This window comes from Neobacillus mesonae (assembly GCF_023715155.1).
Classification (GTDB): Bacteria; Bacillota; Bacilli; order Bacillales; family Cytobacillaceae; genus Neobacillus; species Neobacillus mesonae_A.
This window is the reverse complement of the sequence record NZ_JAMBNQ010000010.1, coordinates 1-115,343: the sequence shown is the minus strand read 5'-3', so window position 1 is coordinate 115,343 and position 115,343 is coordinate 1. Positions and strand designations below refer to the sequence as shown.

110 protein-coding genes, 1 pseudogene and 3 riboswitches (1 of these 114 running past the window's edge) are annotated in these 115,343 nt (G+C 39.0%); of the genes and pseudogenes, 84 read left to right on the top strand and 27 right to left on the bottom strand.

All coding sequences use genetic code 11. From position 1 onward, the window contains the following. From M3183_RS11270 to M3183_RS11160, 23 genes are all read left to right on the top strand, one after another. Window positions 1-686 carry the 3' end of an ABC transporter substrate-binding protein gene (locus tag M3183_RS11270; protein WP_251469581.1) on the top strand. It extends 1,771 nt beyond the left edge of the window, so the window shows 686 of its 2,457 coding nt (coding positions 1,772-2,457); the start codon falls outside the window, past its left edge; it ends in the stop codon at window positions 684-686. Window positions 687-786: 100 nt separating this feature from the next. After that, window positions 787-1,764 carry an ABC transporter ATP-binding protein gene (locus M3183_RS11265; protein ID WP_251469579.1) on the top strand — a complete coding sequence of 326 codons (978 nt, stop codon included), beginning with the start codon at window positions 787-789 and terminating at the stop codon, window positions 1,762-1,764. After that, entirely contained in the window at window positions 1,764-2,741 is a 978-nt protein-coding gene (locus tag M3183_RS11260; RefSeq protein ID WP_251469576.1) for an ABC transporter ATP-binding protein, read from the top strand. The genes M3183_RS11265 and M3183_RS11260 overlap by 1 nt, the downstream gene beginning before the upstream one ends. Before the next feature lie 3 nt (window positions 2,742-2,744). After that, the gene (locus tag M3183_RS11255; protein ID WP_251469574.1) at window positions 2,745-3,158 is read left to right on the top strand and encodes an OsmC family protein; all 414 of its coding nucleotides are present in this window, start codon (window positions 2,745-2,747) and stop codon (window positions 3,156-3,158) included. A gap of 652 nt (window positions 3,159-3,810) precedes the next feature. Next, complete coding sequence (locus M3183_RS11250) at window positions 3,811-4,557, top strand: SDR family NAD(P)-dependent oxidoreductase (protein ID WP_251469572.1); 747 nt, start codon at window positions 3,811-3,813, stop codon at window positions 4,555-4,557. A 177-nt stretch (window positions 4,558-4,734) separates the two neighbouring features. Continuing rightward, window positions 4,735-6,120 (top strand): 23S rRNA (uracil(1939)-C(5))-methyltransferase RlmD, encoded by a 1,386-nt coding sequence (rlmD, locus tag M3183_RS11245; protein ID WP_251469632.1) that lies wholly within the window; start codon window positions 4,735-4,737, stop codon window positions 6,118-6,120. 382 nt (window positions 6,121-6,502) lie between these two features. Then, a complete protein-coding gene (locus tag M3183_RS11240) occupies window positions 6,503-7,069 on the top strand; it encodes a UbiX family flavin prenyltransferase (protein ID WP_251469570.1) in 567 nt (188 codons plus the stop codon). Window positions 7,070-7,117: 48 nt separating this feature from the next. Then, window positions 7,118-8,533, top strand: a complete 1,416-nt coding sequence (locus M3183_RS11235; protein WP_251469568.1) for a UbiD family decarboxylase — start codon at window positions 7,118-7,120, stop codon at window positions 8,531-8,533. A 52-nt stretch (window positions 8,534-8,585) separates the two neighbouring features. Beyond that, a complete protein-coding gene (locus tag M3183_RS27310; protein ID WP_311315365.1) occupies window positions 8,586-8,942 on the top strand; it encodes a PEP-utilizing enzyme in 357 nt (118 codons plus the stop codon). A gap of 722 nt (window positions 8,943-9,664) precedes the next feature. Further along, the gene (locus M3183_RS11225; RefSeq protein ID WP_311315364.1) at window positions 9,665-9,880 is read left to right on the top strand and encodes a TRIC cation channel family protein; all 216 of its coding nucleotides are present in this window, start codon (window positions 9,665-9,667) and stop codon (window positions 9,878-9,880) included. 299 nt (window positions 9,881-10,179) lie between these two features. Further along, window positions 10,180-11,298 (top strand): branched-chain amino acid aminotransferase, encoded by a 1,119-nt coding sequence (locus M3183_RS11220; protein WP_251469566.1) that lies wholly within the window; start codon window positions 10,180-10,182, stop codon window positions 11,296-11,298. A 298-nt stretch (window positions 11,299-11,596) separates the two neighbouring features. Next, window positions 11,597-12,466: a 5-oxoprolinase subunit B family protein gene (locus M3183_RS11215; RefSeq protein WP_251469564.1), complete on the top strand. Its 870-nt coding sequence runs from the start codon at window positions 11,597-11,599 to the stop codon at window positions 12,464-12,466. Continuing rightward, window positions 12,463-13,461 (top strand): 5-oxoprolinase subunit C family protein, encoded by a 999-nt coding sequence (locus M3183_RS11210; RefSeq protein ID WP_251469562.1) that lies wholly within the window; start codon window positions 12,463-12,465, stop codon window positions 13,459-13,461. The genes M3183_RS11215 and M3183_RS11210 overlap by 4 nt, the downstream gene beginning before the upstream one ends. Then, on the top strand, window positions 13,454-13,702 hold the full coding sequence (locus M3183_RS11205; RefSeq protein WP_251469560.1) for an acetyl-CoA carboxylase: 249 nt from the start codon (window positions 13,454-13,456) through the stop codon (window positions 13,700-13,702). The genes M3183_RS11210 and M3183_RS11205 overlap by 8 nt, the downstream gene beginning before the upstream one ends. Window positions 13,703-13,745: 43 nt before the next feature. Further along, window positions 13,746-15,095 (top strand): acetyl-CoA carboxylase biotin carboxylase subunit, encoded by a 1,350-nt coding sequence (locus tag M3183_RS11200; RefSeq protein WP_251469558.1) that lies wholly within the window; start codon window positions 13,746-13,748, stop codon window positions 15,093-15,095. A gap of 62 nt (window positions 15,096-15,157) precedes the next feature. Then, entirely contained in the window at window positions 15,158-15,922 is a 765-nt protein-coding gene (locus M3183_RS11195; RefSeq protein WP_251469630.1) for a LamB/YcsF family protein, read from the top strand. 132 nt (window positions 15,923-16,054) lie between these two features. After that, on the top strand, window positions 16,055-16,501 hold the full coding sequence (locus M3183_RS11190; RefSeq protein ID WP_251469556.1) for a CoxG family protein: 447 nt from the start codon (window positions 16,055-16,057) through the stop codon (window positions 16,499-16,501). Between the two features lie 31 nt (window positions 16,502-16,532). Next, window positions 16,533-17,051 (top strand): (2Fe-2S)-binding protein, encoded by a 519-nt coding sequence (locus M3183_RS11185; protein ID WP_251469555.1) that lies wholly within the window; start codon window positions 16,533-16,535, stop codon window positions 17,049-17,051. Next, entirely contained in the window at window positions 17,051-19,396 is a 2,346-nt protein-coding gene (locus tag M3183_RS11180; protein ID WP_251469553.1) for a xanthine dehydrogenase family protein molybdopterin-binding subunit, read from the top strand. The genes M3183_RS11185 and M3183_RS11180 overlap by 1 nt, the downstream gene beginning before the upstream one ends. Before the next feature lies 1 nt (window position 19,397). Next, window positions 19,398-20,255 (top strand): FAD binding domain-containing protein, encoded by an 858-nt coding sequence (locus M3183_RS11175; protein ID WP_251469551.1) that lies wholly within the window; start codon window positions 19,398-19,400, stop codon window positions 20,253-20,255. Window positions 20,256-21,677: 1,422 nt separating this feature from the next. Beyond that, the gene (locus M3183_RS11170; protein WP_251469549.1) at window positions 21,678-23,753 is read left to right on the top strand and encodes a sigma 54-interacting transcriptional regulator; all 2,076 of its coding nucleotides are present in this window, start codon (window positions 21,678-21,680) and stop codon (window positions 23,751-23,753) included. After that, window positions 23,746-24,630: a 5-oxoprolinase subunit B family protein gene (locus tag M3183_RS11165; protein ID WP_251469547.1), complete on the top strand. Its 885-nt coding sequence runs from the start codon at window positions 23,746-23,748 to the stop codon at window positions 24,628-24,630. Before M3183_RS11170 ends, M3183_RS11165 begins: the two co-directional genes overlap by 8 nt. Continuing rightward, a complete protein-coding gene (locus M3183_RS11160; RefSeq protein ID WP_251469545.1) occupies window positions 24,631-25,599 on the top strand; it encodes a 5-oxoprolinase subunit C family protein in 969 nt (322 codons plus the stop codon). A 221-nt stretch (window positions 25,600-25,820) separates the two neighbouring features. Here the strand turns inward: M3183_RS11160 and M3183_RS11155 are convergent, their stop codons facing one another. Next, complete coding sequence (locus M3183_RS11155; RefSeq protein WP_251469543.1) at window positions 25,821-27,044, bottom strand: MFS transporter; 1,224 nt, start codon at window positions 27,042-27,044, stop codon at window positions 25,821-25,823. A gap of 163 nt (window positions 27,045-27,207) precedes the next feature. Then, on the bottom strand, window positions 27,208-28,089 hold the full coding sequence (locus M3183_RS11150; RefSeq protein WP_251469541.1) for a LysR family transcriptional regulator: 882 nt from the start codon (window positions 28,087-28,089) through the stop codon (window positions 27,208-27,210). 220 nt (window positions 28,090-28,309) lie between these two features. Here M3183_RS11150 and M3183_RS11145 point away from each other — a divergent pair, with 220 nt between their 5' ends. From M3183_RS11145 to M3183_RS11130, 4 genes are all read left to right on the top strand, one after another. Next, window positions 28,310-29,065 (top strand): sulfite exporter TauE/SafE family protein, encoded by a 756-nt coding sequence (locus M3183_RS11145; protein WP_251469539.1) that lies wholly within the window; start codon window positions 28,310-28,312, stop codon window positions 29,063-29,065. 52 nt (window positions 29,066-29,117) lie between these two features. Beyond that, the gene (locus tag M3183_RS11140) at window positions 29,118-29,615 is read left to right on the top strand and encodes a pyridoxamine 5'-phosphate oxidase family protein (RefSeq protein ID WP_251469537.1); all 498 of its coding nucleotides are present in this window, start codon (window positions 29,118-29,120) and stop codon (window positions 29,613-29,615) included. 60 nt (window positions 29,616-29,675) lie between these two features. After that, the gene (locus tag M3183_RS11135; RefSeq protein ID WP_251469535.1) at window positions 29,676-30,020 is read left to right on the top strand and encodes a hypothetical protein; all 345 of its coding nucleotides are present in this window, start codon (window positions 29,676-29,678) and stop codon (window positions 30,018-30,020) included. Window positions 30,021-30,855: 835 nt separating this feature from the next. After that, window positions 30,856-31,680 (top strand): alpha/beta fold hydrolase, encoded by an 825-nt coding sequence (locus tag M3183_RS11130; RefSeq protein ID WP_251469628.1) that lies wholly within the window; start codon window positions 30,856-30,858, stop codon window positions 31,678-31,680. Window positions 31,681-32,120: 440 nt separating this feature from the next. Here M3183_RS11130 and sinI read toward each other — a convergent pair whose 3' ends face one another. The 4 genes from sinI to M3183_RS11110 form a co-directional block, all read right to left on the bottom strand. Then, complete coding sequence (sinI, locus tag M3183_RS11125; protein WP_311315363.1) at window positions 32,121-32,240, bottom strand: DNA-binding anti-repressor SinI; 120 nt, start codon at window positions 32,238-32,240, stop codon at window positions 32,121-32,123. Window positions 32,241-32,268: 28 nt separating this feature from the next. Next, a riboswitch (cyclic di-GMP riboswitch) is annotated at window positions 32,269-32,338 on the bottom strand. Between the two features lie 200 nt (window positions 32,339-32,538). Further along, window positions 32,539-33,054, bottom strand: a complete 516-nt coding sequence (locus tag M3183_RS11120) for a hypothetical protein (protein WP_251469534.1) — start codon at window positions 33,052-33,054, stop codon at window positions 32,539-32,541. Then, window positions 33,044-33,580: a hypothetical protein gene (locus M3183_RS11115; protein ID WP_251469532.1), complete on the bottom strand. Its 537-nt coding sequence runs from the start codon at window positions 33,578-33,580 to the stop codon at window positions 33,044-33,046. Before M3183_RS11115 ends, M3183_RS11120 begins: the two co-directional genes overlap by 11 nt. Window positions 33,581-33,651: 71 nt before the next feature. Further along, a complete protein-coding gene (locus M3183_RS11110) occupies window positions 33,652-34,104 on the bottom strand; it encodes a DUF2269 family protein (protein ID WP_251469530.1) in 453 nt (150 codons plus the stop codon). A 548-nt stretch (window positions 34,105-34,652) separates the two neighbouring features. Between M3183_RS11110 and M3183_RS11105 the strand changes: the two genes are divergently transcribed. Continuing rightward, complete coding sequence (locus M3183_RS11105) at window positions 34,653-36,602, top strand: sensor histidine kinase (RefSeq protein WP_251469527.1); 1,950 nt, start codon at window positions 34,653-34,655, stop codon at window positions 36,600-36,602. 3 nt (window positions 36,603-36,605) lie between these two features. On the opposite strand, the gene M3183_RS11100 is transcribed toward M3183_RS11105, so the two are convergent. Next, window positions 36,606-37,274, bottom strand: coding sequence for a response regulator (locus M3183_RS11100; RefSeq protein WP_251469525.1), 669 nt, complete (start codon window positions 37,272-37,274; stop codon window positions 36,606-36,608). A 566-nt stretch (window positions 37,275-37,840) separates the two neighbouring features. On the opposite strand from M3183_RS11100, the gene M3183_RS11095 reads away from it, so the two are divergent. From M3183_RS11095 to rbsK, 6 genes are all read left to right on the top strand, one after another. Continuing rightward, entirely contained in the window at window positions 37,841-38,368 is a 528-nt protein-coding gene (locus M3183_RS11095) for a group II intron maturase-specific domain-containing protein (RefSeq protein WP_251469522.1), read from the top strand. 1,773 nt (window positions 38,369-40,141) lie between these two features. Then, entirely contained in the window at window positions 40,142-40,810 is a 669-nt protein-coding gene (locus M3183_RS11090) for a YdeI/OmpD-associated family protein (RefSeq protein ID WP_251469519.1), read from the top strand. Window positions 40,811-40,837: 27 nt separating this feature from the next. Further along, the gene (locus M3183_RS11085) at window positions 40,838-41,857 is read left to right on the top strand and encodes a pirin family protein (RefSeq protein ID WP_251469517.1); all 1,020 of its coding nucleotides are present in this window, start codon (window positions 40,838-40,840) and stop codon (window positions 41,855-41,857) included. A gap of 146 nt (window positions 41,858-42,003) precedes the next feature. Continuing rightward, window positions 42,004-42,519 carry a hypothetical protein gene (locus M3183_RS11080; RefSeq protein ID WP_251469514.1) on the top strand — a complete coding sequence of 172 codons (516 nt, stop codon included), beginning with the start codon at window positions 42,004-42,006 and terminating at the stop codon, window positions 42,517-42,519. Between the two features lie 258 nt (window positions 42,520-42,777). Next, window positions 42,778-42,879, top strand: a riboswitch (purine riboswitch). 67 nt (window positions 42,880-42,946) lie between these two features. Then, a complete protein-coding gene (locus M3183_RS11075) occupies window positions 42,947-44,242 on the top strand; it encodes an NCS2 family permease (protein WP_251469511.1) in 1,296 nt (431 codons plus the stop codon). A 604-nt stretch (window positions 44,243-44,846) separates the two neighbouring features. Continuing rightward, the gene (gene rbsK, locus M3183_RS11070) at window positions 44,847-45,725 is read left to right on the top strand and encodes a ribokinase (protein WP_251469508.1); all 879 of its coding nucleotides are present in this window, start codon (window positions 44,847-44,849) and stop codon (window positions 45,723-45,725) included. Between the two features lie 257 nt (window positions 45,726-45,982). Here the strand turns inward: rbsK and M3183_RS11065 are convergent, their stop codons facing one another. Together M3183_RS11065 and M3183_RS11060 are read right to left on the bottom strand one after the other, a co-directional pair. After that, on the bottom strand, window positions 45,983-46,192 hold the full coding sequence (locus tag M3183_RS11065; protein ID WP_251469505.1) for a YjzC family protein: 210 nt from the start codon (window positions 46,190-46,192) through the stop codon (window positions 45,983-45,985). Between the two features lie 29 nt (window positions 46,193-46,221). Continuing rightward, a complete protein-coding gene (locus M3183_RS11060; RefSeq protein ID WP_251469502.1) occupies window positions 46,222-46,359 on the bottom strand; it encodes a hypothetical protein in 138 nt (45 codons plus the stop codon). A gap of 127 nt (window positions 46,360-46,486) precedes the next feature. On the opposite strand from M3183_RS11060, the gene M3183_RS11055 reads away from it, so the two are divergent. From M3183_RS11055 to M3183_RS11045, 3 genes are all read left to right on the top strand, one after another. Further along, window positions 46,487-46,837 (top strand): VOC family protein, encoded by a 351-nt coding sequence (locus M3183_RS11055; RefSeq protein WP_311315362.1) that lies wholly within the window; start codon window positions 46,487-46,489, stop codon window positions 46,835-46,837. An 11-nt stretch (window positions 46,838-46,848) separates the two neighbouring features. Continuing rightward, entirely contained in the window at window positions 46,849-48,321 is a 1,473-nt protein-coding gene (locus M3183_RS11050) for a YdiU family protein (RefSeq protein ID WP_396953716.1), read from the top strand. Window positions 48,322-48,667: 346 nt separating this feature from the next. Beyond that, window positions 48,668-49,372: an L-type lectin-domain containing protein gene (locus M3183_RS11045; protein ID WP_251469499.1), complete on the top strand. Its 705-nt coding sequence runs from the start codon at window positions 48,668-48,670 to the stop codon at window positions 49,370-49,372. Window positions 49,373-49,449: 77 nt separating this feature from the next. On the opposite strand, the gene M3183_RS11040 is transcribed toward M3183_RS11045, so the two are convergent. Then, entirely contained in the window at window positions 49,450-50,037 is a 588-nt protein-coding gene (locus tag M3183_RS11040) for a hypothetical protein (protein WP_251469497.1), read from the bottom strand. Between the two features lie 194 nt (window positions 50,038-50,231). On the opposite strand from M3183_RS11040, the gene M3183_RS11035 reads away from it, so the two are divergent. The 9 genes from M3183_RS11035 (at window position 50,232) to M3183_RS10995 (ending at window position 57,127) form a co-directional block, all read left to right on the top strand. Further along, window positions 50,232-52,265 (top strand): Na+/H+ antiporter, encoded by a 2,034-nt coding sequence (locus M3183_RS11035; protein ID WP_251469625.1) that lies wholly within the window; start codon window positions 50,232-50,234, stop codon window positions 52,263-52,265. A gap of 146 nt (window positions 52,266-52,411) precedes the next feature. Continuing rightward, window positions 52,412-53,194, top strand: coding sequence for an amino acid ABC transporter substrate-binding protein (locus M3183_RS11030; protein WP_251469623.1), 783 nt, complete (start codon window positions 52,412-52,414; stop codon window positions 53,192-53,194). Window positions 53,195-53,278: 84 nt separating this feature from the next. After that, window positions 53,279-53,938, top strand: coding sequence for an amino acid ABC transporter permease (locus M3183_RS11025; RefSeq protein WP_251469494.1), 660 nt, complete (start codon window positions 53,279-53,281; stop codon window positions 53,936-53,938). A gap of 15 nt (window positions 53,939-53,953) precedes the next feature. Then, entirely contained in the window at window positions 53,954-54,700 is a 747-nt protein-coding gene (locus M3183_RS11020; RefSeq protein WP_251469491.1) for an amino acid ABC transporter ATP-binding protein, read from the top strand. Between the two features lie 172 nt (window positions 54,701-54,872). Beyond that, window positions 54,873-55,151 carry a hypothetical protein gene (locus M3183_RS11015; protein WP_251469488.1) on the top strand — a complete coding sequence of 93 codons (279 nt, stop codon included), beginning with the start codon at window positions 54,873-54,875 and terminating at the stop codon, window positions 55,149-55,151. After that, window positions 55,133-55,291, top strand: a complete 159-nt coding sequence (locus M3183_RS11010) for a hypothetical protein (RefSeq protein WP_251469485.1) — start codon at window positions 55,133-55,135, stop codon at window positions 55,289-55,291. Before M3183_RS11015 ends, M3183_RS11010 begins: the two co-directional genes overlap by 19 nt. Before the next feature lie 48 nt (window positions 55,292-55,339). Then, on the top strand, window positions 55,340-55,555 hold the full coding sequence (locus tag M3183_RS11005) for a hypothetical protein (RefSeq protein WP_251469482.1): 216 nt from the start codon (window positions 55,340-55,342) through the stop codon (window positions 55,553-55,555). Further along, window positions 55,548-55,913 (top strand): hypothetical protein, encoded by a 366-nt coding sequence (locus M3183_RS11000; protein WP_251469479.1) that lies wholly within the window; start codon window positions 55,548-55,550, stop codon window positions 55,911-55,913. Before M3183_RS11005 ends, M3183_RS11000 begins: the two co-directional genes overlap by 8 nt. A gap of 104 nt (window positions 55,914-56,017) precedes the next feature. After that, window positions 56,018-57,127: an FtsZ/tubulin family protein gene (locus M3183_RS10995; protein WP_251469476.1), complete on the top strand. Its 1,110-nt coding sequence runs from the start codon at window positions 56,018-56,020 to the stop codon at window positions 57,125-57,127. A 418-nt stretch (window positions 57,128-57,545) separates the two neighbouring features. Here the strand turns inward: M3183_RS10995 and M3183_RS10990 are convergent, their stop codons facing one another. Continuing rightward, window positions 57,546-57,986 (bottom strand): universal stress protein, encoded by a 441-nt coding sequence (locus M3183_RS10990; RefSeq protein WP_251469473.1) that lies wholly within the window; start codon window positions 57,984-57,986, stop codon window positions 57,546-57,548. 209 nt (window positions 57,987-58,195) lie between these two features. Here M3183_RS10990 and M3183_RS10985 point away from each other — a divergent pair, with 209 nt between their 5' ends. The 9 genes from M3183_RS10985 to M3183_RS10945 all read left to right on the top strand — a co-directional run bounded on the left by M3183_RS10985 (window position 58,196) and on the right by M3183_RS10945 (window position 69,403). Then, complete coding sequence (locus tag M3183_RS10985) at window positions 58,196-58,417, top strand: heavy-metal-associated domain-containing protein (RefSeq protein ID WP_251469471.1); 222 nt, start codon at window positions 58,196-58,198, stop codon at window positions 58,415-58,417. Between the two features lie 651 nt (window positions 58,418-59,068). Then, window positions 59,069-60,973, top strand: a complete 1,905-nt coding sequence (locus M3183_RS10980; RefSeq protein WP_251469468.1) for a heavy metal translocating P-type ATPase — start codon at window positions 59,069-59,071, stop codon at window positions 60,971-60,973. A gap of 20 nt (window positions 60,974-60,993) precedes the next feature. Then, on the top strand, window positions 60,994-61,674 hold the full coding sequence (locus M3183_RS10975; protein WP_251469466.1) for a Crp/Fnr family transcriptional regulator: 681 nt from the start codon (window positions 60,994-60,996) through the stop codon (window positions 61,672-61,674). Between the two features lie 132 nt (window positions 61,675-61,806). Beyond that, window positions 61,807-62,685 carry a DMT family transporter gene (locus M3183_RS10970; RefSeq protein ID WP_251469464.1) on the top strand — a complete coding sequence of 293 codons (879 nt, stop codon included), beginning with the start codon at window positions 61,807-61,809 and terminating at the stop codon, window positions 62,683-62,685. A gap of 981 nt (window positions 62,686-63,666) precedes the next feature. Next, window positions 63,667-65,286 (top strand): amidohydrolase, encoded by a 1,620-nt coding sequence (locus M3183_RS10965; protein WP_251469462.1) that lies wholly within the window; start codon window positions 63,667-63,669, stop codon window positions 65,284-65,286. 31 nt (window positions 65,287-65,317) lie between these two features. After that, the gene (locus M3183_RS10960) at window positions 65,318-66,205 is read left to right on the top strand and encodes a nitrilase-related carbon-nitrogen hydrolase (protein ID WP_251469460.1); all 888 of its coding nucleotides are present in this window, start codon (window positions 65,318-65,320) and stop codon (window positions 66,203-66,205) included. Window positions 66,206-66,259: 54 nt separating this feature from the next. Next, the gene (locus tag M3183_RS10955) at window positions 66,260-67,489 is read left to right on the top strand and encodes a Zn-dependent hydrolase (protein ID WP_251469457.1); all 1,230 of its coding nucleotides are present in this window, start codon (window positions 66,260-66,262) and stop codon (window positions 67,487-67,489) included. Between the two features lie 226 nt (window positions 67,490-67,715). Then, the gene (locus M3183_RS10950; protein ID WP_251469455.1) at window positions 67,716-67,916 is read left to right on the top strand and encodes a DUF3311 domain-containing protein; all 201 of its coding nucleotides are present in this window, start codon (window positions 67,716-67,718) and stop codon (window positions 67,914-67,916) included. Beyond that, a complete protein-coding gene (locus M3183_RS10945; protein WP_251469453.1) occupies window positions 67,913-69,403 on the top strand; it encodes a sodium:solute symporter family protein in 1,491 nt (496 codons plus the stop codon). The genes M3183_RS10950 and M3183_RS10945 overlap by 4 nt, the downstream gene beginning before the upstream one ends. Before the next feature lie 87 nt (window positions 69,404-69,490). Here M3183_RS10945 and M3183_RS10940 read toward each other — a convergent pair whose 3' ends face one another. Continuing rightward, the gene (locus M3183_RS10940) at window positions 69,491-70,648 is read right to left on the bottom strand and encodes an acyl-CoA dehydrogenase family protein (protein ID WP_251469450.1); all 1,158 of its coding nucleotides are present in this window, start codon (window positions 70,646-70,648) and stop codon (window positions 69,491-69,493) included. Between the two features lie 318 nt (window positions 70,649-70,966). Between M3183_RS10940 and cyoE the strand changes: the two genes are divergently transcribed. Next, on the top strand, window positions 70,967-71,908 hold the full coding sequence (gene cyoE / locus M3183_RS10935; RefSeq protein WP_251469447.1) for a heme o synthase: 942 nt from the start codon (window positions 70,967-70,969) through the stop codon (window positions 71,906-71,908). Window positions 71,909-72,005: 97 nt separating this feature from the next. Here cyoE and dapA read toward each other — a convergent pair whose 3' ends face one another. Next, complete coding sequence (gene dapA, locus M3183_RS10930) at window positions 72,006-72,881, bottom strand: 4-hydroxy-tetrahydrodipicolinate synthase (protein ID WP_251469444.1); 876 nt, start codon at window positions 72,879-72,881, stop codon at window positions 72,006-72,008. A gap of 129 nt (window positions 72,882-73,010) precedes the next feature. Continuing rightward, window positions 73,011-73,189, bottom strand: a riboswitch (Lysine riboswitch). A 133-nt stretch (window positions 73,190-73,322) separates the two neighbouring features. On the opposite strand from dapA, the pseudogene M3183_RS27085 reads away from it, so the two are divergent. Further along, window positions 73,323-73,724 (top strand): annotated as a pseudogene (locus M3183_RS27085) (hypothetical protein). Next, on the top strand, window positions 73,667-74,137 hold the full coding sequence (locus M3183_RS27080; RefSeq protein WP_311315361.1) for an RsmB/NOP family class I SAM-dependent RNA methyltransferase: 471 nt from the start codon (window positions 73,667-73,669) through the stop codon (window positions 74,135-74,137). The pseudogene M3183_RS27085 and the gene M3183_RS27080 overlap by 58 nt, the downstream one beginning before the upstream one ends. Here M3183_RS27080 and M3183_RS10920 read toward each other — a convergent pair. Further along, window positions 74,035-74,256: a hypothetical protein gene (locus M3183_RS10920; RefSeq protein ID WP_251469621.1), complete on the bottom strand. Its 222-nt coding sequence runs from the start codon at window positions 74,254-74,256 to the stop codon at window positions 74,035-74,037. The genes M3183_RS27080 and M3183_RS10920 overlap by 103 nt on opposite strands. A 236-nt stretch (window positions 74,257-74,492) precedes the next feature. Between M3183_RS10920 and M3183_RS10915 the strand changes: the two genes are divergently transcribed. The 7 genes from M3183_RS10915 to M3183_RS10890 all read left to right on the top strand — a co-directional run bounded on the left by M3183_RS10915 (window position 74,493) and on the right by M3183_RS10890 (window position 79,655). Then, window positions 74,493-74,819, top strand: a complete 327-nt coding sequence (locus M3183_RS10915) for an RsmF rRNA methyltransferase first C-terminal domain-containing protein (protein ID WP_311315366.1) — start codon at window positions 74,493-74,495, stop codon at window positions 74,817-74,819. Continuing rightward, window positions 74,813-74,911: a methyltransferase RsmF C-terminal domain-like protein gene (locus tag M3183_RS27440; protein ID WP_396953715.1), complete on the top strand. Its 99-nt coding sequence runs from the start codon at window positions 74,813-74,815 to the stop codon at window positions 74,909-74,911. Before M3183_RS10915 ends, M3183_RS27440 begins: the two co-directional genes overlap by 7 nt. A 74-nt stretch (window positions 74,912-74,985) precedes the next feature. Then, complete coding sequence (locus M3183_RS10910; RefSeq protein WP_251469438.1) at window positions 74,986-75,597, top strand: methyltransferase; 612 nt, start codon at window positions 74,986-74,988, stop codon at window positions 75,595-75,597. A gap of 22 nt (window positions 75,598-75,619) precedes the next feature. Then, window positions 75,620-76,120: a hypothetical protein gene (locus M3183_RS10905; RefSeq protein ID WP_251469436.1), complete on the top strand. Its 501-nt coding sequence runs from the start codon at window positions 75,620-75,622 to the stop codon at window positions 76,118-76,120. Window positions 76,121-76,149: 29 nt separating this feature from the next. Continuing rightward, the gene (locus tag M3183_RS10900; RefSeq protein ID WP_251469433.1) at window positions 76,150-76,794 is read left to right on the top strand and encodes a LytTR family DNA-binding domain-containing protein; all 645 of its coding nucleotides are present in this window, start codon (window positions 76,150-76,152) and stop codon (window positions 76,792-76,794) included. A 178-nt stretch (window positions 76,795-76,972) separates the two neighbouring features. After that, window positions 76,973-78,487, top strand: a complete 1,515-nt coding sequence (locus M3183_RS10895; protein ID WP_251469428.1) for an acetyl-CoA hydrolase/transferase family protein — start codon at window positions 76,973-76,975, stop codon at window positions 78,485-78,487. 175 nt (window positions 78,488-78,662) lie between these two features. Beyond that, window positions 78,663-79,655 carry a DUF418 domain-containing protein gene (locus M3183_RS10890; protein WP_311315360.1) on the top strand — a complete coding sequence of 331 codons (993 nt, stop codon included), beginning with the start codon at window positions 78,663-78,665 and terminating at the stop codon, window positions 79,653-79,655. A 60-nt stretch (window positions 79,656-79,715) separates the two neighbouring features. Here M3183_RS10890 and M3183_RS10885 read toward each other — a convergent pair whose 3' ends face one another. After that, complete coding sequence (locus M3183_RS10885) at window positions 79,716-80,201, bottom strand: hypothetical protein (protein ID WP_251469425.1); 486 nt, start codon at window positions 80,199-80,201, stop codon at window positions 79,716-79,718. Window positions 80,202-80,448: 247 nt separating this feature from the next. On the opposite strand from M3183_RS10885, the gene M3183_RS10880 reads away from it, so the two are divergent. Genes M3183_RS10880 through M3183_RS10865 form a run of 4 tightly spaced genes read left to right on the top strand, consistent with a single transcriptional unit; the run spans window position 80,449 to window position 84,065 of the window. Then, a complete protein-coding gene (locus M3183_RS10880; RefSeq protein ID WP_251469422.1) occupies window positions 80,449-81,399 on the top strand; it encodes an ABC transporter permease in 951 nt (316 codons plus the stop codon). Continuing rightward, complete coding sequence (locus M3183_RS10875) at window positions 81,392-82,342, top strand: iron chelate uptake ABC transporter family permease subunit (RefSeq protein WP_251469419.1); 951 nt, start codon at window positions 81,392-81,394, stop codon at window positions 82,340-82,342. The genes M3183_RS10880 and M3183_RS10875 overlap by 8 nt, the downstream gene beginning before the upstream one ends. Then, a complete protein-coding gene (locus tag M3183_RS10870) occupies window positions 82,339-83,100 on the top strand; it encodes an iron ABC transporter ATP-binding protein (RefSeq protein WP_251469415.1) in 762 nt (253 codons plus the stop codon). Before M3183_RS10875 ends, M3183_RS10870 begins: the two co-directional genes overlap by 4 nt. A gap of 17 nt (window positions 83,101-83,117) precedes the next feature. Beyond that, window positions 83,118-84,065, top strand: a complete 948-nt coding sequence (locus tag M3183_RS10865) for a siderophore ABC transporter substrate-binding protein (RefSeq protein ID WP_251469411.1) — start codon at window positions 83,118-83,120, stop codon at window positions 84,063-84,065. A gap of 177 nt (window positions 84,066-84,242) precedes the next feature. Here the strand turns inward: M3183_RS10865 and M3183_RS10860 are convergent, their stop codons facing one another. Further along, a complete protein-coding gene (locus M3183_RS10860; protein WP_251469408.1) occupies window positions 84,243-84,779 on the bottom strand; it encodes a ribonuclease H-like YkuK family protein in 537 nt (178 codons plus the stop codon). Window positions 84,780-84,967: 188 nt separating this feature from the next. Further along, window positions 84,968-85,492 carry a DinB family protein gene (locus M3183_RS10855; protein WP_251469406.1) on the bottom strand — a complete coding sequence of 175 codons (525 nt, stop codon included), beginning with the start codon at window positions 85,490-85,492 and terminating at the stop codon, window positions 84,968-84,970. 274 nt (window positions 85,493-85,766) lie between these two features. On the opposite strand from M3183_RS10855, the gene M3183_RS10850 reads away from it, so the two are divergent. The 4 genes from M3183_RS10850 to M3183_RS10835 all read left to right on the top strand — a co-directional run bounded on the left by M3183_RS10850 (window position 85,767) and on the right by M3183_RS10835 (window position 90,184). Continuing rightward, window positions 85,767-87,080, top strand: coding sequence for a S8 family peptidase (locus M3183_RS10850; protein ID WP_251469403.1), 1,314 nt, complete (start codon window positions 85,767-85,769; stop codon window positions 87,078-87,080). A 109-nt stretch (window positions 87,081-87,189) separates the two neighbouring features. Further along, entirely contained in the window at window positions 87,190-87,780 is a 591-nt protein-coding gene (locus M3183_RS10845) for a biotin transporter BioY (protein ID WP_251469400.1), read from the top strand. A gap of 339 nt (window positions 87,781-88,119) precedes the next feature. Next, window positions 88,120-89,529 (top strand): alanine/glycine:cation symporter family protein, encoded by a 1,410-nt coding sequence (locus M3183_RS10840; protein WP_251469395.1) that lies wholly within the window; start codon window positions 88,120-88,122, stop codon window positions 89,527-89,529. A 187-nt stretch (window positions 89,530-89,716) separates the two neighbouring features. Beyond that, window positions 89,717-90,184, top strand: coding sequence for a nucleoside deaminase (locus tag M3183_RS10835; RefSeq protein WP_251469393.1), 468 nt, complete (start codon window positions 89,717-89,719; stop codon window positions 90,182-90,184). A 93-nt stretch (window positions 90,185-90,277) separates the two neighbouring features. On the opposite strand, the gene M3183_RS10830 is transcribed toward M3183_RS10835, so the two are convergent. Then, window positions 90,278-91,114: an aldo/keto reductase gene (locus M3183_RS10830; RefSeq protein ID WP_251469388.1), complete on the bottom strand. Its 837-nt coding sequence runs from the start codon at window positions 91,112-91,114 to the stop codon at window positions 90,278-90,280. A 345-nt stretch (window positions 91,115-91,459) separates the two neighbouring features. Between M3183_RS10830 and M3183_RS10825 the strand changes: the two genes are divergently transcribed. Genes M3183_RS10825 through M3183_RS10810 form a run of 4 tightly spaced genes read left to right on the top strand, consistent with a single transcriptional unit; the run spans window position 91,460 to window position 94,185 of the window. Continuing rightward, window positions 91,460-91,840: a GntR family transcriptional regulator gene (locus M3183_RS10825; RefSeq protein ID WP_251469384.1), complete on the top strand. Its 381-nt coding sequence runs from the start codon at window positions 91,460-91,462 to the stop codon at window positions 91,838-91,840. Next, the gene (locus M3183_RS10820; RefSeq protein ID WP_251469381.1) at window positions 91,837-92,739 is read left to right on the top strand and encodes an ABC transporter ATP-binding protein; all 903 of its coding nucleotides are present in this window, start codon (window positions 91,837-91,839) and stop codon (window positions 92,737-92,739) included. The genes M3183_RS10825 and M3183_RS10820 overlap by 4 nt, the downstream gene beginning before the upstream one ends. After that, window positions 92,717-93,472: a hypothetical protein gene (locus tag M3183_RS10815; RefSeq protein ID WP_251469378.1), complete on the top strand. Its 756-nt coding sequence runs from the start codon at window positions 92,717-92,719 to the stop codon at window positions 93,470-93,472. The genes M3183_RS10820 and M3183_RS10815 overlap by 23 nt, the downstream gene beginning before the upstream one ends. Next, complete coding sequence (locus M3183_RS10810; RefSeq protein ID WP_251469375.1) at window positions 93,469-94,185, top strand: hypothetical protein; 717 nt, start codon at window positions 93,469-93,471, stop codon at window positions 94,183-94,185. Before M3183_RS10815 ends, M3183_RS10810 begins: the two co-directional genes overlap by 4 nt. A 144-nt stretch (window positions 94,186-94,329) precedes the next feature. On the opposite strand, the gene M3183_RS10805 is transcribed toward M3183_RS10810, so the two are convergent. From M3183_RS10805 to M3183_RS10790, 4 genes are all read right to left on the bottom strand, one after another. After that, window positions 94,330-95,517: an aminotransferase gene (locus M3183_RS10805; RefSeq protein ID WP_251469371.1), complete on the bottom strand. Its 1,188-nt coding sequence runs from the start codon at window positions 95,515-95,517 to the stop codon at window positions 94,330-94,332. Then, window positions 95,514-96,017 (bottom strand): Lrp/AsnC family transcriptional regulator, encoded by a 504-nt coding sequence (locus tag M3183_RS10800; RefSeq protein ID WP_251469367.1) that lies wholly within the window; start codon window positions 96,015-96,017, stop codon window positions 95,514-95,516. The genes M3183_RS10805 and M3183_RS10800 overlap by 4 nt, the downstream gene beginning before the upstream one ends. 274 nt (window positions 96,018-96,291) lie before the next feature. Then, window positions 96,292-97,449, bottom strand: coding sequence for a M20 metallopeptidase family protein (locus M3183_RS10795; protein ID WP_251469364.1), 1,158 nt, complete (start codon window positions 97,447-97,449; stop codon window positions 96,292-96,294). A gap of 144 nt (window positions 97,450-97,593) precedes the next feature. Continuing rightward, a complete protein-coding gene (locus M3183_RS10790) occupies window positions 97,594-98,658 on the bottom strand; it encodes a YeiH family protein (protein WP_251469361.1) in 1,065 nt (354 codons plus the stop codon). A 142-nt stretch (window positions 98,659-98,800) separates the two neighbouring features. Here M3183_RS10790 and M3183_RS10785 point away from each other — a divergent pair, with 142 nt between their 5' ends. Together M3183_RS10785 and M3183_RS10780 are read left to right on the top strand one after the other, a co-directional pair. Further along, window positions 98,801-99,703, top strand: coding sequence for a LysR family transcriptional regulator (locus M3183_RS10785; protein WP_251469616.1), 903 nt, complete (start codon window positions 98,801-98,803; stop codon window positions 99,701-99,703). Window positions 99,704-100,326: 623 nt separating this feature from the next. Next, complete coding sequence (locus M3183_RS10780; protein ID WP_251469357.1) at window positions 100,327-102,459, top strand: HYR domain-containing protein; 2,133 nt, start codon at window positions 100,327-100,329, stop codon at window positions 102,457-102,459. A gap of 1,744 nt (window positions 102,460-104,203) precedes the next feature. On the opposite strand, the gene M3183_RS10775 is transcribed toward M3183_RS10780, so the two are convergent. From M3183_RS10775 to M3183_RS10760, 4 genes are all read right to left on the bottom strand, one after another. After that, complete coding sequence (locus tag M3183_RS10775; RefSeq protein ID WP_251469354.1) at window positions 104,204-105,034, bottom strand: glycosyltransferase family 2 protein; 831 nt, start codon at window positions 105,032-105,034, stop codon at window positions 104,204-104,206. A gap of 49 nt (window positions 105,035-105,083) precedes the next feature. Next, the gene (locus M3183_RS10770) at window positions 105,084-105,965 is read right to left on the bottom strand and encodes a glycosyltransferase family 2 protein (protein ID WP_251469351.1); all 882 of its coding nucleotides are present in this window, start codon (window positions 105,963-105,965) and stop codon (window positions 105,084-105,086) included. Between the two features lie 77 nt (window positions 105,966-106,042). Next, on the bottom strand, window positions 106,043-108,790 hold the full coding sequence (locus M3183_RS10765; RefSeq protein WP_251469348.1) for a hypothetical protein: 2,748 nt from the start codon (window positions 108,788-108,790) through the stop codon (window positions 106,043-106,045). Between the two features lie 295 nt (window positions 108,791-109,085). Beyond that, a complete protein-coding gene (locus tag M3183_RS10760; protein ID WP_251469345.1) occupies window positions 109,086-109,514 on the bottom strand; it encodes a M67 family metallopeptidase in 429 nt (142 codons plus the stop codon). 303 nt (window positions 109,515-109,817) lie between these two features. On the opposite strand from M3183_RS10760, the gene M3183_RS10755 reads away from it, so the two are divergent. Then, on the top strand, window positions 109,818-111,074 hold the full coding sequence (locus M3183_RS10755) for a hypothetical protein (protein ID WP_251469343.1): 1,257 nt from the start codon (window positions 109,818-109,820) through the stop codon (window positions 111,072-111,074). Window positions 111,075-111,146: 72 nt separating this feature from the next. Here the strand turns inward: M3183_RS10755 and M3183_RS10750 are convergent, their stop codons facing one another. After that, window positions 111,147-112,280: a BMQ_0737 family morphogenetic spore coat protein gene (locus tag M3183_RS10750; RefSeq protein WP_251469339.1), complete on the bottom strand. Its 1,134-nt coding sequence runs from the start codon at window positions 112,278-112,280 to the stop codon at window positions 111,147-111,149. 213 nt (window positions 112,281-112,493) lie between these two features. Here M3183_RS10750 and M3183_RS10745 point away from each other — a divergent pair, with 213 nt between their 5' ends. The 4 genes from M3183_RS10745 (at window position 112,494) to M3183_RS10730 (ending at window position 115,085) form a co-directional block, all read left to right on the top strand. Further along, a complete protein-coding gene (locus M3183_RS10745) occupies window positions 112,494-112,832 on the top strand; it encodes a DUF1360 domain-containing protein (protein ID WP_251469336.1) in 339 nt (112 codons plus the stop codon). 99 nt (window positions 112,833-112,931) lie between these two features. Beyond that, on the top strand, window positions 112,932-113,636 hold the full coding sequence (locus M3183_RS10740; RefSeq protein ID WP_251469333.1) for a hypothetical protein: 705 nt from the start codon (window positions 112,932-112,934) through the stop codon (window positions 113,634-113,636). Window positions 113,637-113,659: 23 nt separating this feature from the next. Then, complete coding sequence (locus tag M3183_RS10735; protein ID WP_251469613.1) at window positions 113,660-114,508, top strand: glycosyltransferase family 2 protein; 849 nt, start codon at window positions 113,660-113,662, stop codon at window positions 114,506-114,508. A 13-nt stretch (window positions 114,509-114,521) separates the two neighbouring features. Next, entirely contained in the window at window positions 114,522-115,085 is a 564-nt protein-coding gene (locus M3183_RS10730) for a glycosyltransferase family A protein (protein ID WP_251469331.1), read from the top strand. The last annotated feature ends 258 nt before the right edge of the window (window positions 115,086-115,343 follow it).

The window sequence follows — 115,343 nt, the reverse complement described above, 5'->3', positions numbered from 1 at the left end:
ACTTTAAACCATTTAATGATGTAAAAGTCCGACAGGCAATGAACTATGTTATCGATCAAGATAAAATCATTAATGATGTTGTTTATGGTCAAGGTGCTAAGATGACAAGCTCAATATCGCATGTATCACCAGCCCACACTTCTAATGGTTATAATTACAAATACGATTTAGAAAAAGCGAAGTCATTATTGTCAGAAGCAGGTTATCCAAACGGTTTTGAATTTGATTTAACCGTAAGCTCTGCAACCCAAGATTATGAAGATATTGCTGTAATACTAAAATCTGAACTTGAAAAAATCGGTGTTAAAATGAATATCAAATTGCTTGCACCTGCACAATACAGCGAAACAATCAACGGCAAAAAGGCAGCAGCATTCCTGGGTAAATATACATCATTAGTTAATGACCCTGCATATCATTATGGCTTTTTATTAGCAAGTGATGGTGCTTCAAACTATGCAGCATATAACAGTAAAGAGGTAGATAGTTTATTAGCACAAGCAATGAATGAGCAGGATGAAGCAAAACGTACAGCAATTTATCAACAAGTGCAGCAAAAAGTTACGGCTGATGCTCCATGGGCATATCTATATGAAAGCAATTTAATTGCTGGATTTAATAAAGATGTAAAAGGATATATCTTCTATCCGGATGAAATAATCCGTTTTGTGTCTCTTTATAAATAATGAATCAGCCAAAGGGGTTTTCCCGCGAGGTGTCCGGCATCAGTCATGTATCGTGGTGCCTGGCACCTTTGCTTTTTATCCTTATAGCAGGAGGGTAATGATGACAAATTTATTAACTATTAAACAGCTGGCTATCGAGTTTTCATCGCCAACAGGGCCTGTTAGAGTCATAGAAAATGTTAATTTAACACTTGAAGCGGGAGAAACATTAGGAATTGTAGGAGAGTCGGGCAGCGGCAAAAGCGTTACAGCCTCATCCATCATGCGATTATTGCCAAAAGATTTAGCGGAAATTTCGGATGGAGATATTCAATTAAAAGGGCAAAGCATAGTAAAGCTATCAGATTCAGAGTTTCGTAAAATCCGCGGCAGTAAGATTTCTATGATTTTTCAGGAGCCAATGACTGCATTAAATCCAGTTTTTAAAATTGGAAGCCAAATTTCCGAAATGATTTTACAGCATAGAAAAAAAAGTAAAAAAGAAGCAAAAGCCGAGGTAATTAACTTGCTAAGAGAAGTTGGCATTTCGGCGCCAGAGCAAATTGTAAACTCTTATCCACACCAGCTTTCAGGTGGAATGAGACAGCGTATTATGATTGCGATGGCTATTGCAGGAGATCCGGAGGTTTTAATTGCCGATGAGCCGACAACTGCTTTGGATGTGACCATTCAAGCGCAGGTGCTGGAATTGCTGAAAAAAATCCAAAGAGAACGCGGCATGTCGATTATTTTAATTACTCATGATTTTGGTGTTGTGGCTGAATTATGTGACCGCGTTTGTGTGATGTATGCAGGACAGATTGTAGAGCAAGGAAAAGTTAGTACAATTTTCAATAACCCAAGACATCCGTATACTCAAGGACTACTTAAATCAATACCGCAGTTTGTCAATCCCTCTGAGGAACTTTATACCATTAAAGGCCAAGTTCCTGCCCCCAATCAGTTTCCAAAAGGCTGCCGGTTTGCTCCACGCTGTCCTATGAAAATGGAAATTTGTGAATTGGAAGAACCTGAGATGATAGAGTTAAAAGAGGGTATTGCTTGTAAATGTCATCTTTATAGAGGGGAAACAGACTGATGTTATTGCAAATTAAGGATTTAAAAAAACATTATACCTATAAAAAAGGGATATTAGGCAGTCAAAAAGGTCTGATTAAGTCTTTAGATGGTGTGACATTATCCATTGAGCAAGGCGAGACATTTTCGGTTGTCGGAGAATCAGGTTCAGGAAAAACAACATTAAGTAAAACGATATTGAAACTCATTGAACCGACAGATGGTACTATTATATTTGATGGTGAAGACATAACCCATGCAGATGAGAAAAAGATGCGGCAGCTTCGTACAAATATGCAAATTGTATTCCAGGATCCCTATGGTTCTCTCGATCCTAAATGGACCATTCAGCGCTCTTTAGAGGAACCGCTTAGAACACATATGAAGAGTCTTTCTCAACAGGAAATGAAACAGAGGGTAGAACATGTATTGTCGGTCGTAGGTCTTAACCCGGAACATGCAAAGCGTTTTCCTCATGAATTATCCGGAGGTCAAAGGCAGCGTGTCGTGATAGCACGTGCATTAATATCGGAGCCTAGATTTATTGTTTTAGATGAACCGGTATCCGCATTGGATGTATCGATTCAAGCGCAAATTCTCAATCTATTGAAGCAGCTTCAGAAGCAATTGTCATTAACGTATTTATTTGTTTCACATGATTTATCCGTTGTCCGTTATATCAGCGACCGCGTTGGTGTAATGTATCTAGGGAAAATGATTGAGATTGCCAAAACTGAGGAACTTTTTCAAGATCCAAAGCATCCATATACAAAAGCATTACTTTCGGCGATTCCTGAAATTAACGCGAATAATCGAAAGGAAAGAATTGTATTGTCTGGAGAAATTCCAAGTCCTCGTAATCCGCCGGCGGGCTGCCCATTCCATACACGATGCCCTTTGAGAAAACCAGAATGCAGCAAAGTGGTTCCGGAATGGACCTCAATTTCTGAGAATCATCAGGTTGCATGTCATCTATTTAACCAACAAAAAGGAGAATAATTCATGCAGATTACAGCTAATTGGAATGGAAAAAGATCATTTACTGCAGAGGTACCATCTGGTTTTCCAATTAAGATGGATACAAATGAACAATATGGCGGGGAAGGAAAGGGCAATACTCCATTAGAAATGCTGCTTAGTGCTTTAGCAGGGTGTATTGGTATTGATGTGACCATGATATTAAAACCTTACTTAGACCAAATTACAAATATTCGTATTGAAGTAAATGGCAAACGGGGTGAAGAACCTCCAAAACCTCTTACTGATATTGAAGTTGTTTTTATTGTGGATGGTAATATTGAGGCCAAAAAAGTTTGGAGGGCAATTCATCTAGGTAAGGAAAAATATTGTGTTGTTTCAGCCTCACTTGCGGCTGATGTAACATTCAAACTAATTTTAAATGGACAGGTTTCATAAAGGAGTAAAATACTTCTAGAAAAATACAGAATACATCGGGGACTATTCGTAAGTGCGGATAGTCCCCATCTTAATTTTTAATACTATATTTTGACTATAAAACACTATTTCCTTAAAATGATGAAAGACCAGTTAAGTATCGTAATATTTAAAGAAAGTCCCCTGTAATTGGGGAAGGTCCTCAAAATTAGATATATTAGTATAATTAATAGGTCTTGCAGTTTTAAGAAATCTACCGTTTATATTCTCTTTCAATAGAATATTGGAACATGATGAGAGGGATTTAAATGTACACATCATTGGAAATGCTGATTAATTGCAGTCTTAAGCATCATTTCCGTCTTAATTGGTATGGTGATTAAGGCACCGGGTCAAGGGATGCCTAAAACAAAACAGAAGAAGAATCGCGGAAAAGTCAGCAGCTTAACACCAAATACAAAAGTAAGTTAATACATGTAAAAAGAAAGGCTGCACTACCTCTACTAAAGTGGTGCGGCCTTTCTATTTATTTTGGACTTTGTTCAAATGGCTTTGTTATGATATTGAGAAAATATTAATTAAAAAATTTCAATTATTCAAAAAGGTAAATTAATTCATGGTAAACTAAAAAAAGATTAGTTCAATATTTTTGTCAGTCACTGGAGGGACAGGTATGGATTTTAGGAATAAGAATGTGATCGTCACCGGCGGGGCAAGCGGTATTGGAAAGGCCATTTCAGAAGGTGTTGTTGCTGCGGGAGGACATGCCATTATCGTCGATTTAAACCTTGAACTTGCTGTGAAGGTCAGGGAAGAGCTGGGGAAAGATCGAGTTTCAGTGTACAAAGTAAACATGGGGGATAGCGAAGAAATCCGTTCAATGTTTACGAAAATCCTTAAAGACAATGGACAAATCCATGTTCTTATCAATAATGCGGGGATTGTGAGCACCATGCCATTTGAAGAGGTAATACAAGCAGAATGGGATAAGGTCATTTCTATCAATCTAACGGGGGTATATGCTGCTATCAGTACCTTATATCCATCGATGAAAGAAAACCGATATGGCCGTATTGTAAATATTGCTTCTGTAGCGGCAAAAAGAGGAGGCGGGCTGCTGGGCACAAGTGCATATGCTGCTTCAAAGGCGGGTGTCATCGGCTTGACGAAAGCAGTCGCGAGGGAAGGAGCACCATTCGGTGTCACCTGTAATGCCGTTTGTCCAAGCTTGACTAATACCCCCATGACAATGAATATGACAGAAGAAAAGAGAGAAAAAGTTTTGGAATCGATCCCTATGGGACGAGCGGCGGATCCCAGAGAAATTGCGAATGTCATCTTATTTTATGGTTCAGATTTGTCTAGTTTTGTAACTGGAGAAATCAGCGATGTCGATGGCGGCATCTCGATGGATGGCTAATACATACTATTTTATATTCTTTCATGAAATGCTAATATCTGCTAGGTATAGGTGGATTTCATTTTTTGCAATTGTCCTTTATACTTAAATAATGTGTGTTGTATTGTGGAAGAAATGTTCGACCTTTATATAAATGACTTTAGTTTTCATGAAAGAGGAGTATGAAATTTGAACAATATGAATGAAAAGACAATGATTGCAGATATACACCGATTGGATGATAAAGGTTCAGGCCAGGCTGTGATTTGGCAGGAAAACGAGCAAGGAAACCGAAAAAAATTAAAATTGACCATTCCGCAAACCCTGCCTGGTGAAAAAGTAAGGGTAACAGTTGACAGGCCTGACCGAAGAAGAAGAAAAGCTATCCCGGAAGAAATACTGGAGGCCCATTCGGAACGAATCGTGCCATTATGCCCGCATTTCGAAAAATGCGGCGGCTGTGTATGGCAGCATTGGCAGTATGAGGGGCAATTAAAACATAAGACGAATCATGTAAAGCAGGCGATTGAGTCTCAAGGATTTGATCCAAATCTTGTAATGGATACAATAGGAATGGACGAGCCATGGAACTATCGCAATAAAATGGAGTTTACCTTTGCAGCTGACGGTTCACTTGGCTTGCATGAACAAGGAAACTTTCGAAAAATTATTTCACTTGAAACATGTTTAATCGCCGGAAAAGAAATGGTTGAGGCCGCAATGGAAGTAGCTGATTGGGCAAAAAACCAGCAATTAACCGGTTATAACAAAGATCTTCATGAGGGTCTTCTCCGCCATTTGATGGTACGTCAATCTTTTGCAACAGGAGAAATGATGCTGGCCCTTTTTGCAACAGAGGCACCAGATGCACAATATAAAAAGGCAGCAGATGATTTAGTAAAACGTATTGAGGAAAAGTTCCCTCAAGTACAAAGCTTATTATGGCTTGAAAATACAGCCTGGGCAGACCGTACTCAATCAGAGGAGACACATATTTTGTCCGGCCGGGATTTTATCTATGATGAAATGAGCGGCTACCGTTTCCGTCTATGGTTTGATACCTTCTTCCAAACCAATCCAACACAAGCACAAAAATTGGTTGACTTGGCGGTTGAAATGGGACAGCCGAAAAAAACGGAAAAAATGATTGACCTATTCTGTGGTGTAGGGACATTTTCCCTTCCGTTCGCCAGCAGAGTCGGGAAACTGGCTGGAATTGAAATCGTCGAAACATCAATTGAATCGGCGAAACGCAATGCCAAAGACAATGGAATTGACAATACATTCTTCCTAGCAAAGGATGCAAGGAAGGGTATTGATGAGGTACTTGAAAGCTTCGGAGTTCCGGAATTATTACTTCTTGATCCTCCAAGATCTGGCGCAGGCGGGAAGGTAATGAGGAAAATCGGGCGTGCCAAACCGGAACGCATTGTATATGTATCATGCAATCCTGATACCTTTGCAACTGATATAAAGGAACTTGAGTCATTTGGCTATACTTTAAAGGCTGTTCAGCCAGTTGATTTATTCCCGCATACAGTACATGTTGAATGCGTTGCGAAGCTTGTTTTAAAAAAGGAATAGAAATGAAAATAAGGTCCAGTCTTGTTATAAAATGACTGGGCTTTTTTATATGTAAGAAGGATGGTAATAACATTTTTAAATATTTACTATTTTATTTAATTCTAATTCCATCTTTTGGCTGGAGAAGCTGTTTTGTTAAATGATTCTCACCTTTTACGATAATTGGCAAGGGTGTACCAATTATAATAGAAATACTGAAGAAGCAAAAAAGAGTTAAATAGCAAAGCAAGCAGGGAAATAACCTTTGTTAGACAAATCTACAGAATTAGGATTATAGACCTCTAGAATTCAGAAGAGTTGAAAAATGCCGCGTACTAATTTAATAAAATATGATACTATTTATTTTAAATGGAAGTTTTTAAATAAGGCGGGAAATAAGACCATGAAAAGACAGCGAATGATTATCGGGGTTACCGGAGCAACTGGAATTATATATGGGGTAAGATTACTGGAAGAATTAAAACGTTTAGATATTGAAACACATCTAGTAGTTTCGCAGTCAGCACAAATGACATTGGCATATGAAACGGACATGGCCATTCATGAACTCAAGGATCTGGCAGATGTGAATTATTCTGTAAAAGATATTGGTGCAGCGATCTCAAGCGGCTCCTATCAAACAATGGGGATGATTATAGCCCCATGTTCAATTAAAACAATGTCCCAAATCGCATACAGTATCACAGATAATTTAATTACCCGCGCTGCGGATGTCGTATTAAAGGAAAGAAAAAGGCTTGTGTTAATGCTTAGGGAAACACCTCTCTCCCTCACGCATATTAAGAATATGCAGACTGTCACGGAAAATGGCGGCATTATCTTTCCTCCTGTACCAGCCTTTTATACAAGACCAAAAACAATTGACGATATAGTAGATCAAACGGTCGGAAGAGTGTTAGATCTTTTCGGCTTGGATACAGGCGAATTTAAGCGGTGGGGTGAGGAGTGATTTCTCTAGTATTGCAGTATATTTGATGGAATTTTAGGAGGGTACATAATGCAGTTAAAAGATGTTGTGAATAAGACGAAAACTTCAGCTAATCTAGCAGCTCGTAACCTGGCAGACTTGCAAGGTATCCTAAAGTTTTTAAGAGAGGAAAATCTGCTGACTACGGTAAAAAGCATAGTGAATGTTAAGCATGAGATGGCAGGAGTCGCGAGCCGATTTGATGGGGGGAAGGCTGTACTTTTTGAATCATTGTCTCACAAATCAAAAGCCCCATTATTCACAGGCCTATACTGGAACAGGGCTGTGCTTGCAGCGATTTTTAATACGGAAGAAAAAAACCTGCCTTTTTTTATGGCAGATTCAGTGGCTAATTGGCAAAAAGGACCTGTCAATCCAATCGTTGTAGAGAGTGGCCCTGCAAACGAAGTCATTCTAGATAAAAATGAAGACATGTTGAAACAAATTCCAATCCCTACGCTTGCTTTAAAAGACGGCGGTCCCTATTTGGACTCCTGCGTGCTCATTGCAAAGGACCCTGAAACAGGCGTAAGAAATGCATCTATTCAGCGGTTAATGGTCGCAGGACCAAACCGGTTGACAATGCAGTTGGATATGGGGCGCCATTTGCGTGACTATTATGAACGGGCAGAAAAAATGGGTGTGCCGTTAGAAGTTACCATCAATAACGGTGTTGGTCCAGCTGTTCATTTTGCGGCTGTTACTCCAAGCAATGCCGCTTCCCTTGATCAGGACGAACTTGGTGTTGCAAGTGAACTTTTGGGTGAGCCTTTGCGTTTATTACGCTCACAAGAAGTAGAGGTAGAAGGAATTGCTGACGCCCAATATATTATCGAAGGGGAAATCCTGCCTTACACAAGAGAGCTTGAAGGACCTTTTGGAGAAGTAACAGGATACTACGCGGAACAGGATAATAGATGGGTCATTCAAGTAAAGGCGGTCACCAGGCGGGAGAAACCGATTTTTCACGCGATTATGCCGGGAAGGGAAGTATACAATGCAGTTGGATTAATGGCAGAAGCGAGCATCTTCCACCAAGTTTCAAGCCAGGTACCTGATGTAAAAGGTGTTTTTTTAACATATGGCGGCTGTGGCTTTTATCATGCAGTCGTTCAAATCGAAAAAAGCAGAGAAGGCGTCCAAATTGAGGCAATTTACTCCACATTTTCAGCTTTCCCTCCCCTGCGTCGTGTGACTGTTGTCGACGAAGATGTAAACATTTATGATCCTCTGGATGTGGAATGGGCCATTGCCACACGTCATGATCCAGACAAAGGAGTAATCCTTCTCCCTAACGCCAGAGGGCATGAACTGAATCCGATGACAATAAACGGAATCGGAACAAAGACTGGAATTGATGCAACTGCCCCTTTCCCGCGTCCAAGGAAATTTCAGCGGGTTATTTTACAGGATGTCAACCTGCAAGAATATAAAATAGAAAGATGATGGGTCTGGAAAACAATAAATTTACCATCCAAGATGGCAGGAAACACCGACATTGCTTGTTTTTACATTAGGGCATATTCGCAGTGTGGCTAAAGCAGAGCACCTCGAACAATCCGCCAGGGCAAAATGGAAGCAGCTAAAAAGCAGTGAAAAACATCTTAGTGAAGGTAAGCCTATCAAGAGGCGGTTTTTTAATAGGAAGAAACTATCTTGTTTATATCATCCATTTACGGACTTAGAATGGGCAAAGCTTTTTCATTCTGCAAAAGGATTTGTGGTGGAAGTCAGGGGAATAATGCCACATGGGGCAGTTGTGGATCGGGAATACGGAATTCCGGCTGTGGCAGGAATTGATAATGCAACGGCCCTCATTAAAGATGGTGATGATATCTGTGCAGATGGCACCTAGGGATATATTCAAATAGTAAATATGAAAAAGAATGGATCAACGTTCATCCCTTGCATTTATTATAGGATGCATTGCTGGCTAATTCTTTGGCTGGCAAGGTCCTTTAATATGGTTATTACAGTGTGAATTTTGTCGATGCTTTTCATTTTCCCATTGTGACTCCGACTAATGGAAAGTGTGTACAGCTAAGTCGATAAACACACCAGCACCCATTTGTTGCCACATACACTCTAGAAATGTGGAATATGTGGCACAGCTCATTTTAATTGAAGGCAGCTAACCCCTTTTGGGGCCTTTTTCCATTTCCAGTAAAGGATGAATCAAGCTGTTTTGAATGTGGAAGGTTTCAATACTGCCTCTGTTTTCATCAGCTTATCTTTCTATAATGCAGGCATGATTGAGAAAAAGACACCGTTTTAATAGCGATGAAAAAAATGAAGAATATTATTTATGTAATAAAGAATATTAGGGTTGTAAGGTTGGCAAAATAGCTGAAGTGCTTACTTGTTACCGCTAATGTTTCGAATTTGCGCAATTAGAGTATTAAATTTATGCGAGGATTGTAATTAATAGGAATGTTAGAAGCCCGCAAAGATGAAATAATTCAAATTTGCCGTTAGAGGTAAGTCTGGAAAAACGATTGACCTTCAGCGGATTTTGATCCCCTGCAATTTTGGAAGAAACAAAAGTACATTTAATTCAAAAAATAAAAGTGAGTCAGCTTGCTGTCATGGTGCCCGTGCTGCCTATTTGCTTGTTTTGGGAAGATAACGCTTGCAGCAACTTTAACCGGAACAGGCGGGGGAATAGTTCGGGATATTTTGGCCAGTAGAAAACCAATGATCTTTCAATCAGAGATTTATGCTGCCTGGGCCTTTGGGAATAGCAATACTTTTTATCGGCATTGTGGTATTAAGGATGCTGTCAGTGAGCTTTAAATGGAGCTTGCCAAAGTATATAAAATTTAAAGACCTTAAATACAAATATTTTTTTAAAAAGAATGTCCAATAATGAGCTGGAATACAAAGCTATACCGATGTAGGGTTCTTTGCTGCTTTGGTTAATTTTACTAAATTTAGGCTAACCTGAGAGTCTCCCGCGGTTGTAAACGTTTTATGTAAAATAACATTTAAATTATTCGGAATTTTAACTTTCATTTTTTGCCCAAAGGGAGTATTCTATGTTTAAACAGTAATTTACTATAGAAATACGTTGTATAGCATAGGAGGAATACAGAATGACAGCATTACAAATTAAGACAACCCTTAGTACGAACCGTAAGCCAAAGCCAGATCCTGAACACCTTGCATTTGGTCGCAATTTTACTGACCATATGTTTATAGTGGATTACACAGAAGGTAAGGGCTGGCACGACCCTCGTATTATTCCATACCAACCGCTCAGCTTAGACCCTTCCTCCATGGTGTTTCATTATGGACAAACTGTATTTGAAGGATTAAAGGCCTATTTATCAAAAGATAATCAAATTTATCTTTTTAGACCAGATCGTAATTTCAAAAGGTTGAATCATTCTAATGATCGGTTATGTATCCCTCACATTGATGAGGACCTGGCTTTAGAAGCTTTAAAGCAGTTGATTTTAGTTGATAAAGATTGGATTCCGCAGGCTGAAGGAACTTCCCTTTATATTCGTCCGTTCATCATTTCAACTGAACCGCATTTAGGGGTAGCACCTTCTGAAAACTATCAATTCATTATTATTTTATCGCCAGTAGGTTCTTACTATAAAGAAGGCCTTAAGCCGGTAAAAATTGCAGTAGAAAAGCAGTATGTACGGACAGTTGTCGGTGGAACCGGTGAAGCTAAAACAGGTGGTAACTATGCCAGCAGTCTAAAAGCACAGGAAATTTCTGAGAAAGTTGGCTACTCTCAAGTATTGTGGTTAGATGGGAGAGAAAATAAATATATTGAAGAAGTAGGAAGCATGAATATCTTCTTTAAAATTAATGGTGAAGTTGTAACCCCTGCATTAAATGGCAGTATTCTAGCTGGTATTACAAGAGATTCGATTATTCAACTGTTAAAACATATGAATGTACCTGTTTCGGAACGGAAGATTTCCATTGATGAAATTTATCAAGCCTACAAAGATGGTGTATTAGAAGAAGCGTTCGGTACAGGAACAGCTGCTGTCATTTCACCAATTGGCGAACTTTACTGGAACGATGAAAAACTTGTTGTCAATAATGGTGAAATCGGAAAAGTTTCACAGGAATTATATGATACCTTAACTGGAATTCAAAATGGAACAAAACCTGATCCATTTGGCTGGAGAGTACAGGTAACTCCGGAAACGACCGTTAAAGAAATGCATTCAGGAAGCTTTGTTTATTAATAAATCATATTCTATTTCACGAAAAAGGCTCAGTTTCAAATTTGAAACTGGGCCTTTTCTTTATATTATCAGAATTTATATATTGTTACTTTGAAAAATGTCTAGCCCCTTCAAGAGGTTATGGCTATCAAAGTGAATTTAATCTTTCAAAAACGAAAGAGTAAATTTCATTTTTGAAAGAAATAAAGGCGAATGAGCTTTCAAGTCACGTGAATAGTCTGATAAATCGGCAAATTACAACTTGGCATGAAATTTGCAATACTCAATAGTGTAAATATTTTTTGCGAGGTGACGGTTGTTGAGTCGTTATGAATATGGCGGTGACGAATTTATTTTTGTTGAATTATCTGAGGCGATGAGTCTGGAGATTAATTTTCAGGCGATGGCCATTACAAGGACATTAAGAGAAGAAAAGGTTCCAGGAATCTTAGATATTTGTCCTTCCAATGCTTCCTATATGGTTCGATTTAATCCTGAAGTAATCCATCCTGATACATTAATTGCAAAATTGAAAGAGCTTGAGGAAGAGGTTTCGTTAGAGAATTTTGAAATTACCGCTCGTGCTGTTGATGTACCGATTTTATTTGAGGATCCCTGGACACATGAAGCATTAATGCGTTTCCGCGACCGACATCAAGATCCATCATCGACTGATCTTGAATATGTAGCACGTACGAATGGCTTTCAGTCAAAGGAAGAGTTGATTAAAGCGATTACAGACAGTCCTTATCTGGTTTCGATGATTGGGTTTGTGCCTGGATTACCATGGTGTTATCAAATGGTGCCAAACGAACAGCAAATTGAAGCCCCAAAATATGTTCGCCCAAGAACCTTTACGCCAGAAAGAGCTTTTGGCTTTGGTGGAGCATTTGCGGTAATCTACCCAGTGCAAGGTGCAGGCGGTTACCAACTATTTGGAACAGCTGCAGCGCCAATTTTTGAAAAAGAGCAGCGGTTGTATGATTTCAAAGAATCGATGACCTTCCCGAGACAGGGAGATGTTTTCCGTTATCGAAGCATTTCAATGGACGAATATGAGGATATTCGAAAACAGGTGGAAAACGGCGAATTCCGTTATTTAACGAAGGATATTACGTTTAAACCACAAGATGTACTTGAAAATCCGAAGGCGTTCTCAGAGTCGGTATTAAGGAGGTTGTATGCATGATTAAAGTCAACAGTCCTGGTCTGCAAACCACTGTACAGGATTTCGGAAGAATTGGCTATTACGAAGTAGGGATGCCGCCATCAGGAGTAATGGATAAGTATTCCTACATAGCTGGCAATCTGCTTGTTGGCAATAAAGAGAATGCAGCAGTTTTGGAGATTACTTATATGGGACCAGTGCTTGAGTTCCAACAAGATGCAGTCATCGCCGTTACTGGAGGTGTGATGCAGCCAAAAATCAATGACAGACCTGTGGGTATGTGGGAAACACTGCAAGTGAAAACAGGAGATGTTTTGTCATTTGATTTTATTAAACAGGGTGCCCGTGTTTATCTTGCGGTTGCCGGCGGAATTGATGTACCGCTTGTAATGGATTCCCGTGCTACTTACACTTTATGCGGCATCGGCGGGTATGAAGGCCGCCCGCTTCAAGCAGGAGATGTGCTAAAAATCGGCACGGAGAATGAAACAGACATTGCGGTTGGAACACGTATTAGTGATCACCTCATTCCAACATTTTCAAAACATCACGAAGTACGGGTTATTGTTGGATTATGTAGTTATCGCCTAACAGAAGAAAGTAAAGAAAGGTTCTTTTCAATTGATTGGACAGTCACACCAGAGGCAAATCGGGTTGGGTATCGTTTTAAGGGCGAACGCTTAAACTTTGTGGAGCGTGAACAGCCATTTGGCGCCGGGAGTAATCCTTCAAATGTTGTGGATTTAGGCTATCCGATTGGTTCGATACAAGTCCCTGATGGAGTCGAGCCGATTGCTTTATTAAATGATGCGGTAACAGGAGGCGGGTATGCCACAATTTGTACGATTATCAGCACTGATTTAGATAAGATGGCACAAATCAAAACGAATGATAAAGTCCGCTTTGTCGCGGTTGATATCAATGAAGCACTTGAAATTCGGAAAGAGTACCAAAACAAAATCCAACAAATAAAAGAGCAAATAATCAGACAAGCAGGGGGAGTACAAAATGGCTAATCAAAAATCAGTTTTATCACCAATTCCGGGTGTGTTTTATCGGAAACCAGCACCAGATAAAGAGGAATATGTAAAAGAAGGCGGCAATGTCAAGGCGGGAGACGTGATTGGACTTGTCGAAGTAATGAAAAGCTTTTACGAGATTAAAGCGGAGAATGATGGCGTTCTTGCACAATACTTTGTGGAGAATGAAGACCTTATTGATGCTGGACAAGAAGTTGCTGTCATTATAGAACAATAATTTTTGTAGTGGTTATTTTTGGAGAAGAAGGGAGATTGCACAGATGGCCTATTTTAAAAAAGTGCTGATTGCAAACAGAGGGGAAATTGCCAGAAGAATTATCCGCACTTGTGACAAACTTGGCATTGAGACAGTAGCAGTTTATTCTGAAGCAGATGCTGAGTCATTACATGTAAGTGAGGCAGCAGAGGCCGTTTGCATTGGACCGGCACAAGCGAAAAAAAGTTATCTAAATATAGAAAAAGTAATCCAGGCAGCAAAAGAAACAAATGCTGATGCTATTCACCCAGGTTATGGTTTTTTATCTGAAAATCCTGAATTTGTTAAACGCTGTGAAGAGGAAAATATTGTTTTTATCGGTCCTTCAGCAGAAACAATCGGCCTTATGGGCAGCAAACTTGAGTCTCGGATTCAAATGCAAAAAGCAGGGGTTCCGGTTGTACCGGGAACAGATCAAAGCATTGATTCTATTGAGGAAGCCATCAAAATTGCTGGTGAACTTGGGTTTCCGCTGATGTTAAAAGCAAGTGCCGGCGGCGGTGGTATCGGGATGCAGCTTGTACATAACCAGGAAGAATTAGCAAAGGTCTTTGATAAAACCAGACAAATGGCTAATTCTTATTTTAATGATGGCACGGTTTTTCTAGAAAAATGGATCTCCCAGCCTCGTCACATTGAAGTACAAGTTGTTGCCGATTCCCATGGGAATGTGATGCATCTATATGAACGGGAATGTTCGATTCAGAGGCGGAATCAAAAAGTGATCGAGGAAAGCCCATCCCCATATTTAGACGAAGAACTTAGAATGCAGCTATTGGAAGCAGCAGTTCGCGGTGTTAAACAAATTGGGTATACGAATGTCGGTACAATGGAATTTATTTTTGATGAACATAAGAACTTTTACTTTCTAGAAATGAACACCCGCCTTCAGGTGGAACATCCCGTAACAGAAGAAATCACAGGGTTAGATTTAGTAGAGCTGCAATTAAAGATTGCTGCGAAAGAAGCTCTTTCTTTTAAACAAGAAGAAATTTCAAAAACAGGTCATGCGATTGAATGCCGTCTTTATGCAGAGGATCCAGTTACTTTCTTCCCAAGCCCTGGAGTGATTACCAAACTTGAATTACATGAGGATACAAGATATGACTTTGGCTTTCAAAGCGGCAGCAAGGTCACTCCGTTTTATGACCCGATGATTGGAAAAATTATTGTTCATGGCATCTCTCGTGAACAAGCTATTGAAAAAATGCAAAAAACACTTGAAGGAATGGAGGTTCAAGGAATTAAGACAAATCTTCCGCTCCTTGAACAAATTATGAAGAACGACCAATTTAAACGCGGCAATTATACAACACAATTTATTACTCAAAACACTGAATTGCTAAAAAACTAATGCACGAATAGGAACTCTATGAATGAATGAAAATATCTTGCTTTTTAGGAAGAGGTGAAATGATGGTTAAAGTTGATTTGAACTGTGATATGGGGGAAAGCTTTGGTCTTTATAAAATAGGTAATGATGAGGAAATTATGCCTTATATTACGTCAGCCAATATTGCCTGCGGATTCCATGCAGGGGATCCTCATGTGATGAGAAGAACAGTGGAGCTTGCAAAGAAATATGATGTTGGCATTGGTGCTCACCCCGGGTTCCCTGATCTTTTAGGTTTTGGCCGGCGATATATGACATGCACCCCATCAGAAATTAAGGATTATGTCTTGTACCAGGTAGGAGCATTGAGGGAGTTTTGTACTGCTGAAAAGGTGAGAATCCAGCATTGTAAACCACATGGTGCTTTATTCATGAAGGCAGCCGAAGATAAGGAATTGGCCAGGGCAATTTTGGAAACAATTCATGCCATTGATCCTGAAATGATTATCTTTGCCCTTAATCAATCAGAAGTAATGGAAGAGGCAATCAAAATGGGGGTTCCTGTTGCAAGAGAGGTCTATTCCGATCGCGAGCATACTGAAACCGGCTCGATTATATTAACAAGGAAAGGCTCAGAAATCAGTGATTACGATGCTCTGGCCCAGCGTGTTGTCCGAATGGTAAAAGAGGAACGTGTTATAACTTTCGATGGTAAGGATGCAGCAATCAAGGCGGATACGATTTGTATCCATGGTGATACCCCGGGGGCTCCAATGTTAGCAAAGAAGATTGTTGAAGTCTTAAAACAAAATGATGTTGAAGTTGCCCCAATTCATAAAATCCTTTAAAAAAAATTAGTTGTTATTGTAAGATAGTCATTTTATATAGAAATAAACATATTCCCTTTTAGCCAAAAAGGGAATACGTATGTAAAAAATTATTTGAATATTTCAAATAAACAATTAAAGGAGATGTTGTAATTGAATATTGAACATACTTATACATTCAAAGGCATTCCGAGGGAAGTGATTTGGAGAACGATTCAAGATAAGGAGGTGCTGCAAAGGGCATTACCAGGCTGCAAATCATTTGTTGAAGTTGCGGAAGATGCTTTTGCTTCAGAACTTGGCATCAGCATAGGGCCTGTTAAAGGAATATTTACAGGTGATGTCCGACAAGTGGATAAAAATGAGCCTGAATCCTATCGGCTGCTCGTGAAAGGTAAGGGGAAACCTGGTGAAATTGATGCCGATGCCAATATGTTTTTAGAAGAAATAGAAGAAGGCACTCGCTTGCAATGCAGTGCAGAAGTGAAATTAACAGGAGTCCTTGCTTCAGTTGGGCAGCGCGTCATGAGCGGGGTGGCCAAAGTTGTGCTAGGGCAATTTTTTAAAGAAATTGATAAAGAGGCAAAACAGCTGGTCTAAATATATTGAAATCTTTTAGGAGGTGCCGTGAATGGGAAATGAAAAAGTGAATGTTACGGTGAAAATCAATGGAAATGAAAAACGTGCGGAAGTGGAACCAAGGACGCTTTTAGCCCACTTTATCCGTGATAATCTTGGTTTAACAGGTACACATATTGGCTGTGATACGAGTCAATGTGGTGCTTGTACAGTATTGGTTGACGGCCAGGCAGTAAAATCTTGCACATTGTTGACGGTTCAAGCGGATGGGTCTGAAATTACAACAGTTGAGGGTCTTGGACAAGTAGGGAATCTGCATCCTATGCAGCAAAGCTTTTGGGAAAAGCATGGTTTGCAATGCGGCTATTGTACACCTGGCGTGATGATGGCAGCAGTCGGTCTCTTACAACAAAATCCTAATCCAAGTGATGAAGAGATTCGTGAAGGTCTAGAAGGGGTTATTTGCCGTTGTACGGGCTACCAATTTATTGTGGATGCCGTTAAACATGCAGCACAGCTTATGAGAGAAACTGAAGCGGAAGTTCAATTAGTAGGAGAGGAGCGCTTATAATGACAAAGGTTGTTGGTACACGATTGAAGCGAAAAGAAGATCCGAAGCTGATAACTGGTCATGGCAGTTTTGCGGATGATATTCAACTCCCTGGTATGCTGCATGCTGCTGTGTTACGAAGCCCGCATGCCCATGCTGTGATTAAAAAAATCAATGTTGAAGAAGCCTTAAAGGTACCTGGCGTTGTCGCCATCTATACGGGAAAAGACCTTGAAGGGAAAATTGGACCTGTTCCTACGTCATGGTATGTTCCAGATTGTGATTTAAAGGAAGCACCGCAATATCCCCTGGCGATTGACCGTGTTCGTTATGTTGGTGACGGTGTAGCCCTTGTGATTGCGGAAGGCAGGTATGCTGTCAAAGATGCGATGTATTTAATTGATGTAGAATATGAAACACTTTCTCCAGCCGTAGGACAAAAGGAATCACTAAAAGATAATGCACCACTTGTCCATGATGATATCGAGAACAATCTTGCATTTCATTGGAAAGCGGGTACTGTTCCTGAAGAGGTTTGCGAAAAAGCAGAGGCATCTGTTAAGCAAAGTTTTTATGTCCAACGGGTGGCGCCAAGTCCAATTGAAACACGTGCCGCTATTGGCCGGTACAATCCAGGAACCGGTGAACTGACACTTTGGTGTACCTCCCAAAACCCTCATATCCACCGAATGGTTTTATCCGAAGTACTGGATATTACTGAGGCAAAATTAAGAGTAATTTCTCCAGATATGGGAGGCGGCTTTGGAGGCAAAATCGGCGTCTACCCTGATGAAGCTCTTGTAGGCTTTGCGGCCCGCGATTTGTGCCGGCCAGTAAAATGGATTGAGGAACGAAGCGAACATTTCACAGCAGCCAACTTTGGACGGGACGAAGTCATTGATGTTGAAATTTACGGGCAAAAGGATGGCACTATAACAGCGCTTCGGGTGACCAATACCCATAATGTAGGGGCGTATTTATCGACAATGGGACCAGGTGTTTCAACCATTGACTTTGGGTTAATGATTACGGGCATTTATAAAATTCCCTATGCTTCGTGTGAGACGTTTGGAGTTTATACAAATACCACACCAACCGATGCATACCGCGGTGCTGGAAAGCCAGAATCAACCTACCAGATAGAACGGGCAATCGATCTATTTGCGAAAGAGATTGGAATGGATCCAGTTGAAATCCGAAGAATAAATATGGCTCAAAAAGAGGATTTCCCTTTTACTAATGCACAAGGTCTTGTATACGACAGCGGGGACTATGAAAAGCCGCTCACAAAGGCATTGGAAATGGTTGATTACCAAAAATTTAGAGAAGAACAAAAGGAATTACGCAAGAGAGGGAAATTAGTCGGAATTGGCTTCTCCACATATGTAGAATTATGCGGTTTTGGACCGTCAAAGGTTGCAGGCGGTATCGGCTTCCAAGGGGGGATATGGGAAAATGCTACAGTCCGCGTCCATCCGCGTGGCAGCGTTACCGTCTATTGTGGAACTTCCCCTCATGGACAAGGACATGCAACGACATTTGGGCAAATTGTTTCCGAAAAACTGGGAATCCCGATGGATGACATTGAACTGGTTTTTAGTGATACAAAGTCTGTATCGATGGGCTGGGGTACATATGGCTCCCGCTCGGTAGCAGTTGGCGGCTCCTCTGTCGCGATTGCAGCAGACCGCGTGATTGATAAGGCGAAGAAAATTGCTGCACATGAGCTTGAAGTATCTGTTGAGGAAATTGTATTTGAAGAAGGCATTTTCTCTGTTAAAGGATCGCCAAGTTTGCAGCGGACATTCAAGGAAATTGCCAAATCAGCGAATATGGCATGGAATCTGCCTGAAGGGATAGAGCCTTCCCTTGAAGCCTCGTCCTATTTTGATCCGGAAAATTTTGTCTATCCATTTGGGACCCATATTGCTGTTGTGGAAGTGGATAAAGAAACTGGACAAATCGAACTGAAGCGTTATGTGGCAGTGGATGATGTAGGGCGTGTCATTAACCCGCTGACAGCTGAAGGACAGGTACATGGAGGGCTGGCCCAGGGAATAGGTCAAGCTTTATGGGAAGGAATTGTTTATAGTAAGGATGGCCAAAACTTGACGGGTACATTCATGGATTATGCCATGCCAAAAGCACGGTTCTTCCCTAAATTTGAAACAGCCTTTACCGAAACTTTGTCCCCTGTTAATCCGATTGGGGCTAAAGGGGTTGGAGAGACAGGAACAACCGCATCAACCCCTGCAATCATGAACGCCGTTATGGACGCATTAGAACCATATGGAATAAAAGACATTGAAATGCCGCTTACCCCTGAAAAAGTATGGCGCGCTATTTCAGAAAGCGAGGGGAAGTAAGATGATACCTTCTAAATTTGATTATGTTCGCGTAAATTCAATTGACGAGGCTATTCAACAATTACAGCAATTGAACGGGGAAGGAAAGCTGATTGCTGGAGGTCATAGCTTGGTACCGTTGTTGAAATTTCGCTTAACCGAGCCAGGGGCTTTGATTGATATTAGCCGAATTGCAGAGCTAAAGGAAGTTCGCAAAGAGGGGAATCGCATTGTAGTAGGAGCCCTCAATACTCATTTTCAAGTGGCCAATAACCAGATTGTAAAAGAACATATTCCGGTATTAGCGGAAACTGTCCGGCAAATTGGTGATATACAGGTGAGGAACCGCGGAACGATTGGCGGAAATATTGCTCATGCGGATCCCGCTGCAGACCTGCCAGCGGCGGCCCATGTGCTTGATGCCAAAATCATGATTCAGGGTGAAGATGGCGCGGAAACAATGGATATGGAAAGTTTCGTGATTGGGCCGCTTATCACTATGCTGCCTGAAAATAGTGTCCTAACTGCTATCTCATTTACGATTCCACCATCCCACACAAAATCGGCCTATTTGAAATTCTCTCATCCAGCATCCGGTTATCCAGTTATTGGCGTAGCAGTTGTGGCTGGAGTAGATGAAAATAATATGATTGACTACGCTAAAGTAGCGATTACCGGAGTTGGTGATGTTGCCTATCGTGCAACGGCTGTAGAAGAAAAACTTTTAGGGCAGGAGTTGTCCGAAACGGTCATTAAGGAAGCGTCCCAATATGCTGCCGAAGATGGTGAAATCGCGAATGACCTATTCTCCTCCGAAGAATATCGAAGAAACCTTTGTAAAGTGTATACAGAAAGAGCGTTAAAAGCTGTTTTGTTTTAAAAAATAAAATAATCGATTAGGGGGCAGATCTTTTTACAAGAATGCCCCTGTTTTTAAAAGTATGTTTATATTGTGCTAGAGTCATTGGAAAGTTAGGTTGTTGGGTAAAAGACAGTTTGAAGTTTTACAAGGGGTTTTAGTCTTTAAGAGGCATTAATTAAAGATAGTTTCGGGTTCTAGCAAGAGGTATTAGTCATTAAGAGCCCATATTAAAGACAATTTTGGGGTTTATCAAGAGGTATTAGTCATTAAGAGCCCATATGAAGGACCGTTTCCAGGTCTATCAAGGGGACTGAGTCTTTCATCGCCCTTATGAAAGACAGTATCGAGGTTTATCAAGGGGGTTTAGTCTTTCATCGCCCTTATGAAAGACAGTATCGAGGTTTATCAAGGGGTTTTAGTCTTTCATCGCTCTTATGAAAGACAGTTTCACGGTCTAACAAGTGATTTTAGTCTTTCATCGCCCTTATGAAAGATTGTTTTGGAGTTAGCAAGAGGATTAAGTCTATCATCACCTCTATGAAAGACAATTTTGAAGTTAGCAAGGGGTTTTAAGTCTTTCATCGCCCTTATGAAAGACAGTATCGAGGTTTATCAAGGGGTTTAAGTCTTTCATCGCCCTTATGAAAGACAATTTTGAAGTTAGCAAGGGGTTTTAAGTCTTTCATCACCCTTATGAAAGACAGTTTTGAAGTTAGCAAGAGGTTTTAAGTCTTTCATCGCCTTTATGAAAGACAATTTTGAAGTTAACAAGGGGTTTAGTCTTTCATCGCTCTTATGAAAGACAGTTTCACGGTCTAACAAGTGATTTTAGTCTTTCATCACCCTTATGAAAGACAGTTTTGAAGTTAGCAAGAGGTTTTAAGTCTTTCATCGTTTTTATGAAAGACAGTTTTGAAGTTAGCAAGAGGTTTTAAGTCTTTCATCGCCCTTATGAAAGACAGTATCGAGGTTTATCAAGGGTTTTAAGTCTTTCATCGCCCCTAGTAAAGGCAGTTTGGAGATCTATCAAGAGGTCTATGGCTGTAAGAGCCCCTAGTAAAGGCAGTTTCCAGCTCTAGCAAGAGGTTTTTAAAAACCTTTATTAAGACAGTTTCCTAGTTTCAGAAAGGGATCAGGAAACATTAAAGCCCGTCCTGCGTTCCCCCCCTTGCCGTATATTGATGTTCTTGGTTACCAGTCACGGCCGTTACGGATGTTGCAAACACTATTAATCTCAGCAATTCTAGCAGCTGGATTATCATCAAGAATGGGGATTACAAACATACAAAAGCAAAGTAGATATACTAGAAACTTAAAAGAGACCTAAAAATACTGAATAGGCACAAGAATTAGCCTTTTCAGTATTTTGTTTTCCCTTCCAAAGCGAAAGAAGTATAATGAGTGTAACTGAATTTTTTCTCTGGAGTAGGAGGGGGAAAATTGATTGTTTGGAAGGACCTTTTAAAACCAATTTCCAGTTTTGTGGACGTTAATCGTAAGATTCGTGATGTGATTCCATACTTTTCTTCCCATGATAAAGAGGTTCTTTTTGTAATAGATCAGGGGTCTTTGGTTGGTTATTGTACAAAGGAAATTTTGTTACACCAATTAGCGGAATCCTTAGATATGGATCAACCAATTACCTATCGAGATGATATTTTGAAAGTACCGCAATTATCACCGGTAGAATTTTACCACAATGCCACTTTAATCATTGGGATAGATAAGGGGAACCAAATTGTTGGCTACACTTCGATAGAAGAGGCTCGTCATACTATCAATGCGTTGAAATTAAAGGATATTAATCTACTATTGCATGGTGCAGGAGTCGGGATTGTTAAAACCAATGTCGATTATCAAATTGAATTTATGAATGAAACCGCTGAGAATATAGTCGGGATCTCCAGTTCCTTTTTTCTTGGGCGAAACTATAAAATTCTCCTAACGAGTGACAAAGATATTGCTGCAGTTATGGAAGGGAAAACGATTGTCAGTGCTAACTCTTCACTTAATTTTAAACAAATTAGCGGCAATTTCTATCCGCTGGAAGAAGATGGCCGGATAACAGGGCTGGTTCATGTCTTTTTCTCAAGAGAAGTTTTTGAAGAGGCTGTCCAGGAGTTAGATTTTGTCCGGAATTTAAATTCTGATTTACAGGCTGTTTATGCCTCTTCCCAAGAACAAATTCTCGTCATTGACGGCAGCGGGAAAATCATTCGGGTTGCCGGGACGTTTTTACAGCACTTATGGAAAGCGGAGTCTCCTGAAGAGATACTCGGAAAGCAAGTAGAAGAATTTACAAAAAGGAAAGTTTTTCAGCCAAACGTATTTGAAATATGCAAAACGCAAAAGAAAAAGGTGACAGCCATCCAGGATTCTGACGGGGGCTATAGATTTTGGTCAGTGGCAACTCCTGTCTATTATGAAGGGAAATTGGAAAAGATTGTAGTCCTTTCAAGGGATATTACACCTGAAGCTCCATCCTTTAAAGGTCAATCAGATGGTGAAACTGACACATCTTTACATAATCGTCAAGAATTCATTGATAAAGACAAACGGCTAATCTATCGTTCTAAAAAAATCGAAAAGTTAGTCAAAGAAATAAGTCGTGTTGCGCAATATAATTCAACTGTTTTACTAGAGGGTGAATCAGGTGTTGGTAAAGAAGTATTTGCGCAGCAAATACATACAGCAAGTCCACGTAGTGAACAGCCTTTCGTCCGAATTAACTGTGGGGCTATTCCTGAGACATTAATTGAAAGTGAACTGTTCGGGTATGAAAATGGTTCCTTTACCGGTGCTGATAAAAAGGGAAAGGCAGGCTTATTTGAGGTTGCCAATAATGGTACCCTTTTTCTTGACGAGATTGGGGAGCTGCCGCTCAATATGCAAGTAAAGCTATTACGGGTGCTGCAGGAAAAAGAGATTACAAGAATTGGCGGGCTGCGGCCAATTTCTGTCAACGTTCGGATTATTACGGCAACGAATCGGGATTTACGCGAAATGGTCAGTCAGGGGAAATTTCGCGAGGATCTCTATTATCGCTTATGTGTCATTCCTTTTCGTATTCCGGCATTACGTGATCGTAAAGAAGATATCCTGCCACTGTCCATCTATTTCTTGGAGCAATTTGCCGAAATGTATGAGATTAAAAAAAGTTTCACCCCTGAGGCAATTCAGGTGCTGGAGACCTATTCCTGGCAGGGAAATGTAAGAGAACTACAGAATATTGTCGAGCGCTTAATTTTGCTGACAGAAGGTGAATGGATTCAACGGGAGCATGTACTAAATTGTTTATATGGAGAATCGGAAAAAAGGAATCGTTCACTATTTGTCCTAGAACTCATGCCGCTTAAAGAAGCGGTGGAAGAACTAGAAATACAATTAATTGAAAAAGGAATGCAGCAATATCCAACAGCCGATCACTTATCAAAGGTACTGGGAGTGAGCCCCGCTACCCTTAGCAGAAGGATAAAAAAGCTGAAACTTGAAAGAAGGGTGAAGCCTCATGTTTAATCTGCCTGAAACCCACTTTCATTTCGGTGGGGATGAATATATATATGCTGAAATATCGCGTGAAATGCGAATTGAAAGTAATTTTAAAGCATTGGCTATTACAAAGGAATTACGCAAAAAGGAAATTCCGGGAGTCGTTGATATTGTTTCAGCTAATTCTTCCTATTTAGTACGTTATAATCCAGATATTATTTCAGCAAAAAATTTACTGGACTGTTTAAAAGACATTGATTTAACGAAGAGTGATCCAAAGAAGCTGCATTTTTCTGCAAGAATCATTGAAATTCCTGCATGGTATGATGACCCTGTATCACGAGAATGTTCCTATCGTTTTCGCAATCGTAATCCTGAGCCGGAACTATCAAACTTTGAATTTGTAATGAAAGCCAACCATTTTGCAGATAAGGAGGAATTTATCGAATACCACTCAGGGACACCATATTTAATTACGATGGTTGGTTTTCTGCCGGGAACTGCCTGGCATTTTCCTCTTGGGCAGGAGCCTTTCGAGGTTCTGCAGGCACCTAAATACCATAGTCCAAGAACGGAAACACCTGAACGGTGCATAGGCACAGGCGGGGCTTTCAATGTCATTTATCCTGTTAACGGGCCGGGGAGTTATCAACTGATTGGAAGAGCGGCTGTCCCTATGTTTGATCCTAAAGGACAATTGACAGATTTAAAGGAAACTGCTTTTTTAGCCCGGCCTGGGGACATTTGGAAGTATCGTCCGGTCAATGAATCTGAGTACCATCAGATTATGAGAGAAGTAGAGGCCGGAGAGTATCGTTTGAAAATAAAGGAATTTACGTTCTCGCCGCTTGAATACATGGAAAAAGGGAAGCAGTATATTCGAGAGTTCATGGAGGATTTCTAAATGATCGAAGTAATAGATTCCGGACTTTGGACAACCGTACAGGATATGGGCCGACATGGACAGTATCATCTTGGTGTTCCTCCGTCAGGTGCGGCAGATCGGTATTCTTATATGATTGGAAATCTTCTTGTGGGAAATCCCGAGAATTCTGCCGGACTTGAAATGACGTTAATTGGCGGCGAATTCATGTTTCGCAAAAACTACATTATCGCATTGACCGGCGCACCGATGGAAGCTTATTTAAATAACAAGCCCATTTCTTTCTGGGAAGTCCATCAAGTACAAGAAGGCGATAGATTAAAACTAAAGGCATGCAAAATCGGAGTCAAAAGTTATTTATGTATTGCCGGGGGGATTGATGTTCCAGATGTTATGGGGAGTAAATCGACCTATGAATTAAGCCGGATTGGCGGTTATCAAGGAAGAAAGCTCCAGGCTGGTGACAAAATTTGCATCAATGAGCCATTATTCGAAACATCGCCTCGAGTGGGGAAAAGTATCCCAGCTGGCTATATCCCCGCCTTTACTGACTTTCAAGAACTGCGAGTCACGATGGGAATTACTGGTTACCTGATGAATGACATGGCTTTAAAAACATTTCTCAATTCCGAATGGACTGTATCACATGAATCGGATCGTGTAGCATATCGTTATAAAGGACCAAAAGTATCATTTTCCGAGATGCCGCCATTTGGCGCAGGAAATAGCTTTTCTAATGTTGTTGATATCGCCTACCCAATCGGGGCTGTACTGTTTACAAATGAGGAAGAGCTCATTGTCTTGCAAAAAGATGGGACAACTGGCGGAGGATTTATCACGATTGGTACGGTTATCAGTCAAGATCTAGACATCATTGCCCAATCAAGGCCGCAATCAAAATGCCGTTTTATCGCCGTTACCATCGACCAAGCCATCCAAGCGCGCATAGAGCGCAGACAAAAACTCGAAACTTTATATCAGATGCTTTAAGGCGCTTGAAATGTTTCCAAACATTATTGTGAAGAGCTTTGTCAGGTAAAATACAGAAAAAAAAGGCAAAAATCTTAAACTCTTATATTTTAAGATTTTTGCCTCTTTAATTATTGAAAATATACTATTGTATAGTCTGTTTACTGTCCCTTCAATCTTTTCGGCTTGTATTTACAAATCTAATTCTGTTTTTAAAAAACAGCTGCCCTTTTTCTTTTAGGTTAGCTGCCTAATCCCTGATGGTGTGCAGCAAGCTTTACCTTTTTATTGGTGATGGCCCCTAATCGAATTGATACGACAATCGAAATAATCGCGAGCACTACAATCATAGAGACTACTCCGTACCATCCATATTGACTATAAAATGTGCCGCTGACTGTCCCGCCGATACTTGAACCGGCATAATAGAAAAACAAATATAAGGAAGAGGCCTGTGCCTTATCATGAGTAGCGATTTTTCCTACCCAGCCGCTTGCAATCGAATGAGCCGCGAAGAACCCGTAGGTAAAAATAGCAATCCCCAAAATTTTAAACCATAAATTCGTGTTTAGGGTGATACAAGCCCCAACTAATAGAATCATGAGTGACAATTGCAGAACTTTTCTTTTTCCATGCTGGTCTGACAGCATGCCCATCCATGTGGAGCTGAAGGTGCCGACGATATAGACGATAAAGATAAATCCAACTAAGGTTTGACTTAATGAATATGGCGGCTTCAGCAATTGGAAACCAATATAATTGTACAAGGATACAAAGCTTCCCATTAATAAAAATGCAATGACAAATAGGTAAAATAAACCAGGTTCTTTAAATTGGCTGAACAATGAACCAGTCAAATGCTTAATGTTAAAATTCTGCGGCTGAAAATGTTTAGATTTAGGCAGCATCCACAAGAAGGCAAGGCTTGAAATTAAACTAATGAGGCCAATGCCGAGCAATGCCATGTGCCATCCAAAGTAATCAGTTATGATTCCGCTGATAATCCGCCCAGCCATACCGCCAACGGAATTTCCGCTGATATAAAGGCCCATGGCCATACCTAAACTTTTAGGCTCAATCTCCTCTCCTAAGTAGGCCATTGCTACAGCCGGCAGACCAGCTAGTGTAATACCTTGTAAAACTCTTCCTGCCAATAATAAATGAAAGTTTGGTGTAAATGCAGTTAAAATTGACAGAATTGCTGAAGCAAATAAAGCAAACGTCATGACTGATTTCCGGCCGAATACTTCTGATAAAGAACCAGCAATTAAGAGACCGACAGATAAAGCAATGGTTGCGGAAGACAAGCTTAAGCTTGAAACCGCAGGAGACAGATGGAATTCTTTTGCTATATCCGGAAGCAGCGGCTGTGTTCCCCAAAGGATGGCAAACGTGCTAAATCCGCCTGCAAATAAAGCTAAATTTACTTTTTTAAACGTGCTTGTTCCACGTTGAACATATTCCATTTTTTATGCGCACTCCTCATTCCGCCTTAACAGGCAGTACAACCTCCATTATAGAACCCTTTTTGTACAAAAGGTTAAAGGAGGTTAAGCCCAAAAAGGTCAGATTGGTTCAACTAACCATCAGCGGGGATAAGAAGAACTCCCCTCTGATAGAAGTTTGACTTTATTTGATTTGAAAAAATCGATGTATAAATTGAATAAACCGTTCAACAACGGGTGATGAATAACTGTCTTTTAACGATGCGACCCCAATTTGCCGATTGCAGATTGGTTCTTTTACCCGAATCAGTTTGACCTTGGTTTTATCTAACACTTGTATATCGGGCACCAGGGATACCCCCAATTTTGCACCAACTAAGCCAGACACTGTTCCAATGTCCTCTCCTTCAAATACAACCTTCGGAGAGAAGCCAGCTTTATGGCATAAATGATTTATAATGGTCTGAAGCTCATTCACATCCTTAAAAGCAATAAATGGTTCATTTTGAATTCGTTTCAGTTCAATTTCATCATAGGCAGCAAGCTTATGGTCGATAGAAACAATCAGAAATAGCTCTTCGGTTAAGAGGGGCTGCCAAATCACCTCTTCATCTTCGTGAAGCAGTGCAATAAGAGCCAAGTCAATTTTTCTTGCTTTGATTTGATCCACAATTTCTTTGTTGGAAGCCTGGTGTAATTGAAATTTCACATTCGCATGCATTTTATGATAGGCACTTAATATTTCAGGAACAATACTTATCCCAAGGGAAGGGATAAAGGATAAGGAAATGGTTCCATAATCGGGATGAATTTCATCCCAGATTTCTTGTTTTCCTGTTTCGATTTCCTTAATGGATTGCTCCACACGCCGTAAAAACATAACTCCATATCGATTTAAATAAATATTCCTGCCTTTCCGGTCAAAAAGCTGCACCCCTAATTCATTTTCCAGTTTTGCAATGGACCGGCTGAGGGCGGGCTGTGAAATGGATAAATGTTTAGCAGCTTTTGTTATATGCTGAACCTTTGCTACGGTTTGAAAATAATTGATCTGGTCCCATTCCATTTTAATACCTCATAAGTTTTAAACTACTCTTATTATAATACTCTCCTTTTTACATAACTTCTAATTGTTAATTTGCATTAAATTAATGCGTTTTTAGCATTAATTTTTTAAATGAGAAGGGAAGTATCCTTGTAAAATAAATTATTTTGAATAGGGGAATATGTCAGACTTTTCTTGGAACGGTATCTAGAGGTATGCTAAAAAGGGGGGAGGGATGAAGATGGCTATAACACTGACGATGTTTGTCATGGGAATATTATTAGGATTTATTGGAGCCGGTGGATCGGGTTTTATCATTGCCATTTTAACCGTTGTGTTTGGAGTGCCTATCCATACCGCTTTAGGTACAGCGCTTGCTGCAATGGTGTTTACAACGTTGTCCGGAACATACAGCCATTTTCGCCAGGGGAATATTTCTGTTAAAACAGGTGTTATTGTAGGTGCATTTGGCTCGATTTGTTCTTATATAGGATCAAAGCTTTCAGGGATGATACCTGTACACTCACTGCATTGGTTAACAGCAGCGATGTTATTTTTATCAGCTGTTATATTGGTCGTACGCCTGTTTATTTTTCAAAAGCCAATGGTGAAACGAAACCTAGAAAAATCCGGATTGAATTGGGATTTTGTGAGGAACGCAGCAATTGTTGGAATTATCACCGGATTAATGTCCGGAACTTTTGGAATTGGTGCCGCTCCGTTCATTCAAATCGGCCTGCTTGTTATTATGGGACTTTCCATCAAACAATCGGTAGGAACGACCATGCTTGTCATTTTACCGATTGCTGTGGCAGGGGGAGTTGGATACTATTTTCAAGGATTTCTGGACTTTAAACTATTATTTGAAGTAGTGGCCGGAACGATGATTGGGTCATACGCCGGGGCAAAATTTACATCACTAGCACCACAGCCGGTATTAAAGGGTGCTATGGTGATAACACCCATCGCTGCAGCAGCATTGCTGCTTGTAAGTTAAAGAAATGTTTGTCCGGACTGATTTAGAAAATTGCTAAAGGAGTGAAGCGGGGATGAGAGGAGAGATTCAGAACAAAAAGCGGGAAATCTCTGAAGAACAGGCCTATCAATTCTTAAAAATGGGTAAAGTAGCACATGTCGGAACAACAGGAGAGGACGGCTTTCCATATGTGATTCCATTTGTGTATGTATATGAGGAAGGAACAAAGCTGTATCTTCATATAGGAAATTTACGGGAAAGCCATTTCTGGACAAATATTAAGCAGAATCCAAATATTTGTATTGAAGTGAGTGAAATGGGTGATTTACATCCTGGTAAAAAATATGCCTGCCAGTCCGCCCTTGTTTATACCAGCGTGGTTCTTTTTGGAAAAATTCATCATATTGAAGATGATGCCAAAAAAGAATGGTTTTACGACCGGCTGCTTGAAAAGTATGGAAAACCGGAATGGTCTTTTGAAAAAGGGTATCCAGCCTTAGCAAAAACAGAATTGTTTGAGGTTGAAATTGAGAAGATTACTGGAAAACTAAGCCAAGGTCTAAGTCATTAAGGGGAATAAAAAGGTTCAATCCTATACAGCTGGGATTGGCCTTTTTGTTTAATTTCAAAGTTGTTTTTAAAAAATGTAGAAAAGGCTCCGGCCCCGGTTGCTGCCAAATTAATCGAACTGCTGGATCGGTGGGGTTCAGGTGGAATAAGAAACTCCGTAAAGAAATTGATGGATTTAAAGGGTTTAGTGAAAAGTAAACACAACGAAGACCACTTTAATGAGGTTAAAGAGCCGGAATCCCCCAACATATCTAAAAGCAATTTGACTTATGACGAGGTCATAAATTTTTTAACTGAGAAGAAAAGTGATAAGCAGCAATATGAAGAATTTAAAGCAGAATACGATAAGCTCAAAGAAAAGCTCAATTCTTTGATTGAATTTGTTTCAAACTTACAGAAAAAGTAGCCATGGTTACCATAGCTGCTTTTTTATTTCCATTTTGATTTAAAGTTGTTTTAAGTTATTCTAACGATTAAATATTATTCATTTTCTTTTTTTACTAGCTAATCCCAATTTGCTTTTAATATAACAAAGTTAATTGATTAAGTGAGGACTAGAATAAAAATGAGATGGGTTTTATTATCTTTCTAACATTCTAAGCACAATCAGTTTATTTTTCAAAGAAAATAAACTGATTGGTAAAATAAAAAAAGGAAAATTTCATGATTGATTAACCTCATTGCATAAGGTAAAAACAAAATGTATAGGAAAGTTAAAACAACAAATATCCTAAAAACTAGTGTATGTTATTAGATTCCAACCATTTAATAAAAGAGGAGACAATCATAGTGAAGGCGCCAATACACGAAGCTGAGGAGAACCTTATCGTTGACTATATTTACACAACATATTTGATACAAATTCTTGAAAAAGACTGTAGTGTAACACGCACATTGAATTTTATTGAATTAAAATTAAAGGAATTGCGAAAATAATTAGTTCAGCTAAAAAGTAAGATGAGAGAATTTAAAATTAAGGTTTCTGAACCTATTAATGTAAATGAAGATTTTGTTGTTTCTGGCAATTAACAGATGTATGTTTTGGCAGTATGTTTATTATTCTAAATGAATCATTACTTAATGGTAAACCTGTATACACACTAATATTTATTCAAATTAGTAAAGAGATGCTTACTGCACTAACGGGTCAGATTAGTGGAACAAGAAATTTAACACAGGGAATATTCTATTATATAATTTCAGCTAAGATTGTTTTACTTTTTAAGAAAGAGAGATGGATTATGGCATATTGCAAAGTTAGTCAAGCAGAAATACATTATGAAGATTTTGGGGAAGGTAAACCAATCTTAATGATACACGGTTATTCTCCCGACCATAGATTAATGACTGGATGTATGGAACCTATATTTACAAAGAGGGATGGATGGAGACGTATTTATATTGATCTCCCGGGTATGGGATTAACAAAAAATTATAATGACATAACTAGTTCTGATGAAATGCTGGATGCTGTTTTAGAATTTATTCAAGATATAATTCCTAACCAAGAATACTTAATCGCTGGAGAATCTTACGGCGGCTACCTAGCTAGGGGCGTTATTCAAAAGCAAAAAGAAAAAGTACTTGGTGCGGCATTTATTTGTCCTGTTATTATTCCATTTCCTGAAAAAAGAACAATTGAGGAACATAAAATATTGAAATCAGATGAAAGATTTATTGGAAAATTATCGAAGAAAGAATTGGAGTATTTTAGAAACAATAATGTTGTTCTTGATGAGTATACTTGGTTAAGATACAATGAGGAAGTTTTAAGCGGATGTAAAATTGCAGATGAAAAGTTTTTAAATAAGGTAAAGAATAAATATGGGTTTACTTTTGAGATTGACCAATCTGATTTTAATAAACCCAGTGTATTCCTCTTAGGAAGACAAGACTCTTCTGTTGGATACAAAGATGCACTTGATCTAATAAACAAGTACTCACGAGGAACATTTGCTGTATTAGATAAAGCAGGTCATAATTTGCAAATTGAACAACCACAGCTTTTCAATAATTTAGTAAATGAATGGTTGGATCGAATTGAAGAGTCTCTTCATCATATTTGATGTAGGAGTTAAGTTTGTGAAATGATGTACTTAAACGGGTGCTTTAGCACAATAGAGAATTAATGCTTAGAGCCTAAAATATGCAAGTTTTTATGCACTACTTGCGTGTTTTAGGCTCTTTTTGCATTCATAAAACATACTGAAGTTTATAGCATTTCCTAATTGCCAAATACAGATTTTGTGGAATATGCTTATTTTCCACATGCTTATGAAGGACGAATGAGGTTCTGGATGTCTGCTATGCATTTGAGGGCACAAAAAGATTAAGACATTTATTTTTGGAATGAATTAAAAGAAGGAAAAAGCCCTTTTCAATCGAGAGGAGCTTTGGTCTTATCCAACAAGAATCAGGAGGAGGAGATTTAGATGGTAGGATTACTGTTTATAAGATAGTTAATTATTTGATGAAAAGTGTGCAAAAAAAAAAGACCTCGTAGAGATCAAGAAGACTTATTTAGAAAAGTTCTAATTTCATCAGCTGATATTCCTAAATCAAGAGTCATTTTAATAAGTTCTACCCATTCTTCATCTAATTCTTCTTCACTAGTACTTTCATTCATAATATTCCCCCAAAAATTATGTACTATTTTAGGTAACTCAGTCATCTTAGACCTGTAGCTGTGCGTCCCAATCTTTCGAAAGTTTGCCTTTATCTATTTACTTCAATAACGAACTAAAGTGATAAGAAAAACGGGAGAGTTTAAAGGAACTCTGAAAATTCAAGGCTCCCTTTTTCAGCGAGCCCTGAAAGCTTAGAATTCCTTTTGGTTTAGCGGCGCGTAGTTCCGCCGGCTAGCTTTGTGGAAATAGGAGCATAAGGCCCTAACATAAATCTTATCTGCATTGTTTTCATCATCTTCACCTCCTTTCAAGTTTTTCTAATTTGTTAGAAAGATCCCCAAGCTGCACATGATAATAATCTTCATCTCCAAAGTTTGTTTGCTCAGAATTCTTATAAGGGGCAATCTTATTTAAAAGCTTGCTCAGTTGGGGCTGCCCGCTTGGTATATAAAATTCAATTTCTTTTACGGTTGGTTTGCTGTCTTGTAAATGGCGAATGACCGTTTTCACCCCTCTATAAAATAGGAATGTATGGCGATATTCCTCTTTCACATGAAGCAATTCAATACGGACAATCTCCTTATTTTGAAAAACATTCTCTGGAAGACCATACACTAACCCAACCGCACCAATGATGTCTTCTGCATTATCCAATGCAACAATCGCACCCCCATTGGTACGATGGCTTTGTAAAAATAAATAGATTTGCTGTAAAGTAAAATAAGAATTTATTGACTTTCTATGCTTTACCATATAAAATAAATATTTTTCAAACAAATCATCCTCTTTCGCAATGAGAAACTTATAGGTCATAAGAAACGCTCCTCTCCCTGCGGAAAGGTTTTAAATAGGCACAAAGATCTTTAAAGGATACGCGATAAACATCCTGCTTCTTTAGCGGATGATCTTGTTCGGTAATTACGGTTGCAAACTGAGAGTATAGCTTTTGCAAAAAAAGGTCGTCTTGAAATGCATAAAAAGTTACATAATCAATGGAATACTCAGATTCTAGAACAGAATCTATCAAAAATTGAAAACCGCGAATAAACGCCCTTGAATTCCTATATTTAGGATCGACCATTGCGACATTGATTAATAATGTTTCTTGGTCCTCAAAATCGTTTTGTGGAGTTCCATAAAAATAGCTGACAAAACCAATGGGTTCTCCTTTTAAATTAGAACCTAGGATGATATGTCCAAATTGGATTAGCAAACTAATATCAGTTAATATATACGAAAGGCCAAGTGGAGGATTTGTGTGATGTCTTCGCTTTACATAAAACTCTGAAAAGTGTTCAAAGTCTTCTTCCGTATTGCATTTTCTATATTTATAACTCAATCTGGTTACACCTTCCTTTGTTATATTCCCCTAAGCTATGACCAAGAAATGGCAGGAGCTTTCCATAAGTCTTATGGTTTTATGACCATTAGAAGAATAATGATAAAAGTAAGCAAATGTACGGTTCCCTCTAAAGGCATGATCCTTTTCATAGATTCCGCATATCCGTCAGGGAATTTCTCGCCCTGACTTGCCATGACGAGTTGGACAATCTTCTTCATATTCGGTTCAATGAATCCGATAATAATCACTTCTATAATGACAAATAGGATTAAAGAAAGATTTAGCCATAATACGGAAAACCCCAATTTTCCTACAATCATTAATAAGATTCCTGTTACAATTAATGTGATGCCACCTGTCTTAGGAAACTTGTTTATTCTCTGAATAACTCCGAATATGAATCGAAGTTGGCTCCCTGTTTTCGCGGATTTGCCCAAGACTGGTAAAATAAAAGCCGGGCCTATCCCCACAATGGCAGCTAGAACATGAAGCAAGACTAAAATTTCATATAGTATGTTCATTTTTCTATCCCCTTCCAACGTATTTAAAATTATAAGCATTTATATCAGTTCCATTTAGGTAAAGGTGAAGTTAAGTTCCGCCGAACAGATTTCCAATGGGGGTAAATAAAGTAATTTTATTCTAAATTTCGTTGTACTCTCCCTTTTAATCTTGAAGTATTTGACTGATGGAATATCATATGATGGGGTTCTTTTTCCAGTCTTGATTAACCTAAAACTTGGATATAACTCTGCTCCTAGCTAAGGGCGACTGGCTATTCTTATATTTGCAATGGGAGTTACTCTTTAAGCATCATAAATCTTATGATGTCACGTACGGTAGTTACAATAGTCATGCAGATGTCATAACTTTTTACTGTACTTATTGGCAGTCATATGACAGCTGTCACTATTTTTAATGACAAAGGAAGTTTTATGATAGCTTTAAGCAAATTAATTTTATGCTCAAGGTAGTAATTGCGATGTTTTAACCACTTTTATTGGTTGCTTTTCTCGACGACAATCATTCTTAAATAAGATATAGGAGTAAAGATTGGGGGGATAGGAAAATGAAATTCAGTATAAAGGACGTGTGTCTCCAGAGAAAACGAATTTATTTCATGATGGCCATGGTATGCATACTCATTTTCATCTTGTGCATAAGTTTGTTATCTGCAAGCCGTTTTGGCGGGGCAAATAATTCGCCTTTGATCCCCGATTCGGCTATTCAATACCGGTTGGAACCCCGAGGGGATGGCGATGCTATTTTTCGCTTGATCCAAAATCCCCTTTCAGCTCAGGATTGGCTTCCATTTACACACCATATAAATAGCAAAGAGGGATTCTTCTGGATTCGTATTTCCTCTTCCGTTTTATCTGGGGAGGATGCACGCTTATTCCTTTATCCTATTCCAAATTACTATGAAGTTTATCAGAATGGTAAACGCACGTTTACCCATGGAAGTCCTAAAACAATAGATTTACGTAAGGATTTCTTACATTGGAACATGGTTTCTGTGCCAAGTACTTCCGAAGATATATTTATTCGCATGCAAGGCAGGGCGCCTTCTATGTTTGCAACGGGGACAGTAACACAGCTGTTAACCTATGTATTTAAATCCGATATTGTCGACATGATGAACGCATTGGGTTTATTGGTTGTTGGACTGATCTCGTTGTTGTTATATCTTTACAAACGTACACCACGTTTACTTTTGTACTATGCTTTATTTGTTATGGTACATTTCTCAATTTGGCCCGTTTTTTCATATTTGTTTTCGAAGCAACTCATTTTTGACTTTCCTGGATATACCAATTTTTACTTAGCTAATATGCTTGAAGTACTGGATATTACTCTATTGCTGCTGTTGTTTCGTGAGGTGACCCACTCGGTTTACCGAAAAACTGTGCTTCGGCTCATCTTTTTGCTGTTGGCTGCAGGGCTGTCTTTTATCGTTGCGATCACGGTTAATCCAAGTTCGGCCATTGTGTTTGCCATTTTTGGGGTGCTGGTATCGGGAAGTTGTATTTTTATTTTAGTTGTAACCATTCTTTCCTTACGAAGGGAAAAAAGCAACGAGTTAATCTTGTTTGTTTCAGGATTAGCAGTTTTCCTTTTACTTGAGATTTTACTAAATGTGTCGGTCTCTTTTGCGATGGTCGAGATAAAAAATACAATCAAGCTGCTGCTTCCTTTTACTATTATTTTACCTGGAGCCGCTATTATCATGAGGAGATACCTAGAGTCAGAGTTTCAGGTAATTGCATATGCCGATGAATTAAAGCAGTTAACCCTACAGTTGGAACGGGATAACCGCTTATTGGAGCAGCGGGTGTCGGATCGGACAAAGGATTTGGAGGAGACTTATCAAAAACTAGTGGATAGTATGAAGGAAAGTGCAGCTGCAGAGGTGGAAATTGCTGCTTTGGAAGAACGAAATCGCATTGCTCAAGAAATCCACGATATTGTTGGACACACCCTAACCACTACGATCATTCAAATTGAGGCAGGCAAGCGGCTGATTGGACAAAATCCGCAACAGGCCGTAGATCGAATGGACACTTCGCAAAAACTAGTCCGAAAAGGTTTGGATGAAATTCGTTCGTCCGTACGTTTGTTAAAGGATGCGGAATGGAACTATGACTTAGAGACATCATTGCGAAATGTCATTCAAGACATGCGAGACAATGCCGATGTTGATATCGACAGCCGAATTGCTGTGCTTCCAGACCTTACAATGATGCAGAAAAACGCCATTTACATGGCGCTCAAGGAAGGGCTTACAAATGGGGTCAAACATGGAAAATGCAGCAAATTTCTTTTCATTCTTCAACATAATGATGAGAATATCTTCTTTTCTTTGAAAAACAATGGAGAGCCGGTTCAACCGGAACGTTTTGGATTTGGCTTACAATCAATGGCTACACGAATTAACAATTTACAGGGAACAATGCGCATCAGTTCCGGGAACGATTGGAATTGTGTATTGGATATTTGCTTTCCATTAAGGTCGCCGTGACTATTATTCGTCCAAAGTCATGTCACGAAACACCATGACAGCTTTAGCTCGGTCGTTCGTGCCGATCTTTGAATACATGACGCTAATGTAATTTCTTACAGTACCTTCACTGATGAATAAACGAGTGGCAATTTCTTTATTGTTATAGCCTTTTATCATTAAAGCGGCGATCTCCTTCTCACGACCGGTCAATTCTTCCTGCAGTTTATTTCGCTGCCCTGTAACCGGTGAACGGTCATTTCTTGAAACTTGGTGAAGTTTGGCGGCTAATTTAGCAGCTATCGGGGCTGGAAGAATCATTTGGCCTGTTGCCGCGTCTCGAATTCCCTGAATCAGTAAGTCAGCGTTAAGATCCTTTAGTAGGTATCCGCAGGCACCATTCACTAACCCCTGTACAATATAATCGTCTTCCGCGAAAGTGGATAGGATAATGATATGAGTGGAAGGAAATTGCTCCTTAATGATACGAGTGCATTCGATTCCGTTCATGACGGGCATCTCCACATCCATCAAGACGAGATCAGGCCGATATTGCTTAACAAGCGCAAGCGCATTTTCGCCGTTGCCGGCGGCTCCTACAATTTCCATATCTTGCTCCAGACTAAGAATAGTTTGGAGACCTTCACGAAACAATGTTTGATCATCTGCAATGACAATCCGCAGTTTTGACATACGAAACCTCCAGTACAGTACATGTATAATTTGTTCGCTATATCAATTTACGTATTTTGTGTTTATAGCGCATTAACGGGCATAATCTCCTTATCTCATCCTAAGGCTTAGAGGAATCGAAGAAGCATAGTTAGGGGATAACTGCCCATAAAAGCTCGATTGGTTGTGGGGTCGAAGTGGAAATTTCACTGTATCATTAAGATAGTTCTTCATCCAGTATAACGTATTTTCCCTATTTTTGGCTCCTTAAATTGTTCTCGTTTTACATGATTTATAGTGTAATTGTCATATGGTAACTGTATTTGTTTTTACTACAATTAGTTAACGCTACATTTTTACACAGCATTTAGATCTGATTGAGGCAACATTAATCAATTTTTCCGTGGAAGGTTGATCTAATAAAGATAGGAATTCACTGGCCGTGTAATGAAAAATATCCAAATGGGAGAACTACCCTTTATGGTACAGATTGGATAGCACCGCAAGAGCATTCCAATAAAGACAACAAAAGATTTTGGAGTTCAGTTCCTTAAGGTGGACCATTAAGCCCACTTCTAGCCAACATTATGCTAAACGAGTTGGATAAGGAACTAGAGTCCAGAAATCACCGATTTGTACGCTATGCCGCTGATATTGTTATTTTCTGCAAAAGCCAAAGAAGTTGTGAAAGGACATTCCAGCTTATTCTCCCATTCATAGAAGGGAAATTACGGCTGAAAGTGAATCGAGAAAAGACAGAAATCACACATATAAGGAATATCAAGTTCCTAAGTTATGGATTCTATATATCTAAAGGGAAATGCCGGTCTAGAGTGCAGCCGAAGGGTGTCCAAAAGCTAAAAGACAAAATCCGCACTTTAACAGGACGAAGTAATGGAATGAGTGTTGAAATAAGAAAAGAAAAGCTAAATCAAATAGTGCGTAGATGGGTTAATTATTATAAGCTCGCCGATATGAAGGGCCTTACAATAAAGTGGGACCAATGGATTCGAAGGCGCATGCGTATGGTAACATGGAAACGCTGGAAGAAGGTTCGTACCTGCTTTTATTGGCTAAAGAAGTTAGGAGTCAACAAAAGGAAAGCATGGGAATAGGCGAACACGAGGAAAAGCTGCTGGCGTGTTGCTGGCAGCTATATCTTGGATAAAACCCTAACAAATTTTTCCCAAGGGCAAAATATATTAGTTTTTTTGAGTGTTATTTATCTGTAAGACTGTAAACTTTAGAACCGCCGTGTACGGAACCGTACTCACGGTGGTGTGAGAGGTCGGCGAATCAAATAATGATTAGCCTCCTACTCGATTGTGCCCGACATGGGTGCCCTCTTTATAATGGAAGGGCATCTATTTCAAATCCACTATTTAAACTTCAAAACCGTCTGTGCCCTACTTGCCAGGTACCAGGAAATTTTATTAAGAAATAGTAAATGCTTAGAAAAGATGAAAAAGTATTAGTAAATGAGGTACTATTAGTAATCGCAATAGGAAAGGATAAAATCGAATCTAACCTGTTACGAATGAATAGAAAATGAAGAAGAAAGAAAAACTTACTTAGAAAAAATTTTAAATGCTCGTTTATATAAACTGAATCTTTAAAGGACAATAAACAACTGTTTGCTCAATATATTGCTGATTATGAGGGTCAAGAAACTAGTAGACTTTGTAAGCTTTAATCGCCCAGTTATACAGAATTTAATCATACATTTAAACAAAGCCTATACAACTTGTTTTGAAACGGGGAAATCCGAAAAACAATTTAAATTAATCATTCCCATCATGAAGAGCTGCCTTGACTAGCAGCACTTTTATTTATTAATGTTACTGACAAAAGTTAAGGGACGATACGAACAAATTATGTGTTGAGGTGAAATCAATGTTATACAATTTGAACACTGTGAGAGTTATTCCATAACTGTAAAAATTACAACTGCCGGGAAATAATTGTGCAGTGAATGTTTGAATAATAAGGGAAAATAAAACAATTAAAAACCATTATGTAGTAGCCTTAGTAAGAATAGGGCGCATTCCTTGAACAAGGATAAGCGCTAATTTTCCATTTTAGGTCCATTATATGGAATAAGGCGTATTGAACTAACAGCATTAATTGGAAAAACAAAATTAGCTTAAATCAACAATATATTAACTTAAAGGCAATCTTTGTTAACATATAACAAAAGGGGAGGGGACTACCAAGGTAGCTAGAAGTGAAAAAGCCCATTTTCACTATAAATTTACGGAGATGAACAGCCTCAAATATTATGCTGATTTCTCGGTGGTAAGAAGCCTGTATTTTATAAGACTCTTGCCACTGAGTTTTTCTTTAGTTTAGTCGTTATTATAGTAACTAATCCAATCTGTCGCTGCCTGATCGACCTCTTGAAAAAGATTGGTAGCATAAAGGTGACTGTTTCAGCCTTTAAAAGGCGGAAGAAACTCTCCATTGCTGCATTATCAACACAAGTTGCTTTATGTCACATACTTTGAAACAAATGTTGATTCTTAAGCTCTTTTACCCAGACATGACGTTGATCTTGTAGTGTGATAGGGAAGTTTAGGTAGTGCTTTCATAGTTTCATGCAATGCTTTTAAAGCAAAACTTACAGTTAGATGATGACCAGAATTTTAGAAAAGACTTGAAATAAATTGGCCTCAAGGCAGCATCAAATAATCATATTTCAAATTGTAGACAGAAGTTTATTTTTATAGAAAAGTTCTAGAATTTTTAAGATCATATGTTACTTTTTCAACAAGAAGTATAATCGAAATCCGGACAGTGAAAATAAAGACGATTGAGAGCAGGCTATTTGCTTATTAAACTTGAAACTCTTACACTGAATGATAGGACTAATTGCTTATTAAGGTGATCAAATGGCGAAGACAATAGTTGAAAAATTAAACCTGCAAAAATATAAAAAAGCAGCTGTTATTAATCTGCCGGACGGTGCTGATTATTTTACAGACCTGAAGGAATACGATTCCAAGTTAACTGGCCCCTCATATGATCTCGTTTTTGCCTTTGTGTTAGATATGGAACAGCTGAAAACCCTTGTAAATAAAATAATCAGGGAACAATATCTTAATAAGAACGGCTATATTTACTTAGCCTATCCGAAAAAGGGAAATAAAGAGTATCCAACATTTATTCATCGTGATGATTTATTTGGCGGCTTAGGGGCTGACGAGGAAGGTTATATTGCAAATAGCACACTTAAATTTTCCCGGATGGTTGGTTTAGATGATGTATTTACCGTGGTTGGCCTAAAGGAAAGCGCTAAATCGAATACATCTGCTGCTAAGCGAAGTCAAAAGGTTAGTGATTATGAGGCTATGATTCCGGAAATCGAAAAAGAATTACGGGATACACCGGAAATACTTATTTTTTATCAGTCGCTTACACCTGGTTACCGTAAAGATTGGGCCCGTTATGTATATAGTGCCAAACAAGAGGCAACAAGAGAGAAACGGCGCAACGAAATGAAAAAAATTCTTGGAGCAGGGTTCAAGACACGAGATTTGTTTCTAAAAAGTAAAAGCTGATTTAAATATATGAAGGAGGAATGATTTATGTCAGAACAAAAGATTCTTGGCGTACAACCATTAGGGTTTCAATGGCAGACAGAAGACCCGTTTATTATAACAATGCATCATAAGGATGCTTATCCTAAAGGAAATGAGCAGCAGGGACCTGCTGTATCATTAGAAGGCAGAGATATTGGACAGGATTTCACAATGAAAGATGGTTTTAGAATGTATCATGGTTCAACTGTCCCGGGCTTTCCCGCCCATCCACATAAAGGATTTGAAACGGTTACGATTGTTCTGGAAGGCTTTGTCGATCATTTCGATTCAACGGGGGCAAAAGGACGCTATGGGAATGGGGATGTACAGTGGCTGACAACCGGGAAGGGATGCCTTCATAGTGAGATGTTCCCGCTTGTACATCAAGACAAGGGTAATCCGCTTGAACTTTTTCAAATCTGGCTGAATTTAGCAGCTAAAGATAAAACAGCAGATCCTGATTATAAGATGTTATGGGCTGAAGACATTCCCACAGCAGAAACAACTGGTTCAAATGGGAAGAAAACAACGGTCAGACTTATAGCCGGCAGACTGCAGGAGAAAAATAGCCTGGATCCCGCATCAGCATCCTGGGCAAAAGACCCTGACCACCATGTTGGTATATATCTGATTAAAATGGAGCCTGAAGCAGTGTTTACCTTGCCGGCGGTTTCTAGTACATTGAACAGAAATTTATATTTTTATGAAGGGGAAGAAATCCATCTAGAAGGGACCTCTATCCCAGCTTCCCATCGGGTAAAACTAGCAGGAGATCAGGAAATTGCTATTACCAATGGCGACAAAGAAGCTTATATTCTTGTCCTTGAAGGCGAGCCGATTAAAGAACCTGTAGCACAATACGGTCCATTTGTCATGAACACTGAACAGGAAATTCGTGCTGCCTTTAACGAGTATCAAAGAAACCAATTCGGCGGCTGGCCTTGGGGACCGATGGATGTGGTCAATGAGCGCAGTGCGCGGAGATTTGCCCAGCATGGCGATGGCAGAGTAGAAAAAAGAGATTAAGGCATGGGGGTGTTCCTCATGCTTTCTTTTTGCAATGCCCAATATTCTTATCTTAACGTCCAAGCCTGGTTCAATATAGTCCAAGTGTCATGATTCAATGGATGTGCATAGACTAAATCATGAATTTGATTGGAGGTTTTTGCACAATGGCAGGTCCTTATATGCAAAGTTTTAGGCCCTATCCCCATTCACCTTCTTACTATCAATATACCTATCCATATCCTTCTCCATATTATGGGGGACTGCCTCCGGGATATTGGCATACAGGCAGTCAGTTAGGCGGTTTTTATGCGAATGGTCATTTAGGCGGCGGTAATGGAGCCGGATACAATGTTGGCGGATATTTGGGCGGTCAGCATGGCCTTGGCCTTTATTCAGGCGGCCAGCTTGGAGGAGGGCAGGGACTCGATATCCATGCATTGGGTTCTTTAGGGGGTCCAAAAGGTCTGGGAGTTCAAGCGGGCGGCCAGCTCGGGGGAGGCAATGGCCTCGGCATTCATGCAGCAAGCCATTTAGGGGGACAAAAAGGATTAGGCGTCCAAGCAGGCGGTCATTTAGGCGGCGGACACGGCTTGGGTGCACATGTCGGCGGTCAAGCTGGGAAATATAACGGTTCCCTTGGCTTTCAATTTGGCGGACAAAAACCATTTGAATCATCTTAGAAGCATGGGAGAATCCATGCTTCTTTTTCTAATGGATGGTGTTTGCCGAGTGAGAATATAAAAATGAAAGTGCCGGCGGGTAAAATGAAAATCTTTGGGTTAAATTAAAAATTAGAAAATATTTTAATGGGTAAATCTCTAAAATTGATGAGTATCACTTTTTAAAAGACGGAGTTATCATTAAGCAAATTAACTTAATAGGCTGAAAATGGCTTGTGCTATTGACTCCAAACTTTATCGCTGATACGATTCCTTTATTCATTTCATAACGATTTACCTTGTATAAGTTCAAGAATATGGCTTGAACGTCTCTACCGGGCTGCCGTAAATAGCCTGTCTACAGGGGGCAATGAGTAAAGATTGTCCTTTGCACAGACTCCTTCGGCAGAAGCCGGGGGATTTTTTTTTTAGATTCGGAGGAATCATCATGAAAAGTTACTTTCAATTTTCCGAACGGGGTACTACCTTTAAGCAGGAGAGTGCAGCAGGAGTTACTACCTTTCTCTCAATGGCATATATTCTCGTTGTCAATCCAGTTATCTTAAGCCAAACTGGAATGGATAAGGGTGCATTATTCACGGCAACGGCCTTGTCAGCCATCATTGGTTCCCTGCTTATCGGATTAATTGCTAATTATCCGATTGGGATTGCGCCAAGCATGGGGATTAATGCCTTTTTTACCTTCAGCGTCTGCATCGGGATGAAAATACCTTGGGAAACAGCGTTAACGGGAGTTTTTGTTGCAGGTGTTTTATTCATGATATTAAGCTTATTGAAAATCCGCGAAAAAATTATTAATATCATTCCTCAAGATTTAAAACATGCTATTGCCGGTGGAATTGGATTTTTTGTTGCTTTTATGGGCTTAAAAAATGCCGGAATTGTGATGGCTGATGAAGCGACATTTGTGGCGATTGGCCATCTGAAAGCTGCGCCAACAGTACTAGCCATTATCGGCTTCATCATTACAATTTTTCTTTTAAACAGGGGAGTTAAGGGCGGCATTTTTTATGGAATGGTGTTGTCTGCCATCCTTGGAATGATTTTTGGAGTAATCAAACCACCGCATGCCATTATCGGAAAAATACCTAGTTTAGAGCCCTCATTTGGGGTTGTTTTCAGCCATTTAGATGAAATCTTTACTCCTAAAATGCTTGCTGTTATTTTTACATTCTTGTTTGTCGCTTTTTTTGATACGGCTGGTGCTTTAATTGCCATTGCCAGCCAGGCTGGTCTCATGAGAAATAATCAGATTCCGAATGCGGGGAAAGCTCTTTTGGCTGATTCTATGTCAGGTATTGCGGGATCTATATTGGGTACCTCCACCACAGCCTCATTCGTAGAGTCTACTGCGGGAATTGCGGTTGGCGGCAGGACAGGCTTTACTTCAGTCATTATTGCCGCATGTTTTACGGTTTCCTTGTTTTTTGCACCAGTCCTGTCTGTTATTACCCCCGAGGTGACAGCTCCAGCACTTATCGTTGTTGGGGCTATGATGGCAACAGAAATCAGCAAAATCAACTGGAGCAGTTTTGCCATCGTCGTTCCAAGTTTTGTAACCATTATTATGATGCCTTTAACTTATAGTGTGGCAACAGGGATTGCCCTTGGTTTTATCCTTTACCCTATTACCATGTTTGCTACGAAAAAAACGAAGGAAGTTCATCCAATCATGTATGTACTTTGTGTAGTATTTATAGGCTATTTTGTATATGTTGTTTAATTAAAAAACAGCTTATCTCTGGTGTGATAAAGTTTAGTTCTATATTTCAACATGATAAATTGATTTGGGAAGTGCAGAAAAACTCTGTACTTCCCTTTTTCATACTTATAAATCTAAAAAAGCAGGCACATGTTGATAGCGTACTTTACCAGTTGCATGTAAAAAAAGGTTTGTGTTACTCTTTTTTTTGCGTAATCGGTTACACATAAGGGGTGAGATAGGAATAGCTGCAATACGAGATGCAGAGAAAAAAGCTGGAGTATCTGAGCGACGGTTCAAGAGCCTTAAATGATAAAGGATCCGTACATGAAGATACGAGAAAGCAATCCAAGAATTAAATTATAAGCCGAATAAAGCGGGACGGTCTATATATAAGAAAAATCAAGATTAATCTAGCCGCTCTTCCTCTTCTGAGAGGTCCGTTTGAAATAAGCTAGCTGCTTTTTCCCTTTTATCAACGATTTGAAAGCAGGCATATGTTTTGGAAGAGCGACTGCAAAACTATTAATACAAATAATGAGTGACGAAATAATAGAGAAAAAAGAATATTCAATTGCCTGCTGCGTTTATTGAAAGGCAAACATGGCTAGAAAGGATAAGAACAATGGCGAAAATAACCGTAATCGGAAGTGCATCAATGGATTTAGTTGTAACGGCTGTGAAAAGGCCGGAAAAGGGTGAAACGATTCTTGGGGAATCGTTTAAAACAGTGCCTGGCGGCAAAGGGGCCAATCAGGCCGTTGCTGCCGCGCGGCTGGGTGCAGAGATGTATATGGTTGGATGTGTTGGTGATGATGCATTTGGAAAGGACATACTAGATAATTTTAAAAAGAACCATGTTTCTACAATTTATATGGAAAAGGTTTCGGATACAGAAAGCGGAACTGCCCATATTACCCTTGCTGACGGTGATAACAGCATCATTGTGGTAAAAGGTGCCAACAATTTTGTCACACCAGATTTGGTGGAAAAGGCGATGGATGTTATTCGTGAGTCAGATATCGTCCTGATCCAGCAGGAGATTCCTGAAGAAACAGTGGAATTTGTAAGCGATAGCTGTCATCAATGTGGTGTTCCACTTCTTTTGAACCCGGCTCCTGCAAGGCAGATTAATAAGGAAGTAATTGAAAAGGCAGCTTATATGACACCAAATGAATTAGAAGCTTCGGTCCTTTTTGAAAATAAAGACCTTCATTCGGCATTAGCACAGTATCCAAATAAAGTGTTTATTACGGAAGGTAAAAATGGAGTCCGCTTCCACGATGGTGAAAAAGAAGTGGTGGTTCCTTCATATACCGTGGAGGCTGTTGATACAACAGGTGCAGGGGACACTTTTAATGCGGCCTTTGCTGTTGCATTGGCAGAAGGAAAGAACTTTGAAGAAAGCGTACGTTTTGCCAACCGTGCGGCTTCCCTATCTGTTACAAAGTTTGGTGCCCAAGGCGGAATGCCAGCCAGAACAGAAGTAGAGGAGAGCATGTAAAATGAAACGCCCATGGAATGTTAACTGACACATTACCAAAGTTTAACCGATCTTCGCCGCACAGACTTTATCGTCATTGGAGACGCGGGGCTCCCTATACCTGAAGGGTTACGAGAATCGATTAGCCATTAGGCCGGGACTGCCTTCTTTTAAAGAGGTTACGGATGCTGTTGCTGATGGTATGTGATTGAGAAGTGTATCTGTTTCCAACACTATCTAAACAAAAGGCGTTTGCAGACAGGCAAACACCTTTTACTTTATTTTACAAGTTTCCAATGGTGCTGCCGGGTCCTAGTTTTCTTATCTCCTTTGTGTTCAATTGTTACGGTAAAGGGTTTCAATTCAGGTAACGTATCCCCTTGTCTCACCTGTGCATATAGCGCTCTTTTTACCTTGCCGCCGCCATGTCCGACTTCCACATAAAGTCCTGAACGTTTTGCAGTCTCTCCCGACTTTATCACTGTCATTTACACAACTCCTTTCTTAATGACACACCTTATAAATATATAAGGAATAATTGAGTAATATGATTAGAAAGGAAGGTAATCGAGCCGTCATGAGAAACGAAAACAGGCAGCCAGCCAGAATGCGGCCTTTGGTGCAGACTGCTGCCTTGGTTTTGTAACATTGGCATCCAAATAATAACCCGTTTCTGAGCATCCTGCCCCTTAATTGCTTTTAAAGTTTGGGGTTGATAAACTAATTTTATGTTGTGAGCAGAAAGGAAGTTTATATGATCATTAATAAGATTGGAAGTAACGGTGTATGTAAAAGATCAGGAAGAGGCTAAAGAATTTTGGATAAATAAGGCGGGGTTTGTTTTAAAAGTGGAACAGCCAATGGGTCCGGACTTTTCTTGGATTGAGGTTGGACCAAGCGAGGATGAATTTACCACTTTAGTTCTTTATGCCAAAGAGGCAATGGAGCAGCACGAGCCATCAAAGGTTTCACATCCATCAATTCTTTTCAGCACGACGGATATTGATGCTTCCTATAAGAAAATGAAGGAAAATGGAGTGGAAGTTGGGGAAATGCTAAGAATGCCATTTGGAACTATGTTTTCCTTTAATGATCAAGATGGGAATGAATACTTATTAAGGGAAGACAAATAAAGGAAGGAGATATGATGACGAAAGAAAATAAAAATCCGGGATGGAATTTTGATAATAGTTATGCTCGATTACCGCAATCGTTCTTTTCTAGTCAAAAACCTCAACCGGTTCGCTCTCCGAAACTAATCATTTTTAATGAGCCGCTGGCAGCAACCCTGGGATTAAACGCTGAAGTGTTAAAGTCTGAAGATGGGGCGGCCGTGTTTGCGGGCAATCATGTTCCTGATGGTGCTCATCCTCTTGCCCAAGCCTATGCCGGTCACCAATTTGGACATTTTACGATGTTAGGGGACGGCAGGGCTATGCTGATTGGGGAACAAATGACTCCTGCAGGAGACCGGTTTGATATTCAGCTGAAGGGTTCAGGAAGAACGCCATTCTCACGCGGCGGTGATGGAAGGGCAGCTCTTGGACCGATGCTGCGCGAATATATAATGAGTGAAGCGATGCATGCGCTGGGCATTCCTACCACCCGCAGTCTTGCCGTAGTGACAACTGGTGAAACTATTTACCGTGAAACCGAACTGCCTGGTGCCATTCTGACTCGGGTGGCTTCCAGTCATCTACGTGTCGGTACCTTTGAATATGCTGCAAATTGGGGTACGGTCCAGGATCTTAAGACCTTGGCTGATTATGCAATCAGCCGCCATTATCCAGAAATTGAAGAGGCCCAAAATCGTTATTTGTCCTTCCTTAAGGAATTGATTAAGCGGCAGGCAGATCTAATCGCTAAATGGCAGCTGATTGGCTTTATCCATGGGGTCATGAATACCGACAACATGACCATTAGCGGAGAAACGATTGATTATGGTCCGTGTGCTTTTATGGATACTTACGATTTAGCAACAGTGTTCAGCTCTATCGATGTACAAGGGCGTTATGCATATGGGAACCAGCCGTATATCGGAGGATGGAATTTGGCGCGCTTTGCTGAGGCTATATTGCCGCTTCTGGACGATGATGAGAAAAAAGCTGTCAAGTTAGCCGAAGAGGCCATTTCAGAGTATGGAAAGCAATACCAAGCAAATTGGCTTATAGGAATGAAAGCAAAATTAGGATTGTTTAATGACGAGGAACAGGATGAATCCTTAATGGAAGATCTCTTAAAGCTGATGAAGAAGTATCGTGCGGATTATACCAATACTTTCCTTGCTTTAACATTTGATAGACATGAAGAAACAGGTTTGCTGGGATCGAAGGAATTTTCTCAGTGGCATAAAAGGTGGCAGGAACGTCTAGACAGACAGGATGAAACGCAAGCCGCCTCACATCAGTTGATGAAGAACTCTAATCCGGCAGTGATTCCAAGAAATCACCGGGTGGAAGAAGCTTTAGATGCTGCGGTCAATCAAGATGATTTGAATGTGATGAAAAGGCTCCTTGATGTTCTATCCAATCCATATGCACATACACCGGACCAGGCGGAATACTGTACACTGCCGGCACCATCAAAGACTCCATACCGCACATTCTGCGGAACTTAAAAAAGGAGTTGGCCATTTGAAGGATGTCCTTCCAGTCTATAGGTAATGCTGGATATAATTAGGTTATTTTGGAGCGTATTTATCTTTGTTATTTTGCATAAAACCCTCTTATGAGATAAGGTTTCTTGTCAACACCTTTATCCAAATAAGAGGGTTTTAATTTTTTGGGTTTTTTGTTTGTATTTTTTCAATATGATTTTTAAAAATACGTGAACGCACAATCAACCTTTATAGTTTAAAAATAAATTAATAATGACTTGTAAAACAATTGAAATAGTGTGTGAAGTTTTGTGTGGACAAACTATGGGATTGGTTAACTAATAAAAAACAAAGGGGTTTTTACATTATGGGATTAAGACCTATATGCTTTACGTTTGATGATTTTTCAGATCCTTCCGACCTGACGCTTAATGGCTCAGCAACGACAATAAACTCAGGAGGACAGACAGTTTTAAGATTGACAGGAGCTTCAACTTCTCAGGCTGGAAGTGCCTTCACAACTGAAACTTTTCCACTATCGAATGGTTTCAGCACTTTCTTTTCGTTTCAGATGACAGACCCTGGTGGTGGAGACGATCCATCTGGAGATGGTCCAGGGGCAGATGGAATCGTCTTTATGGTCCAAAGCAATTCAAATACAGCTTTAGGAGCAGCTGGCGGCGGTATTGGTTACTTTGAGATCCCTAATAGTGCAGGAGTTGAATTTGATACGTTTTTAAATGTTGGTTTTGCGGATCCCAATGGAAATCATGTTGGTGTTGACACCGAGGGCTCTGTCAATTCAATCGCGACAAGTATTGCACTCCCAGATCGTTTAAATAATGGTACTGTTTGGTTTGCGTGGGTAGACTATTCTCCTGTAACCAATATATTAGAGGTGAGGGTATCAACCACTAATGTTCGTCCTGCAGTTCCGACACTTACTGCAGTTGTTGACATTCCTCTATTACTCGGTTCCTCAGAAGGTTACATTGGATTTTCAGCAGGTACCGGGGCGCTTTTTGAAAATCATGATATCCTATCTTGGGAGTTTTGCTCATCGGCAATGTAGAAGGAAGCACAGTTTTGCTTACTTCTTAAATGATAAAAAGCATTTTCCTATTATTTGTGAAAATGCCTTTTTTTATTTCAAGCCTCTGCCGTACTTCTTCTTTCCAGCCATGTAATCCCTGCAAATAATACTGCTAATGACGCTCCGCATCCAATAACAAAGCCGCCGCCATGAATAAGAAGTGCGGCAATCCACATGATGCTGAGTATAAAGTGGGTAGAACGCAGTACCTTTTTCTTCTTTGTATTCCTTTTTAACTTAAACCCATACCCTGCCAAAAAAAGTAACAGTAATAGAGCAGCGGCGCCTGTTAGATTATCAGGCTTTTTAAAGTTAGTTATTACATAATAGCCACCATGTATAACTACAAGAGCCAAAGCCGTCCACCCGGCATAGGTATGAACACTATGCACTCTTTTTGCTGCTATTTTAATGAGTCCAAACGGAGACTTTAGTTTTTTCTTTAATAAATACCAGGAAAAACTAAGTGTTCCGGCTAAAATGGCACCATTTCCTAATAGTTTAAATATCCCGCCGCCATTATGGTGATCATGACCTTTCAACTCGTGATAATATGGCTGATAAAATAAATACAAAAAAATGAAAGCAAAATAAATCACTCCTGTTATTATGATGGGAGTATATTCCTTAATCTTCACTTTCATTAGCACCTTCCCCTAATAGGATTAGTATTTACTGTCACTATAAAGCATCATCCTTAAAATCTCATGAAGCAGTTATTAAAAGATCATGAATTTCGGTGGAGACCTTCAAATAAGGTAATACAGTCGTCCAACAAGTTTTTTTTTACCAAAGAAAGGTATAATAAGAACTGTATTTGTAAGAAGGGAGCGGTGTGATGAATCTATTAATGACCGTATTATTATTGCTGCTTTGCTTGCTGATATCCAATATTATCAGCCATTACATTCCCTTTATCCCGACGGCTTTAACACAAATTGCATTTGGTGTTATCCTGGCACTGCTGTTTCGGAATTTTACACTTAAAATCGAAACCGAGTGGTTTTTGCTGCTCTTTGTTGCTCCGTTATTGTACAACGATGGCAGGTATTTTCCACGGGAAGAATTGTGGAATCTAAGGGTGCCCATCCTTGGGAATGCCATTGTACTGGTCTTAATTACTACTATCGGGGGCGGTTATTTTATTCATTGGATGATCCCGACCATTCCCCTTGCCGCCGCATTTGCACTTGCAGCCATTTTATCGCCGACCGATCCTGTCGCTGTAAATGGAATTGCCAAGCGGATACATATTCCTGATAAAGTTTTAAATTTGGTTAGAGGAGAATCGTTAATCAACGATGCATCCGGACTGGTTGCCTTTAACTACGCTGTTGCAGCTGTAGTAACGGGGTATTTCTCACTAAATAGAGCGGTTATTGATTTTTCCTATATGTTTGTGATTGGCGCCATAGCGGGTCTTATGCTTGGAATCATTATTACATGGATTCGTTTCCTGCTTCGTAAACAAGGCATTAACGATGTTACATTCCACTCATTATTGCAGGTTATGACACCATTTGTCATTTTTATCATCGCTGAGGAACTGCTGCATGCCTCTGGTGTAATTGCAGTTGTTGCTGCCGGTATTTTTCATTCAATAGCTGGGGAGAAAACAGAGGTCATACTCGCAGAGGAGCAGATTCTAACAGAGAATATTTGGTCGCTCGTGTTATTTGTTTTAAATGGTGTAGTATTCCTTTTATTAGGATTGAATATTCCATCCTCGATGGCGGAATCGGTCGCTAACCCGAATGTAGGAAATTGGCTTATCATTGGCTATGTTTTGGCGATTGGGGTTGTGATTCTGGGGATTCGGTTTATTTGGACGTATCTATTTTCACAATATGATTACCATTTTGGAAAATCAGAGGATGTGGAAAGGCCAAATATGAAAACAACATTATTTACCAGTTTGACAGGCGTGCGCGGTGCTGTGACAATGGCTGGTGTTCTTTCAATTCCGTATGTTGTTCAAAATGGGAGTCAATTTCCGGAACGTTCATTAATTCTCTTTTTGGCAGCTGGCGTCATTTTGTTCACCTTACTTGCTGCAACCTTCCTTCTTCCACTTTTAAGTAAAGGTGATATGATATCGGGTGAGGAAAGTAATTATATTAATATCAATGAGGCAAAACGAACCATTTTACTGGCAGCGATTAAAAAGATTAGGGAAGAAATAAATGAAGAGAATGAGTTTGCAGCTTACGAATTAATGAATGAATATAAGCGGAAGTTCCAGAAAATCCATCCGCATTTGAATCTAACAACTGCGTATTCAGATGAATTTCAACAAAAGGTAACAGACATTCGGTTATTGGCATTAAAGGCAGAACGGAATTATATCCATGATTTAATGGAAAAAAAGGAGCTGGATGAAGAGGTAATTGAAACATTTGAAAAATCACTAGACCACCGTCAGGAAGCATTGTCAAACACGATTCGTTCCAGGACACTGTACTTGATTGGGCTGACAAAACGAGCCTGGGGCAGGTTTTGGCTCCATTATCGGAAAGATAAAGAAAAAAGAATTGCTAAATTACAGTTGAGCAGGGGAATTCAATTAAAAGCTGTAAAAGCAGGGCTTACATTTTTAGAGGAATATGCAAAAAAGACTGAAAAGAAAGCAGCAGTAAACATTGTCATCGTTGATTATAAACAGATTATAGAACAATTAAAAAGGTCAACTTCAAGATATAATGAAAAAAACGAAGAACTAAAAGAAGGATTACGGCTTAAAGTGATGGATATTGAACGGTCTGAAATTCACGGTATGTTTGAATCCGGCAAGATCGGCCGAGACCAGGCAAGGGAGCTTCGGAGGTTCATTAATTATATTGAAAGTGTAACGTTATATGATCACGGGGAGTAACTGAGGGAGCCCTTTCCAATATAGGAAAAGGTTCTTACCGTTTTTACCGATAAAGATATTGTCTTTTAAAATATTATAGTGTTATAATGTGCTAGTATGATAATATGTTAACGTACTAAAGCAAATAACGAAAAGGTGGATTAATGATGAAACGGTTAATGACTTTCGTTTTAATATTAGCAGCAGCATTGTCAGTGCTTACTGCATGCTCAGGCAAAACATCAGAGAAAAAAGGAGACAATGATACCATTGTCATTGGGATTGATGATAAATTTGCACCAATGGGCTTCCGGGATGAGAATAACGATATTGTCGGTTTCGATATTGATTATGCGCGCGCAGCTGTTGAAAAAATGGGGAAAAAGGCAAAATTCCAGCCGATTGACTGGAGCACGAAAGAATCTGAACTAAGCAGCGGACGGATTGACCTTATTTGGAATGGTTATACGATTACGGACGAACGGAAGAAAAAGGTCCTTTTTACAAAACCATATTTGAAAAATGCCCAAGTAGTGGTAACAAAGGCCGATTCAAACATCACCAAACTTGCTGATTTAAAAGGAAAAGTAGTTGGATTGCAGTCACTTTCATCTGCAGCTGATGCTTTAAACGAGAACCCAATTAAGTCAAAAATTAAAACCATCACTGAGTTTAAAGATAATGTACTAGCATTGAATGATTTAAAGAGCGGCCGATTAGACGCTGTTGTTATTGACGAAGTAGTCATTGACTACTATATGTCAAAAGAAAAGGGCGCCTTTAAGGTATTGGATGAGTCCCTTGCTCCTGAGGAATATGGAGTGGGTGTGAAAAAAGGTAATGAAGATTTACTGAATAAGCTTCAAAAAGCTCTTGATGAAATGAATCAAGATGGTACTGCCGCAGAAATTTCGAAAAAATGGTTTGGCGAAAATAAGGTATTAAAGTAAAATAGGTTTTGGGAAAAACTATTATAGAATGAAGTTAAACAGGATTTCCTCTGGAAACCCTGTTTTGTTTTGGAGGATACTTATATGTCATTCGATTATGTAATCCAGATATTGAAGCCAATGCTGGAAGGGGCACAAATGACGGTTCTTTTGTTTATTATTGCGATTGGTGTGTCCATCCCGCTAGGTTTTCTATTAACGCTTGCGGTTCAAAGCCGCTTTAAACCTCTTTCCTATCTTGCACAGGCATATATTTACATTATGCGTGGAACGCCGCTCTTGCTGCAGCTCCTGTTCATTTGCTTCGGACTGCCGATGCTGCCGGTTATTGGGGAATATTTGGTGCTGGACCGATTTGTGGCGGCAAGTATTGGGTTTATTTTAAACTATGCTGCCTATTTTGCAGAGATTTTTCGTGGAGGGCTTTTAGCCATCGATAAAGGACAATATGAGGCTTCCCAAGTTCTTGGCTTAAGTAAATGGCAGATGACTACGCGGATAATTTTGCCGCAAATGTTCCGTATTGCCCTTCCGGCAGTGGCAAATGAATCAGTAACACTTGTTAAAGATACTGCTTTACTCTATGCAGTAGCTGTTCCAGAACTCTTGCACTTTGCTGAAACAGCCGTCAACCGTGACTTTACAATAGTTCCATTTTTAATCGCCGGGATCATTTATCTTATCATGACACTTATATTAACCATTTTCTTTAAATGGATTGAGCGGCGGTTTCGATTTGAGTAGGAAGGTGTGATCCATATGTCGTTCATTGAAGTATCAAATTTAAAAAAATCATATGGTAAGCTGGATGTATTAAAACAAATCAACTTTGAAGTAAATAAAAACGATGTAGTAGCAGTGATAGGTCCGTCCGGCTCGGGGAAAAGCACGATGCTCCGCAGTCTCGTTCATCTTGAAGAGGTAAACGGCGGCAGTATTAAAATATCTGATGATTACTTGGTAAAGGATGGTATTTATTCAAAACCTCAGGAAATCAAGCGGGTGACATCAAGGATGGGGATGGTATTCCAGCATTTTAATCTATTCCCCCATCTAACTGTTAAGGAGAATCTTGAAATTGCCCCTAAGCTGGTAAAAAAAGAGCCGGCATCAGAAATCAAAAATCGCAGCACAGATCTTTTAGAAAAGGTTGGGCTGATCGACCGTGCGAATGCCTATCCAGCCAATCTATCAGGCGGTCAAAAGCAACGGGTGGCGATTGCCAGGGCTCTGATGATGGATCCGGAAATTATGCTGTTTGATGAACCAACTTCCGCGCTCGACCCAGAGTTGACAGGTGAAGTGCTCCAGGTGATGAAAGCTTTAGCCCAGGAGCATATGACGATGATTGTCGTCACCCATGAAATGGGCTTTGCCAAAGAGGTAGCGGACCGCGTGATGTTCATGGATAATGGAGAAGTTATTGAGACCGGCCACCCATCACAGCTATTTGAAAATCCACAGAATGAACGGACAAAAGCCTTTTTGCACAGGAATCATAAATAATTTTTGAAAAAGCAGAAGCCTTGTTGATGCAGGCTTCTGCTTTTTTATATGGGGTTGGATTTGGGTAGTGAAGGTCAATGGAGACTGATTGGGGTGGATTGCCCGGGAGGGAGGGAAAAATGATTGATGCGGTCAATGGAGAGGAGCTGGATTGCCCGAGGAGGGGGCAAAAATGATTGAGCGGTCAATGAAGAAGGGCTGGATTGCCCGAGGAGGAGGGAAAAATGGTGGAACGGTCAATGCAAGAGGGCTGGATTGCCCGAGGAGGAGGAAAAAATGGTGGAACGGTCAATGGAGAGGAGCTGGATTGCCCGAGGAGGAGGAAAAAATGGTGGAACGGTCAATGGAGAGGAGCTGGATGGCCCGAGAAGGAGGAAAAAATGGTGGAACGGTCAATGAAGAAGGGCTGGATGGCCCGAGGGGGAGGAAAAAATGGTGGAACGGTCAATGAAGAAGGGCTGGATTGCCCGAGGAGGAGGAAAAAATGGTGGAACGGTCAATGGAGAGGGCTGGATTGCCCGAGGAGGAGGAAAACATGGTGGAACGGTCAATGGAGAGGAGCTGGATGGCCCGAGAAGGAGGAAAAAATAGCTGAGCGGTCAATGGGGAAGGGCTGGATTGCCCGAGAAGGAGGAAAAAATGGCTGAGCGGTCAATGGGGAAGGGCTGGATTGCCCGAGAAGGGGGAAAGCAAGGTGGAACGGTCCATGGAGAAGGCTTGGATTGCCCGAGGAGGAGGAAAAAATGGTGGAACGGTCCATGGAGAAGGGCTGGATTGCCCGAGAAGGAGGAAAAAATGGCTGAGCGGTCAATGGGGAAGGGCTGGATGGCCCGAGGGGGAGGAAAAAATGATTGAGCGGTCAATGCAAGAGGGCTGGATTGCCCGAGGAGGGGGCAAAAATGGTGGAACGGTCCATGGAGAAGGGCTGGATTGCCCGAGAAGGAGGAAAAAATGGCTGAGCGGTCAATGGGGAAGGGCTGGATTGCCCGAGAAGGGGGAAAGCAAGGTGGAACGGTCCATGGAGAAGGCTTGGATGGCCCGAGAAGGAGGAAAAAATGGTGGAACGGTCAATGAAGAAGGGCTGGATTGCCCGAGAAGGAGGAAAAAATGGCTGAGCGGTCAATGCAAGAGGGATGGATTGCCCGAGGAGGAGGAAAAAATGGTGGAACGGTCCATGGAGAAGGGCTGGATTGCCCAAAAAGAAGAAAAATGACCTTAAATGGTCCATGAAGCAGCTGCCATTCCGAACAATTTTCTTATGCAAAGTCTAATTTAATAAAATCTGAGTATTATTTTAGTAAGAAAGGAAGTGATCAGGTGAAAGCAATCGGAATTTTGGGCGTAGGCCAGGCTGGCGGCAATATCGCACAGATTGCAGCACAAATGGGATTTCAAACTGCATTGATCAATACAAACCAGCGGGATGGCTTAGTAAATACAAAGGTGGAAAGAAAATTCTTTGTCCCCGGATATAATGGCGCCGGACAAAATCGATCCATAGGATTAAAAGCTGTGAATGACAACTACAGAGAGATGATTGATTTTGTGCAGAAATCTTTTAAAAACATAAGGCTTTTGTTAGTGGCTTTTTCTACTGACGGCGGCACTGGCTCCGGAATGAGCCCATTACTTATTGACTTATTATTGGATAATCTGCCAGGCGTTAATATTGGTGCTATAGCGGTTGTGCCAGACCGAAATGTCTTAGCAGGCAACCGAATCAATGCAACAGAGTGCATTACAGAGATTTCAAGAATTGAATCACTATCCTCAGTATTTCTTGTCGACAATGACCAAGTGAGAAAACAAAATCCACAATCCAGCAAACATCAAATTTATCTTTCCTCCAATCAACAAGTAATGGAAGGCATTAATCATGTTCTCCAGGTAACACGAAAAAGCTCTTTTTATGGAAACTTTGACGAAACAGATTTAATGAATATCTTGTCAACAAGAGGAGTAACCATTATTTCTACGGCGGCTATTACAGATGCAAAGACTTCAGCTGAGGTGGCAAATAAAGTACAGCAATCATGGCTGAATTCGCCATTTTGCCCATTGGAATCCGCGGGCGTTATTCGCGCAGGTTTAATTTATGAAGGACCTGAAAAAATGTCAAAGCTTATTAATGTCCCGTCCATTTTCCAACAGGTTGGAGAACCGCTGGAATTATTTGAGGGTACCTATATTACGGAAACAGATCCCACTATAACCACCATTCTTGCAGGGCTATCGTTCCCAAGCCGCAGAATGCTGTCGATTGAGGAATCTATTGAGAAAAATAAGGACCGACTTCAAGGTTTGGTCAGCAAAGAGTTTACCCAGACGTATGAGTCGAAAATCAACTGGGCTTCAAACTTAAAAGCTAGAACACAGGAAAGAAAGCCTGGAAGTATTACATCGAAATTGTCAAAATATCAAAAATAAAAAAATAGGGTCGGTTCCCTTTGCCAGGGACTGACCCTATTTTTATTTTTTTTATTCAGGCTCTTTTCTAAAAGATTGTTGCTTTTTGCTCCCTTTTTAAGATTCGTTCAAAAAATAGAGCTAGAAATTCCCCTTATTTAGGAAATTGGATGTTAATTAGCTGAAATAGACGGAGGGACTTCCCTTATTTGATTTTAAACTGCTAAAATCGGGTGCTTTTCATTGAATAACGGAAAAAACTCCGCTTATTTTTTACTATTTAATTCTTAATTTTGGAAATAACGGGAAAACTTCCGCTTATTTTTTACTTCCAAGGGGGCTATCCTGTAATCCAGCTTTTTCGCAGAGTCCGCTTATTCCTAAATTGAATAAACTACCGCTTTTCTTGGCATAACAACATAGGTTACGAAAATATCCTTTATTTAACAATAAACACAGGGCGTGGGGATTTTTGGACCACGTAGTGGCTGACACTTCCTAAGAACACTTCTTTCAGCCCGCTTAATCCGCGGCTTCCCATAACAACCAAATCTGGCTGTTCTCTGTTAATGAAGTCAATGATGGATTTACCTGGACTTCCTTCTAAGAGATGTGTTTGTGTCTTATTAGGGACATCACTTAATTTCTTTTCTATATCGTTAAGCGTTTTTTTGGCGTCTTCAAGCATGCTTTTCCGTATGGGGTCAATTGATGTATAAGCACCATATACGTAGACGGAAGAATTTGTATCTACAGCTGTTATAACATCCAATGTGATCTTTTCATCTTGCTTGGCTAGTGTAATAGCCATTTCTAATGCTTTTTTACTTAACTCAGAATTATCGAATGGAACCACAATTTTAGAAAACATATCTAACATGTTTTCATTCCCCCTAAATAATTTGGAATTTTATTCTCCCTTTCACCATCATTCTATCACCATAGATGGCTCTGAAAATCCCTAAACATTGACAAATTTAGGTCGGAATTGTGTATGTTTTTTAAAATCTTAAAAACTTGATGACTATCAAATCTTTTCTTGTTGAAAAAATTTAAACTAAAAATACAAAAGAAAAGGAGGAAATGAGCATGGCAAAAGCTATTTATCAATTGGATCCGTTAACCTGTCCATCTTGTATTAAAAAAATCGAGACTACTTTGAATAAGACGGCAGGAGTGGAATCTGCCAAGGTGTTGTTTAGCTTAAGTAAGGTCAAGGTTGAATTCGATGGATCAAAGGTCAATGGAAAAGAATTAGAAATGAAGATTACGAAATTAGGGTACCCAGTGCTCTCTTCGAAAGTCTCGTAAGGGATGTTCTTAAACCCACCCCTATTCGCTGGCAGCGGATAGGGGTTATTTTTTGTGAGGTTGCTTGATTGATTTTCTGTTCTTATAGGAACTTATGAGGACAGGTTGGATAAGAAATTTGTGTTTCGAGTTCTCATAGACATTTCATGAGAACAAATCCCTATAAAATCAAATGGCTTCCGTTTTCATAGAGGGTTTATGAGGACAGTTCCAATAGGAAAACTGTGTTTCCAGTCCTCATAGACATTTCATGAGAACAAATCCCTATAAAATCAAATGGCTTCCGTTTTCGTAGAGGGTTTGTGAGGACAGTTTCAATAAGAAATCTGTGTGTCCAGTCCTCATAGACATTTCATGAGAACAAATACTTATAAAATCTAATGCTTCGAGTTCTCATAGAGGATGTATGAGGACAGTTCCAATAGGAAAACTATGCTACCAGTCCTCATAGACGTTTGATGAGAACAAATTCCGATAAAATTAAATGCTACCCGTCCTCATAACCGCTTTATAAGTACAAACTCAGATGAAATTCTTATCTCCAGGTTCTCAAAATCATGATAAAGATTCCAAATCTTGACTGTCATCAATTCTTTAAATCTAAAAGTACCTTAGCATATAGGTAAAGATAAGGGATGGGAGGATGTTGATATGATCGCGTTCGTTCACCAATATAAAAACAAAATTGCACTAATATCTGGGCTTTTTATTGCCAGTGGTTTTCTTACTGGGGTAATGGGGATGACCACCTTGAAAAACTTGGCTCTTTTGGCCGCAACAGTTATCGCCAGTGTCCCTATTTTTCTCAAGGCCTATCAGGCATTAGCAATGAAAGCTTTTAGTATTGAACTTCTAGTTAGTATTGCTGTAATCGGAGCAATTTTTATCCAGGAATACACTGAGTCAGCAATCGTCACCTTTTTGTTCCTTTTTGGAGATTTCCTTGAAGCAAGGACATTGGAAAAAACTCGGTCATCTTTGAAGAAACTTGTAGAAATGGCACCACTGGAAGCAGAAGTGATTTGTGATGGAGTTCCAGTTACCATCCCTGTGGAGGAAGTTCTGAAGGGGGACCGCGTCATTGTTCGGTCTGGTGGAAAGGTCCCGGTGGATGGGAAGATTTTATCCGGACATGCCTATTTAAATGAAGCAGCGGTAACTGGAGAACCTATACCGTCTGCAAAATATGCGGATGATCAAGTATTTAGCGGCACTATCGTTGATAATGGTTATATTGAAATAATGGCTGAAAAGGTAGGGGATGATACCACTTTTGCAAAAATTATTGAATTGGTCGAAGAAGCGCAGGAATCAAAGTCAAAAACGGAAAAGTTCCTTGATAAATTTTCAACGATTTATACGCCTGCTGTAGTGCTTTTATCCATTATCGTATTCGTTCAGACAAGAGATCTCCATTTAGCCATCACATTTCTAGTAGTTGCCTGCCCAGGAGCTCTAATCATCGGCGCTCCGGTCTCAAATGTCGCAGGGATTGGAAATGGAGCTAAAAACGGTATCCTTGTTAAAGGCGGAGAAATAATGGAGCGATTCTCCAAAGTTGATACACTTGTACTGGATAAGACAGGAACACTGACAATGGGGAAACAGGAAGTAACGGATGTTAAGGTATTCGGACAAATGAGTACAAATGATTTACTAAGCCTTGTTGCCCAAGCAGAAACGATATCTGAACACCATTTAGGCCGAACGATTGTGAAGGAAGCAAAGGCTAGAAAAATAAATCTGTCTAGTGATGTTGAAAGCGGAGAAGTCGTTAAAGGAAATGGGATCCGTGCTGATATTGAAGGATATCATTTAGTAATTGGAAATCGTAAATTAATCACGAGAGAAAACATTGATATTCCGCGGGAAGTGTCGGTCTATTGCTTCGAGAGAGAGAAAGAAGGCAACACGGTAATTTTTGCAGCTATAGACGGCAAGCTGGCAGGTGTTATTTCCATAGCGGATCAAATTCGTGATGATGCCCAAAAGGCTTTGAATGAAATGAGGAATAATGGAATAAAGAAAATTGTTATGCTGACAGGCGATAACCGCTACACTGCCCAATTGGTTGCCGAGCAGCTGGGAATAGATGAATTTCATGCAGAATTATTACCAGAGGAGAAAGTTGAATATGTGAAAAAATTAAAAGCGGAAGGTCATGTAGTCGCAATGGCAGGAGACGGGATAAATGATGCTCCGGCCATTGCAGCCGCAGACATAGGGCTGGCAATGGGCGAAGGCGGCACAGACATCTCTATGGAGACAGCTGATGTAGTCTTAATGGCAGATAAACTTGTGCAATTATCCCATGCCTATGCACTTTCAATAGCAACAATCTTCAACATGAAACAAAATACCTTTTTCGCTGTATCAATTGTATTCGTTCTTTTAGCTGGAGTACTGCTCGGATCAGTTCATTTATCGTCAGGTATGTTTATTCATGAAGCAAGCGTACTGCTCGTCATTTTAAATGCCATGAGATTAATTAAATTTAATCATAAGAAAGAAGAGGGAGCAGTAAAGTTACAAAAATTTATAAATGAAAAGGTGTGAAAATAGTGGAGGAAGAAAATATGCACGCATGTCATCAGCATGAAAAAATGTGCGTTTCGCTCGTTCCAATTTTTAATCACTTAGAAACGGAACAAATGGCTGAAATCATGAAAACAGCCAAATCCGGTACTTTTAAGCGTGGAGAAATTATCTATCATGCTGGTGACAAGTCGGACTCCCTTTATATTTTAAACAAAGGGAAGATAAGAATCTATCGGTTATCTGAATCAGGAAAGGAACAATTGGTTCGTATTTTGCATCCTGGTGATTTTACAGGAGAATTGGCTTTGTTTAAAGAAGAAACGCACGAATCATATGCGGAAGCCATAGCAATGACACAAATTTGTATGATCAATCGAACAGACCTGCAGGAACTTCTGCTGAAGTATCCATCGATATCAATAAAAATATTGACGGAGTTTTCTAATAGACTAGAGGAAGCCGAAAGGCAGACCACTCGATTTGCTACAGAAAAGGCCGAAACCCGAATTGCCGTTTTTTTAGCGGAATGTCTGGAAGATCAAGGTCAATTCAATATGTTGGAACTGCCAATGAGTAAAAAGGATTTAGCCTCCTATTTGGGAACCACTCCAGAGACGATCAGCCGAAAATTAGCTGATCTTCAGCATAAAGGCTATATCAGGCAGATTTCTAATAAAAAAATAGAGGTTTTGGATTTAGATGGGATGCTGTTGATTTGAAGTTAGTTCAACAATGGCCGTTTTTGTTTAAATAAGACTTCGTCATTTAATTTGACGATATCTAGTTCCCTTTTAAACCGACATATCCTAAAATTAATCTATACAAATTTAGGTGGAAAGGGAGATAAAAGGGTGAAGGGGAAGGCAAAACTATTAACCGCCATGCTGATTTGGGGAAGTTTGGGGTTATTTGTAAAAAATATAAATTTACCATCAAGTGAAATTGCTTTATTTAGGGGAGTGATAGGCAGCATATTTTTGCTTGGGGCAAGTTTACTTATTAAACAAAAAAAATCTTATGGCGCCATAAAGGAAAATGCAGTATTGCTTATTTTGTCAGGTGCAGCACTTGGCTTTAATTGGATTTTGCTGTTCGAAGCCTATCGTTATACGACAATATCTAATGCCACATTGAGCTATTATTTTGCACCTATTTTTGTGATGGTATTGGCCCCGTTTATTTTAAAAGAAAAATTAAGGTTGTTTAATGTCATCAGTATTGCAGCAGCCATGCTTGGCTTATTTTTAGTTAATATGGGAGGCGCTTCCGGCGGGGCATCCGGTAATCATACCATTGGGATCTTGTACGGATTGTCAGCAGCGGCTCTTTATGCAAGTGTAGTATTATTTAATAAATTTATTAAGAACCTGCCTGGCTTTGAAACAACTATGATTCAATTATTAATTGCTGTTATTGTTTTATTTCCATATGTCCTGTTAAAGGATAATCTGGATTTTTCAAGCCTAAACGTTCGGTCCATCGTATTTATGGTGATTGTTGGTATCATCCATACTGGATTTGCTTATTTTCTATACTTCACTTCTATAAAAGATTTAAAGGGCCAGACAATTGCATTGCTAAGTTATTTAGATCCCATTTCAGCCGTTATTTTTGCAGCTATCTTTCTAAGTGAAAGTATGAATATGGTCCAAATTATCGGAGGAATTCTTATCCTTGGGTCAACTTATTTAAGCGATCGAATGGAGATGAGGGTAAAGAAGGCTGCGTAACAGTCATATTATAACCCCAAATATGCAGGTCCCTTGAGATTTCTATTTGACCATTGCTCTTTAAGCTTTATTTGTGGATGTATCTCCGTTTTAAGGAAGGGAGCCCAAATTACAGTGTTATGAAGACAGACGAAGCACATGGATAGAATCCATGTGCTTCGTCTGTTATTTAGATAGCCTTTAATAAGTTAACTTATTAATACTGCAAGTTCTATCCTTTGTGTAAGGAGATTATTTAGTTGCTTATAATTAGTCTGACGAAAGGAATAGGGAGGATTCCTTTTTACATTTAAAAGGAAATATAGTAAATTATAAGAATAATCAAAATGTTTTTTCCCCATATAGCGGGTAAATTCAAATGTTCCCAAGGTATCTAAAAAGTTTAGAGGAGGCAAAAATATCTACAAGGGGCAAAAAAAGGGATGCCCTCTAAATTTCGTTAATGTTAAGAAATTCATGGGGATAAATTGACATTATGTCTAATGAATGCGCTTTCTAATTTGAATATAATAAATTTACAGAGTAATATACAAATTCAATGCATTAACTATTTTGTTAAAATGTTTATAGAATGTCTATCCTATCCTCTGCTTTTTTGTGGAAAAGTCTTACGGTTAATCTTAAACAAGTATGCCAATGGTTTGTGGCTCCTTTTTAACCTTTTCGTTTCATAAGTCAAGCCACTCAGTTTATACGAGTAATTGTTATCTTTTTACACTTAAATACATCAAAGACCTTTCACTCTTCAACTTTCTTGAGTTTTTTAAAACAACGGTGACACTTCAAACTAACTTCTTTCAAATTTCAACTTTTATTGTAAAAGTGCAGGTACTCATCTTCATTTCTATTGTTATTATATTCAACAAAAACTTTCCAATAGAAACATAACCATTCGAATAACCTTTTTTATTAAGGTAAATAAATTTTCAAAGAAATCTATGAAAATTGTATCTAAAAAAGTAGAAAGAAAGGAATGTGCATATGAAAGCAGATGTTATATTTTTAAACGGTGAAGTGATTACAGTAGATGCAGATCAATCTGTTGTAGAAGCTGTAGCTGTAAAAGAAAACCGTATCGTTTATGTGGGATCAAATGCAGGGGTAAGTGATTGGGTTGGAACTGAAACAGATGTAATTGATTTACAAGGTAAAACGCTTCTACCTGGATTTATTGATTCACATCTTCATCTTCTGTTATACGGCGCTAATCAGTTAGGTGTAAGTTGTAAAGCGAAACATATAGATTCTGTGGGTGCTATTTTAGAAGATTTGAGAAAAAAAGCGAAAGAAACGCCTAAAGGTGAGTGGGTAAGGGCATGGGGCTTTAACGAAAATGCTGTTAAGGAAAAGCGATTTCCGACAATTGCTGAACTCGATGCTATTTCGGAAGACCATCCGATTATCATAACTCGTACTTGTAACCATATAAGTGTGGTTAATAGTAAGGCATTAGAAATGGCGAACATTAACGAGAATACGCCAAATCCGAACGGTGGTGTGATAGAAAAGGATTCGATTGGAGCTTTGACAGGCAAACTAATCGAAGCAGCGAATATGGAAATGAGTGAGATTGCTAGTTATTCGGAGAGTGAACTTTTGAAGGCTGCAAAAATTGCATCCGATCATTTCATCCAAGCCGGCATAACTAGTGTTCATGATGCAGGGGCAAATGGTTCCGAGAGTTTCCGGATCTTGCAGCAAGCTATTAAGAATAAAGATATTCGGATTCGAGTATATGCCATCATTTGTTCGTTAAATAATTCACATGAATTTGTACATAAGATGATAAATGCTGGTGTTGTAACTGGTACAGGGAATGAGAGATTCAAAGTTGGACCAGCAAAATTGTTTACTGACGGAAGTAGTACGGGACCAACCATTGCAACCCGTGACCCATATACAAGTGATTCGGAAAACTCAGGAATTCTTTATTATAGTGAGGAAGAAATTTATCAAGTATTAGGAGAAGCCCATAAAAAAGGTTATCAAATAACTGTACATGCGCAAGGAGATAAAGCAATTGAGATGTATTTAAATTGTGTAGAAAGGGCCATTAAAGAATATCCAAGAGAAGACCATCGTCATCGAATTGAGCATGCCGGTATTTCAATGCCGGATTTGCAGGATAGAATAAAAAATCTAGGACTTATTCCTATTCCAAATCCTCCATTTCCATACGAATTTGGAGATACGTATCTGCACAATTACGGGGATCGCGTCAATTATATGTATGCTGCCCGGGATTTTATTGACCGGGACATTGTAGCAGCAGCCGGTTCCGATGCGCCGGTTACCGATTACCATCCTTTACTAGGTATACATGTTGCGGTTAATCGAAAAAGTCAATCAGGAAAAGAAGTTGGAATTAATCAATCTATCAGCTTGATGGAAGCGATTAGGTTATATACGTGGAATGGTGCATATGCAAGTTTTGATGAAAAAATAAAAGGGAGCATAGAAGTTGGAAAATTGGCTGACCTTATTGTGTTAAGTGAGAGTATTTTAAAATGCAAACCGGATGGAATAAGGGACATTAAAGTAGAAGCTACCATGATTGATGGTGAACTTTTATACAAAGCAGAACAGTTTGTAAATAGTTAAGCATCGTCATGTATAGAAAGGTGTTGAAAACGTGACAAAAATAAAAATATCCGCTTGTCAGTTCAAAGTAGAGCCTATTAATGATTTTGATGGATTTAAAAAGCAGGTTTTCAGCCTGATAAAAGATGTGCCAGAGGATACGGATTATGTTCTGTTTCCTGAACTTTTGACAGTAGGTTTATTAACGACTTTCCCTAACTCAGAAAAGTTTAGGGAAACAGATATGTGTAAACTAGATGAATTCACACAATCATATAAAGGTTTTTTTAGTGACTTGGCCAAAAAACGTTCACAGGTAATTATTGCAGGTTCCCATCTAGAACGACGTGGAGAGGATTACTATAATATCGCCTATATTTTTAACTCGGATGGAAGATTTGTTGAACATAAAAAAACTCATATTTTTCCCGCAGAAGCTAACTGGCATACAAAAGAGGGAAATGACCTTAAAGTGTATCAAATTGGACCAGCAAAAATAGGGATTGCTATTTGTTATGAAATAGAAATACCTGAAGTTTCACATATTTTAAGTGGAAATGGAGCAGAAATTATTTTTTGCCCATCGTATACATTTACTGAGTATGGTTTTTGGAGAGTCAGGCACTGCGCTCAAGCTCGCGCAATTGAAAACCAAGTCTATGTTGTACATTGCCCTATGGTTGGTGAACCGGGTGCTCCCATAAAAAATGGGTTTGGCAGAGCTTCTATCTTAAGTCCTTGTGACACTGCCTGGAGTGAGAATGGTGTAGTTGCTGAGGCGAATTTAAATGAGCATATGGTCATAACGGGTGAAGTAGATTTAGACGAATTATATGAAAACCGTCAAAATGGTGCTGCTACAACTTTTTACGACCGTAGACGCAGAAAGGATATGTATTCCAAATTTGCCCCGTTTCACTCATCGAAAGTCAAAATTTAAATGATGGAAATAAAATTTAATCTAAAGATTTAATTTTGGGGGGGGATCCTTATTTTGAAACAACAACATTTGTTAATTAATGGAGTCCGTTTAAAAGATACATTAGAAGCATTTGCAAATTTTGGACGTACTGAAAATAATGGAGTCACACGCCTAGCGTTGTCGGAAGAAGACCGTTTAGCTAGAGATTATTTTTGTTCTTGCTGCGAAGAATTGGGGATGTCGATAAAAGTTGATGATATGGGGAATATTTACGCAACATTGCAAGGTACTGAGAACAAACCGCCAATTGTTGTGGGGTCACATATGGATTCTGTCAAAAAAGGCGGTCGCTTTGATGGCATTCTAGGTGTAGTGGCTGGTTTAGAAGTAGTTCGTACTTTAGTAGAAAACGAAATTAAACCGCGAATTCCAATTACGATTGTTAATTTTACTAATGAAGAAGGAGCAAGATTCGAACCTTCATTAATGGCATCTGGTGTTCTGTCGGGAAAATTTGATAAAACAGCGATGCACCAACAGACGGATGTTAATGGGATTACATTTGGTTCTGCATTACAATCGATTGGTTATGAAGGGGAAAAAGAGTCGCGTATAAAGGAAGGTACAGCATTCTTAGAATTGCATATTGAACAAGGCCCAATTCTTGAGCAGGAAGGTCTAACAATTGGGGTTGTTGAATGTGTACTTGGAATGGTTTGCTATGATATTGAAATTACAGGAGAATCTGATCATGCCGGAACAACTCCAATGAGTATGAGAAAAGATGCTCTTTTTGCAGCCAATAACTTAATTACTGAAGCACGTCAAAAAATAAGTGCACTCGATGATGAATTAGTGTATACAATGGGAAGATTAAATGTACTTCCAAATATTCATACGGTTATTCCAAATAAAGTAGTGTTTTCCCTTGAGGCTAGACATAAAAATCCAGCGATTATTAAGCAAGTAGAGGAAATTATTCAAGGACTTACAACTTCGAATAAGAATGAGGGCTGTAAAGTTAAAGCAACCAAACTATGGGACAGGGATACAGTTTGGTTTGACAGAAATATTTGCAATATGTTGGAGCAATCGGCAAAGTCATTAGGATATTCATATAAAAGAATGGTGAGCGGGGCGGGTCATGATGCACAATTCATTGCCAGCTTTATTCCAACGGCTATGATTTTTTCCCCAAGTATTAATGGAAAAAGCCATGTCGAAGAGGAGCAGACCACTTGGGAAGATTGTGAAAAGGCAGTAAATGTTATCTTAGAAACGGTTCTAGCTATGGAATCATAATTCAAATGGGCAAGTGCTGTCCTATGTAGTACCTTATTGGCAATATTTCCTCAAAAGACCCTAAGCATTATCTAGGACATTAAAGTCCACCCCTAAATCAGGTGTTTGAGATAGCAGAGACTAGCCCCGCTATCTTAAACAGCTTTTCGAAGTTATCAAAGAACAAACTAGACTGGAAATTACCTCGAAAGATGAATCTCAACTTATTATACGAGGAGGGCCTTTTTTGAACTATATTAAACTTTTACTATTGATACCTATTATTGGATTTTTGGGTTTCCTGCCATATGCAAATAAAATTGAGCCTTATGTACTGGGGATGCCATTTTTGTTATTTTGGGTTGCGCTTTGGATGATTGTAGCTTCAATTACTTTATTCATTGTGTATAGGTTTGACCCTGAAAATCAAGGAAGTGATGTTAAATGAATATTGCATTAATCATCATTTTTGCCGCCCTTATTTTAGCCCTGTTTTTAGGAATTCAAGCAAGAAAAGGAAAAGATATGGATATGGAGCAGTTTGCCGTAGGTGGCAGAGGCTTCGGGACGTTATTTGTATTCCTTTTAATAGCTGGTGAAATTTACACGACCTTTACGTTTTTAGGTGGTAGTGGATGGGCATATTCAAAAGGTGCAGCAGCATACTATGTTCCTGCATATATTTTCTTGGCATATGTCCTATCTTATTGGTTTGTTCCAAAAATTTGGAGATATTCAAAGGAAAATTCAATTATTTCACAACCGGATTATTTTGCTTCTAAATTCAATAGTAAAGCAATGGGAATGATTGTAGCCGTCTTGGGAAGTTTAGCGCTTGTTCCTTATATAGTAATTCAGCTTAAAGGTTTAGGAATTATAGTTTCGGAGGCTTCCTACGGGGCGATACCTCCTGTTGCGGCAAGTGTAATCGGTGCGATAGTTGTCACAACATATGTAATGATTTCCGGTATACATGGATCAGCATGGACTGCTATCATTAAGGATTTCCTGATTATAGTTGTTGTTATATTTTTAGGTTTATATATTCCATTTCATTATTTTGGCGGTATTAAGCCAATGTTTGAGTCTGTTCAATCAATTAAACCTGAAATGTTAACGTTAGCTGATCAGGGCTTAAGTCAATCTTGGTTTATTTCTACAGTCTTATTAAATGCAATCGGCTTTTATTTATTGCCACAAACGTTTATGGTCGTTTTAACTTCTAATGGGGAAAAAACGCTCCGTAAAAATGCAATTGTATTACCTTTATATACACTATTATTACTTTTTATTTTCTTTATAGGCTTTTCGGCAATTATACAAATACCAGGTTTACAAGGAGCTGATGGGGACCTTTCGCTTTTAAGATTATCGGTTGAAACCTTTGACCCTTGGATTATTGGGATTATTGGTGCAGCTGGCTTATTAACAGCTTTAGTTCCTGCTTCTGTAATGCTTATGGCGGCATCCGTTGGTTTAACAAATAGTTTTTACAAAGTATTAGTTCCAAAAGCTTCCGATAAACAACTATTAGTAGTATCAAGAATCATTATTATAAGTCTTTCTATCATCGCTTTAATAATAACCATCAAAGGAGGAAATGCATTAGCTATTTTGAACATAATGTCTTACAGCCTCATTGTTCAATTAGCCCCGGGCTTGTTTTTTACCTTATCTAATAATCATTGGATTAATAAAAATGGAGCTATTGCTGGAATAATTATAGGAGTGCTGGTTGTGGCCTATGTAACAATTTCTGGTGTAAAACTTTCAACTTTCTGGCCAAACGTACCACACGTTATAAATGATATCAGTACTGGCGCTATTGCATTAATGTTGAATCTTTGTGTGACCATTCTTGTTAGTTTTATTACAAAAGGTGAGGCAGTGTCTGGTAAATTTAAAAAAATAAAGGGTGCTAGTAAAGTTTCTTAAATAGTATGGAAAATAATATAGCCGTATATATCTGATGAAAATATCAGCTATATACGGCTAATTGCAATGCATGTCGAAAAGGTATGCCTATTTTTTTACCTGTTCAATTGCTTCCAACGCTAATTTCTTTATAGTCATATCATCCATCGGCGGGTTGTGCAGGCCTGCCCTCACATCGCGGTAGTAACGCTGGAGCGGGTTGCTTCGCTGGAGACTTTTTGCTCCGACCACACGCATGGCTTTATCTACAATGGAGATGGCAGAATTCGTTACGATATGTTTGACTACACCCAGTTCATTGGTGAGATATTCTTTTCGCGATTTATCGTCATAGGCTGCAGCCACACTATAGATCAGGTGTCTGGCATTTATTAATTCTAGTTCAATTTCTCCTAGATGCTGCTGGACATTAGGCAATTGGCTGATTGGGCCATTTAAACTATTGGGTGAATAGCGGCTGGCAAAGTCTATAGCAAAATCTCTTGCTGCTTGAGCAATACCCAGATAGCAGGCAGGAATATGCAAGAGCCATCCATTCAGCTGTGAGCCTCTAGGATAATCAGGCAGTTCGACAAGTTTTGATTCCTCCACAGTGACATTCTCCAGCACTAGATCATGGCTTCCGGTACCGCGCATGGAAATGACATCCCAAGTTTCCTCAATGGATACCCCTGGTAAATCCTTATGGATAAGGAAAAATCCTATCTTTTGTTTTTCCTCAATCCAGGCAGAGGTTAGAAAATAAGTTAGGGCTGGTGACATCGTGGTAAAAATCTTTCTGCCGTTAATGAGCCACCCACCGTTCTTTTTCACAGCAATGGTCCCTGGACGGCCGCCCCTTGTTGGACTTCCAGTTTGTGCTTCACTGGCCGCCCGGTTCACCAAAGCACCATTTGATACTTCTTTTGCAAAAAACTGCAGGTTATCTTCCGTCCACATCTTCTTTTCAAAAAGTTCACCGACTACTCCTAGGCTCCAGCCAATTGATAAAGCTGTGTTTGAGTCTAAACTAGCCAATTTTTCTTGCAAAAGGACCATATCATATACTTTTAATCCTTCACCGCCATATTCCTGAGGGAGTGTTATACTGGGGTAGCCCATTTTCACCAAGTCATCGATGTTTTCTTTTGGAAAAATGGCCTCCTCATCTGCGATGACTCCTCTTTTTCTAAACTCCGATTCTTTTTCTTGTAATCGCTCTAACCATTTTTGCTGTACATCCGTTCTCACAAATACTTTATTCAACTTGATCCCCTCCTAGTTTTAAAAAAAAGTAATAATTCCGATTGGTTTTGTTGGGTGAATGATACCCAAGCAGAGTGAAACTGTCAAGAAATATACATAAAATCAGCAGGTCATGGAAGGATTTTATTGATATATTATAATTAACAGTATATAATTAGCAGCTTCTTTGGCAAATTATTTAAGACGTGCCAAGTACCAATGATATGGTAAAATAGTAATAGGAAAATAAATGAAACAATTCTTAATGAGGCATATGTTGTCCATAATATGTTATCATTTACTATAGATTTTCCGACCATTTTTGGGGGAGGTAACAAAATGAGAGAGGAAAGCATTGCATCTCCAGGTCTTGATGGGAAGGCAGCTTTTTCTGATAAACGGAGTATTTCAACTATTTTTCATGATTTAAAACTATTATTTAAAGGCCCTGTTCTAATAGCTAATGCACTTCCGGTAGTGACAGGTTTTTGGCTGGCTATTTATTTTAGCGGTGTATCATTTAGTAGTTATTTGAATTTATTCTTCCTGACGATTATCGGCAGTACACTGGTGATGGCAGGGGCATTGGTGATTAATAACTGGTATGACGTGGATATTGATACGATCATGAACCGAACAAAAAATCGTCCAACGGTTACCGGGCATTTTTCATTAAAGGCCGTTTTAACGTTGGGAATTGTACTTACTATTCTTGGATTTGCAATGCTGCTTTTCACTACTTGGGAAGCGGTCATTTATGCGTTTATCGGCTGGTTTACTTACTGTATTTTGTATACGATGTGGTCAAAGCGCCGGTATACCATGAATACGGTAATTGGCAGTATATCTGGAGCAGTAACACCTTTAATTGGCTGGGCAGCTGTGCAGCCTAGCAATCATGTGGTTCCAATAATGCTTGCGTTGATCATTTTTGTTTTCCAAATGCCGCATACGTTTGCCATTGCGATGAAAAAGTATGATGAGTATAAGGCTGCGGGCGTTGCCATGCTTCCAGTGGTCTATGGTTTTGAAATGACGAAGAGGCAAATGGCCGTTTATATTGCCTGCCTGCTGCCGCTGCCATTCTATCTTGGTTCACTTGGAATAACGTTTGTGGTTCTGGCTACCATACTAAATATTGCTTGGCTCGCTGTAAGTATTTATGGGTTTTTTACAAAAGATGATATGAAATGGGCCAATGTCATGTTTCTATGTTCGGTTAACTATATAACCATCTTGTTTATAATGGCAATTGTTTTTACACTTCCGATGTTTAATTAAATAGGAAAAGCCCCTGCCGAGCTTGGCAGGGGCTTTTTTCATATTTGGGCCGCAGAATGTGCAGGTCCTAAATTCCTTCGTGGTCAACGCTTAAACGTTATACAGTTACCCGGGGAAGCAAACCTTTTAACGTCTGTTCCTCTTCTGCAGTCAAAGGTACTAATGGTAATCGAACTCCGCCTACAGGGACTCCAGTTATATTCAATGCTGCTTTTACAGGAGTTGGATTTGGTGCCGCAAATAAACCTTTCATAAGCGGCAGCAGACGGCGGTGAAGGGAAGCAGCACCTTGGATATCGCCGCTCTTAAAGCGATTAATCATTTCCTGCATTTCATTTCCGATTACATGTGAAGCAACAGAAATAATACCAGCACCGCCAATCGATAGAACCGGAAGTGTTAAAGAATCATCACCACTGAATAGTAAGAAGTTTTCAGGCGTTCTTTCAATAATATCTGCCATTGCGTCTAAATTGCCGCTGGCCTCTTTGACAGCCGCAATATTCTCAATTTCTGAAAGGCGGACAATGGTATCAGCAGACATATTGATTGATGTTCTGCCTGGAATATTATAAAGCAAAATTGGCAGCGGTGTGGATTCAGCAATCGTTTTAAAATGTTGATAGAGACCTTCCTGAGATGGCTTATTATAGTAAGGTACAACGAGCATAACACCATCTACGCCAGCTTCTTCTGCTTTTTTAGTAAGAGCGATGGAAGCTCTTGTATTGTTGGAGCCGGTGCCTGCGATGACCGGAACTCTTCCAGCAGCAGTCTCCACTACTAATTTAAATAACTCGACTTTTTCTTCGGTCGTCAGGGTAGGAGATTCTCCGGTTGTTCCGGAAACAACGATTCCTTCCGTACCATTTGCAATTAAATGATTTACTAGATTCTTTACAGCGTTAATATCAATTTCGCCTTGTTGATCAAATGGTGTAACCATAGCGGTTAAAACTTGGCCGAATTTCATTATAATCACCCTTTAAAAATTTTTAATAAAAATTAGAGGTGGTTAGGCCTTTCTTAATCAACGCAAAAAAACAGCAGTAAGGACCTCCTCGCTGCTGCAGTAGAAACATTTTAAAAAACAAGTTCCCATGCGTGAGATAGCCCTCCATATAGTTTCCTATATGACAATCCTGCGCTTATTCAACACAGAACCAGCATCAAGATCAATGAGTTCCTTGATACTTCGGCAAATTCCCCTTTCCACAACCGTCATAGAACCTCATTATTCTCTGAAAGTGTACTAATGGTTTTCGCGCCTCTATCCTCACTTCAAAAGGTATTGAAGTAAGAAGTATTTACTTAATTGTAATATAACAGAATTTTCTAGGTTGTTCAAGTGATTTAGCCAATTTTTGCTTTTGGGGATTGACGATTTTTTTGAAAAATTTTGGTATAATTCTTAATGACTCAAGATAGGTTTGAGGTGACATCCAGCGTGAATTTACCAAAAGATTTTCAAACCAAAATGCAGCGGCTGCTACAGGATGAATATGAAGATTTTATAAATAGTTATGAGAATCAAAAAGTGCAGGGGCTCAGAGTAAATACTTTGAAGCTTTCGATAGAATAATTCGAAACCATAAGTCCTTTTTCTTTAACAAAAATCCCATGGGTTAAAGAAGGGTTTTATTACCAGTTTGAGGATCGGCGGGGCAAACATCCATATCATGATGCTGGTTTATATTATATACAGGAGCCGAGTGCGATGGCAGCCGGGAAATCCTTGATCCTAAGCCAGGGGAGCGGGTGCTGGATTTATGTGCCGCACCTGGCGGTAATACTACTCATATTGCGGAAAGAATGAATCAGGAAGGATTTTTACTAACGAATGAACTCTATCCGGCGAGGGCGAAGGTTTTGTCCCAGAATATGGAGTACATGGGAATTAGATATGCTGTGGTTACAAATGAAATTCCGTCCAGGCTGGCAGAAAGGTTCCCTGGATATTTTGACAGAGTGATGGTGGATGCTCCATGTTCCGGTGAAGGGATGTTCGGTAAAGACCACGATGCCAGCGAGGAATGGAGTTTAGAGAATGTAGAGCAATGTGCAGCATGGCAGCTTGATATTTTGCATCATGCCGGGGAAATGCTGCTTCCGGGGGGCAAACTTGTTTATTCAACCTGTACCTTCTCACCGGAAGAAAATGAGGGGACAATCAGCCAATTCTTACAACTACTGGAAACTCCAAGCGGACTGTCAGCATTCTTTTCATAGAGAATCTTTCCTGTTTCTGCATCTACCAAAATAGCACCATCAGCATTTACGTTTAAAGCCGCTTGTGCATTCGCCTGCTTCGCCCCGCCAAATAGGCTGACAGTAAGCGCAACAGCCATTACACCGGCAGCTAACCTACGAAAAACATGTTTTTTCACTTAATAGAATCAAAATTTTGAAATAGAAGATGTGAAGGTTTACGAAGGCTTTGGCTCTGGAAGAAAGGAATGGGTTTCGGAACCTGCCGCCAATATTGAAAAGACAATCAGACTGTGGCCGCATCAGCTTAAAGGGGAAGGACATTATATTGCCGTTTTAAGAAAAATAGATGGTGAGGAGCCTGTAAAGAGGAAGTATCCCGAAACTTTTAAAAAGTTATTTCGAGTTTGCAAAAGAGAACCTGAAGGAAGTGCCAATGGGGGAGTTCGTCTTATTTGGCGATCAATTGTATCTGGTTCCTGATGGCATGCTTTCCTTTGAGAATCTGAAAGTGATACTTCCTGGTCTGCATTTAGGCACCATGAAGAAAAATCGGTCTGAGCCATCCCATGCCCTGGCAATGTCATTAAAAGGAGATCAGGTGAAACATAAATATAGCCTGGATAAGGATTCTCTTGAAATTCTTGCTTTTCTAAAAGGAAATCACTTAGTCTTGAAGGTGATAAAGGATGGTACTTGGTAGAGGTTGACGGCTATTCCATCGGATGGGGAAAGCTTTCTAATCATATACTGAAAAACCATTATCCAAAAGGATTAAGATGGATGACACTATAGGAAATAAATAAGAAATTCATTCAGGACAAGCAGATGTCGTCAACCTTTGTACAGCTTTTGTTGGGAGTATGATTATGAAAGAACATTATTATGATAGATTGCTGAATATTAATACAAGAGGAGACCGGTTAGAGGGACCAGCGCAAAAGCCGCTTCGATACTATCCATATGAGCCTACACCCTATAGTGCGCTTGAACTTTTATTTGAGGAATATGAAGTGAACAAGACCGATCATGTGGTGGACTTTGGCTGTGGCAAGGGGCGGCTGAACTTTTATCTTCATTATTTTTTCCAAGCTTCGGTTACAGGCATTGAAATGAATGAAACACTGTACAAAGCAGCGCTTGAAAATAGCAAATCTTATAGAAGAATAACGAAAAAACGTTTGGATAGAATTCGGTTTTATTGCTGTTTGGCAGAGGAATATAAGATTGACCCATTAGACAACCGGTTTTATTTTTTTAACCCATTTTCGATACAAATCTTTAGGAGTATCATAAATCATATAGTCATTTCCTTTGAGAACACGGAGCGGGATATCGAACTGATTCTGTATTATCCATCAGATGATTATATTTATTTTCTTGAAAAAGAAACGGCTTTTGAATGTAAAAAGGAAATCATTTTGCCTCATGATTATTTACGGGATGCAAAGGAACGATTTTTAATCTATCGGCTGGTTTAGGGCCAACTAGGAGGCAGTACTTTTGTATCACCGGATTTGGACGTTTGTGAATGTTTTTCTAATTGTGATTTCTATCGTATATATTTGGATTTTCCGCTCGCATGACAGCTCGCTGATTGTAACCGGACAGCTTCTGGCACAAGTGGGTCTTATCTTATTATTAATCAATATTAATATGTATTTTATTTTTTTGGTCATTCGAAAAACATCTGTCCGCAAAGTAAAGATTCGTTTGGCTAAGTTTTCCCGGCATTTCATGAAATGGCATATTCCTATTGCTATTTGGGGGACGGTTGTCATTGCCGGCCATGCACTGATCAATTTAACGCAAATCGGCCCGGTAATTGGTTTTGCTCATTTCAAACTGCTGACCGGCTATCTGTCCATTGGCATGCTGTGTTTAACTTTGTTTGCCGGCTGGCTGCGGCACAAAAAAGCTTCAGGTTTCCGCCGCAAATTTCATTTAACCGCCGCGATGATTTTTCTTTGTGCTTTTGTGATTCACATGTTTGTGTTGATATAGATAGGTTGTATAACAAAGTGGGGGTTTTTATGGAGAGTATTACGGTTGTATCGTTATTGGACGTTATTAGCGAACTATTTTCGGAAGAGATTTCCATTGCGGTTTCAAATACCAATGAATATATTTATTACCGACCAAGCAAACGGGTTGATTTGAAAATCCGCCGCGGGGATGTTTTAAAGGAAGGCACGATTGCTTATAAGGCCGTCCACTCGGGACAAAAGGTATCGGAGTTTATTGACCGTGATGTATTTGGAATTCCCTATCATGGGATGGCCGTTCCGTTTTTCCATGAGGGAAAGCTTGAAGGGTGCGTGACTGCAATATTTCCTGCATTGACAAGCGGAAAGCTGGTTGTGACAATTAAAAGCGATGACGGCTGGATACCGCTTCCGTTTTCACAAGTGCTATATCTTGAATCAAAGGAAAAAAAGACCTATGTTCATGCAAAAGAACACTGCGGCACTCATAAGTATTCCCTGCAGGAATTTGAGTTTGTGCTGCCAAAGGAACATTTTATTCGATGCCATCGGTCGTTTATCGTGAACGTCAAACATATTAAGGAAATTTTTCCTGATACCCATTCCACCTTTATTCTATCCATGAATAATGGAGACCGGGTACCTGTCAGCCAGTCTTACTCCAGTTACTTTCGCAGGCTGTTAGGGTTTTAATCTTTCTAAAATAGTTAGCAGACTTTGTCGAAAAATCTGATAGGTAAAAATATTCTGCCTCGGGATACGAAAATGCTGGTTTGTCTGAATTTTACGTAATATATCCTTGAAATCGCTGACAACCTATTATTTTACGTTAAAATAATGGTAACTTCATATTTTGGGAGTGGGATGGGATATGGAAAATAATTTGGATCGTATAAGGGATCAGCGGCTTAAGGATCGCGTTGTTTCACCAGAAGAAGCAGCATCATGGATTCAAGACGGGATGACATTGGGGTTAAGCGGATTTACACGTGCAGGTGATGTGAAAGCGGTACCATTTGCTTTAGTAAAGCGGGCAGAAACAGAATCGTTTAAGGTTAACGTCTATACGGGAGCATCGTTAGGGTCCGATGTGGATAAGCTTTTTGCGGAAGCGGGGATTCTGGCAAAAAGACTTCCATTTCAGGCTGACCCAACCATGCGCAGCAAAATTAATAATGGGGAAATGTTATTTGTTGATCAACACTTGTCACATACTGCAGAATTGGTTCGTGCGGGGGTAATGGACCCAGTAGATTTCGCTATATTGGAAGCGTATTCAATTACGGAAGACGGGATGGTTATTCCAACCACGTCTATAGGAAATTCTTTATCCTTTGCCTTAAATGCAAAAGCCGTTATTATTGAAATCAATATGTCTCATAAAGTAAACCTGGAAGGGCTCCATGATTTATATGATACTGGTAAACAAGGGGAAAGAGGTCCGATTCCATTAACTAAAGTGGATGATCGTATTGGTACGATTGGAATTCCTGTCGATATTGAAAAAGTAAAGGGAATTGTTTTTACAAATCAGCAGGATTCACCTTCAACGATTGTACCTCCGGATGAAGAGACCATGATCATGGCGAATCATTTAATGGACTTCTTACGTAAGGAAGTAGCAGCTGGAAGGCTGACAGAACGTCTTGCACCACTTCAATCAGGGATAGGATCTGTTGCCAACGCTGTTCTGCACGGTATGCTGGAATCAGAGTTTACGGATTTGGAAGTCTATTCAGAGGTGCTTCAGGATGCAGTCTTTGATTTAATTGATGCCGGTAAAGTGAACTTTGCATCCTGCTGTTCCATTACACTTTCTGAAGAAAAGATGAAACAAGTGTACGGAAATTTTGAAAAATATCGTGACAAATTAATCATGCGGCCGCAGGAAATTTCCAATCATCCAGAAATTATCCGCCGTCTCGGATTAATTTCGATTAATACGGCACTTGAGTTAGATATATACGGAAATGTTAACTCAACCCATGTTTCAGGGACAAAAATGATGAACGGAATCGGCGGATCGGGGGATTTCGCACGTAATGCCCGGTTAGCCATTTTTGTAACGAAATCCATTGCCAAAGGCGGGAAAATTTCTAGTATTGTGCCGTTTGTTTCGCATGTTGACCATACAGAACATGATGTGGACGTCATTGTTACAGAACAGGGATATGCTGATTTGCGCGGGCTCGCACCAAGACAGCGTGTGGAATTAATCATTGAAAACTGTGCCCACCCAATGTACCGTGAACAGCTGCGAGAATATTACCGAGAAGCTCTTACAAGAGGCGGACAGACGCCGCACGTATTGGAAAAAGCCTTCTCATGGCATACTAATTTTGCAGCGAACGGAACGATGCTTCAGCCAGTATTAGAAACTGTCTAATGGTTTTTTAAGGATTCATATAATGAGGGATACGATAAATGAATGAAAAAAGCGCCTTGATTGGGGAATCAAGGCGCTTTTTTGCCGTTTAATAGCGGGGAGTTGATAGATTTTGCTATGATAAAGTTAATTTACTATCGTGATGGACAGGATTAGTGTCAGACAGTGACGGGAGGTGAAACAATTGGAACTGAGCAGAAGGATTGAGCTGCTTGATTATTTGCGGGGATTTGCATTGATGGGCATTATTTTAGTGAATGCAGGGCCGCTCCTTAGAATTCCCGAACCGGCTGCACATTCATCGGATGCCGCGTACTGGAGATTTTTGTATTTATTTGTGGAAGGCCGGTTCTATACAATTTTCACCTTTCTATTTGGGGCAGGGTTCTATATTTTCATTACTCGGGCCAATGCCAAGGGGAGAAATGGTTATGTCCTGTTTTTGCGAAGGATGGCTGTCCTGTTTCTCTTTGGTTTAATTCATGTGCAATTTCATCCAGGGGAAGCACTGACCATTTATGCAGTGAGCGGTCTGCTGATTCTTCCTTTTTATAAAGTAGATAAAGTGATAAATTTGATAGCTGGTTTGATGATGCTGCTTGTGTTTGCCCTTTTTTCTTTCAAAATCTTTATGGTACTGCCGCTCATGCTTTTAGGAATCGCCGCTGGACAGTATCATGTGTTTGATAGATTTCCACTAAAAAAGGCAGCTGTTTTTACAGGAATCATGTTGATTCTTGCGATTGCCGGCATCGCATACCAAAACCAGTATGCTCCGATAAACTTTGGTGTTGAAACACCGGAAATACAGCATTTTTATCGTATCGGGATTACCATCGGCCCGATTGTGTCGGCTTTTTATGCTGGGACGTTCGCACTTCTTGTGCAGCGGGAGGGCATCCTTAAGCTGCTATTTTTTCCATTAAAAAACTATGGACGGATGGCACTGACAAATTATGTATCTCAGACAGCACTGCTCTTACTCGCTGGACATATGTTTGAATTATTCGGCCGAATTACATACCTTGAATCCCTTTATTTATGCCTGGCTATCTATGTCGTCCAGTTCATTTTCAGTTCATTCTGGCTGCGGTATTTTCATTACGGACCTTTGGAATGGGTTTGGCGGATTGCAACTTATATGAAAATACCACCGATGCGTAAATAAAGAGGTACCCATCGGTGGAAAAATGGGTTGGGTTGAAATCATCTTTAAAACTGCAAAATCTTATTTCTCAAGCTTTACGTCATGTTCTTTCGCCAGCTTCTCGAGCTTGGTTTGATATTCACGAATGTGCTTGCGGGCATCTGCCAGCATCTCATTTGCCTCTTGAATTAAGTTTGCGTCCTGCTCCTCAAGGGCCTGTTTAATCTTTGCGAACGCATTATATTGAATATCGGCCCCTTCTATATAAATCTCGTGAATTTCCCTCAGTTCATCTGTCTCAATTTTTGCCTTGTCCAGCTCCTTAATTAATGAATTATAATTGGGAATCACATCATTCATTAGGGTGTCATAAAGTGTTTGGTCATCGACAAAGTTTGCACCAGTTACACTTTCATAAGCTGAAACAGCCGTTTTTTCGTATTCCGCTGCATCCTTCATTTCATTATTAATATAATTCACCAAATCATCCTGGATTGGGTCGCCAAAGCAGCCGCTCAAAAATACCATCATGAGAAAAAGAAAAGCAGCAGTTACCCCTTTTTTCAATCCCATCACCTCCTAAGTTGAATGTATGTGGCAACGGAAGTCCATTATGAGCGGCAAAAATATATTTTCATAGGGGTAAAAAGGAATAAAAAGGGAATGATAATACACACAATTTGGAAATATTATTGATAAAAATTCTCAATTAGCATTGACTTAAATTCCGGCAATGATATAATCAGATTGTAAGATTAGTTGATAATGATTTTCAATGTCATTGAAAGACAGGAAAAGAAATGTTGGGGAAGCCATGAAGAAACGATACTTACTACTTACATTAATAGTGCTGTCAGCCGTCTCATTATTCATTGGCGTAAGCAGTATTTCGCCTTTGGATTTGCTAAACGTGCAATCTGAGGAAACGCAGATATTCTTGATCAGCAGGCTGCCGAGACTTGTGGCAATTTTGCTTGCCGGTGCGGGAATGAGTATTTCCGGATTGATTATGCAGCAGTTGAGCCGTAATAAGTTTGTCTCACCAACTACGGCCGGAACGTTGGATGCCACAAAGCTTGGGATTCTTGTTTCGATGCTGGTTTTTGCAAATGCAGCCATGTTGGAAAAAATGGCAGTAGCGTTTGCCTTTGCCATTGCCGGAACATTCTTGTTCATGCAGATTCTTGACCGTATTAAGTTTAAGGACGCGATATTCATTCCGCTTGTCGGACTGATGTTCGGGAATATTTTGTCATCCATTACCACCTTTTTTGCTTACAAGGCGGATGTAATTCAAAATATGTCGGCATGGCTTCAAGGTGACTTTTCAATGATCATGAAGGGCCGGTATGAGTTATTATACATAAGCATTCCTATCATTATTATCGCCTATTTCTATGCCAATCGTTTTACGGTTGCGGGAATGGGAGAGGATTTTTCAAAAAATCTTGGGCTTGCCTATCGGAGAGTTGTCAATATTGGCTTGATTCTGGTGGCACTGATAACGGTGACAGTCGTTTTAACCGTGGGAGTTATCCCATTTCTTGGCTTAATTATTCCTAACATTATTTCTATTTTTAAAGGTGACCATTTACAAAAAACATTGCCGCATACTGCACTGCTTGGTGCGATTTTCCTTCTTGTCTGCGACATTTTAGGCAGGGTAGTCATTTACCCGTATGAGATTTCGATCAGTCTCATGGTTGGTGTTATCGGAAGCGGCATTTTCTTATATCTGCTATTCCGGAGGAAAAAATATGCGTAACTCGATGAAAATGGCTGTTCTTGCATTGATCGCTGCAGGATGCTGTGCCATTTATCTATTCCATGATTTAAACGGAAGCTTTGATTATGCCCTGCCAAGGCGTGTGGTGAAAGTCGTTGCCATGGTTATCACTGGTCTTACCATTGCTTATGCAACAGTTGTGTTTCAAACTATTACCCATAACAGAATTTTAACACCAAGCATTATGGGACTTGATTCACTTTATTTGTTATTACAAACCTTGATTATATTCTTTCTTGGGTCCGGACACATGCTTGCGGTTAATAAAGAGGTAAACTTTTTGATATCTGTTGCCGTCATGATTATGTTTGCACTATTGCTCTACCGCTTTTTATTCAAAAAAGGCGGACAGCAGATTTATTTTTTACTGCTCGTCGGAATTATTGTCGGAACGTTCTTTTCGAGCATTTCGACTTTCTTTCAAGTATTAATTGATCCGAATGAGTTCCAGATTGTGCAAGACCGGATGTTTGCAAGTTTTAATAATATTAATTCAGATTTAGTATGGCTGGCGGTCGTGATTGTGGGCGGCGTCCTGATTTATGCCTGGCGGTTTATTAAATATTTGGATGTATTGTCGCTGGGAAGAGAAACGGCCATTAATCTGGGAGTTCCCTATGATACCATTGTTAAGCAAATGCTGATAATCGTTGCCATTTTTATTTCCATTTCAACAGCTCTGGTCGGTCCGATTACCTTCTTTGGTTTGATTGTTGCCAATCTGTCCTACCAGTTTTTCAAAACCTATCGGCACCGGACATTAATCACCGGGGCGATAATTATGAGTATCATTGCCCTGGTTGGCGGTCAATGGGTGGTGGAAAGGGTATTTACTTTTTCCACGACACTCAGTGTTATCATTAACTTTTTCGGCGGAGTCTATTTCATCTATTTACTATTGAAAGCGAGGAATGCTCAATGATTGAAGTTCTTTCACTGTCCAAGTTTTACGGAAAAAAGGCGGTTGTGGAGGATGTATCGGTTACGATTCAGCCTGGAAAAATAACCTCTTTCATTGGACCGAACGGAGCAGGGAAGTCGACCTTGCTCTCAATGGTAAGCCGGCTGCTTGATGCTGATACAGGAGAAGTACTTATCGACAAAGCGGATGCCCGGAAGATGAAATCCAATGAGTTTGCCAAACGGGTGTCAATTCTAAAACAGTCTAATTATATGAATGTCCGGCTGACGATTAGGGAGCTTGTTTCTTTTGGCCGGTTTCCTTACTCAAAGGGGCGGCTGACGGACGAGGATGAACGGATTGTGGATCAATCACTTGAATATATGCATTTAACGGATATGCAGGACCAATACTTGGATGAACTGTCGGGAGGACAGCGGCAGCGCGCATTTATCGCAATGGTAATCGCACAGGATACGGAGTATATTTTACTGGACGAACCGCTTAACAACCTGGACATGAAACATTCCGTCCAGATTATGAAGATTTTACGCCGGCTTGTTGATGATCTTGGAAAAACGGTTGTCATTGTCCTGCACGATATTAACTTTGCCTCCGTTTATTCAGACTGGATTGTCGCCATGAAGGATGGCAGAGTCGTGAAAAATGGCCCGACTGAAGATATTATCCAGTCTGATGCTTTAAAGGAAATTTATGATATGGATATTCCTATTCAAAAAATGGATGGATGCCGTATCTGTGTATATTTTAATTCATAATTAAGGGAGATGATTAGATGAAAAAGTGGAGTCTGCTTAGTGTTGTCTTTTCGATTATTCTTGTGCTGGCTGCTTGCGGCGGTAAAAATGAGAGCACGGCTGATCAGTCATCGGGAAGTTCGGAATCGGCTGATAAAATAACAGTGGAACATAAGTATGGCAAGGCAGTTGTAAAAACGAATCCTCAAAAGGTAGTTGTTTTTGACTTTGGTATTTTAGATACATTAGATGAACTGGGAGTTGAAGTAACAGGTGTCCCGCAGACAACAGTTCCTAAATATCTCGAAAAATATAAGGATAAAAAATATACGAATGTCGGCAGTTTGAAAGAACCTGATTTTGAAGCGATTCATTCAATGAAACCGGATGTAATCTTTATCTCAGCGCGGCAGGCGGAATTATATGACCAATTTGCAGAGATTGCACCAACTGTATTTATTGACTTTGATTACACCCATTACATGGATTCATTTGAGAAAAATATGAATCTTGTAGGGAAGGTTTTTGGAAAAGAAGATCAAGTTGCAGCAAAAATGAAAGATATTGAAGGTATAATTGAGGCAGTTCATAAGGAAATCTCAACTGCAAATAAGAAAGCGCTGATTGTCATGGCCAACGAAGGAAAAGTCAGTGCTTACGGACCAAGTTCCCGCTTTGGGTTAATTCATGATGTGTTTGGCTTCGGGGCGGCTGACAAGAATATTGAAGTTTCTACTCATGGACAGAGTATCACCTTTGAATACATTATGGAAAAAAACCCAGATTATTTGTTTGTCATTGACCGTAATGTTGCTATTGGCGGCGAATCTAACGCCAAACAAACGATTGAAAATGACCTTGTAAAGAAAACAAATGCCTATAAAAACGGAAAAATTATCTACTTAAACGCTGACACCTGGTACCTAAGCGGCGGCGGTCTAAAATCAGTCAAAATCATGGCAGACGAAGTTGAATCAGCTCTATAGAAGTATCTGTTCAATACAGCACAAAGGCACCGCAGATGTGGTGCCTTTGTGCTGTCAGTCCTTTATAGAAAATTTTATGGGGAACTTTTATAGTGACTGAAGCCTTCGTAGACAATGGTATAATTTGTCCATCTGGAGCAGACAAAATGGGTGAAAAAGGTAGTGGGGGAGTGGTATTTATTTGGTATATCGGTTGGCATAGCTTGAAGCAACAAAGGCATTGGGTTTGATTTTCGGTTCGACACCCATGGATTCCATTCTGGTAACCATTTCTTTGACGAATTCGCTTGTTTTATTTCTTTTTTCAGCCCCAATGTCGATATGTCCCTCCATGGAAAAGGTTGCTCCTTTATAAACGTAAGGAAGCACAATTTCAATCAGTTCGTTTTTTTTCTCTTCAGTGAATAATGCCACAATTTCTTCAGTCAATGATAATTCAAGTGATATTCGCTCATGCAGCTGCGTCATTTTACGGGGGATAATGACCTTTTTAATGCATGCCCAAACACCTTTTCCTTTGTTTTGGATGACAATTCCTGTTATGAAGACCGTATGACGTTTATGAACCTGGGAGTCCGTTCCCACCATTAAACGGAAGTTTCCTCCTGGGTCTGCATTCATAAACTCTTTAATCCTCATAAATACATGTTCAAATGACATCCTTCTTTCTTGAAGATTTTTAAATAAATGGCCGTCCGGCCTGGGAGTCTTCATAGTAAAACCACCACATCTTTCCCTTCTTGTTGAAGTAATATGGATTCTTACTCCTATTTTATGGGGGTGAGTGGATCAGTGTTCCTTCCGGTGCAGCCCCTTGTCTTTTCTTTTTTGCTTTTTGTGTCAGGCACCTGCGATCGCTCTATGCTGTAACTGGGCTCCTTATATAGGTGCCTGACTATTTCTTATTGCAGAATGAATGATTTAATTTCTTTAATTTGTTCAATGTGTCTTTGCTCGTGCAGGTATTCAGTTTCTATCCATTGATAGAGGGGGAGATAGCCGAATACGGGGTGTTTGACTGCTTTTTCTTTTAATGAGGATTCATCTTCAATTCTATTTAAGACATCAAGTAGTTTTCCCCTCGATTCTTCTAACATAAAGATTACCTGTTGGATGACAAAAGCAGTTTCACTTGGAATGACCATTTCGGGAGCATCTGCTTTTTTTGAACGGTCGTTTAATAGGTGGATTGGTTTTGGTTCTACTTCATTGCTATGAATCGTATTCTTTTTAAGACCGTAGATAATGGCCTCTGTAAAAGCTCTTTCTGTCAAATATAGATGGTGGCATACCTGCCCAATGCTCCATGCATTCTTCTTTGGCTTTCTATTGAGCTCTCCATAACTCAGTGCAGTAACTTCCCTTAATAGCCTTGACCTTGTCTCCATCAATTTCTTAATCATTACCTTTATCGATTCCAAATCCATTCCCCTTTCCGTTGGACTATCCTCTTTTATTTTTTATATTCGACAGCTGGAGAAATATTCTTCTTAGCATCTTAGAGCTTGAAGCTTTTTGAACAATTTTCTTCTTATATAAGAAGATAAATCCGCTTTATAAATTTTCTGTAAACATTCAGAATACACCGGAAATATTTGCGAAACTAGGGCAGCTTCAGCCTGGTTGAGTGGGACAAACACCGTTACCATATTTTTCGATTTTCATAGCATGGTAGAAAAGTTATGAAAGGAGAGAGATAGATTGTTTGGTTATTCGATGATTCAAATGGTACGAGCCCATGCTCACAAGCTTGAAAAACCGTTGCGGGAAAATATCCTGAATTTATATAAACCATTTAAATGGACCCCTTGTTTTTTGCATAATATGTTCGAAGGCTTCATTAAACGAAGCAGGAAACTATCCGTTATTATTGAGTTTGAAAAAGGCTGCTATCAGGCTGGCTGCCAAGAGGTAAAAGAGGTGTTGAAAAATCATGCCCGTAATGGCCTGAAACGAGACTTTTCAAGGATTTCCTGCTGCAGTGCTGATTTGACGCCGAATGGATTAGAAGGGATTTTAACCAGCTGTAACCATATTAGAAAGGTATATTTAAACCGTGAAGTGAAAGCATTGCTAGATGTCGCTGTCCCGTCCGCGCATGCGAAAAAAGTTGTCAGCAGAAATGGGACAGAATTAACGGGAAAGGGGGTAACCATCGCCGTCATTGATACAGGAATTTATCCCCATCAAGACCTTGCCGGGAGAATTACTGGTTTCGTAGATTTTGTTAATGGAAGAACAGATCCATATGATGATAATGGACATGGAACACATTGTGCCGGGGATGCTGCGGGTGACGGTGCTGCCTCCTCCTTTAAATATGCAGGTCCAGCTCCGGAAGCAAACCTTATAGGAGTAAAAGTGTTAGATAAAATCGGTTCAGGGTCACTGGAAACTGTGATGCAGGGCGTTGATTGGTGCATCGAGAATAAAGATAAAATTGACATCATTAGTATGTCATTGGGCAGTTCAGCACAAAATTTTGGCAGTGAAAATGAAGACCCAATGGTGAAGATGGTTGAAGAAGCCTGGGCAGCAGGGATTGTTGTCTGCGTAGCTGCCGGGAACGAAGGCCCCGATCCGAATACCATTGCCAGCCCGGGAATTAGCGATAAAGTGATTACAGTAGGAGCACTTGATGATAAGAATACACTTGAGACTAGATCAGATGATGTGGTGGCAAGTTTTTCAAGCAGGGGGCCGACACTATACAAAGAAATTAAACCGGATATTCTGGCACCGGGGGTAAATATCATATCACTACGGTCACCTAATTCTTATTTAGACAAATTGCAAAAAGCCAATCGTGTCGATACGAACTATTTCGTTCTTTCTGGAACTTCGATGGCAACACCATTTTGTGCCGGTGTAGTGGCTTTAATGAAGCAAAGCAAGCCTGGTGCAACACCAGACGAAATTAAAGAGAGGCTTAAAAAAGGGACAGATATGTGGAAGAATAAAGACCCGAATGTTTATGGAGCAGGTTATATTAATGCTGAAAACTCTGTCTTCTAATCTCTCATGGAAAAAACTATTGTCAACCTATATTAAAAATAGGTTGACAATACTGCCTCGTTCGATTTATCTTAAAAATAAGGAATATATCGACAAGGTGGGAGAGTAGATGAAATTTAAAGCATTAGATATAACTCTTATTGGAATGTTTGTTGCCTTAATGGGTATTGGAGCAAATATTACTACCATTGCTCCTTTTCTAACGGTAGGCGGGGTTCCTATTACACTGCAGACTTTTTTTGCTATTCTAGCAGGATTAATTTTAGGAAGCCGATTAGGCTCGATTGCCATGATTAGCTACATGTTGGTTGGTTTAATAGGAGTGCCGGTTTTTTCAAAGTTTGGTGCCGGCCCGTCAACTATACTCAGTCCGACATTTGGCTTTATTGTCTCGTTTATATTTCTTGCTTTTGTCAGCGGGAAAATGGTTGAAAAGAAAAAGTCAATGCCAGCTTTTATTACAGCGGCCCTGATTGGGATGACGATCAATTACCTATTCGGGACAAATTGGATGTACTATGCATATAAATTGTGGTTCACAGCTCCGGAAGGCTTTACGTACGAAATGGCTTGGCTGTGGATGATTCCCCCTCTGCCAAAGGACATCGTTCTCGCAGTATTTGCAGGAATCATGGCATATCGCCTTGAAAAAACAGTTTTATCTAAAGGGCAATTTAAACATTTAAAAAGAGCATCTTAGTATCTAATTTCAGTAAAAAGAAGTGGTACAGCCGTTTTTTCGGTTTTACCGCTTCTTTTTTTTGATAAGGTTTATAAGTTTCTGTTTCTAAACAATAACACAACTATTTATATTAAAAACGGTTGAATCGTAAACACTATTAATACATAAAAAATAATTCAAAAACAGCGTTAAGATGTAAGGCTTAGGAAGGCTCTCTGAACGAGCAAATGGCTTGAACGAAATTGTTTTATGGCAGGAGTATTTCATAGGGTAGATGGGAATTTAAAACATTGTTGTATTTCTGAACATTTGTTATATTAGAATAGTGAATTTTTCTTTGGGTAAGGGAGTGAAACTATGAAAATTATTGAAGATTTCGTAAATGGGACCAATAATCTGCTTTGGTCTTATGTGTTAATAATTTTATTAATTGGATCGGGCTTATATTTTACTATCAATACAAAATTTGTTCAATTTCGGATGTTCAAAGAAATGTTCCGATTGCTTGGTGAGGGGGCAACAGGAGAAAAGAAGGGGATTTCATCCTTTCAGGCCTTTTGTATCAGTACGGCTTCTCGTGTAGGTACAGGTAATCTTGCAGGTGTTGCAATTGCTATCACAACCGGTGGTCCAGGTGCTGTTTTCTGGATGTGGCTGATTGCCTTAATTGGCTCCGCATCAGCCTTCGTTGAAGCGACTCTTGCACAAATCTACAAGGTAAAAGACGGGGATACATTCCGCGGCGGTCCTGCTTATTATATGGAAAAGGCATTGAATGCCCGCTGGATGGGAGTCACGTTTGCCGTTTTGATTTCCTTAACATTCGGACTAGCCTTTAATTCTGTTCAAGCCAATACAATTGCTAGTTCGCTGCACAGTTCATTCGGAATTAGTACTGGTGTTATTGCTGTTATTTTAGCGGTCATTACAGCCATCATCATTTTCGGCGGACTAAAACGGATTGCAAAAGTGGCTGAGTGGATGGTGCCAGTAATGGCTGGGGCATATATCTTACTTGCTCTGTTTATTATGTTAACTAACATTACGGAAATTCCGAATGTATTTAAATTGATTTTTGAAAGTGCCTTTGGTTTAAAAGAAGCTGCCGGCGGTGCATTTGCAGCGGCAATGATGAACGGAATTAAGCGCGGGCTGTTCTCCAATGAAGCAGGTATGGGAAGTGCGCCAAATGCTGCCGCAACTGCAACCGTCAGTCACCCGGCAAAGCAGGGATTGATTCAAGCTCTTGGTGTTTTTGTCGATACACTTGTCATTTGTAGTGCCACTGCTTTTATTATTTTATTATCAGGGATGTATAAATCATCTGAAGCAAATGGAATTGTGTTAACACAAAATGCTCTTGAGGGTTCACTTGGAACATGGGCTGGAATCTTCCTTACGGTAATTGTCTTCTTGTTTGCCTTCAGCTCTGTTGTCGGTAATTATTACTACGGCCAATCAAATATTGAATTTATTAAAAATAGCAAGGTTGTGCTTACTATTTACCGTCTTGCTGTAGTTGCCATGGTCGCTTTCGGTTCAGTTGCAGAATTAAGCCTTGTCTGGAATCTCGCAGACTTGTTCATGGCTTTAATGGCGATTATTAACTTAATCGCAATTTTGCTGCTTGGAAAAATTGCTTTCAAAGCACTTGGTGACTATACAAAACAAAAAGCAAATGGTAAAAATCCTGTCTTCCACAAATCTACTATTAAAGGACTTAAAAATGTAGAGTCATGGGAAGAAGCTCCTGTACAGGAAAGATAATCTTTACAGTCATTTATGGTGTCAGGCATCGTTTTGTGGACGAATTGAAAGATTTGTCCACTACAAGAGGGCAGTTGTCCTTTTGTGGTGCTTGGCACCATTTTTCTGCATTTTTTTCATTCTTTTTTCTTAGGGCAGATAATACATTGGTAGTAAATGGATCAGATGACGATACTAGGGGGGAGCTATGAACGAATTAATGTACATGAAGATGGCTGTTGATGCTGCACTTGAAAATGTGCTTACTTACGGAGGCGGACCGTTTGGGGCAATTGTGGTTCGGAATGGTCAAATCATCAGTGTGGGCCGCAATCAAGTAACAGCGCTAAAAGACCCGACTGCACATGCGGAAATGCAGGCAATACGGGCGGCATGCCATTATTTAAATAGTTTCCAGCTGACCGGATGTGAGCTCTATACAAGTTGTGAGCCGTGCCCTATGTGCTTAGGAGCGATTTATTGGGCCAGATTAAAAAACGTGTTTTACGCCTGTACAGGTGAAGATGCATCTAAAATTGGCTTCGAAGATAAGTTTATATATGAACAAATAGCTCTTCCGCCGGATAAACGCAGTATCCCCATGTACCGGGTCCTTCCAGAAAACACTTATCTTCCCTTTCAAGCATGGATGAATAAACCACATCAACAATACTAATGCGTCAGGCACCGCACGGGGACATTTGTCCGCCATGAAGGGAAAAGGCACCGTTTATCAAAAGAACGGTGCCTTTTTGTCCATCTAAAAACCTTAAATGGTTGGGTAGATCTCATCGGGATTGGGCCCAGTTCGGTGGTTTTTATTTAAACTGTCAATTCGGGCCATATCTTCAGCAGAAAGTTCAAAGTCATAGATATTAGTGTTTTCTTCAATCCTAATGGGGGTGCTTGATTTAGGAATAAAAATAGATCTATTTTGCAAATGCCAGCGCAGTACTATCTGTGCTGGCGTTTTCTGGAGGCGTTTTGCGATTTCTACTATCGTCTCATCGGTTAACACCATTCCTCTTGCCAGCGGCCCCCATGCCTCAGCAGCAATGTTTTCCTCTTGCAGATATCCTCTTAATTCTTTTTGAGTCATATAAGGGTGGATTTCGATTTGATTCACCATCGGCATGATATTCGCCTTTGTTTTTAATTTTTCAAGATGATGAATTTGAAAATTACAGACACCAATCGCCCGCACCATTTTTTCCTCATATAATCTCTCAAAGGCACGCCATGTTTCGAAAAAATGTTTTTCGCTTGGCCAATGGACAAGCAGAAGATCCAGCTGGCTAAGCTGCAGGTCATTTAATGATTCTTCAAAGGTAAACAATGATTGGTCATACCCTTGGCTGCTATTATTTATTTTGGTTGTAATAAACAGTTCCTTTCTTGTGACAGGACCATTATGCAGGATTTCACCGAGAATAGTTTCATTTTGGTACATTTGTGCTGTATCAAACGAACGGTATCCAAATTCCAGTGCTTTATGAACGGCGGTTTCCAATTCGGATTTGTCGGTCATTTTATACACGCCAAAGCCATGCTCCGGCATTGTGACACCATTATGTAAGGTCATTTGATCTTTAATCGTTCTCTCCAAGCCTCATTCCTCCTGAAAAATGTATCTTGTTTCTAAGTATAGCGGTAGTCCATCTTGAATAAAAGTCATTTGGCTGCTGTCTTTATGTCTAAAAAGTCAAATGAACGTTTGGTTGAAACTCACCAAGCCTAAGTTAGGATTGAATCAAATATTCGTTAAAATAGGTCGAACCTTTGGCAGCAATGATCTTAGCCATAGTGCAAAAATCTCATCAACCATTTGAATAATACCGTACCACCAAAACTTTTTTGAAAACAGCTATCGCCTATTGCATTTATTTTCCATACATAGTATAGTACATTACAACAGTAATGTACTATGTCAGATTGAAAGGGGGCACAATGAATGGCTCTTAATCTGGACGGGACAAGACCCATTTATATTCAACTATCAGAATGGCTGGAGAATGAGATTCTTGATGGGAATTTCAATAGTGATCAAAAAATCTACTCCCAGTATCAGCTGGCAGACATTTTTAATATTAACCCGGCAACTGCAGCAAAGGGGTTGAACATATTGGCGGAAGAACAAATTCTTTATAAAAAGCGCGGACTAGGCATGTTTGTCGCAGGCAATGCCAAAGACATGATTTTAAGCAAGCGGAAAAACCAAACCTTAAAACGCTTGGTCCAGGAAATTGTAATGGAAGCCCATCGGCTGAATGTAAGCAAACAGGAGTTAATCACGATGATCAAAGAAGTAAATGTGGAGGTGGAAAAGGAATGAGTATAGTAGAGTGCAGAGGATTAACAAAAACCTTTGGCGGTAAAATGGCGCTCAACCATTTTTCCTGCAGCATAGAAGAAAATACAATTACCGGATTAATTGGCCGTAATGGCGCAGGGAAAACAACCTTTTTAAAAATTCTTGCGGGTTATTTTCAGCAAACATCCGGAGAGGTACGTGTCTTTTCAGAAAGACCTTTTAACAATTTAACTGTTTCCGCCAACGTACTTTTTATCCACGATCAATTAAACCTTCCAACAGCGTTAACACTTCAAGAAATACTAGATACAATGGCAGGATTTTATAAAAATTGGGACCGGGAATTTGCCCAGCGGTTGTTTGAATATTTTTCCTTCCGCCCATCCCAGTATCACAATGATCTATCAAAAGGAATGAAGAGCACCTTTAATATGATATTAGGCTTGGCTGCCAGAACATCATTAACCATTTTTGACGAACCTACAACCGGTATGGATGCCGCAGTCCGGAGTGATTTTTACCGTGCACTGCTTAAAGACTATATTGCTTATCCACGGACCATTATTCTCTCAAGTCATCATTTGGAGGAAATTGAAAATTTAATAGAAGATATTCTGCTGATCAAAGAGGGACGTGAACTTCTTCATATCCCTATAGCTGATTTAAAAGAGTGGGCGATAGGATTTCAAGGAAAGACCCATGTCGTGAAAGAATGGACACAGGGCCGGGAAATTATTTTTTCAAAGAGTGATGTGCCTGATTATCTTTATGTAGTGGTTAAAAATGATTTCACAGAGGTTGAGCTGGAGAAAGCGAAAGTGGCTGGTATAAGTATTTCACACGTAAGTTCTAGTAATCTCTGTGTCTATTTAACAAGTAAAACCAAGGGGGGCATTGATGATGTCTTTAACAAAGGTTAGCCTGCCTGAAATGGTAAAGCAGCAGTATGCTTATAAGCTTAAGGCCTATATTCAGGTATTTATGTCACTGGTTATGATTCAAGTCATCGCTGTTTTGTTTTCATTAGGCGGTACCGGTATGATGGGGAGCGGCGGCGGACTAATTGATTTGGAGCTTCATTATTATTCTGCAGACGTAGTGGTTGCTTTTACTATACTGTGGGGGTTTATCACGGCTGTCTTAATCACAACAAAGGCATATCGAAATGATGATTTTCTATTCGTGACAAACCGGATCACCAGTAATTTCTCAAATATGCTGTTCCTTCTGACGGCAAGCATAATTGGCGGTGTGACAGCGGTTCTATCAACCTTTTTGGTGAAAATAATGATTTCTCTGCTTAAAAAAGATCTTTATATCAGCGGTCCGGCTGATTTAGCATCGATCACGGATATGCTGTCCGGCATCTTTGCATCGATTCTGTATATTTTTCTGTTTTGTGCATTAGGTTATTTGGTTGGAACGCTTGTCCAATTAAACCGGCTGTTTGCTTTTGTACTTCCTGTTGTATTTATTGGTGGTGTGTTTCTGGATGGAATGAGGGGAGAGGGCGCTATTATTCAAGGGCTTTATCGCTTCTTTTTCACGGAGCCATCCATTGCATTATTTTCCATTAAAGTCATCTGCACCTTAGCTTTGTTATTTACGGGGGCATTTGTTTTGTCCAATCGAATGGAGGTTAAATCATCATGATAATTAATTCTATTCTGATCTTACTTATAGTTATCGGCATTGTTTTTGGTTTGACCGTAAAGCTGGGGAAAAGTGCTATAAGGAGAGGCAATACTGCTTACAGTAAAAAAGTCAGCAGGTTTTTCGCAGGTTATTTTGCCTTTCTGATCATTTGTATGATTGTAAGCTTTTTCCTTCCGGATAAAAGTATGACTGAATTGAAAAAGGTGAACGTTGATGTGATGGAAAAGGAAAGTATGGATTTATATCATGCAGCGCAGGCCGGAAATATTGAAGAGTTTAACGATAATTTTTTATATAAAAAGTGGGAGTTTGATTTTCAGGGCAATCAGCTGAAGATGAAGAAAAATAGTGATACTTTCTTTGACGTGAATGTCATGGTGGAAAGGAAGGAGAAAAATGACGGTCACATCGAAGCCGGGTTCTATATGACAAGGTCTGAAGTCAATAATCTGGACATTTCAAAACTGGCGCATCCGCCGCAGCTGGAAATAGCAGATGGACAACTGCTTATCACTAATTCACCCAAAAACAAGATAAGATTGGCACAGTTTACTAACACATTTCCTGTGAGACAATTTAATGGTGAAAAGCTATTCGGCCACGAATCTCATTCAGGAGAAGGCCAAACGATCCTTTATATGAAAATACCAAAGAATCTTCAATTTGATGATACGTCGAATCTAAATCTTGAGTATGTTGGCGGGATTTAAAAGATACCTATGTTATCGTTTTGAAAAACGGTAAGAACAAGCTGGATTGTTTGATGGTTACCAGTTTTTGTTTCTATAAAGGGAAAGGGACAGCCCATGCCTGCGCGTGCAGGCGGCTGTCCCTTTTTAAAAATTATTTTATGCTTATTTTTGCAGTACCATTTTCCTGGATTCAACAAATCTTTGCATCCGTTTTAGTGCCTCTTGGAGTTGTGCCATAGAAGTAGCGTAAGAACAGCGGACATAGCCTTCGCCGCTTTCGCCAAAGGCGTTGCCAGGTACGACGGCCACTTTCTCCGCCTTCAACAGTTCTTCTGCAAATTCCTCTGAGCTTAAGCCTGTTGACCGAATAGATGGGAATACATAAAAGGCGCCGCCTGGTGTATGGCAATCCAGACCGATTTCGTTTAAAGACTGTACGATATAATTCCGTCTTCTCTGGTAGCTTTTTCGCATTTCTTCTACTTCGTTAAAAGTGTTCCGCAGTGCTTCAATTGCACCAATCTGAAGCATATGAGGTGCACACATGGTGGTATATTGGTAAATTTTCAGCATTACTGAGACAAACTCCGCTGGAGCGGCAAGATATCCTAAACGCCAGCCCGTCATTGCAAAGCCTTTAGAAAAACCGTTAATTAAAATCGTACGTTCATACATGCCATCGATGGCTGCAAAGCTGGTAAAAGTCTCATCATAACTTAATTCAGCGTAGATTTCATCGGAAATCAGAATTAAGTCATGTTTTTGAATCACTTTTGCAAGTTCGGCCAGTTCATCCTTTGTCAGCATGGTACCGGTTGGGTTGTTAGGTGAGCAAATCAATATCGCCTTTGTTTTTTCCGTAATCGCTGCTTCAATTTGTTCCGGTGTGACTTTAAAGCCATTTTCCGGTGAAGTGGAAACAGGCACAGGTTTACCGCCTGCTAATGAAACCAATGGGCCATATGCGACAAAGGCAGGTTCGACAATCAGAACTTCCTCGCCTTGGTTTAAAATGGCGCGGAAGGCAAGATCGATAGCTTGACTTGCTCCAACGGTAACAATGACCTGGTTTTTAGGATTATATTGTACTGAAAAACGATTTTTCAAGTATTTACAGATTTCCTGTCTTAATTCAAGTAACCCTGGATTAGCTGTATAGGAAGTTATGCCCTGTTCAAGCGATAAAATGGTGGCTTCGCGAATATTCCAAGGTGTGACGAAGTCTGGTTCACCCACTCCAAGGGAAATGACCCCCTCCATACTGGCTGCTAAATCAAAAAATTTACGAATTCCGGACGGCTGGATTTCTTTTGCCGTTTGTGAAAGATAGGATGAGTATTCGTTTTTCATGGTGTAACCACCATCCTGCGATCTTTTTCGTCTCCTCCTTCAAATATAACCCCATCATGTTTATATTTTTTTAACATGAAATGGGTGGTGGTGGAGACGACATGTTCGAACGTCGAAAGTTTTTCAGAAACAAATCTGGCAATTTGCTGCATCGTTTTGCCTTCAATTGTTATCGATAAATCATAAGCACCTGACATCAGGTAAAGGGAAGAAACCTCAGGGAAGCGGGCAATTCTTTCTGCAATTTCATCAAACCCGACACCGCGCTTCGGTGTTACCTTTACTTCAATCATGGCAACAATGTTTGACTGTCCTTCTACTTTACTCCAGTTGATTAAAGTAGGGTAGCTCATAATGATTTTTTGATCTTCTAATTTTTTAATGGTATTTTGGACGGTTTCTTCATCACTCATGACCATGGATGCGATTGTCGCCGCCGGCAATTTGTGATCCTCTTCCAGTATTTTTAATATTTCTATTTCCTCACTGCTCAGTTTCATTCTTAGAGCCTCCTCAACTTACGAAAATCCCCATTTTGTGGAAGATTAGCGATTATAATCGAAAAATAGTCGACAATATATTCTATAATAGGTTATTTTAAAAAATCACTCAATTCCTAAAGCTATATTTTTTAAATTAAATATTGGAAAAATGTTTTTGAAAAGTCAATCACTAAAAAAGGACAGTCACTTTTTTATGACTGTCCACCTAAAACGGATAAATTCGTGATTTGTCTGCCAATGGTACTTGACATCACCAATAACTTAGCGTCCATTAGCCTTTCAGTGCGAATTGGAGCATCAATTCGATTCCGGCCGGAATGGCGGTTTCATCGATATCGAATTTTGGATGGTGGTGCGGGTATTGGCTTTTTTCACTTTGCATGCCGACATTTACAAAGCAGCCAACCTTTTCTTTTAGGTAGAAAGAGTAGTCTTCAGCCCCCATTACTGGATCGAGTTCGGTAAATACTTCTTCTCCGAAAGTTTGCTGTATGATTTCCTTTGCTGTCTCACATGCTTCAGGATGGTTATACAATGGCGGAGTTCCTTCAATAAAATGATAATGTCCTTTAGCGCCAAAGCCAGCACAAATGGATTCCGTTAACTCCGCAGTCTTTTTGTTCATCAGTTCAGCACCTTCAAATGTTAACGCGCGGATGGTGCCCTGCAAATTCACTTTATCTGGAATGACATTATAGGAATTCCCAGCCTGCATTCCGCCAAAAGAGATAACCCCTGCATGCAGCGGGTTTAAATTTCGGCTGATAATTGATTGAAATGCCTGTATCAAATGAGAAGCAATGTAAATAGGGTCCACACTTTCATGCGGATACCCGCCATGCCCGCCTTTGCCTTCAATGGTGATATCGAAGTCATCGCTTGAGGCCATAGCATAGCCTTTCGCAAAGCCAATTTTTCCAAGAGGAACGCTGGACATATAATGAATTCCATAAATGACATCTACATCATTTAATACGCCTTCTTTTACAAGCTGTTTTGCACCGCTTGGAGAAGCTTCCTCTGAACTTTGAAAAATGAAGACAATATTATTTTTTACTTGATCCGGGTTGGAACTCATCCATTTGGCAGCACCGAGCAATGTAGCAGTATGACCATCGTGCCCGCAGCCATGCATTACACCAGGGATGGTAGAAATATAAGGCTTGTCTCCTTCCTCGTAAAGGGGAAGGGCGTCCATATCAGCTCGAAGTGCAATGGTCTTTTTTCCTTCCGTTCCTTTAAAATAAGCCACTACATTCGGTTCTGAAAAGCGAGGGTCAACAGGAATCCCAAATTCAGCCAGCTTTTCCTTTACATATGCGGCTGTTTTAAATTCCTGTCCTGACAGTTCCGGGTGCATGTGGAAGTGTCTGCGCTGCTGGATTGTCCAGTCAATTAACTCTGAATCTACTAATTTTGTCTGAAACATCATGAAGACTCCCTTTTATTTAAATCAAAGTATTTGAATATTTATGCAGATAATTGTAAGGTATATTCAGGTTTTATGCAAGTAATTAGATTTTACAGAAAAGCCAAAAAAGGGCACGGATGCGGCATCCATGCCCTAAATCTATTAAGCTAGGAAGAATGTAATGATAGAAAGCACTACAGATGTAATCAGCATGGCAATCAACGGGCGGAATGCCTTTGTACGCAGGTCTTTCAAGCTGACATTCAACCCAAGTCCGACCATTGCAGATGTTAAGATAAAAGTGGATGCTGTTGAAATCCCGTCCATCGTCACTGGTGAAACTGGAATCGATTTACCAAGAACATAACTTCCGAATAAACTCATTAAAATAAACCCAATCAGGAACCATGGAAATTCAATTTTTGTATTTCCAGCTTCACCGGAGCTTTTTCTTTTCATCCAATACATCAGGATAAAACATAATGGAATCAGCAGTAATACCCGGCCCAGTTTAGCCAGTAAAGCAATTGCTAATCCGTCGGGGCCGGCAGGGGCACCGGCTAGAGCCACATGGGCAATTTCGTGAAGGCTGGTACCGCTCCAAATTCCATATTCAATGGCCGATAAAGGAAGAATCGGTCTTAGAATCGTATAAATAATAGAGAAGATGGTACCAACTAGAGCAATAATTCCTACCCCAATCGCAGTATCTTCATCTTTCGCTTTTATGATTGGTGAAACGGCGGCAATAGCAGCGGCTCCGCAGACGCCTGTACCAACCCCAACCATTAGTGAAAGCGAGGATTCGGCTTTCAGTAATTTTGCAAGCCAGACAGTTAACAGTATGGCAAAGGCTATGACGAAGATATCACGTGCAATCAGTCCAAGTCCTTGATTGATAATTATATCAATGTTTAGTTTCAATCCGTATAGAATAATAGCGAATCGTAATAACTTTTTGGCTGAAAATTGAATCCCAGCACGGATTTTTTCTGGATAACCGAAAAATTGCCTGTAAAAAATGGCGATGACGATAGCGCTTGCAAGGGGGCCGACTCGGTCAAATCCTGGTACTTTTGCCAAGGCAAAACCAAGCGCTGCAATTAAGAAAGTAAAGGCTATACCGCCAAGCCATAATCCAGTGGAGGAGGATTTCTGCTCCGGTTTTTTTTGCTGTTGTCCGTTCTGTTCATTCGAAGCTAGAACTCTCGCATTCTGACTTCCCATTTTGATCACCTCAGTTGGTCAATTTTGTATTTGTTATTTACAGCATACTCCGGATGCGTGCATAAGGAAAATAATGATATATAATAGGGATAATAAGTAATTTTATATACATGGAAAGATTCAAAAAAAGGGGTGGAAAATGATGGACCAGCACTTGGAGGTATTTGTGAAGGTAGTGGAAAAGGAGAACTTTTCAAAAGCGGCAGAAGAACTGCATATGACACAGCCGGCTGTCAGCCAGTATATCAGAACCATAGAGGATTCTATTGGGACTCGGCTTTTAGAAAGAAGTAATAAATATGTCCGCTTGAATAAAGCAGGAGAAATTGTCTATCATCATGCTAAAGAAATTATTGCGCTATATACGAAAATGCAGTCTCTGGTGGATGATCTGACAAATAAGGCAAGCGGTCCGATTGCCATTGGGGCAAGCTACACATTTGGTGAATATATCCTGCCGCATATAATTGCTAAAATGCAGGAGCAATATCCGCTTATTACTCCATCTATCAGGATTCAGAATACGAAAGAAATTATTGAACTTGTCAAAACTCACCAGCTGGATATCGGTATTATTGAAGGATTCTATAATAAGGATATTCTTAATTCCGAGGTGGTTTCTAAGGATCGCATGGTCATTGTAGCGGCTCCTCATCATCATTTGCTAAGTAATAATGAAGAAATCAAGATTCGGGATCTTGAAGATGAAATATGGATTCTCAGGGAGGAAGGATCAGGTACAAGAGAGGCGGCTGAAAATTTATTTCAGATGCTTGGGTTTTCACCGAAAAAAACAATGGAGTTTGGCAGTACGCAGTTAATTAAGGAATCCGTTGAAGCAGGCTTGGGAATCAGTCTATTATCAAGCTGGACAATTAAAAAAGAGCTTGCCAATGGCTATATTGGTATCCTTAACGCCAAAGGGCTCCCTTTCAAAAGGAATTTCTCCATCCTTACTCATACAACCTATCAAACTAAGGCCTTACAGACATTTGTTGAAACACTGAGGGAATATCTGGCAGATCCTCAGAAGAATCCGCTGTAAAATGGTGGTTCTTGATTTGTTGCAAACCAATTTATTCCGAATTTTATAGAAATAAAGCGGGATTATGCAGTATGCAGAACTGTTCTCAGATAATGAAGAAAAACCCCGTGATTGCGTAGGACAAATTTACCGGTTTAGGTTAATGTACCGGTTTATTCTAAATTTTGTAGAAATAAGGCAGAAGTACGTAGAATTGTTCTCGGATTATGTAGAAAAGTCCATGATTGTGTAGAATAAAGTTTCCAGTTAAGGTTATAAACCTCCCAAAAATATAAATAAAGCTGGAATTATGTGGGGTTTTTGAAGATACCAATAATCTTTAAAAATTTGCTATATGACACCAGGGCTAATGAAGTAAAAAGTTTAATGAAAATGATAAGAGAATAAAAGAATATTCAAGTTTGGATAAAGAAAGTTATCAAATTAAAAGCAATTAAAAATAAAAACAAATTCAAGGAGATTATGGTGGTGAATTTTTCAAAACATCAGTTGGAAGATCAAGAAGTTACAATATTTTGATAGCATTTGCCCATTTTAAATTATTTTCCCATTAACACAATCACTTAAGTTATTTTTATCCATAATATAGTATTGGTTATGGCTTTGAAAAAGGGGGGGATTATTTGCCTTCAGATGTTTTTGTGCCAAGTCAATATTCTACCATTCAAGATGGTATCAATGCTGTAGATCCTGGTGGTACAGTTCATGTAGCACCAGGGATATATCCAACCATCTCCACTATCCTCGTTAATAAACCAGTCACTATTCTTGGTCCGCAAGCGAATGTAGATCCTCGGCCGAATTGTTTTACAACTCGTTCTCCAGGAGATCTGACAACAGAGGCTATAGTTGATGGGGCTTTTACAACATCTGTCATCTTTAGAATTGCAGCCAATGATGTGACAATAAACGGTTTAGAAGTAAGAAGAGGAACTGGAGATTTAATTGATTCTTTGGCTTCGGCGCCGATAAAATTTCGAACGAAAGTTCTGTATAATATTATTCATGATTCGAGTGGGGACGAGGGGATTCAACTACGGAATGTAACAAATGGAATTATTAGTTTTAATCACGTTTACAACACAGCTGGGGATGGCATTAATTTTTGCTGTGGTACTACGGCTAGTACAATTAGCTTTAATGAAGTTCATGCTATTAATTCTCCAGATGCGGCCATTTATGTATACAATTCCACCAATATGACAATTGAAAGGAATCTTGTTTATGATGTTAAAGTAAATGATGGTATCAAGCTAGGTGACAGTGGCGGAACAGATGTAAGCTCGACAGGAGGAATCATCCTTAATAATATTGTTCATGATGTTAATCAAGATGGAATTACACTTTATACAAGTAATACCACAATACAAGGAAATGAAATATACAGAAGCAGAAGTGACAACGGTGCTCTTTTCCTTGACTTTAATATTAGGAATATTAATATAACAAACAATTGCATTCATAATAATGGAGTTATAGGTGATGGCAGAACAACTTATGGCATTCATATTGGAAAAGGGCGTAATCTCCCAACCGGTGTTACTGTTAACTTTAACAATATCTTCAACAACCCTGATGGGGAGCTATTTTACAATTCGAACTCTACTCCAGCTTTAAACGCTGTAGACAACTGGTGGGGAAGCTCCTCCGGCCCACCGCCGGGTTCAATTGTCGGGAATATAGACTATATTCCGTTTTTAGAGGAGGCACTCCCAGTTTGTAATCCTTACATTATTTGCCCCGGGGACTTTACCGTGAACAATGACACTGGCCAATGTTCAGCTACAGTGACTTTTACGGTTACTGCAGGAAGTAATGACTGCGGCATTACGGAAATTACATGTAATCCAGGAGGAACCCGGACATTTTCACCTCCCGAACAATCAGTTTCAATCACTGAGACACAACCTTTTTCTGTTGGATCTACACTGGTGACATGCACAGCTACAAACTCAAGTGGAGATACAACTCAATGTTCCTTTACGGTTACGGTAATTGACACAGAGCCACCAACCATCCAATGTCCTGATAATGTTATAGTAACAGTAGAACCTGGTGAAACTGGCACTATCGTTAATTATCCTAATCCTACGGTTTCAGACAACTGTCAAGATGCTACATTTTTATGTACACCCTCCTCTGGGTCCTTCTTTCCTGTTGGTACAACAAAGGTTACTTGTTCAGCTACCGATGCTGCTAGGAATACTGTAACGTGTTCCTTTGAAGTAAACGTTAGGCAAATGGAAAGGCTCCAACTCGAGTGTATTTCTGTAGAAAAAGTCTTTGACTGGGTGGTAGTTACAAACCATCAAAAGAATTGGTTACAGTTACCTAAAGAAGGGGTACATTTAATTAATAAATGCCTCCAGGAAAATAAGGAGATAACGGTATTATGTAAGGAAAAGGAAAATGCACGTCAATGTTTTATTGTAGGAGAAAGGCAACTGCCTGTATCAAATGTTCGACAATTGACAATTTCCTCCTTTTCTTATTTAGAGACGACTTTGTTGTGTAAGGAGGAAAAGATTTATCAGTTTGAAATACCAATCCATTTTATACAAGATATTGTGGCTTGTCATCCGAAAGGAACGAACGCATTTTGTCGTATCGTCGACGTGTCATGTTCCACACCGAAAATAGTAGAAGGAACAGTGCTATATGACGTTGTAGTTTGTTTAGAGTTAGAAGTGGTGGGTAATGTTAAATTGGTATTATATGGGGAAAGCTGCAATCCGCGAAGGAATTATCTTATGTAAAGAGAAAACAAAATAGTTAATGTGCCAGAAGATGATCCGAAAATAGTTATTAAAACTTAGTAGGATGCTAAGACTCAAGTCCTTTAGAAAAGAGTGTGATTATGAAGATGATGCCTAACGACTCTGAATTTACACATCATCTCCACGTTGGAAAACCTCTCATATTATAAATATTCTTTATTATAAATTTAAATATACCAGATAACTCCACGGACCATAGTAATATAGCAATTAGGGCTATATCTAGAAAAATGTTTGTATTACCCACTTTAAGGAAGACATTTTTTGATTAAGTCAAATAAATAAGCATTTAAACCTTCCGTGGTTAGTAAAAACTATTACTTGATGGAAGTAGTGGGGCGAATAACTATAATGAAGGCAATGGAGATTAAATGGGCAGAGAGAACTTTTGTTCATAAAGTAAAGCTGTAATATTTGCTGTATAAACTCTTTACTAAATTTACAATTTTAAAAACCAAATCAATTTATCTTCTAATTAAGGCCTTGCAAATTACTATATCAGAATAATACTGACTTCCTCTGGAGTTAAAACGCTGGAAATAGAAGTAATGACGGTATGAGACAGCAAACTAACTAGATATTTAAAAGGAGAATAGCACAGCTGTCCCAAAATAAGTTCTTAAAATTGTCACTAAACCATGATTTTGCAAAATAAAATAAACTAATTGCTTTGATGATTATCTTTGCAGGATTGAAAGGACGGCAAATTATATTTAATTTTGAAGTCGCCTTATATTGTTGCTTTATCAGAGTTAAATTAATAAACGAAATACTTTAATAACAACTAATTCTCTGTTTTTTTACAATCTAATATTATTTTTAATGCCTCAATGAGACCAGGAAGTTTTTCATAATTCGATTGATCATTGTTTTTTAAGATGTCATTAATTCTGTTTTGAATTCTTATTTCTACTTCTTTAATTGTAAACTGATCAAAAAACTCCATATTTCACCTCAATGTTTTATATTAGTATATGTTCTAAACAGAAGGTTTGTTTATATTTTTAGTAATTTAATATAGAGGAAAAGGCGACTTATGAAGCATTGTTAGGTACGGAATTTGAGATAGAAATATATACAGGCCTTGGAATTTCGAAGAGTATTCCGAAATATGTTTGGAAAGTTAGGGAAAACGGTACAGGATTGGAATGAAGATTTCAAAAAAATCATTGAAAATATAAAGGAGTGTAAAAATTCTTGAGTAGTAAGGGGGGCTACGATTGAAGTGATTTTACCTCTTGCTTCAAAAGTGGGTGTTTTCAAAATGAAGGAAAACTAGAGACTGGCTTGTCTAAAAATTATAAGCCGTTTAGTATTAATAGGTGTCAGAGATTTAGAGTAAAGTGCGGCTATGCCCAAAATCAATCTTTTGTAAGGAGGACAATGTAAAATTTATTAAAATTGTACAAAGTTAATAAAGATGACAAGGTTTTGAAAATGGTAATACGAACTAAAATAATATTGATGAACAACCAGAGAGGTATAGGATTTAGGTTCTCCACGGTCACATGTATTCCTGAATACGACGAAAATCGTATTAACCGTTTGAGTAAATGGAATCGTGAGCTCGGATTGTTTAGGTTTTTACAGTAGAATTAGGGATAAACCCGAATCCGATCAACTATTGAAAATAGGACGAAACTAAATTTATTTATACAACAGAATGGTAATGGCGAAGGGGCAGAATTTTTCTATGAATATCTGTAATTACAAAGGAAATCCTTCAGCAAGGAATGTAATGAAATTCCTTTCTGAAGGGTTTTTCACGTTCTACAGCTTCATTAATTTCACTTAAATTAGTGATATTCCACTTTTGCTTAAATTTTTCCTCACTTTCCAATATTGCCTTCCTTTGCATGCTTCGATTAATCTTAAAACTGCTGCTGCCATAATGGTGAATATAAACGTCGTTTGCAACCCATAATTTTTTTCCGCTTATCCGTGCTCTGATACTAAAATCTGTATCTTCAAAGTACCCGGGAAAAAAACGTTCATCTAATCCTCCAATATTATCAACGAGCTCTTTTTTAAAAGCCATACAAAGGCCGCTTAAATAGTCAGCTTCATACCCTTGTCTAAAATGGTTTTTAGTCCATTTGGCTGCAAATAAGGGCATTTCCTTTATGCTTTTATAAGGAACTGGATTTATTGCTTGCTGGGGAACAATATAATTGGAACGAGGTCCAACAATTCCAATGGTTTCGTCTTGATTAATCCACTTTAATAATCGAGTTAGCCACCCTCTTGTAACAACAGTGTCATTGTTTAAAAAAACGATATTTTCTCCATTTGCAGCTTTTAGGCCTTGATTACAGCCCCCTGAAAATCCTTTGTTTATTCTATTCGAAATCACAGTTGTCTTAGGAAGAGTGCGCAAATATTGGACAGTTCCGTCAGTAGAAGCATTGTCGATTATAATTAATTCAAAATTTTCACTTGTACATTTAAAAATACTAGCAATACATTCCTTCGTAAAAGATAGACAATTTCGAGTAAGAATAATAATAGAGGTCGCGGGTTTCAATTTATTCTCTTTGTTTTGATTAAATATCATTTATTCTCCTTTCCTAAAATAGGCCTATTTTAAAGTGAAGGGTTTGCCCTTAAAAAGGGATATTGAATTTTTTAAAATACCAATTGTCATCATATTTTCGTTTTTGAAAGTAAACCTTCCTTTGCCTCGTTACCCCATCTTTAAGTACCTGGGCTTCAATTTGTTCTCTTTGTTTTTCATTGAAAATCAATTCTTTACATTTTCTGATACGAGTTGTATTGAAATGGGAATAGGCCATTCTTAGAAAATTATAATTTACATCATCGAAGGTGACTTTATAAGGATGGGATTGTCTAAATAAATGAATAACCCTGACTTTAGGCTGGACATGACAACGATAACCAAAAAGCCATAATTTAATGGAAAGCTCTACATCTTCATACCCCCAAGTTTTAAATCCAGTTTCAAAACCGCCGACATCCTCAAAAACGGCTTTAGAAATAGCAAAGCATCCTCCAGGTAAGATAGCTGTTTCGAATAGATTCAAACGTTTTGGATTCCATTTTGTGCGAAGAGTTGCAGTTAAGGTTTGACCATAGCCAATAGCTTTAGGGTCATCCTTTGCAGCAATTGCAGCACATACCGCATCAGTCTTTCCAGAAAAGAGAGGTTCTAATAAATTATCAACCCACCAATCTTCAAACTCTAAATGTGCATCGCAAAATATAAGAAAGTCTGCTGTGGCCGTTTTGGCTCCAAGGTTCCTAGCATTCGCTGCACCGATTCCGTTTGTGTGGACCAGTTTCACAATATCTTCTTTATTATACGATGATAAAAAGTCACAGCAACCGTCAACAGAGTTGTCATTAACAACAATAACCTCTATCGGGTAATTTGTTTTAATAGAAAATAATGAATTAAGTGTAAGTTTGACATTGTTACCTTCATTCTTTACAGGGAAAATAATGGAAACCTGTGGGCTATTAGTCATTTGATCCTCCTTATGAGAAATTCCCCATCAAATTAATTATTTCTGTTTTAACTACTATTGTACCGACTCAGGTTGTTTTATTTGTTGCTGCGAAAGTTCTTGAATGGATCAATGCAGGTCGATATATCCTTATCTCTATATAAAGGGTTTTTTTGTAGAAATGCATTTAATGAATCGTTTTTAGATTGTTGATTTTTTTTATTATCTAATTGGTTATAAATACTAGATAATTCGTTGTAATTAGAGCTTGGCTGGGCCTGGTTCCAAGTATTTATATTGGAATTATTAACTGAAAGATTAAAGGACTGGGGATTTTGTTGAATGATATGGTTTATCTTGTTATGAGCCGTATTTTGTGTTACATAGTTCCTCATTTGTGTTACAGGCTTTTTTGAGTTTTGTATTAAACTATCCTTCATTTGGTTAACAGGCTTCTTTGTGATTTGTGATGAACTATCCTTTTTTTGAGTTCCATATCCTTTTGTATTTTGTATTTGGGAGTTTGTCAATTTTGCTTCTTCTTGTAACTTAGCTTCTCCTTTAGCCTTTTGTTCATTTACCTTTTTATTTTCTTCAATATAATTAGAAATAGTGTGCTTTAAATTAGCCATTTCTTTTTGAAGTGTTTCTGCTTTATCCTTCAAAAAGTTAATGGATTCATTTAAACTACCTAAATCTTTCTGATAATCCACTTCCTTAAACTGTAGTTCTTTTATAGTTTGCCTCAGACTATTAATTTCGTTTTTAAGACCTTGTTCTTGATCTTTTAAGGAGTTAACTAATTGGGTTAACTCGGTAATCTTTTGTTGATCACTTTGTTCATTGGAGCGAAGCTCATCAATTTTGTTTACAAGCATTTTTTCCTTTTCGTTCAAGGAATCAATTAATTGGGTCAAGTTGATGATTTTTTCTTGGTCAACCTTTTCATTGGATCGCAGCTCGTTAATTGTTAGGTTTAAGTTATTAATTTCGTTAATAAGGTTTTCCTGGTTTTCTTCTTTATCTTTCAGGGAATTGACTAATTGAGTTAAATCCGCAATTTGCTGATGATCTAGTATACTATCTGAACGAAGATTATTAATGGTTTGTTTTAGGTTGCCTATTTCGTTTTGGAGAGAGTTTTCTTTTTCCTTCAAGGAATCAACTAATTGGGTTAAGTCCATAATTTTTTGTTTATCCTGTTTTTCGTTGGAATGCAGCTCATTGATGGTTTGCTCTAAATTGTTTATTTTGTTTACAAAGGAGTTTTCATTTTCCTTCAAGGAATCAACTAATTGGATTAAGTCCGCAATTTGCTGATGATCCTTTTTTTCATTGGAACGAAACTCATTAATGGTTTGTTTTAGGTTGCTTATTTCGTTTAGGAGAGAGTTTTCTTTATCTTTCAAGGAATCAACTAATTGAGTTAAGTCTATAATTTTTTGTTTATCCTGTTTTTCGTTGGAATGCAGCTCATTAATGGTTTGCTTTAAATTGTTTATTTTGTTTACAAAGGAGTTTTCATTTTCCTTCAAGGAATCAACTAATTGGGTTAAGTCCATAATTTTTTGTTTATCCTGGTTTTCGTTAGAATGCAGCTCATTAATGGTTTGCTTTAAATTGTTTATTTCGTTTACAAAGGAGTTTTCATTTTCCTTCAAGGAATCAACTAACTGGATTAAGTCCGCAATTTTCTGATGATCCTTTTTTTCATTGGAACGAAACTCATTAATGGTTTGTTTTAGGTTACTTACTTCTTTAAGGAGAGAGTCTTCTTTACCTTTCAAGGAATCAACTAATTGGGTTAAGTCCATAATCTTTTGTTTATCCTGTTTTTCATTGGAATGAAGCTCATTAATAGTTTGCTTTAAATTGTTTATTTCATTTGTAAAGGTTTTCTCTTTTTTATTCAAGGAATCAGCCAATTCGTTAATCTTCTGCTGATCCTGTTTTTCTTTAGAATGATGCTTTTTAATGATTAGTTTTAAATTGCTTATATCCTTTAAAAAGGTTTTCTCTTGTTCCTTCAAGGAATCGACTAAATTTGTTAATTCAACAATTCTTTGATGTTCCAGCTTTTCTTTTGATTTAATAACCGCATTGTTTTTTTTCAGTTGGTTAATTTCGTTCTTCACCTGTTCTTCTTTTTCCTTCAAGGAATTAATAATTTGATATAAGTCATTTAATTCCTCTTCATAAAGCTCTTCTTTTTGTAAATAATCGTTAATCATTTTATTCTGATTTTCAACTGTTATGTTAAAATCGTCGTTTTTTTCCTTTAAACTTTTTACGGTCTGTTCAGAAGAATGCAATTCACTTCTTAACTTTTCAATATCTCTTTTTGTTTGTTCAAGGGACTTAACCATATCTTTTTTCATTGTTTCATAATAAGTTTTTAGCGTCTTTTCAGCCTCTATATGTTTATTATTTTGTGTTTTTAATTCAACGTTTTCTTTTTGCATTACTTCTAGGCGTTCTGATAGCTGTTTATAAACTTTAATACTATTTTGATTTTTTAATTCATAATTGTTTTTTGATTGCTGCATTTGGTCCTTATAAGATGATATTTCATATTCAAGGTCCTTTATTCGATTATATAAAGACTGATTTTCTTCCTCCTTTTTTTGTAAAATATATTCAAGGTCTTTTAATTTCCTTTTAATTTCCCTTTTTTTTATTTTTTTGTCGTCTTCCTCAAATTCCTGTAATCTGTCTTTATAAAGGGAAAGTTCGGATTTTAAGTGAATTACTAATTGCTGTAGTTGAATATCAGTAAGTTTATTATAATTTTCTCTCGAGTTTTTATTGAATTCGCTACTTATATTTTTCTTTTTTGGCTTTGACAATGTTGACACACCCCTCCATTTTCCTTTTCATAATCCTTCACCAATCAAAATGATTGTAATGTTTGTCTCTTTTTTATTTACGGCCTATCCTCCTTATTGCACATATCATATATATATGCAATATATATAGGAAAGTACATAAGTAAATGTAAAACTATTTTTTTGTAGTCATAAATTTAAGAACTTAAACGTATAAATTATCATGTTGAGTATCTGAAAAAAATACAATGTAAATGGTAAAGTTTAGATTTCCTTTCCCAAGAAAATAAATATCTCGCACATTGATGCGAGATATTTATATATTATATTCTTTGATTTTTTCAACCTTTAAAGGAATTACTCGGGTCCCTCTTAAATAAAAGCAGCTCACATCCGGTTGAGTGGAAGAGCGCGCGAATGAAATAATTATATGAGCTATTTCAGGATAATTGTTATAGGTTATATCTTCTGGGGAAGGGTAGGCCCTATCTGTAGGGTGTGAATGATAAATACCTACCAGTTTTTCATTTTGCTTATTTATAAGATCAAAAACTTCTTCAATTTGTTTAAGATCCATGGAGTATGAATTTGGGCTATAACTGATGTTTTCCATTGGCCAAATGGAAGTTGCTATACCATTTTTCCCCGATAGAAGTCCGCATCCTTCAAAGGGTAGTTCATTTTGGCAATGAGTAATCATTTCTTTAAGAATTGCTTTCGTTATAAAAAAAGGAGCATTTGTCACTCCAATTTTAATATCACCTTCCGCAGCATCCTTTTTTTGGCGCTTGAACCTGTAAAATTGAGGAGGATTTTTTTGACTGTGCTGGTTTGGGGGAGGGGAGTCCTAGTTTAGCCCTTAATTTTCGACGCAGCTTCTCAGAATCCATTTTATTTCATCCCTTCTTTTTTAAATTACAATAATAAATTATGCAAGTTGGTCATTTATGGAAACGGAAATAAATCAAATTAACAGCCTAATTTAAAGAATAGCAACTTAAGACTAATAAGGAGGGTTAAATGATGATGAAAAAAGGAGGAAATGTCTTTGTTAGAAGTTCAGATTGAATTTGCAAATAAAGAGTTTGGAACGCTGCCATATGAGTCCATTCCCGCTATTTTTTTATTTTTAAAGGAAAATGGTATAAGATTTAACTGGGATGAAGAAAATCGGAAAATTTACTTACTGCCTGGACTTAAAGGTAAAGCAATTGAAATAATGGAAGAAATATTGGAACCACCTCATATTTTTGAGAAAGCAACCAAAGATGTGATTGATGGTGTTCAAATTTTTCTAAGAAGTTGTGGGGCTACTGTTTATAGGGACGTAGAATCACAGGCAATAGGTAAAACGGATTTACGTATCGTCATTGAGATGAAAGAAGATCCGGTTATCAATCGACCGAAGCTGGAGGTTTTTCATGATTTGAAAATGCTTAATCATAATTGTTCCAGCCTTTTAAAGGAGGAATGTAAAACTGCTGAAATTGAATTCAGTTCACATGTTAATCCTACCGAGACAGATCCTTATATGAAATTCATTATGAAAGTGCCTAGATTAAACCATTCATTTTCGTCCAAAAAGGTAACTGAAAAATTCCAAATGATCATTTCAATGGGGATACTTTCACGACTTCAAGCAAATTATCCATTATTTTTATTGTCTTGTCTTCCATTCCACAAATTTTCCTTGTTCAATACCCAAAAAAGCAGTATTGAAAAGAGGGATGATGACAATAAATTAGAAAAAAATGAATCAGTTATTCCTCAAACCACCGTTCTTCAAAATCCAACAACTGCTAAAGGATATTTATCTAGTTTAAATAAGAAAAGTAACAAAAAAAATTTTGATACTGAAGTGTTTTTTGATTATCAAGTTATTTTCGATGGGAGCAGAACAGAAAAAATATTACTTTATGGCAACCTTTTTATTAAGAATACAGGAGAATCAGTTTTACGAAATCCCATCATTTGTTTTCGAACGACTCCAAAGGGAAACATAAATTTTTCAGGTCAACTTGTTCCTCCAAATGTGGCTGAAACACTTGGAGTTTTGAATAGTGAAAAAGGGTGGAAGTTTATGTACGAAGATTGGTTTCAACAGGTTGAGGAAAAGGGTGAAATCTGGGTATGCCCAATAAAACCGTTGGAAATACTCCCCGGTCAAATAGAATCTTTTCAAAACTTTCGTATTAACCTTGTTAAAGAGGAGAATCAACAAAATCTAAAGGTGGAAGGTTTTGTTTTCTTTCAAGAGCAAGGTCTGGAATATAAGGCAAATAATAGTATTTCTCTTTCCTTTTAGATTACGGTTAAAAAACCGGAAGAAGTTTTGACTTCCTCCGGTTTTTTATGGTCTCGTTATTGGTGGGACAATCTAGAATCGACCGCATGGCCCTACTTCTGTTATAACTCCAGGAGTAGTAGCTGGGGAGAGGGTAACAGTAACTACATCTAATCCACCCAAAATAGTAAGTGTTGCAGTTGTTGCAGTTATTGTTAAAGTAAAATCAGCGTTTTCTGGGACACCACCATCAATTGTCAGAATCCCTGTACCAGTTACCATTAGTGTGCCGGCTGGGCATGTTGGCTGGTTGAATTGAAGCGCTCTGAAAGTAAAGCTGCGATCAATTTCATTCCCAGGTGCAGGTGTTGCAGTACCTGTTGCTTCTTCAATAAATCTCACCACAAGGCTGCTATTAGAGCGGTCGCACTGATCACAAACGAGGGCTGCAAAATCTAGTTGACCAGGAACAATTCCGCCACCGGAACCATCTTGAGTTACTGAAACTCCCGTTGCTGTAAATCCGGTAAAGTCAGCAGCACCTTGGCATAGGCAGTTTGCTTCAGGGAAGAAGCTAGGACATTGCTCAGGGAAAGTAATTGGCGGGCACACTACTTCTTCCTCAGGAATAGGTACTATTGGACGCGGCCCACAGAATTTTGCTTCCACTTCAAGCTTTACATCCGCTTCTACTTGAATGTCCTTACACATTACTACATCAATGACAACCATATTACCAAGCATTTGATTTAAAACGACTGTGCATGAAACGTCAAAAATGTTACAGTTGATAACCGTTCCGTCAGGGTAGCAGAGGATAACATCATCCATAAAACTTACAGGAACAACAAAATCGCAGCCTGGCAGAGGAGTGCCATTACACAAGAATTGAATCCGTATATTAACTAAAAATGATAGTGTAACAATTTTCGCACCTGTAACCCCTGGGATATTGGCAGGTCTAGCTCCGACGACATCGCAAGTCCGGGTGTCTGGTACTTCTTCGCAGGTAGCTGTTACAGTATTTCCCGCAAGACGGCAGGCTTCGATTTCTGCAAAGCATGCCTCAGGAATTGGAACCTTATTCCGATCACGATTCGTTAGGACAACCCAGTCATAAACTTTTGTTACACGAATACATTCAGGTCTAATTGGGTTAGGATGCAGTGGCGGGGCAGAAGGTGAAACTTGTTTTCCCCGAATAGGTCTAATATTCTTTTCGTTCATTTAAATCTCCCTTTCAAAGTAGTCTTAACTTTGCATTAATATAATATGGAAAAATAAACTAAGTGTAACTCCTTATGGAAAAATAGGCTCCAAAAATTAGATTTAGAATAGTAAAAACATAATTTCTAGAAGGAAATGCTGTAACATGGGCAAGAAAATAAACATATAATGACCCCGATTATGTATCTTGAATCTGTTGGGGAGTGGAGTTTAATGTTTCATGTAACTTGGATAGACTTGATAATAATTATATTAGCCTCATTCCGTTTTACCCATTTAATTGTATTTGATGACATCACATCAATTATTAGGAAGCCTTTTGTAACGACTTCAAATGAAAAAGACGCTTTGGGTGAACTTGTACAAAATATTGAAATAAGAGGAACGGGTATCCGCCATTTTATTGGTTCTATATTAAGTTGCTACTGGTGCTGCGGTTTATGGTGTTCTATTGTTGTTGTTCTAATTTATTTTTATTTTCCAGTAACCTTTCCTATTTTCTTAATTTTAGCGGTGGCCGGGGCAGCTGCCGTTATTGAATCAAAAATATAGGTATTAGAAAATAAGGAATATATAGGAAAATATAAATGATTAACCTGGATTGGAATAAAATCTACTTTTATCCATTTATGGAGAAGGGGAGATCATTCTATGGCAGATCGTGTTACCTTTGAAACTAAGTGTTATGAAAAGGATTGGGAATATTTATTAAAGACAAACAGATTAAAAAGAATGATTGAGCAAAATAACCATGATTTTAATGAAAAAAAACTTTTTATAAATAATGTTAGTAATATAAAAGAAGTGTGCGCCCATGCTGAAAAGTTTGTAGAATCAGGGATTCTAACATCATATGTTGTGGTAGATGAATTTGCAGATGAAGCCCTAAAATTTTTTAATATTGACAGAAAGGGTTTTAAGGGAGGGTATTATTATTCAATTTCCGAATTAGTAGCGATTTATTTATGTTCAACGGAGTATTTACTTCACTTTTCCAGTGATTCCATTTTAGAAACTTCCTTTGACTGGGTAAATCATGCTATTTCACGAATGGAGTGTGATCATAATATTAAAGTAGCTAATCCGGTATGGAATAAAAAATATGCTGAGGCAAAAAATGAGTCGCTGTACGAGGAAGAAAGATTTTTTATAGGATTTGGTTTTTCTGATCAATGTTATTTAATTAGAACAACAGATTTCAGAGACCGTATATATAATGAGAGAAATCCAGCTTCAGAGAGATATCCAGCTTATGGTGGTGAACTATTTGAAAAGAGAGTTGACGCTTGGATGAGAAACCATAATTATTACAGAATCACGTATAAACATGGTAGTTACATTCATAAAAATTTTTAAAAATATGAGGAGGCATCTTGTTTGTGGGAGTTAAGGGGAAAGTAGATTTTATTTCGATTATTATTGTAACTAGGAATGCGAAATCCATAACCAAACAATGTGTCGATAGTATTTTCAAACATACCGATTTAAATTTTGAAATTCTATTTATAGATAATGGTTCATCTGATGGAACATTAGAGTTTTTAAAAGGTGTACCGAAATCAATTGTTATTCAAAATAAGGAAAATAGCGGATTTGCAAAAGCGTGTAATCAAGGAATAGCAAACGCTAAAGGAAATTATATTGTTTTACTTAATAATGATACGGTAGTGACTAAAGGATGGTTATCAGGATTGCTATACTGGTTGAAGATTGATGAAGGAATTGGAATTGTAGGTCCACGATCCACAAATGTAGGGGGAAATCAGAATGTTGGAAGTGTTAACTATAAAAGTATGACAGAAATGGAGGAGTTCGCAGCAAACTTTTCCAGAGTAAATTATCATACCGGGGCAATGGAAGGAACATTAAGCGGCTTCTGTATGATGTTTCATAAAAATCTGACCTATCAAATAGGGGGATTAGATGAAAGGTTTTTTCCTGGAACATTTGAAGATGACGACTTCTGTATTAGAACCCAAATATTTGGAAAGAAACTTTGGAGAGCTAATGATGTGTTTATTCATCACGTAGGGCATCAAACTTTTAATAAAAATGAAGAAAACTACAACCAAATTTTTAGTGAAAATCAAATGAAATTTAATGCAAAATGGAACCCTTCAAAATTTAAGAATAGAACAGAATTAATACAGTTTGAACAGCCTTTTAACTGTTCAAGACATTATTTTCCTATTAATAGAATGAAATATAAAATAACTAGGGATAAGTAGGAGTGGTGAGATAATGGTGCTTTTATCGATTTTGATTCCTTCTGTGCCAGAGAGATTTAGATATCTTCAAAGAGTATATACTAATTTAGTAAATCAAACTAATGGAAAACCTGTGGAGATTTTAGTAATGCTGGAAAATAAAAAAAGAACAACAGGTGCCAAAAGAAATGCTTTAATTGAGCAGGCCCAGGGGGAATATGTAGTTTTTGTGGATGATGATGATGAATTGGAACATGATTATATAAGCGAAATTTACTCATGTATTCAACGTAACCCCGGGGTTGATTGTATTGTTTTTGATGTTGCGGTATACAGTAATAATGTGTTTAACAGAATTTGTAAGTATGGAAAGGAATATAGTCATAGTCATGACACACAGTTTTTCTACCGTAAACCAAACCACCTCATGTGTTTTTCAAAGAAACTTGCTTTACAACATAAATTTAAAGATATCAGCTTAGGCGAGGATACAGATTGGGCAAATGAGATTGCCCCATTCATTAAATCACAGATAAGAATAAATAAAGTTCTTTATAAATACAAGTATGTTAAAAAGCCTAGAAGCTGGTACGCCTAAAGACCATTAAGGATCTATCTGTTCTCCTGATGCAATATTGCCTCCATATCATTTTTCCTCCCTCTATAAATGTTGATTTATCAACGGTTTGACCCGTTGGTGGGGTGTCAAAAAAATATTTTTCGACACGATTTCTAACAATATTTTTATATTATGTGAAACTATTCCATCACATGGGTACGCTACGCGGTCACTACTGGTTAAAGATGGTAAGTAGTGATAGGGAATTATACGATGCACAATGGATCTCTGCGTAGC

Coding starts and splice junctions, on each gene's coding strand:
- M3183_RS11265 (WP_251469579.1), top strand. CDS start 787: ATGACAAATTTATTAACTATTAAACAGCTGGCTATCGAGTTTTCATCG.
- M3183_RS11260 (WP_251469576.1), top strand. CDS start 1,764: ATGTTATTGCAAATTAAGGATTTAAAAAAACATTATACCTATAAAAAA.
- M3183_RS11255 (WP_251469574.1), top strand. CDS start 2,745: ATGCAGATTACAGCTAATTGGAATGGAAAAAGATCATTTACTGCAGAG.
- M3183_RS11250 (WP_251469572.1), top strand. CDS start 3,811: ATGGATTTTAGGAATAAGAATGTGATCGTCACCGGCGGGGCAAGCGGT.
- rlmD (WP_251469632.1), top strand. CDS start 4,735: ATGAATGAAAAGACAATGATTGCAGATATACACCGATTGGATGATAAA.
- M3183_RS11240 (WP_251469570.1), top strand. CDS start 6,503: ATGAAAAGACAGCGAATGATTATCGGGGTTACCGGAGCAACTGGAATT.
- M3183_RS11235 (WP_251469568.1), top strand. CDS start 7,118: ATGCAGTTAAAAGATGTTGTGAATAAGACGAAAACTTCAGCTAATCTA.
- M3183_RS11220 (WP_251469566.1), top strand. CDS start 10,180: ATGACAGCATTACAAATTAAGACAACCCTTAGTACGAACCGTAAGCCA.
- M3183_RS11210 (WP_251469562.1), top strand. CDS start 12,463: ATGATTAAAGTCAACAGTCCTGGTCTGCAAACCACTGTACAGGATTTC.
- M3183_RS11205 (WP_251469560.1), top strand. CDS start 13,454: ATGGCTAATCAAAAATCAGTTTTATCACCAATTCCGGGTGTGTTTTAT.
- M3183_RS11200 (WP_251469558.1), top strand. CDS start 13,746: ATGGCCTATTTTAAAAAAGTGCTGATTGCAAACAGAGGGGAAATTGCC.
- M3183_RS11195 (WP_251469630.1), top strand. CDS start 15,158: ATGGTTAAAGTTGATTTGAACTGTGATATGGGGGAAAGCTTTGGTCTT.
- M3183_RS11185 (WP_251469555.1), top strand. CDS start 16,533: ATGGGAAATGAAAAAGTGAATGTTACGGTGAAAATCAATGGAAATGAA.
- M3183_RS11180 (WP_251469553.1), top strand. CDS start 17,051: ATGACAAAGGTTGTTGGTACACGATTGAAGCGAAAAGAAGATCCGAAG.
- M3183_RS11175 (WP_251469551.1), top strand. CDS start 19,398: ATGATACCTTCTAAATTTGATTATGTTCGCGTAAATTCAATTGACGAG.
- M3183_RS11165 (WP_251469547.1), top strand. CDS start 23,746: ATGTTTAATCTGCCTGAAACCCACTTTCATTTCGGTGGGGATGAATAT.
- M3183_RS11160 (WP_251469545.1), top strand. CDS start 24,631: ATGATCGAAGTAATAGATTCCGGACTTTGGACAACCGTACAGGATATG.
- M3183_RS11155 (WP_251469543.1), bottom strand. CDS start 27,044: ATGGAATATGTTCAACGTGGAACAAGCACGTTTAAAAAAGTAAATTTA.
- M3183_RS11150 (WP_251469541.1), bottom strand. CDS start 28,089: ATGGAATGGGACCAGATCAATTATTTTCAAACCGTAGCAAAGGTTCAG.
- M3183_RS11145 (WP_251469539.1), top strand. CDS start 28,310: ATGGCTATAACACTGACGATGTTTGTCATGGGAATATTATTAGGATTT.
- M3183_RS11140 (WP_251469537.1), top strand. CDS start 29,118: ATGAGAGGAGAGATTCAGAACAAAAAGCGGGAAATCTCTGAAGAACAG.
- M3183_RS11130 (WP_251469628.1), top strand. CDS start 30,856: ATGGCATATTGCAAAGTTAGTCAAGCAGAAATACATTATGAAGATTTT.
- sinI (WP_311315363.1), bottom strand. CDS start 32,240: ATGAATGAAAGTACTAGTGAAGAAGAATTAGATGAAGAATGGGTAGAA.
- M3183_RS11120 (WP_251469534.1), bottom strand. CDS start 33,054: ATGACCTATAAGTTTCTCATTGCGAAAGAGGATGATTTGTTTGAAAAA.
- M3183_RS11110 (WP_251469530.1), bottom strand. CDS start 34,104: ATGAACATACTATATGAAATTTTAGTCTTGCTTCATGTTCTAGCTGCC.
- M3183_RS11105 (WP_251469527.1), top strand. CDS start 34,653: ATGAAATTCAGTATAAAGGACGTGTGTCTCCAGAGAAAACGAATTTAT.
- M3183_RS11100 (WP_251469525.1), bottom strand. CDS start 37,274: ATGTCAAAACTGCGGATTGTCATTGCAGATGATCAAACATTGTTTCGT.
- M3183_RS11095 (WP_251469522.1), top strand. CDS start 37,841: ATGCTAAACGAGTTGGATAAGGAACTAGAGTCCAGAAATCACCGATTT.
- M3183_RS11090 (WP_251469519.1), top strand. CDS start 40,142: ATGGCGAAGACAATAGTTGAAAAATTAAACCTGCAAAAATATAAAAAA.
- M3183_RS11085 (WP_251469517.1), top strand. CDS start 40,838: ATGTCAGAACAAAAGATTCTTGGCGTACAACCATTAGGGTTTCAATGG.
- M3183_RS11080 (WP_251469514.1), top strand. CDS start 42,004: ATGGCAGGTCCTTATATGCAAAGTTTTAGGCCCTATCCCCATTCACCT.
- M3183_RS11075 (WP_251469511.1), top strand. CDS start 42,947: ATGAAAAGTTACTTTCAATTTTCCGAACGGGGTACTACCTTTAAGCAG.
- rbsK (WP_251469508.1), top strand. CDS start 44,847: ATGGCGAAAATAACCGTAATCGGAAGTGCATCAATGGATTTAGTTGTA.
- M3183_RS11065 (WP_251469505.1), bottom strand. CDS start 46,192: ATGACAGTGATAAAGTCGGGAGAGACTGCAAAACGTTCAGGACTTTAT.
- M3183_RS11060 (WP_251469502.1), bottom strand. CDS start 46,359: ATGCCAATGTTACAAAACCAAGGCAGCAGTCTGCACCAAAGGCCGCAT.
- M3183_RS11050 (WP_396953716.1), top strand. CDS start 46,849: ATGATGACGAAAGAAAATAAAAATCCGGGATGGAATTTTGATAATAGT.
- M3183_RS11045 (WP_251469499.1), top strand. CDS start 48,668: ATGGGATTAAGACCTATATGCTTTACGTTTGATGATTTTTCAGATCCT.
- M3183_RS11040 (WP_251469497.1), bottom strand. CDS start 50,037: ATGAAAGTGAAGATTAAGGAATATACTCCCATCATAATAACAGGAGTG.
- M3183_RS11035 (WP_251469625.1), top strand. CDS start 50,232: ATGAATCTATTAATGACCGTATTATTATTGCTGCTTTGCTTGCTGATA.
- M3183_RS11030 (WP_251469623.1), top strand. CDS start 52,412: ATGAAACGGTTAATGACTTTCGTTTTAATATTAGCAGCAGCATTGTCA.
- M3183_RS11025 (WP_251469494.1), top strand. CDS start 53,279: ATGTCATTCGATTATGTAATCCAGATATTGAAGCCAATGCTGGAAGGG.
- M3183_RS11020 (WP_251469491.1), top strand. CDS start 53,954: ATGTCGTTCATTGAAGTATCAAATTTAAAAAAATCATATGGTAAGCTG.
- M3183_RS11015 (WP_251469488.1), top strand. CDS start 54,873: ATGATTGAGCGGTCAATGAAGAAGGGCTGGATTGCCCGAGGAGGAGGG.
- M3183_RS11010 (WP_251469485.1), top strand. CDS start 55,133: ATGGTGGAACGGTCAATGAAGAAGGGCTGGATTGCCCGAGGAGGAGGA.
- M3183_RS11005 (WP_251469482.1), top strand. CDS start 55,340: ATGGCTGAGCGGTCAATGGGGAAGGGCTGGATTGCCCGAGAAGGGGGA.
- M3183_RS11000 (WP_251469479.1), top strand. CDS start 55,548: ATGATTGAGCGGTCAATGCAAGAGGGCTGGATTGCCCGAGGAGGGGGC.
- M3183_RS10990 (WP_251469473.1), bottom strand. CDS start 57,986: ATGTTAGATATGTTTTCTAAAATTGTGGTTCCATTCGATAATTCTGAG.
- M3183_RS10985 (WP_251469471.1), top strand. CDS start 58,196: ATGGCAAAAGCTATTTATCAATTGGATCCGTTAACCTGTCCATCTTGT.
- M3183_RS10980 (WP_251469468.1), top strand. CDS start 59,069: ATGATCGCGTTCGTTCACCAATATAAAAACAAAATTGCACTAATATCT.
- M3183_RS10975 (WP_251469466.1), top strand. CDS start 60,994: ATGCACGCATGTCATCAGCATGAAAAAATGTGCGTTTCGCTCGTTCCA.
- M3183_RS10965 (WP_251469462.1), top strand. CDS start 63,667: ATGAAAGCAGATGTTATATTTTTAAACGGTGAAGTGATTACAGTAGAT.
- M3183_RS10945 (WP_251469453.1), top strand. CDS start 67,913: ATGAATATTGCATTAATCATCATTTTTGCCGCCCTTATTTTAGCCCTG.
- cyoE (WP_251469447.1), top strand. CDS start 70,967: ATGAGAGAGGAAAGCATTGCATCTCCAGGTCTTGATGGGAAGGCAGCT.
- dapA (WP_251469444.1), bottom strand. CDS start 72,881: ATGAAATTCGGCCAAGTTTTAACCGCTATGGTTACACCATTTGATCAA.
- M3183_RS10920 (WP_251469621.1), bottom strand. CDS start 74,256: ATGGCTGTTGCGCTTACTGTCAGCCTATTTGGCGGGGCGAAGCAGGCG.
- M3183_RS10910 (WP_251469438.1), top strand. CDS start 74,986: ATGAAAGAACATTATTATGATAGATTGCTGAATATTAATACAAGAGGA.
- M3183_RS10900 (WP_251469433.1), top strand. CDS start 76,150: ATGGAGAGTATTACGGTTGTATCGTTATTGGACGTTATTAGCGAACTA.
- M3183_RS10895 (WP_251469428.1), top strand. CDS start 76,973: ATGGAAAATAATTTGGATCGTATAAGGGATCAGCGGCTTAAGGATCGC.
- M3183_RS10880 (WP_251469422.1), top strand. CDS start 80,449: ATGAAGAAACGATACTTACTACTTACATTAATAGTGCTGTCAGCCGTC.
- M3183_RS10875 (WP_251469419.1), top strand. CDS start 81,392: ATGCGTAACTCGATGAAAATGGCTGTTCTTGCATTGATCGCTGCAGGA.
- M3183_RS10870 (WP_251469415.1), top strand. CDS start 82,339: ATGATTGAAGTTCTTTCACTGTCCAAGTTTTACGGAAAAAAGGCGGTT.
- M3183_RS10865 (WP_251469411.1), top strand. CDS start 83,118: ATGAAAAAGTGGAGTCTGCTTAGTGTTGTCTTTTCGATTATTCTTGTG.
- M3183_RS10860 (WP_251469408.1), bottom strand. CDS start 84,779: ATGAAGACTCCCAGGCCGGACGGCCATTTATTTAAAAATCTTCAAGAA.
- M3183_RS10855 (WP_251469406.1), bottom strand. CDS start 85,492: ATGGATTTGGAATCGATAAAGGTAATGATTAAGAAATTGATGGAGACA.
- M3183_RS10845 (WP_251469400.1), top strand. CDS start 87,190: ATGAAATTTAAAGCATTAGATATAACTCTTATTGGAATGTTTGTTGCC.
- M3183_RS10840 (WP_251469395.1), top strand. CDS start 88,120: ATGAAAATTATTGAAGATTTCGTAAATGGGACCAATAATCTGCTTTGG.
- M3183_RS10835 (WP_251469393.1), top strand. CDS start 89,717: ATGAACGAATTAATGTACATGAAGATGGCTGTTGATGCTGCACTTGAA.
- M3183_RS10825 (WP_251469384.1), top strand. CDS start 91,460: ATGGCTCTTAATCTGGACGGGACAAGACCCATTTATATTCAACTATCA.
- M3183_RS10820 (WP_251469381.1), top strand. CDS start 91,837: ATGAGTATAGTAGAGTGCAGAGGATTAACAAAAACCTTTGGCGGTAAA.
- M3183_RS10815 (WP_251469378.1), top strand. CDS start 92,717: ATGATGTCTTTAACAAAGGTTAGCCTGCCTGAAATGGTAAAGCAGCAG.
- M3183_RS10810 (WP_251469375.1), top strand. CDS start 93,469: ATGATAATTAATTCTATTCTGATCTTACTTATAGTTATCGGCATTGTT.
- M3183_RS10805 (WP_251469371.1), bottom strand. CDS start 95,517: ATGAAAAACGAATACTCATCCTATCTTTCACAAACGGCAAAAGAAATC.
- M3183_RS10800 (WP_251469367.1), bottom strand. CDS start 96,017: ATGAAACTGAGCAGTGAGGAAATAGAAATATTAAAAATACTGGAAGAG.
- M3183_RS10795 (WP_251469364.1), bottom strand. CDS start 97,449: ATGTTTCAGACAAAATTAGTAGATTCAGAGTTAATTGACTGGACAATC.
- M3183_RS10790 (WP_251469361.1), bottom strand. CDS start 98,658: ATGGGAAGTCAGAATGCGAGAGTTCTAGCTTCGAATGAACAGAACGGA.
- M3183_RS10785 (WP_251469616.1), top strand. CDS start 98,801: ATGGACCAGCACTTGGAGGTATTTGTGAAGGTAGTGGAAAAGGAGAAC.
- M3183_RS10775 (WP_251469354.1), bottom strand. CDS start 105,034: ATGATATTTAATCAAAACAAAGAGAATAAATTGAAACCCGCGACCTCT.
- M3183_RS10770 (WP_251469351.1), bottom strand. CDS start 105,965: ATGACTAATAGCCCACAGGTTTCCATTATTTTCCCTGTAAAGAATGAA.
- M3183_RS10750 (WP_251469339.1), bottom strand. CDS start 112,280: ATGAACGAAAAGAATATTAGACCTATTCGGGGAAAACAAGTTTCACCT.
- M3183_RS10745 (WP_251469336.1), top strand. CDS start 112,494: ATGTTTCATGTAACTTGGATAGACTTGATAATAATTATATTAGCCTCA.
- M3183_RS10740 (WP_251469333.1), top strand. CDS start 112,932: ATGGCAGATCGTGTTACCTTTGAAACTAAGTGTTATGAAAAGGATTGG.
- M3183_RS10730 (WP_251469331.1), top strand. CDS start 114,522: ATGGTGCTTTTATCGATTTTGATTCCTTCTGTGCCAGAGAGATTTAGA.